Source organism: Nostoc sp. DedQUE09 (assembly GCF_034530915.1).
GTDB lineage: Bacteria > Cyanobacteriota > Cyanobacteriia > Cyanobacteriales > Nostocaceae > Nostoc.
Map to the genome: position 1 here is coordinate 1 of NZ_JAVRCE010000013.1, position 115,343 is coordinate 115,343.

At 42.0% G+C, this 115,343-nt stretch carries 96 protein-coding genes (1 of these 96 running past the window's edge); 44 read left to right on the forward strand and 52 right to left on the reverse strand.

Going from position 1 to position 115,343, the window contains the following annotated elements; all coding sequences use genetic code 11:
- The 3 genes from RMY27_RS10635 to modB form a co-directional block, all read right to left on the reverse strand.
- The coding region (locus tag RMY27_RS10635) for a hypothetical protein (protein WP_322662953.1) at window positions 1–190 on the reverse strand (190 nt) is incomplete at its 3' end.
- Between the two features lie 191 nt (window positions 191–381).
- On the reverse strand, window positions 382–3,294 hold the full coding sequence (locus RMY27_RS10640) for a calcium-binding protein (RefSeq protein WP_322662955.1): 2,913 nt from the start codon (window positions 3,292–3,294) through the stop codon (window positions 382–384).
- A 218-nt stretch (window positions 3,295–3,512) separates the two neighbouring features.
- A complete protein-coding gene (modB, locus tag RMY27_RS10645; protein ID WP_322662957.1) occupies window positions 3,513–5,339 on the reverse strand; it encodes a molybdate ABC transporter permease subunit in 1,827 nt (608 codons plus the stop codon).
- 414 nt (window positions 5,340–5,753) lie between these two features.
- On the opposite strand from modB, the gene RMY27_RS10650 reads away from it, so the two are divergent.
- Window positions 5,754–7,802 (forward strand): potassium channel family protein, encoded by a 2,049-nt coding sequence (locus tag RMY27_RS10650; RefSeq protein ID WP_322662959.1) that lies wholly within the window; start codon window positions 5,754–5,756, stop codon window positions 7,800–7,802.
- Window positions 7,803–7,944: 142 nt separating this feature from the next.
- Here the strand turns inward: RMY27_RS10650 and RMY27_RS10655 are convergent, their stop codons facing one another.
- Window positions 7,945–8,928: an aldo/keto reductase family protein gene (locus tag RMY27_RS10655; RefSeq protein ID WP_322662960.1), complete on the reverse strand. Its 984-nt coding sequence runs from the start codon at window positions 8,926–8,928 to the stop codon at window positions 7,945–7,947.
- Window positions 8,929–9,260: 332 nt separating this feature from the next.
- The gene (locus RMY27_RS10660; RefSeq protein ID WP_322662962.1) at window positions 9,261–9,383 is read right to left on the reverse strand and encodes a hypothetical protein; all 123 of its coding nucleotides are present in this window, start codon (window positions 9,381–9,383) and stop codon (window positions 9,261–9,263) included.
- Window positions 9,384–10,018: 635 nt separating this feature from the next.
- Between RMY27_RS10660 and RMY27_RS10665 the strand changes: the two genes are divergently transcribed.
- On the forward strand, window positions 10,019–11,803 hold the full coding sequence (locus RMY27_RS10665; protein ID WP_322662964.1) for a diguanylate cyclase domain-containing protein: 1,785 nt from the start codon (window positions 10,019–10,021) through the stop codon (window positions 11,801–11,803).
- Window positions 11,804–11,972: 169 nt separating this feature from the next.
- Here RMY27_RS10665 and RMY27_RS10670 read toward each other — a convergent pair whose 3' ends face one another.
- A complete protein-coding gene (locus tag RMY27_RS10670) occupies window positions 11,973–12,191 on the reverse strand; it encodes an Hfq-related RNA-binding protein (protein ID WP_322662966.1) in 219 nt (72 codons plus the stop codon).
- 69 nt (window positions 12,192–12,260) lie between these two features.
- Between RMY27_RS10670 and dapF the strand changes: the two genes are divergently transcribed.
- Window positions 12,261–13,100 (forward strand): diaminopimelate epimerase, encoded by an 840-nt coding sequence (gene dapF, locus RMY27_RS10675; protein ID WP_322662968.1) that lies wholly within the window; start codon window positions 12,261–12,263, stop codon window positions 13,098–13,100.
- Between the two features lie 92 nt (window positions 13,101–13,192).
- Here dapF and RMY27_RS10680 read toward each other — a convergent pair whose 3' ends face one another.
- The 3 genes from RMY27_RS10680 to ada form a co-directional block, all read right to left on the reverse strand.
- Complete coding sequence (locus RMY27_RS10680; protein ID WP_322662971.1) at window positions 13,193–14,188, reverse strand: DMT family transporter; 996 nt, start codon at window positions 14,186–14,188, stop codon at window positions 13,193–13,195.
- 111 nt (window positions 14,189–14,299) lie between these two features.
- Window positions 14,300–14,938: a DNA-3-methyladenine glycosylase 2 family protein gene (locus RMY27_RS10685; protein ID WP_322662972.1), complete on the reverse strand. Its 639-nt coding sequence runs from the start codon at window positions 14,936–14,938 to the stop codon at window positions 14,300–14,302.
- Window positions 14,922–16,010, reverse strand: a complete 1,089-nt coding sequence (gene ada, locus RMY27_RS10690) for a bifunctional DNA-binding transcriptional regulator/O6-methylguanine-DNA methyltransferase Ada (RefSeq protein WP_322662974.1) — start codon at window positions 16,008–16,010, stop codon at window positions 14,922–14,924. The genes RMY27_RS10685 and ada overlap by 17 nt, the downstream gene beginning before the upstream one ends.
- A 263-nt stretch (window positions 16,011–16,273) precedes the next feature.
- Between ada and RMY27_RS10695 the strand changes: the two genes are divergently transcribed.
- The 3 genes from RMY27_RS10695 to RMY27_RS10705 all read left to right on the forward strand — a co-directional run bounded on the left by RMY27_RS10695 (window position 16,274) and on the right by RMY27_RS10705 (window position 21,392).
- On the forward strand, window positions 16,274–16,456 hold the full coding sequence (locus tag RMY27_RS10695) for a hypothetical protein (protein WP_322662976.1): 183 nt from the start codon (window positions 16,274–16,276) through the stop codon (window positions 16,454–16,456).
- 400 nt (window positions 16,457–16,856) lie between these two features.
- On the forward strand, window positions 16,857–19,565 hold the full coding sequence (locus tag RMY27_RS10700; protein WP_322662978.1) for a PAS domain S-box protein: 2,709 nt from the start codon (window positions 16,857–16,859) through the stop codon (window positions 19,563–19,565).
- Between the two features lie 87 nt (window positions 19,566–19,652).
- Complete coding sequence (locus tag RMY27_RS10705) at window positions 19,653–21,392, forward strand: ATP-binding protein (RefSeq protein WP_416212331.1); 1,740 nt, start codon at window positions 19,653–19,655, stop codon at window positions 21,390–21,392.
- Between the two features lie 66 nt (window positions 21,393–21,458).
- Here the strand turns inward: RMY27_RS10705 and tyrA are convergent, their stop codons facing one another.
- The 9 genes from tyrA to aroF all read right to left on the reverse strand — a co-directional run bounded on the left by tyrA (window position 21,459) and on the right by aroF (window position 33,271).
- On the reverse strand, window positions 21,459–22,595 hold the full coding sequence (tyrA, locus tag RMY27_RS10710) for a bifunctional chorismate mutase/prephenate dehydrogenase (protein WP_322662982.1): 1,137 nt from the start codon (window positions 22,593–22,595) through the stop codon (window positions 21,459–21,461).
- A 35-nt stretch (window positions 22,596–22,630) separates the two neighbouring features.
- A complete protein-coding gene (gene aroH / locus RMY27_RS10715; RefSeq protein WP_322662984.1) occupies window positions 22,631–23,065 on the reverse strand; it encodes a chorismate mutase in 435 nt (144 codons plus the stop codon).
- A 12-nt stretch (window positions 23,066–23,077) separates the two neighbouring features.
- On the reverse strand, window positions 23,078–24,094 hold the full coding sequence (locus RMY27_RS10720; RefSeq protein WP_322662986.1) for a hypothetical protein: 1,017 nt from the start codon (window positions 24,092–24,094) through the stop codon (window positions 23,078–23,080).
- Window positions 24,095–24,370: 276 nt separating this feature from the next.
- On the reverse strand, window positions 24,371–25,489 hold the full coding sequence (locus RMY27_RS10725; protein ID WP_322662988.1) for a Rieske 2Fe-2S domain-containing protein: 1,119 nt from the start codon (window positions 25,487–25,489) through the stop codon (window positions 24,371–24,373).
- 172 nt (window positions 25,490–25,661) lie between these two features.
- Window positions 25,662–26,780 (reverse strand): 3-oxoacyl-ACP synthase III family protein, encoded by a 1,119-nt coding sequence (locus RMY27_RS10730; protein ID WP_322662990.1) that lies wholly within the window; start codon window positions 26,778–26,780, stop codon window positions 25,662–25,664.
- 22 nt (window positions 26,781–26,802) lie between these two features.
- Window positions 26,803–28,590 carry a ScyA-related TPP-binding enzyme gene (locus RMY27_RS10735; RefSeq protein WP_322662991.1) on the reverse strand — a complete coding sequence of 596 codons (1,788 nt, stop codon included), beginning with the start codon at window positions 28,588–28,590 and terminating at the stop codon, window positions 26,803–26,805.
- An 89-nt stretch (window positions 28,591–28,679) separates the two neighbouring features.
- Window positions 28,680–30,191, reverse strand: coding sequence for a long-chain fatty acid--CoA ligase (locus RMY27_RS10740; protein ID WP_322662993.1), 1,512 nt, complete (start codon window positions 30,189–30,191; stop codon window positions 28,680–28,682).
- Window positions 30,192–30,288: 97 nt separating this feature from the next.
- Window positions 30,289–31,986, reverse strand: coding sequence for an aromatic amino acid ammonia-lyase (locus RMY27_RS10745; RefSeq protein ID WP_322662995.1), 1,698 nt, complete (start codon window positions 31,984–31,986; stop codon window positions 30,289–30,291).
- Window positions 31,987–32,176: 190 nt separating this feature from the next.
- Window positions 32,177–33,271: a 3-deoxy-7-phosphoheptulonate synthase gene (gene aroF, locus RMY27_RS10750; RefSeq protein WP_322662998.1), complete on the reverse strand. Its 1,095-nt coding sequence runs from the start codon at window positions 33,269–33,271 to the stop codon at window positions 32,177–32,179.
- Window positions 33,272–33,567: 296 nt separating this feature from the next.
- Between aroF and ureE the strand changes: the two genes are divergently transcribed.
- The 3 genes from ureE to ureG are packed head-to-tail and all read left to right on the forward strand — an operon-like array spanning window position 33,568 to window position 35,337.
- The gene (gene ureE, locus RMY27_RS10755; protein ID WP_322662999.1) at window positions 33,568–34,014 is read left to right on the forward strand and encodes an urease accessory protein UreE; all 447 of its coding nucleotides are present in this window, start codon (window positions 33,568–33,570) and stop codon (window positions 34,012–34,014) included.
- Entirely contained in the window at window positions 34,004–34,681 is a 678-nt protein-coding gene (locus RMY27_RS10760) for an urease accessory protein UreF (RefSeq protein ID WP_416212329.1), read from the forward strand. Before ureE ends, RMY27_RS10760 begins: the two co-directional genes overlap by 11 nt.
- 59 nt (window positions 34,682–34,740) lie before the next feature.
- Window positions 34,741–35,337, forward strand: coding sequence for an urease accessory protein UreG (gene ureG / locus RMY27_RS10765; protein WP_100901384.1), 597 nt, complete (start codon window positions 34,741–34,743; stop codon window positions 35,335–35,337).
- Window positions 35,338–35,971: 634 nt separating this feature from the next.
- Here ureG and RMY27_RS10770 read toward each other — a convergent pair.
- From RMY27_RS10770 to RMY27_RS10785, 4 genes are all read right to left on the reverse strand, one after another.
- Complete coding sequence (locus RMY27_RS10770) at window positions 35,972–37,906, reverse strand: ABC transporter ATP-binding protein (protein WP_322663001.1); 1,935 nt, start codon at window positions 37,904–37,906, stop codon at window positions 35,972–35,974.
- Window positions 37,907–38,139: 233 nt separating this feature from the next.
- Complete coding sequence (locus tag RMY27_RS10775; protein ID WP_322663002.1) at window positions 38,140–38,886, reverse strand: class I SAM-dependent methyltransferase; 747 nt, start codon at window positions 38,884–38,886, stop codon at window positions 38,140–38,142.
- A 244-nt stretch (window positions 38,887–39,130) separates the two neighbouring features.
- Complete coding sequence (locus RMY27_RS10780) at window positions 39,131–39,703, reverse strand: single-stranded DNA-binding protein (RefSeq protein ID WP_322663003.1); 573 nt, start codon at window positions 39,701–39,703, stop codon at window positions 39,131–39,133.
- A 417-nt stretch (window positions 39,704–40,120) separates the two neighbouring features.
- On the reverse strand, window positions 40,121–41,377 hold the full coding sequence (locus tag RMY27_RS10785; RefSeq protein WP_322663004.1) for an FAD-dependent oxidoreductase: 1,257 nt from the start codon (window positions 41,375–41,377) through the stop codon (window positions 40,121–40,123).
- Window positions 41,378–41,606: 229 nt separating this feature from the next.
- On the opposite strand from RMY27_RS10785, the gene RMY27_RS10790 reads away from it, so the two are divergent.
- A complete protein-coding gene (locus RMY27_RS10790) occupies window positions 41,607–42,953 on the forward strand; it encodes an ABC transporter ATP-binding protein (protein WP_322663005.1) in 1,347 nt (448 codons plus the stop codon).
- A 2-nt stretch (window positions 42,954–42,955) separates the two neighbouring features.
- Here RMY27_RS10790 and RMY27_RS10795 read toward each other — a convergent pair whose 3' ends face one another.
- On the reverse strand, window positions 42,956–43,204 hold the full coding sequence (locus tag RMY27_RS10795; protein ID WP_322663006.1) for a hypothetical protein: 249 nt from the start codon (window positions 43,202–43,204) through the stop codon (window positions 42,956–42,958).
- 306 nt (window positions 43,205–43,510) lie between these two features.
- Here RMY27_RS10795 and RMY27_RS10800 point away from each other — a divergent pair, with 306 nt between their 5' ends.
- Window positions 43,511–43,771, forward strand: a complete 261-nt coding sequence (locus RMY27_RS10800) for a DUF4160 domain-containing protein (protein ID WP_322663007.1) — start codon at window positions 43,511–43,513, stop codon at window positions 43,769–43,771.
- A 6-nt stretch (window positions 43,772–43,777) separates the two neighbouring features.
- The gene (locus RMY27_RS10805; protein WP_322663009.1) at window positions 43,778–44,056 is read left to right on the forward strand and encodes a DUF2442 domain-containing protein; all 279 of its coding nucleotides are present in this window, start codon (window positions 43,778–43,780) and stop codon (window positions 44,054–44,056) included.
- A gap of 101 nt (window positions 44,057–44,157) precedes the next feature.
- Here RMY27_RS10805 and RMY27_RS10810 read toward each other — a convergent pair whose 3' ends face one another.
- Window positions 44,158–44,910: an alpha/beta fold hydrolase gene (locus RMY27_RS10810; protein ID WP_322663011.1), complete on the reverse strand. Its 753-nt coding sequence runs from the start codon at window positions 44,908–44,910 to the stop codon at window positions 44,158–44,160.
- A gap of 431 nt (window positions 44,911–45,341) precedes the next feature.
- Between RMY27_RS10810 and RMY27_RS10815 the strand changes: the two genes are divergently transcribed.
- Both RMY27_RS10815 and RMY27_RS10820 read left to right on the forward strand, forming a co-directional pair.
- Window positions 45,342–46,025, forward strand: coding sequence for a class I SAM-dependent methyltransferase family protein (locus RMY27_RS10815; RefSeq protein ID WP_322663013.1), 684 nt, complete (start codon window positions 45,342–45,344; stop codon window positions 46,023–46,025).
- 257 nt (window positions 46,026–46,282) lie between these two features.
- Window positions 46,283–46,582: a hypothetical protein gene (locus RMY27_RS10820; protein WP_322663015.1), complete on the forward strand. Its 300-nt coding sequence runs from the start codon at window positions 46,283–46,285 to the stop codon at window positions 46,580–46,582.
- 104 nt (window positions 46,583–46,686) lie between these two features.
- On the opposite strand, the gene RMY27_RS10825 is transcribed toward RMY27_RS10820, so the two are convergent.
- From RMY27_RS10825 to RMY27_RS10835, 3 genes are all read right to left on the reverse strand, one after another.
- On the reverse strand, window positions 46,687–49,215 hold the full coding sequence (locus RMY27_RS10825) for a mannose-1-phosphate guanyltransferase (RefSeq protein WP_322663017.1): 2,529 nt from the start codon (window positions 49,213–49,215) through the stop codon (window positions 46,687–46,689).
- A 377-nt stretch (window positions 49,216–49,592) separates the two neighbouring features.
- Window positions 49,593–51,587 carry a phospholipid carrier-dependent glycosyltransferase gene (locus tag RMY27_RS10830; RefSeq protein ID WP_322663019.1) on the reverse strand — a complete coding sequence of 665 codons (1,995 nt, stop codon included), beginning with the start codon at window positions 51,585–51,587 and terminating at the stop codon, window positions 49,593–49,595.
- A 102-nt stretch (window positions 51,588–51,689) separates the two neighbouring features.
- A complete protein-coding gene (locus RMY27_RS10835; protein ID WP_322663021.1) occupies window positions 51,690–52,928 on the reverse strand; it encodes a glycosyltransferase family 2 protein in 1,239 nt (412 codons plus the stop codon).
- A 927-nt stretch (window positions 52,929–53,855) separates the two neighbouring features.
- Between RMY27_RS10835 and RMY27_RS10840 the strand changes: the two genes are divergently transcribed.
- From RMY27_RS10840 to RMY27_RS10890, 11 genes are all read left to right on the forward strand, one after another.
- A complete protein-coding gene (locus tag RMY27_RS10840) occupies window positions 53,856–54,779 on the forward strand; it encodes an energy-coupling factor ABC transporter permease (protein ID WP_322663023.1) in 924 nt (307 codons plus the stop codon).
- Window positions 54,772–55,425, forward strand: coding sequence for an energy-coupling factor transporter transmembrane protein EcfT (locus RMY27_RS10845; RefSeq protein WP_322663025.1), 654 nt, complete (start codon window positions 54,772–54,774; stop codon window positions 55,423–55,425). The genes RMY27_RS10840 and RMY27_RS10845 overlap by 8 nt, the downstream gene beginning before the upstream one ends.
- A 92-nt stretch (window positions 55,426–55,517) precedes the next feature.
- Window positions 55,518–56,282: an ABC transporter ATP-binding protein gene (locus tag RMY27_RS10850; RefSeq protein WP_322663027.1), complete on the forward strand. Its 765-nt coding sequence runs from the start codon at window positions 55,518–55,520 to the stop codon at window positions 56,280–56,282.
- Between the two features lie 190 nt (window positions 56,283–56,472).
- A complete protein-coding gene (locus RMY27_RS10855) occupies window positions 56,473–56,949 on the forward strand; it encodes a hypothetical protein (protein WP_322663029.1) in 477 nt (158 codons plus the stop codon).
- Between the two features lie 340 nt (window positions 56,950–57,289).
- Window positions 57,290–59,152 (forward strand): iron uptake porin, encoded by a 1,863-nt coding sequence (locus RMY27_RS10860; protein ID WP_322663031.1) that lies wholly within the window; start codon window positions 57,290–57,292, stop codon window positions 59,150–59,152.
- Window positions 59,153–59,302: 150 nt separating this feature from the next.
- Complete coding sequence (locus RMY27_RS10865; protein ID WP_322663032.1) at window positions 59,303–60,511, forward strand: hypothetical protein; 1,209 nt, start codon at window positions 59,303–59,305, stop codon at window positions 60,509–60,511.
- Between the two features lie 271 nt (window positions 60,512–60,782).
- A complete protein-coding gene (locus RMY27_RS10870; RefSeq protein WP_322663035.1) occupies window positions 60,783–60,971 on the forward strand; it encodes a hypothetical protein in 189 nt (62 codons plus the stop codon).
- A 220-nt stretch (window positions 60,972–61,191) separates the two neighbouring features.
- Complete coding sequence (locus RMY27_RS10875; RefSeq protein ID WP_322663037.1) at window positions 61,192–61,848, forward strand: DUF1361 domain-containing protein; 657 nt, start codon at window positions 61,192–61,194, stop codon at window positions 61,846–61,848.
- 234 nt (window positions 61,849–62,082) lie between these two features.
- Window positions 62,083–63,255: a hypothetical protein gene (locus RMY27_RS10880; protein ID WP_322663040.1), complete on the forward strand. Its 1,173-nt coding sequence runs from the start codon at window positions 62,083–62,085 to the stop codon at window positions 63,253–63,255.
- 270 nt (window positions 63,256–63,525) lie between these two features.
- Window positions 63,526–65,106 carry an IS1182 family transposase gene (locus RMY27_RS10885; RefSeq protein ID WP_322663041.1) on the forward strand — a complete coding sequence of 527 codons (1,581 nt, stop codon included), beginning with the start codon at window positions 63,526–63,528 and terminating at the stop codon, window positions 65,104–65,106.
- A 60-nt stretch (window positions 65,107–65,166) separates the two neighbouring features.
- Window positions 65,167–65,934, forward strand: coding sequence for a hypothetical protein (locus RMY27_RS10890; RefSeq protein WP_322663043.1), 768 nt, complete (start codon window positions 65,167–65,169; stop codon window positions 65,932–65,934).
- Between the two features lie 33 nt (window positions 65,935–65,967).
- On the opposite strand, the gene RMY27_RS10895 is transcribed toward RMY27_RS10890, so the two are convergent.
- Window positions 65,968–68,316: a putative PEP-binding protein gene (locus RMY27_RS10895; protein WP_322663046.1), complete on the reverse strand. Its 2,349-nt coding sequence runs from the start codon at window positions 68,314–68,316 to the stop codon at window positions 65,968–65,970.
- Window positions 68,317–68,991: 675 nt separating this feature from the next.
- On the opposite strand from RMY27_RS10895, the gene RMY27_RS10900 reads away from it, so the two are divergent.
- On the forward strand, window positions 68,992–69,462 hold the full coding sequence (locus RMY27_RS10900; RefSeq protein ID WP_322663048.1) for an MgtC/SapB family protein: 471 nt from the start codon (window positions 68,992–68,994) through the stop codon (window positions 69,460–69,462).
- 48 nt (window positions 69,463–69,510) lie between these two features.
- On the opposite strand, the gene recF is transcribed toward RMY27_RS10900, so the two are convergent.
- Window positions 69,511–70,632 (reverse strand): DNA replication/repair protein RecF, encoded by a 1,122-nt coding sequence (gene recF / locus RMY27_RS10905; protein WP_322663049.1) that lies wholly within the window; start codon window positions 70,630–70,632, stop codon window positions 69,511–69,513.
- Window positions 70,633–70,768: 136 nt separating this feature from the next.
- Window positions 70,769–73,627, reverse strand: coding sequence for a cation-translocating P-type ATPase (locus tag RMY27_RS10910; RefSeq protein WP_322663190.1), 2,859 nt, complete (start codon window positions 73,625–73,627; stop codon window positions 70,769–70,771).
- 577 nt (window positions 73,628–74,204) lie between these two features.
- On the opposite strand from RMY27_RS10910, the gene RMY27_RS10915 reads away from it, so the two are divergent.
- Window positions 74,205–75,875 carry a transglutaminase family protein gene (locus RMY27_RS10915; RefSeq protein ID WP_322663051.1) on the forward strand — a complete coding sequence of 557 codons (1,671 nt, stop codon included), beginning with the start codon at window positions 74,205–74,207 and terminating at the stop codon, window positions 75,873–75,875.
- 87 nt (window positions 75,876–75,962) lie between these two features.
- Here RMY27_RS10915 and RMY27_RS10920 read toward each other — a convergent pair whose 3' ends face one another.
- From RMY27_RS10920 to RMY27_RS10935, 4 genes are all read right to left on the reverse strand, one after another.
- Window positions 75,963–76,652: a hypothetical protein gene (locus RMY27_RS10920; protein ID WP_322663053.1), complete on the reverse strand. Its 690-nt coding sequence runs from the start codon at window positions 76,650–76,652 to the stop codon at window positions 75,963–75,965.
- 73 nt (window positions 76,653–76,725) lie between these two features.
- On the reverse strand, window positions 76,726–77,424 hold the full coding sequence (locus RMY27_RS10925; protein WP_322663055.1) for a hypothetical protein: 699 nt from the start codon (window positions 77,422–77,424) through the stop codon (window positions 76,726–76,728).
- Between the two features lie 64 nt (window positions 77,425–77,488).
- A complete protein-coding gene (locus RMY27_RS10930) occupies window positions 77,489–78,163 on the reverse strand; it encodes a hypothetical protein (RefSeq protein WP_322663057.1) in 675 nt (224 codons plus the stop codon).
- Between the two features lie 145 nt (window positions 78,164–78,308).
- Entirely contained in the window at window positions 78,309–79,172 is an 864-nt protein-coding gene (locus RMY27_RS10935; protein WP_322663059.1) for a PD-(D/E)XK nuclease family protein, read from the reverse strand.
- Window positions 79,173–79,318: 146 nt separating this feature from the next.
- On the opposite strand from RMY27_RS10935, the gene RMY27_RS10940 reads away from it, so the two are divergent.
- From RMY27_RS10940 to RMY27_RS10955, 4 genes are all read left to right on the forward strand, one after another.
- A complete protein-coding gene (locus RMY27_RS10940; RefSeq protein ID WP_322663061.1) occupies window positions 79,319–80,743 on the forward strand; it encodes a phosphoglucomutase/phosphomannomutase family protein in 1,425 nt (474 codons plus the stop codon).
- A 131-nt stretch (window positions 80,744–80,874) separates the two neighbouring features.
- Window positions 80,875–81,150, forward strand: a complete 276-nt coding sequence (locus RMY27_RS10945) for a LapA family protein (RefSeq protein WP_322663063.1) — start codon at window positions 80,875–80,877, stop codon at window positions 81,148–81,150.
- 13 nt (window positions 81,151–81,163) lie between these two features.
- Complete coding sequence (locus RMY27_RS10950; RefSeq protein WP_322663065.1) at window positions 81,164–81,361, forward strand: DUF433 domain-containing protein; 198 nt, start codon at window positions 81,164–81,166, stop codon at window positions 81,359–81,361.
- A gap of 5 nt (window positions 81,362–81,366) precedes the next feature.
- Window positions 81,367–81,813: a DUF29 domain-containing protein gene (locus RMY27_RS10955; protein ID WP_322663067.1), complete on the forward strand. Its 447-nt coding sequence runs from the start codon at window positions 81,367–81,369 to the stop codon at window positions 81,811–81,813.
- Between the two features lie 137 nt (window positions 81,814–81,950).
- On the opposite strand, the gene RMY27_RS10960 is transcribed toward RMY27_RS10955, so the two are convergent.
- Both RMY27_RS10960 and RMY27_RS10965 read right to left on the reverse strand, forming a co-directional pair.
- On the reverse strand, window positions 81,951–82,355 hold the full coding sequence (locus tag RMY27_RS10960) for a hypothetical protein (RefSeq protein ID WP_322663069.1): 405 nt from the start codon (window positions 82,353–82,355) through the stop codon (window positions 81,951–81,953).
- A gap of 11 nt (window positions 82,356–82,366) precedes the next feature.
- Window positions 82,367–83,329: a hypothetical protein gene (locus tag RMY27_RS10965; protein WP_322663071.1), complete on the reverse strand. Its 963-nt coding sequence runs from the start codon at window positions 83,327–83,329 to the stop codon at window positions 82,367–82,369.
- Between the two features lie 142 nt (window positions 83,330–83,471).
- On the opposite strand from RMY27_RS10965, the gene RMY27_RS10970 reads away from it, so the two are divergent.
- Complete coding sequence (locus RMY27_RS10970; RefSeq protein WP_322663073.1) at window positions 83,472–83,603, forward strand: hypothetical protein; 132 nt, start codon at window positions 83,472–83,474, stop codon at window positions 83,601–83,603.
- Between the two features lie 3 nt (window positions 83,604–83,606).
- Here RMY27_RS10970 and RMY27_RS10975 read toward each other — a convergent pair whose 3' ends face one another.
- The 4 genes from RMY27_RS10975 to RMY27_RS10990 form a co-directional block, all read right to left on the reverse strand.
- Window positions 83,607–83,804, reverse strand: a complete 198-nt coding sequence (locus tag RMY27_RS10975; RefSeq protein ID WP_322663191.1) for a DUF433 domain-containing protein — start codon at window positions 83,802–83,804, stop codon at window positions 83,607–83,609.
- A gap of 122 nt (window positions 83,805–83,926) precedes the next feature.
- The gene (locus tag RMY27_RS10980; protein WP_322663074.1) at window positions 83,927–84,637 is read right to left on the reverse strand and encodes a hypothetical protein; all 711 of its coding nucleotides are present in this window, start codon (window positions 84,635–84,637) and stop codon (window positions 83,927–83,929) included.
- 151 nt (window positions 84,638–84,788) lie between these two features.
- The gene (locus tag RMY27_RS10985) at window positions 84,789–85,511 is read right to left on the reverse strand and encodes a Uma2 family endonuclease (RefSeq protein ID WP_322663193.1); all 723 of its coding nucleotides are present in this window, start codon (window positions 85,509–85,511) and stop codon (window positions 84,789–84,791) included.
- A gap of 292 nt (window positions 85,512–85,803) precedes the next feature.
- On the reverse strand, window positions 85,804–87,381 hold the full coding sequence (locus RMY27_RS10990; RefSeq protein WP_322663076.1) for an NAD(P)H-quinone oxidoreductase subunit 4: 1,578 nt from the start codon (window positions 87,379–87,381) through the stop codon (window positions 85,804–85,806).
- Between the two features lie 369 nt (window positions 87,382–87,750).
- Between RMY27_RS10990 and RMY27_RS10995 the strand changes: the two genes are divergently transcribed.
- The 3 genes from RMY27_RS10995 (at window position 87,751) to RMY27_RS11010 (ending at window position 89,344) form a co-directional block, all read left to right on the forward strand.
- Window positions 87,751–88,008, forward strand: a complete 258-nt coding sequence (locus RMY27_RS10995) for a hypothetical protein (RefSeq protein ID WP_322663078.1) — start codon at window positions 87,751–87,753, stop codon at window positions 88,006–88,008.
- A 48-nt stretch (window positions 88,009–88,056) separates the two neighbouring features.
- Complete coding sequence (locus RMY27_RS11000) at window positions 88,057–88,287, forward strand: hypothetical protein (protein ID WP_322663080.1); 231 nt, start codon at window positions 88,057–88,059, stop codon at window positions 88,285–88,287.
- A 493-nt stretch (window positions 88,288–88,780) separates the two neighbouring features.
- Window positions 88,781–89,344, forward strand: a complete 564-nt coding sequence (locus RMY27_RS11010; protein WP_322663083.1) for a hypothetical protein — start codon at window positions 88,781–88,783, stop codon at window positions 89,342–89,344.
- Window positions 89,345–89,560: 216 nt separating this feature from the next.
- Here RMY27_RS11010 and RMY27_RS11015 read toward each other — a convergent pair whose 3' ends face one another.
- From RMY27_RS11015 to RMY27_RS11030, 4 genes are all read right to left on the reverse strand, one after another.
- On the reverse strand, window positions 89,561–91,663 hold the full coding sequence (locus RMY27_RS11015) for an NAD(P)H-quinone oxidoreductase subunit 5 (RefSeq protein WP_322663084.1): 2,103 nt from the start codon (window positions 91,661–91,663) through the stop codon (window positions 89,561–89,563).
- A complete protein-coding gene (locus RMY27_RS11020; RefSeq protein WP_322663086.1) occupies window positions 91,663–91,797 on the reverse strand; it encodes a hypothetical protein in 135 nt (44 codons plus the stop codon). The genes RMY27_RS11015 and RMY27_RS11020 overlap by 1 nt, the downstream gene beginning before the upstream one ends.
- A gap of 155 nt (window positions 91,798–91,952) precedes the next feature.
- A complete protein-coding gene (locus tag RMY27_RS11025; protein WP_194043509.1) occupies window positions 91,953–92,339 on the reverse strand; it encodes a thioredoxin family protein in 387 nt (128 codons plus the stop codon).
- A gap of 606 nt (window positions 92,340–92,945) precedes the next feature.
- Window positions 92,946–93,662 carry an NnrU family protein gene (locus RMY27_RS11030; protein ID WP_322663088.1) on the reverse strand — a complete coding sequence of 239 codons (717 nt, stop codon included), beginning with the start codon at window positions 93,660–93,662 and terminating at the stop codon, window positions 92,946–92,948.
- A 212-nt stretch (window positions 93,663–93,874) separates the two neighbouring features.
- Here RMY27_RS11030 and RMY27_RS11035 point away from each other — a divergent pair, with 212 nt between their 5' ends.
- The 4 genes from RMY27_RS11035 to RMY27_RS11050 all read left to right on the forward strand — a co-directional run bounded on the left by RMY27_RS11035 (window position 93,875) and on the right by RMY27_RS11050 (window position 99,336).
- Window positions 93,875–94,888: a LysR family transcriptional regulator gene (locus RMY27_RS11035; RefSeq protein WP_322663090.1), complete on the forward strand. Its 1,014-nt coding sequence runs from the start codon at window positions 93,875–93,877 to the stop codon at window positions 94,886–94,888.
- A gap of 304 nt (window positions 94,889–95,192) precedes the next feature.
- Window positions 95,193–96,596, forward strand: coding sequence for a bifunctional serine/threonine protein kinase/MFS transporter (locus tag RMY27_RS11040; protein WP_322663092.1), 1,404 nt, complete (start codon window positions 95,193–95,195; stop codon window positions 96,594–96,596).
- Window positions 96,597–96,604: 8 nt separating this feature from the next.
- On the forward strand, window positions 96,605–98,002 hold the full coding sequence (locus tag RMY27_RS11045; protein WP_322663094.1) for an ABC transporter substrate-binding protein: 1,398 nt from the start codon (window positions 96,605–96,607) through the stop codon (window positions 98,000–98,002).
- A 287-nt stretch (window positions 98,003–98,289) separates the two neighbouring features.
- Window positions 98,290–99,336 (forward strand): PstS family phosphate ABC transporter substrate-binding protein, encoded by a 1,047-nt coding sequence (locus RMY27_RS11050; RefSeq protein ID WP_322663096.1) that lies wholly within the window; start codon window positions 98,290–98,292, stop codon window positions 99,334–99,336.
- 56 nt (window positions 99,337–99,392) lie between these two features.
- On the opposite strand, the gene RMY27_RS11055 is transcribed toward RMY27_RS11050, so the two are convergent.
- On the reverse strand, window positions 99,393–100,112 hold the full coding sequence (locus tag RMY27_RS11055) for a Crp/Fnr family transcriptional regulator (RefSeq protein ID WP_012412419.1): 720 nt from the start codon (window positions 100,110–100,112) through the stop codon (window positions 99,393–99,395).
- A gap of 525 nt (window positions 100,113–100,637) precedes the next feature.
- Here RMY27_RS11055 and RMY27_RS11060 point away from each other — a divergent pair.
- A complete protein-coding gene (locus tag RMY27_RS11060) occupies window positions 100,638–101,354 on the forward strand; it encodes a DALR anticodon-binding domain-containing protein (RefSeq protein ID WP_416212330.1) in 717 nt (238 codons plus the stop codon).
- 180 nt (window positions 101,355–101,534) lie between these two features.
- Here RMY27_RS11060 and RMY27_RS11065 read toward each other — a convergent pair whose 3' ends face one another.
- The gene (locus RMY27_RS11065) at window positions 101,535–102,386 is read right to left on the reverse strand and encodes a Cof-type HAD-IIB family hydrolase (protein ID WP_322663100.1); all 852 of its coding nucleotides are present in this window, start codon (window positions 102,384–102,386) and stop codon (window positions 101,535–101,537) included.
- 341 nt (window positions 102,387–102,727) lie between these two features.
- On the reverse strand, window positions 102,728–103,435 hold the full coding sequence (locus RMY27_RS11070) for a choice-of-anchor E domain-containing protein (RefSeq protein WP_322663102.1): 708 nt from the start codon (window positions 103,433–103,435) through the stop codon (window positions 102,728–102,730).
- Between the two features lie 553 nt (window positions 103,436–103,988).
- Here RMY27_RS11070 and polA point away from each other — a divergent pair.
- Together polA and RMY27_RS11080 are read left to right on the forward strand one after the other, a co-directional pair.
- A complete protein-coding gene (polA, locus tag RMY27_RS11075; protein ID WP_322663104.1) occupies window positions 103,989–106,931 on the forward strand; it encodes a DNA polymerase I in 2,943 nt (980 codons plus the stop codon).
- A gap of 121 nt (window positions 106,932–107,052) precedes the next feature.
- Window positions 107,053–107,988 carry an ABC transporter substrate-binding protein gene (locus RMY27_RS11080; protein WP_322663105.1) on the forward strand — a complete coding sequence of 312 codons (936 nt, stop codon included), beginning with the start codon at window positions 107,053–107,055 and terminating at the stop codon, window positions 107,986–107,988.
- Between the two features lie 249 nt (window positions 107,989–108,237).
- Here RMY27_RS11080 and RMY27_RS11085 read toward each other — a convergent pair whose 3' ends face one another.
- The 5 genes from RMY27_RS11085 to RMY27_RS11105 all read right to left on the reverse strand — a co-directional run bounded on the left by RMY27_RS11085 (window position 108,238) and on the right by RMY27_RS11105 (window position 113,102).
- Window positions 108,238–108,747: a GNAT family N-acetyltransferase gene (locus tag RMY27_RS11085; protein WP_322663106.1), complete on the reverse strand. Its 510-nt coding sequence runs from the start codon at window positions 108,745–108,747 to the stop codon at window positions 108,238–108,240.
- 177 nt (window positions 108,748–108,924) lie between these two features.
- Window positions 108,925–109,893, reverse strand: coding sequence for an FTR1 family protein (locus RMY27_RS11090; protein ID WP_322663108.1), 969 nt, complete (start codon window positions 109,891–109,893; stop codon window positions 108,925–108,927).
- Window positions 109,894–110,126: 233 nt separating this feature from the next.
- Window positions 110,127–110,561 carry a ferritin-like domain-containing protein gene (locus tag RMY27_RS11095; protein WP_322663110.1) on the reverse strand — a complete coding sequence of 145 codons (435 nt, stop codon included), beginning with the start codon at window positions 110,559–110,561 and terminating at the stop codon, window positions 110,127–110,129.
- A gap of 300 nt (window positions 110,562–110,861) precedes the next feature.
- Window positions 110,862–111,899, reverse strand: a complete 1,038-nt coding sequence (locus tag RMY27_RS11100) for a ComEA family DNA-binding protein (protein WP_322663112.1) — start codon at window positions 111,897–111,899, stop codon at window positions 110,862–110,864.
- Between the two features lie 177 nt (window positions 111,900–112,076).
- Window positions 112,077–113,102, reverse strand: a complete 1,026-nt coding sequence (locus RMY27_RS11105; protein WP_322663114.1) for a multicopper oxidase domain-containing protein — start codon at window positions 113,100–113,102, stop codon at window positions 112,077–112,079.
- A gap of 689 nt (window positions 113,103–113,791) precedes the next feature.
- Between RMY27_RS11105 and RMY27_RS11110 the strand changes: the two genes are divergently transcribed.
- Both RMY27_RS11110 and RMY27_RS11115 read left to right on the forward strand, forming a co-directional pair.
- Entirely contained in the window at window positions 113,792–113,983 is a 192-nt protein-coding gene (locus RMY27_RS11110) for a CbtB domain-containing protein (protein ID WP_322663116.1), read from the forward strand.
- A gap of 276 nt (window positions 113,984–114,259) precedes the next feature.
- Window positions 114,260–115,343 carry the 5' portion of a hypothetical protein gene (locus RMY27_RS11115; protein ID WP_322663118.1) on the forward strand. 86 nt of this gene lie beyond the right edge of the window, so the window shows 1,084 of its 1,170 coding nt (coding positions 1–1,084); it begins with the start codon at window positions 114,260–114,262; its stop codon lies off the right edge, out of view.

Consider the following 115,343-nt stretch of genomic DNA (forward strand, 5'->3'; position numbering starts at 1 on the left):
GGAGTACCCAAATATCGTGTTGAAGTACCCAAATATCGTGTTGAAGTACCCAAATTCGGAAAGTAAGGTGATTTACAAGAATAAATATACCGATGCCGTTGGTTTCGACTTCGCTCAACCAACTGAATAGATCGAGAGTTGAGCGAAGTCGAAACTCGCCAACACAGGTATTTTCCTTGGCGGAAATCACCTAAAAAGCTGTGTAGAGCTATTTGATTTTTTCGCCAAACTGGGATGCTCCCATGAAGTAAAGCGAAATGTTTGCCCTTGGCGCTCCTGTACCCCTAAATTGTATGGAACAATCGCATGGAAGATGCCTAGAATAGCAGCTACCATTCCGTGCTGCCTAGTAATGTCAGAGAACTAATGCGCTAATAAAGATTAAACAACCACAAAATTGTTTTCGGTTAGTAACAATCCATCTGATAGTTGTGCAAACTTTACCTGATTAAACCCAGACGCACTGCCATCAAGGTCAAAATACAATGCACCTGTGCTGTTGTCATAGATAAATCGTTGATTGCTTGTTGTTGCAGATGTTCCGATTGTAAACTGACTTGTCTTAAGTGAAGAAGTTGATAATCCGCCACCAAAACCAGCAACCGAGACCTGAATCACTTCATTCGTAGCGTTGAAGTCATAAAGAATATCAAGTCCCTCATTGTAACTGTTGAAAATAAAGACATCATTACCATCTCCTCCATAAAGGGTATCATTACCCTTCCCACTTGTGAGGATGTCATTACCATTGCCACCATAAAAAGCGTTATTGCCTAATGCGCTATTAGCTGAGAGAATATCATTGCCATTGCCCCCACAGAGTAAGTTATCGCCTGTTGACTTGTCAGCAAGTAAGGTATCGTCACCAGCGCCACCATTGAGGGTGTTATTGCCTGAGGCACCAGAATCAAAATAGTAGCCGTAATCATCGACGGTGGCTGAGAGAATATCATTGCCATTGCCCCCACAGAGTAAGTTATCGCCTGTTGACTCCTCAGCAAGTAAGGTATCGTCACCAGCGCCACCATTGAGAGTGTTATTGCCTGAGGCAGCAAAATAGTAGCCTAAATCATTGACGGAGCCAGAGATGGAAATAGAATCATCGCCATCATCCCCATTGAATAGATTATTACCTGTTGAAAAGTAAGCACTCAAGTTATCGTTACCAGCGCCACCGTTAAGGGTGTTATTGCCAGAAGAGGTAATATATGTGCCGAAGTAGTCTAATGATGTGCTAGAGGCAGAGAGCATATCATTGCCATCACCTCCACACAGTAGGTTATCGCCTTCTGAATAATCAACAATCAAAGAATCGTTACCAGCGCCACCCTTGAGGGTATTATTGCCATAAACTTTAAGGAATCCCTCTTGATAGGCGTAGTAGCCAGAGGCAGAGAGATAATCGTTGCCATCCTCCCCAGAGAGTAAATTATTGCCTTTTGAAATGTTAGCAAGCAACGTATCGCTACCAGCACCACCGTTAAGGGTGTTATTGCCAGACACATAGCCATATAATATGTAGCTAGTTGGGCTAGCGGTAGAGAGAATATCATTGCCATCGTCCCCAGAGAGCCAATTATTGCCTGTTAAATCGGAATTAAAATTATCCAATAGAACATCGTCACCAGTACCACCAATGAGAGTATCATTGCCTGCATAACCTCGCAGCAAGTCGTTGCCACTCTTACCGTCAATGATATCATCACCCGCCTGACCATTAATTACATCATCTGAATTGTCAAAGCCGTTGACATTGTTATCGAGGTCGTTAAGGAAAGTAACTGTGTTTTTATTGAAGATGCTGCTTTGGGTGGAGTTGGCATTGAAAACATCAAAGCTGTCCGTAATGCTAGTTTGCCCATCAAATAGAATATTGCCGATCTGGGCTAAATTCTCTAGGTTTTCTAGGGCAAAGTTTCGCAAGACCATTTTGTTACCAAACAACCCTTCAAAGCTGATTTCTGTATTGTTACCATTTTGAGTTAACAGCATATTTCTCGCAGCTAACCCATCTCCTATAAATTGCAAGGTATCCAATTCGGCAATCACCGCTGCTGATGGGTTTGAGCCTTTACCAATGCCAACAAAATCGGTAATAGTAACACTACTATTGCTACCTTGATACAACCATCCAGTCAACTGGAAAACAAATTTATCCTTGCCGCTGCCACCAGTCGTCAAGATATCACTACCAGAACCATTAGTATCACCAAAATTAATATAGAAGGTGTCATCCCCATTGCCACCGTTGAGAGTATTATTCTGTGGGGTATTATCGACGATGTAGTCGTTAGAGGCAAATAGAGAATCATTCCCATCACCCCCAGACAACAGGTGATCGCCTTTTGAATAGACGTTAACATTCAAAACATCATCACCTGCACCACCGTTGACGGTGTCATTGCCTGTATCACAAAAAAGGGTATCATTTCCTGCACCACCAATAAGCAAGTCATTCCCCGTACCACCTCTCAAAAGATCGTTACCACTCAAGCCATTAATGATATCATCGCCCTCCTGACCATTTATGACATCATCTGAGTTGTCAAAGCCATCAACGTTATTGGAGAGGTCGTTAAGAAAAGTGACTGTATTTTTATTGAAGATAGTGTTTTGGGTGGAGCTGGCATTGAAGACATCAAAGCTGTCCGTAATGCTAGTTTGTCCATCAAATATGATATTACCGTCCTGAGCTAAATTGTCTAGGTTTTCCACGGCAAAGTTTTGCAGAACCACAGATTTGTCACCAGACACACCTTGAAAGCTGATTTCTAAGTCGTTACCATTTTGAGTTAATTGTAAATTTCTCGCAGTTAATAGCTCAGATCCTGTAAATTGCAAGGTATCTAATTCGGCAATTACCGTCGCTGATGGGTTTAAACCTTTACCAATGCCACTGAAATCAGTGATGGCAATGGTATCATAACTGTACTCGGCGATAGTGCAAACAAATTTATCCTTGCCGCCGCCACCAATCGTCAAGTTATTAATAGTATTAGTTACCTTACCCAACTCATCATTATAGAAGGTGTCATTTCCCTTGCCACCGTCGAAGGTACTATTAACATTAAAGCCAAAGGCAAAGAGAGTATCATTACCATCACCCCCAAAAACCAGGTTAGCGCCTGATGAATCATTAGTAGTACTCAAGTAATCGTCACCAGTGTCACCGTTGAGGGTGTCGTTTCCTCCGTTAGCATATAGTTTATCATTACCTGCTAAACCATTAATCAGGTCATCACCGGTTGTCCCATTGAGGGTATCATTACCGTTAGTGCCATTAATATTTGCCATAACTTTCTACCTACCTAAATTTATTTTTCAGTAACTTTAACTTGTAAATTTGCTATTTTTACTGTTTTATCAGACAAATAACTCATCAAAATTTTAAGTTTTCAGCATACTTTATACGTTATTCTTAAGGGTCAGAAATTTTCTAGGAAAATTTATCTATTTCAAAGCTTAAGATAGCACTTATCTTGGAATTGGGATTCCGATGTGTATTTCTGCGTTCACTCCATCAAAATCAACCGCAGAGGATCTAAACGTACATACCAAGGAAAAGGTTTGTCTTTCATCGTCGCCCATTTTTCTTTGAAGACTTCAGCTTGCAGATGGTAATCTTGAGAGTTCTTGCCAGCCGAATGTAATTTGAGAAATAATGTCATTCTATGAGGTGTTTCACTGGTTCGTACTAACCAGCAGGGAAAGGTATTTTCCTGTGATGAGTCATTGGTAAAAATGAACTGATGGGCACGAATGCCGATGTGAGATAATTCGCTCTTGACTGGCTCAATTACTTGCAGAGTACAACCCCAATCAGTCGCTTTTACCTGTTGCGATGACTGGAGAACAACGCGGGAGAAGTTTTTGCATCCAGTGAGTTGGGCGACACTAACGGTAGCAGGATGCTGAAAAATCTCATGTTTGCTACCATAATGAACGGCTCTGCCATGCTCCAATACCAACAGATTCGGGCAAATCCGATAAGCTTCTTCCATATTATGAGTGACAAATAGAGTCACACCTTGGTAGTCAGCAAGAGTTTCTGTCATTTGCTGCTCTAATTGACTCCGTAGATGGGTGTCAAGTGCCGAAAACGGTTCATCCAAAAGTAATGCTTCCGGTTGACTTGCCAATGCTCTTGCTAAAGCTACCCGTTGTTGTTGTCCCCCTGAGAGTTGATGCGGATAGCGATCGCCTAATCCCTGCAACTGCATCGCGATTAGTTGCTCCTCAACCTGTACCCGAATACTCCCAGCAGATAGTTTTTTGGGCAAACCGAAAGCAATATTTTGCGCCACATTCATGTGTGGAAACAGGGCATAATTCTGCACTAAAAAACCGATGCGGCGATCGCGACTGGGTAGATTAATTCCTTGTTCGGAGTCAAACAGAACTCTGCCATTTAAAACTATGCGCCCGGTTGTGGGCGTTTCTATCCCCGCAAGGCAGCGCAAAATCATGCTCTTACCTGCTCCAGAACCCCCTAACAATCCCAAGGGTTGCTCATCAGCAGTGAAAGCAACTTTTAAATCAAAGCTAGGAAGTATTTTTTCAATATTGACAAACAATCCCCCAGATTCAAAACTAGAGTCGAACGTATAAAGATTTTCTCCTGCTGCTTCACTTCGGCTACGCTCAGTGACCACCTGCTCCCCGCTCCCTGCTCCTCTCCCCTTTTCCCTCAATTCTTGCCAGAAGTTGGCTGCAATAATTCCAGATAGAGAAATCACCATAATTGCAATCGCCCAAAACCAAGCCTCATTCATTGCTCCCGCTTCCACTGCAAAATAAATCGCCATTGGGATTGTCTGCGTTTGTCCGGGAATGTTACCAGCCAACATCAACGTTGCGCCAAATTCTCCCAAAGCACGGGCAAAAGCTAACATTGTGGCGGCGACAATGCCGGGTAGTGCTAAGGGTAAACTGATGCGCCAAAAGATTGTAGTTTCAGTTGCACCAAGAGTTCTAGCTACTCGCAGCAGATTACCATCTATTTGTTCAAAGGCTCCCAGTGCAGTTTTATACATTAAAGGGAAAGAAACTACCGTGGCTGCGATCGCTGCACCATACCAAGTAAAGACGATGCTGAAGTCAAAAGCCGCCATGAATTTCCCTACAGGGCCATTTTTGCCAAAAAATAGCAGCAATAAGAATCCGACAACTGTGGGCGGTAAAATCAGCGGCGCAATAAAGATACTCTCAACCAAGGATTTACCTTTGCCATGATATCCCAGCATCCAATAGGCAGCAGCGATACCCAAAAAGAAGGTGATAAATGTGGCAAGTAATGAAGTTTTGAGTGATATCCAAAGAGGCGATAAATCCAATGGCATAGTTGCGTAGAGAAGAATTAGCTCAACTAATCCCTAATTTACCAACTTTAGCTTTAATGTGTTGGAAAAAGTTGGTAAACTACAGTACAATTAAGGTAATCGCAAAAACTAGCTAAACTTTCAACAAAAATCGCGTTCAGTTAATATCAAGTATCAGAATTCGATACGGTTTGTTATCATTTGATACTTATCTTGAAACCAACTGTTAAAATTATTAGGAATTAGGCACTTCCAAATAAAAAATATCCAATTAACTCTTGTGGGGTGGGCGTCTCGCCTGCCCAGTTTATATAGCGGACAATATGCCCACCCCACAAAATTGGATAATTTATTTCTTGAAGTTCTCTTACCGAAGTGTAAAAATCCTCGCAAACACATCCTGTTAGCAGTACCGAATGCTACCGTCAACAGAAAGTGCATCCCCCTCTTAGCAGCAATCAAAAAAAACCCCAAGACCTTTTCTTAGTATGCGGACTCAAAAGTTTAGGGCAACATTGCATTGCAATCCTCAAAGAATACGATGTTAAAGTCAGTGCCATAGAGGATGTACAGCCAGAACATTGGGAAGTTCCAGAAGTACCTAACTTACTAGAAAAGTTAATCTTAGGAGACTGTCGCCAGCCAAGTGTTTTAGAGCGCGCAGGTATATGTCAGTGTCGTTCAATACTTTTAGTAACCAGAGATGAGCGGATAAATATAGAAGCTGCCTTTGCAGCACGGCGTCTTAATCCGCACGTTCGCTTGATTGTACGTTCTGACAAACAAAATTTCAACAAACTCTTATGGGAAAATCTCGGCAATTTTGTTGCCTTTGAACCTACTCATCTTTCCGCTCATGCCTTTGCTCTGACAGCCCTTGGTTCTGAAGCTATTGGATATTTCACCTTAGAAGGGCAACTGTTGCAAGTGATAAAGCACCAGGTACAAGCAAAGGATAGCTGGTGTAATGGCAAGCCAGTACATAGACTCAATCTCACAACTCGCCGCATCTTGAGTCATAAACCTATTTCATTTAACCCAAGCAAAGAATTGTTTGGCTGGAACCCAGAGGCAGAAGTGCAGGTAGGAGACACGCTAGTTTATATTGATGTGGCATACGATTTAGCTTTCTCTGAACAACGTCGGCAATCTCATAACCAAAAGTGGCGGTGGCAAAAGTTTATTCAAGGCATCACAGCGAAAAATCTCAAGGATAAAATAGTGCTATTTTGGCAATCTTACTACCAAAGCCAAAATCAAATCCGGCGAATTGCGACAATCTATGCGATTACTGTACTCATCCTGTGGCTGGTTGGAATAATTCTTTATCGCTTATATTATCCTGACATCAGCATCCAAGAAGCTTTCTATGCGACAGCAATTTTGCTCTTGGGAGGATACGGAGATTTATTTGGCGGTGTTGAGTTTGCAGCGCAATCAAAACCCTCAAATGCTATCCCTTGGTGGCTGCGGTTGTTTAGCCTGGGACTAACATTGACAGGTCAAGCTTTCGTGGGAGTATTATATGCACTGTTGACTGATGCTCTCGTCACTTCAAGATTTCATTTTTTCAATTCCCGCCCTCCCATACCACAACGCAACCATCTAATAATTATTGGCTTAAATCGCTTGGGACAGAAAGTAGCTGCTCTTTTGCAAGAACTCAACCAGCCGTTAGTAGGAATTCATCCTACCACTCTCGACCAAGAAACTTTACCCGATATGCCCCTTATCGTTGGTAATGCTAGCGAAGCACTCACGAAGGTGAATCTCTCCCATGCCAAAAGCATCATTTTAGTTGGGGACGATAATATGGAAAATCTGGAAATTGGTTTGATGGCTCATGCAATGAACCCCGCCACTACCTTGATTATCCGCTCTCAAGACCGCCAATTTAGTGATAATGTCGCCCCTCTGTTCCCTTATGCTCAAGTTATATGTGGCGCGGCTTTGGCGGCAGAAGTCTTTGCTTGTGCTGCTTTTGGAGAAAATGTTCTCAGCTTGTTTCACTTGAATGAGCAAATAGTTATGGTGACGGAATACAAGATTGAAACTGGCGATACCCTGAATGGGTTGCTTTTATCTGAAATAGCTTCTGGCTATAGTGTTGTACCGATTCTCTACCAGAAATATCAGCAAGACAAGTACTCTTTAATGCCCTGGTATGATGTTAAGCTTGATGCTGGCGATCGCTTGATTGTTTTAGCCACAAGCAGTAGTTTGCAGCAAATTGAATGGGGTGAAATGCTGCCTCGTCTTTGGCAAGTGCAGATTGAAAAAGCTCTGACTATAAATGCCATTATGTATGGTGCTGAAGAGATAGTTTTAATTACAGGATGTAGTTCCACTGATGCTAGGCAATGGATGAATAATTTGCCTAGAGTGTTGCCAATACCACTTTATAAACATCAAGCTCAACGTCTCGTGCGCGAGTTAACAAAAGTACAAGTTTTGGCAAATGTTATCTACATTGGGCAACCTTGAATCTTCTGTAACTATAAATCATACAGCAGATTCGATGTTTATGAGGTACAGCAACTGAATCAAATTCAAAGTTTAAAAAGCATCCCAAAAGTTGCTGTACCTCACCTAACTCAAAAGCGCTGTATATTGAATTGAAAACAACTCAAGCACCGACAGTGAGGCGATCGCTGATTTCCATTTCCAGAACTTCTTCAATGCGTTGAATTGTTGCCCAAGACAGTTGTTTACCCGATGCATTAGCGTTTTCTTGTACCTGTGCTGGTTTGCTTGCACCGATGATGACACTACTAATTTCGGGATTGCGTAAGCACCAAGTAAGCGCCAATTGGCTCAAGCTCAAACCTTCTTCCTCGGCGATGGGCAACAGTCGCTGCACCTTGAGCAACTGCTGCTGATCTAGTTCCCCATTGTTTAAAAACATATTTTGTTTCGGGTCGCTTGCTCGTGAACCTTGGGGTAAGGATTGGCCGGGTTTATATTTACCAGTCAGCAGTCCTTGCGCTAAAGGTGAATAATTGATTATGCCAATCCCTTCTCGACGGCATAGGGGTAACACTTCTTTTTCGATCGTGCGATCGAGCATGTTGTAGCGAGGCTGATCGGATGCAATTGGTGCGAGATTTGCCAACCGGGTCAGGTCGGTCGCATGGGCAAGTTGTCCGGCACTCCATTCAGAAACCCCGTAATAAAGGATTTTCCCCTGTTTAACCAAACTATCAAATGCCATCAAAGTTTCAGCCAGGGGTACAGTCTGGTCATAACGATGTGCCTGGTACAGATCAATGTAGTCCAGCCCCAATCGCTTCAGACTGGCATCACATTGCTCAAAAATATGTTTGCGTGATAGTCCGCGATCGTTAGCTCCATTGCCCATTGGGAAATAAACTTTGGTTGCTAGAACACAGGATTCACGCGGGTATTGCCGCAGCACGTTACCCACAATTTTTTCCGCTTCTCCCCCAGCATAGACATTTGCCGTGTCAAAAAAATTGATTCCCAAATCATAGGCTTGCTCAATACATTGACGGGCGGTGTCTTCTGCTGTTGCGCCACCATAGGTCAGCCATGACCCTAAACAAATTTCCGAGACCCGAATGCCGTGTTTACCTAACTGCCGATATTCCATAAATCATCTCCTTTTGGTTTTGGCGAAACCTTCATTGACTCGCCCCTGCTGTCAAAACTAATGCTAAAATTCGTATTTCAAACAGGATGCGAGCAAGCGATCGCGATCGCACCAACATTAATTCTTTAAGCCCACTTTAGAAAACGTTAATGCTTAATTTCTCTTTCATCAGGAAGAAATACCAGTTCATCAATAGGTGAACTTATAATAAAAAATATTGTGATTTCTGTTAACAGTTAGGTAATGACCTAACAACATACCACCATGTTCTGGGTCATTGGCTTGGGACAACTTGACAATTTCAGTAACATCCTTGAGGCTAGCACGAGCAATCACGACATCATAGTTGATGTAGCTGCGGCGACTCTATATTGGGCAGAAACTTCAAAACCAAGCAGAGTTGCTTCATTCAATGCAATACCCAATTCCTCAATATCCTCTTGGGTTAATTTCATGGTTATATAGAATTTTTAGCGTTGCTGAATAGAGGTATGAATCAAGCGATTGTCCGGTTAAAGACTAATCATTAAGACCGCAGAGAGGACGGGTTTTTGGTCTTTCTACATAGATTTGGGAATTCTAACTAATTAGCCGATCAGAGGATGTTTGAAAAGCGGTTGCAGGATAAGGCGATAAATCAAGCTTGGGACTGGCGATCTTTTGGCTTTGACTACTCTAAATCTTGAATTTCTTTTAAAGAAAAATACTTAGGTCATCTGCTTGATATTTATCAATTGCAGAAGTTTTCGGTCTACTGAATTTGATTAACTTGTTTGATAATTGAATTTGCCTAAGAACTGAGCTTTACTTTTGAAAAATTTTTTCTGTCTTTACAATACTTTTTAATTTCATATTTTCAGTTATCAGATACTTTGGCGATAATGATAATTACTGTATATACTGTGCTTTATCCAAAATCCTTTGTGATCAGATCAAGTCTTTTTAAAACTTAACGGCAAAAGTCTGATGGAAAGAAGCGATCAAAAAACTTCTTTGCGCGATAATGGCTATAAAATACGAAAAATTATGTTTTTATAGGCGTTGTAACTGTCTATTTTCATTCCGAAATATTACTGAAGTTATAATCATAATGTTATACATAAATTTGCGTATTATTACGAGATTATCTGCTAATCTACTCTGTAAGCTTTTAGGACAGCCTAGTGTTAGTAATTTAGAAACTCAACTCTATGATAAACAAGTTCAAATTCAGCAGCTAGAAGAGCAAGAAAGGGCGCTTTACCGAGTTATTAGCAAAATTCGAGCTTCTCTTGAGTTAGAAACAATTTTTCGTACAACTACTAAGGAAACTTGCAAGTTACTCCGCGTCGAAAGGATTGCCGTTTATCGTTTCTATGAAAACTGGGGTGGAGAATTTGTCAGCGACTTTGAGTTTGCAGAGACTGGGTGGGATGATGTAGAGACATTAGGAAAAAATACAGTTTGGAATGACTCTTATCTACAACAACATCAAGGTGGACGGTATCGTAATAATGAAACTTTAGTTGTTTCAGATGTCTACGCAGCAGGCTTATCTCAATGCCATTTAGAAATTTTAGAACAATTTCATATTCGAGCTTATGCAACTGCATCAATTTTTGTGGGAAAAAAACTGTGGGGAGTGCTTGCTGCTTATCAGCACTCACAGCCACATGAATGGAAACAATTAGAAATTCAGTTTCTATCTCAGATTGCAACGCAGTTAGGATTTGCAGTTAAACAAGCAGAATTTTTAGCTCAAGCAGAACAAAAAGCAGCAGAACTGTATAAAGCAAATCAGCAGCAGGAAATTCTGTTTAATTTAGTTGCTGAAATTCGTGAATCTCTGAATATAGACACCTTGTTTAAGACTACTGTACGAGAAATTCGTAAGGCTCTCCGTAGCGATCGCGTCAGTATCTTTCGATTTGATTCAGAATCAAACTATACCTCTGGTGAATTTGTTTCCGAGAATGTATTACCTGACTACGATTCTACGATCGCCATCAAGGTAAAGGATCATTGTTTTGGTGAAAAATATGCAGTTGCTTATCACCAAGGGCGTACACAGGTAGTATCAGATATTTATCAAGCTGGACTAAAGGATTGCCACATTCACCTGTTAGAGCAATTTCAAATCAAGGCACAAATTGTTGCACCTTTAATGAAAGGAAAAACTTTATGGGGATTACTATGCGTTCATCAGTGCCATTGTTCGCGTGAGTGGAAAAAGTCAGAAATTCAATTTATCCATCAGTTAGCTACTCAGTTTAATGTAGCTTTAGAACATTCTGAATTATTAGAGCAATTCCGTTCTCAAGCTAATCAACTTGCTCAAGCAAACCATGCTTTAGAAATAGCAAATTATCAGTTAGAAAAACTTAGTAAACTAGATGCTCTAACCCAAATCGCCAACCGTCATTGTTTCGATCAGTTTTTAGAGCGGGAATGGGATCGACTAATACTAAATGAAAATTATTTATCTTTAATTATATTTGATATTGACTATTTCAAGGATTATAACGATTCCTATGGACATCTAGCTGGCGATGAATGCTTAATACAAGTTGCTCGTGCAGCACAATCTGTATTAAAGCGTCCTACCGATCTACTAGCTCGTTACGGTGGTGAAGAATTTGTCGTAATTTTGCCAGATACAAACGAATCAGGTGCGATTAAAGTAACTAAGTTGATTCAAAAATCTATTCAAGAATTAAAGATTCCCCATAAAAAGAAGAATAATTTTCAATATTATGTAACCGTCAGTTTAGGTGTTGCAATTCAAAGACCAACAGAGAAAAGTTCATCTCAAGATTTAATTAACGCCGCCGACAAAGCTTTATATAAAGCTAAAGAACAAGGACGCAATCGGTGGGTTTGTGCTGCAAAACTCTAAGTCTAATGATAAAAAAATTAAAAATACACAACTTTAATTGTGGGCTTGTATCCCACAATAAATAAAGAATTGCTTTATTCCAAGCCCACGGCTTAAGCCGTGGGCTTGAATTTTTAATTCGAGTGAAGCCAGTGATAAAGCGATAGGTTGTGATGTTTCTGCTTCACTCCTAACTCACTTTCGGCTTAATGTATGCGATCGCTTGTTTCCAAACGGTGGTTTGCTGACTGTTTTCATCCGCAATAGAGATACACTGTGGATCTTGCCATAAAACCCTTCCTGTGAGTACATCACCAGTCAGCAACTTTAACTCTACTGGCGTTGTTTGTTTAATCAGGTTCTGGACTTGGATAATACTAGGCAAAGTGGTGTCAAATTCAGTAAGCATTTTTAGTAAAGATGAACCTACAAGGCAAAATAAAGAGTAACTAATCCTTGATAATTCATCCTTGAAGAAATGGCAATCGAATTTACTAAGTATCATGGTCTAGGCAATGACTTTATTCTGATTGACAATCGCTCGTCATCAGTGCCTGTAGTGACTCCAGAGCAAGCCGTCAAGTTGTGCGATCGCCATTTTGGCATCGGTGCTGATGGTGTAATTTTTGCCCTACCTGGAGAAAATGGCACGGACTACACCATGCGGATTTTTAATTCCGATGGTTCAGAACCAGAAATGTGTGGCAATGGCATTCGCTGTTTAGCTGGCTTTTTGGCAGATTTAGAAGGCGAATCCCGGAATCAAGACTCATATCGCATTCATACTTTGGGTGGTGTAATGACTCCCCAACTCTTATCTAATGGTCAAGTTAAAGTAGATATGGGTTTACCCAGGTTACTCGCTAGCGAAATTCCGACTAATCTTGCACCCGCCCAAGAAAAAGTCATTTCTGTGCCGTTGGAAGTGGCGGGGCAAACTTGGGATGTCACCTGTGTAAATATGGGAAATCCCCACTGCATTACCTTTGTGGAAGATGTCGCAGCAATTGAGCTAGAAATCATCGGCCCGAAATTTGAGCATCACCCAGCTTTCCCCCAACGCATAAATACTGAATTTATTCAAGTGGTACGCCGTGACTATTTGAAAATGCGGGTGTGGGAACGGGGTGCTGGGATTACATTAGCTTGTGGTACTGGTGCTTGTGCTTCCTTGGTAGCTGGAGTGTTAACTGGAAAATGCGATCGCACCGCAACTGTAGAATTACCAGGTGGCCCCTTGGAAATTGAATGGTCAGAAGTAGACCAACGAGTTTACATGACAGGCCCGGCCCAAAAGGTATTCACTGGTAAGCTGTAACCAGCTTCTCATTGGCATTACTCAAGTATTTCGAGGTTTGTAGTAAGCACTTTAGTGCTTAAATCAGGGCTAAAGTTCTTACTACAAACTTGTTAAGATTCACTTTCTGCTGGAGATTGGATATGGGTATTAACTTTAGATTGTATAGATTCTTTATTAGAAATTGCTAGATATATACCCCCTAAAATCAGAGCCAACCCTAACAAGTTAAAAATACTCAAGTTTTCCGAGAAAAGTATCCAAGCAAGAATTGCAACAATCACGGGATTGAGTAGTAAGAGTAAAGAGATAAATCCTGATGAAAAATTTTTGAGGCTGTATACAATTAGCCCATGACCCAAGGCTTCGCAAATAGCAGCTAGGGCAAATATCACTAACCACCCCGACAAAGTAACTGGGAAAACTTGTTTTTCCAAGATTAGCACTACTGGTATCATCAATGAAGTTGCGATCGCACAGCGCCACACAAGGATGGTGATAGTTGAAAACTTATTGCTAATCTGCTCGATAAGTAAAAAGTTTGCTGCATAAAATATCGATGATATGAGGGCAACAGCATCACCTGTAAAATTATTATTAGAACGCAATAAATCTTCAAATCCAACAGCGATCGCACCGATTATAGCTAAGAACAGACCGATGATAAATTTGCGCCCAAAAATTTGATTAAAAAATAGCCATCCTCCTAAAGTAGTAAATAACGGATTGAGACTACCTAAAGCATTAGCATTTGCAGCACCAGTCTGAGTTAGCGCCCAAGTCCAAGATAATCGACCTAATACATGAACTAGACCCACTGCAATTAAAAGCACTATCTCTTTTATTGGATAAGGCTGCTGTGGTAATACAGGTTTATCATCTGTAATTTGAGTCCGTACTTGGTTAATTCCACTCCATAAGCCAAAGATAATAGTCGCTATCCATAAACGATTAAAAAATGTAGCAACAGGGCTCATTTCTCTAACAGCGACTTTAATAAATATTGCAGTTGAAGATAAAGCTAATAATGCAATGATTACTGCGATTATCGGCAGGATTTTTGAAGTTTTATCATTTTCTGGTGTTAGGGTTAATTGATTGTCTGCCATTTAGTTTATATTTATAATACGAATCGCCTTTCGGGTGACGCTGCGCTAACACCAGTCGCCTACAGCGCTGGTTCACCAAGTGCGCCAAGTACGCCAAAGGAGAAAAAGCAATTATTTGGGATTACTCAGGTAATAATGCCATAGAAGTCTTGCCGCAACTGCTCGCCACGGTCGCCAGTGCTGTGTCATTGCTTCTAGTTGCACTGGTGTTGGACGCGTTGCCAAGTTTTTGAGTTTTTGTAGGGCAATTGCGATCGCTAAATCGCCTTTGGGAAAGACATCAGGACGTTGCAGCGCCATTAACAAATAAATATCAACTGTCCAGTCTCCTATACCTTTAAGACGCTTTAACTCAGTTCTGATAGTAGTTTCGTCCATTCTTTCCAGCTTGGTTAGCTCAAGCTGACCAGTTGCAATAGCATTCGCTAACCCACGACAGTATAGAATCTTTTGCCGACTGAATCCAATCGCTCTTAATTGAGCATCATCTAATATCAGAAAATTTTCTGGTGTTAGAGTTATAACAACGCCACATAGTCGCGTAAATACAGCCCTTGCAGCCGCTACGGAAACTTGCTGTTCCAGAATTATGCACAACAACGTTGCAAAACCTGGTTCTCTTTGCCACATCGGTGGTGGTCCCAATGTTTCTAAAATCCAAGCCAAATCGCTATCAAGATTGGCAAGCACCATTAAACCACGGGTAAGACTTTCTTCAGTCAACGATTCTAGTTCAGGTGTTTGAGTCATCTTTGAGAAATTTCGATTCTTGTGTAAGCAGTTTTTGTTTGCGCTCAATTCCCCAGTGATAACCACCAAGACTGCCATCACTCCGCAGCACCCGATGACACGGTACAATCAGCGCGATTGGATTAGCTCCACAAGCATTACCTACAGCGCGGACTGCCTGGGGTTTGGCAATATTATGGGCAATATCAGTGTAAGTGCGGGTTTCGCCATAAGGAATTTTTTGTAATGCTTCCCACACCTGTTTTTGAAATGCTGTCCCACGAACATCAAGTGGTAAATCAAGGTGTATTTCACCTCCTGCAATGAAGTCGAGGATTGCTTGTATCCATTCCTTGTGTGTGCGGTCATCACGCATAATGTGCGCTTGGTGAAATTCCTGGTTCAAGATATGTTCAAGCTTGTCTGCTTCATCACCTAGCTTAACGCTGCAAATACCCTTCTCTGTTGTTGCCACAAGCAAATATCCTAGTGGACATGGAGCGATCGCATAAACAATACTGATTGTCTTTCCAGCTTGTTGGTAAGTTTTTGGTGTCATTCCCAGTTGTTTAGGTGCTTTCTCATACACTTGGCTACTTGAACCATATCCCGTGTCGTAAACTGCATGAGCAATTTCTTCGCCTGACTGAAGACGCTGCTTCAATCGTTGGGTACGCAGCGCATCTGCATATTGAAAAGGGGATACGCCAATTATTTGCTTGAATACCTTTTGCAGATAACTGGGACTCATTCCCACTTGAGAGGATAATTCTGAGAGGGTTGGGATGCGATCGCCTTGTGCTTCAATGTATCGACATGCTGCTAAAACTTTGGACTTAGCCGGATTTGGAACTGTTTCAAATTGTGGCTGACAGCGCTTACAAGGTCGAAAACCACCTGCAATTTCAGCCTCTTGTACCGACAGGAAGAAACAAACTTGATTGCGATTTGGCCTGCGACTAGGGCAAATAGGTCGGCAATAAATACCCGTAGAGCGAACACCATAGAAAAACTTACCTTCAAAAGCGGAGTCTCGATTGAGAACTGCTTCCCAGAATGTTTCTTCTAAAAGTTGTGTTTGTTGTAATTGCATTCATATCTCCTTGAATTTATTGCAAAGTATCCCCACCTTAGAGCGTTCATTATTAATTCTTGGATTTAGGTAAAACTAGATTAAATATATCGATAAACTATTTTCTATCTGATTGTTGCGATCAAAGTTGATTATCTCAGTTTTTTAATGTACCAACTCGCGAAATGGGTGTTCACTACTTGATGAAACCGGGAACCTTAAATTAGGTCAACACAACGGAGTTTTTATGACTGGTGGTATTTACCTGATTCAAGATAATTGAAATGAGGGAAGAAACCTATGAATCAGAATCTATTAGACATTTCCAAAAATTGGCGTTACATATTTGCGGGATGATTTTGCTAGTTTTGTGGGATGGGCATCTTGCCCGTCCTTTGTATTTCAGGGCGCTCGTGTCGCCCACCCTACAAGAATCATCCCTTGATTCAGGAACGCCCAAAAATTAATTATTAGACTTCTTGCAAAAGTCGGGGTAAAGGGGCAGGGGAAAAGGGTAAAGAAACTCAAAATCCTTTCCCTTTAACCTTTTTCCTTTTCCCTAAGAGTGCAAAAATATATTTTTGCAAGAGGTCTATTATCCATAGAGGTAGCAGTGCTACATCTTTAAATTATCTTTGCATTCCTTTGCGTTTAAAAAAGCTACGAATTTATGCAAAACTGTACTTAGTATTCAGAAAATGATTGAAACCTTTGCCTCAAGGTGACTCAGCACTCCTAAACTGATTCGCTCTTTGACAAATGGTTCACCCGATTGGGTGAATGCGATCGCAGCATCCAGAACTACTCTGAAAGTAGAGCCACTTTTTTGCTGTTAGTGATCTCGTTGACAGCTAAAAAACTTTCACAATGGCTATGATTACCTTGAATATTATGCCAATTGCTTATATATCAAAGGGTCTAAGAGTGGATGAAATTGTAAAATCACGGCAGAAACCAGATTTTCTACCAGAGAAGATCCCTCTGGTGGAAACAATTGCTGCCAATTTACCGGGGATGGTTTTCCAAATTCTGCAACGGCAGGATGGTTCTATATTTATCCCTTATATTAGTTCTAGTTGTAAATATTTGTATGAATTAGAACCAGAAGCTGTACAGGCAGACTTTCAGGTGTTATATAAACTGATTCATCCACAGGATATAAAAGCTTTTACAGAATCTATTGCTGTTTGTCGTACTACTCTTACACCTTGGCATTGGGAAGGTCGGATCGTTACGCCTAGTGGCAAACTGAAATGGATTCAAGGTACTTCGCAACCCGAATTACAAGAAGATGGCGATTTTCTTTGGCATGGCTTAGTTATAGATATTACAGACCGAAAACAAGCCCAAGAAAAATTGCAAGAGAGTGAGGCACGGTATAAAGCAATTTTGGATGCTATCCCCGATTTGATGTTTCGCATCAGCCGTGATGGCAAGTATCTAGATTTGAAAAGTGAAGGAGCAAATATCACTCTTTCGAGAGCAGAAATAGTTGGAAAAAATCTGCAAGAGTTATTGCCGAGTGATGTTGCAGCCATTAGCCAAATAGCGATCGCTAAAACTTTAGATTCTGGGATTTTGCAAACTTGTGAATATCAACTAACAACGCATTTGGGAATCAGAAATTATGAGGCGAGGTTGGTAGTTAGTGGCACAGATGAGGTACTAGCAATTGTCCGAGATATCACAGATCGCAAACAAGGGGAAGTCGCCTTACAAAATCTTGCCCAAAAATTTGCTAAAGCTTTTAGTTGCAGCCCCGATTCAATTACCATTAGCACGCTGCAAGAAGGACGCTTTATCGAAGTTAATGACAGTTTTGTGAATCTTTCCGGTTATGGGCGAGATGAGGCAATTGGTAAAACTTCTTTTGAGTTAAATCTTTGGGTAAACGATCGCGATCGCTTAAACTTAGTGCAAGAGTTGCAAAGCACGGGAGTTGCTCGTAACTTAGAAATTGATTTTCGGCAAAAATCTGGCGAGATAATTACAACGCTGCTTTCAGCCGAAGTCATCGATTTGAATGGTATTCCTGCCATTTTAGCAGTCCATCACGACATTACAGAACGCAAACAAGTAGAAGCACAATTACGCTTTTGTGCCCAACGCGATCGCTTGTTGGCAGAAACTCTAGTGCGAATTCGGTCTTCGCTTAACTTAGAGGAAATTCTGCAAACCACCGTGAGGGAAGTCAGGCAATTTCTACAAGCAGATCGAGTTTTCATTGGTTTAAATAATGCCAATTTAGGAGTTAGAACTCTTGCCGAATCAGTAGATCCCAAATATCCATCAGTCTCAGGTTGGTCTACTAATGATGAAGCTTATCTACAAGAATTAAGAAACTTATTAAAAGATAATCTTGTGCGTGTCGTTGAAGACGTAACGCAAATATCAGCATCTCCCAAAGTAAAAGCACACTGTCAAAAATTCCAAACGAAAGCTAGCTTGGCTGTACCAATTATGCTAGGTGACGAATTATTTGGGGCGCTAATTGCCAATCAATGCTCAGGGTCGCGTCATTGGCAGCCAATAGAAATTGATTTATTACAGCAGATGTCAGAACAGCTAGCGATCGCGATTCAACAAAGCCAGATATGCCAAAAGCTAGCAGAACTCAACACTAATTTAGAACACCAAGTCCAAGAACGGACAGCACAGTTGCAGCAGAAAATGCAAGAAGTTGAAAAATTGCATCGTGTCAAAGATGTTGTTTTACATACAGTTGCCCACGATTTACGAACTTCCGTGATGGGTAACTTGATGGTGTTAAAGAATTTGTTAAATCAGGGAGTGGAGAGCAGCACTTCTTTACGAGAGGCTGCGCTCAGTGACCGGGGGGCAGGGGAGCAGGGGAGCAGGGGAGCAATTACAGCAAGTCTTTCCCCTCTGCCCCCCATCCCCTCTGCCCCTCTGCCTCTTTCCCATGCCCCATACCCCATTCCCAATACTTCCACTACGCTCAGTACAAGTGCCCAATCTTCAATTCCAATATCTCGGTCAATCATCGAGCGAATGATTCAGGGCAACGATCGCCAGCTGACGATGATTAACTCATTGCTAGAAATTAATTCTTGTGAAAAACAGGGTCTTGAGATCAAACTCGAACCTGTGCAATTTAGCACCCTACTGGGAGGCACATTCGCTCAGTTGGAACCCATACTGACACAAAATCAAGCAACTCTAAAAAACTTGGTTCCCGCAGACTTACCGTTAGTAATGGCAGATGGGACTCGATTGCAGAAAGTTGTGGCAAATTTAATCGCACATAGCTTGCAAAATAATCCACCAGGATTAAATTTTACCCTGAGTGCCACCGTTGAAGGGGGAATGATTCGCACTCAGATTCAAGATGACGGTGTGGGAATGAGTAAAGTAGAGTGCGATCGCCTCTTCGATCTCCATGTCCGCGATCCTCAAGACTGTTGCTCTACAAGCATTGGCTTAAAAATGTATCTTTGTCGAAAAGTTATTAAGGCGCATGGCGGCGAAATCGGGGTTATAAGTAACCGCAAGCGTGGATTAACTTTCTGGTTTACACTACCTTTGGCAACTTCATCCGCAACAAATCGCCCATAAATCACCAAAAAATGAGAGGGTGTTATTTATGGCAATGTTGAGTAAAGGAAACACCCTCAAGGTATGGGCAAAGTTGCTCGGATGCTAATGGCCACTCCATTGACAACAGTGCAAAGCTGGTGGAGAAAAACCTTTTCTGCACCAACAACAGATGAAATCATTACTCTTTACAGAGTTTGGCGTAACCGCTTTTTGTGGCAAAGATTACGTTTATGGTTATGGCTGGCGCTGATCTGTCTGTTGTCTTTTACTTTGCGAGACATTTACGGACTGTTTTTTCCTTTTGCAGAGTTGCAGCCGCTGCCAGAAGTGCTTATAACTCAACGCCTGGTAATTAATGTTGCAATGCTTGCAAGTATAATTATTTGCTTTGCTTTACATAAAACTAAATTAGGTCGTCATCGCCCAGATTTATTATTTTTAGGGTCTTCTTGGTCACTTAGTTTAGCGTCGCAGTTGTTTGCAAGCATCAGAGGTTTTGCACTACCCGATACCATCGGCTGGTCGCTGTTGTTCTTGAGCCAAGCTGTGTTGATGCCTGTCTGCTGGATTCTTCACTTGCTGACTCAAGTGAGTGTGCTGATTTACTATTTTGGTGTGAATACAGTACTTGGGCTAAAAACACCAATCCCCGACCACCCAGGAATATATAATGTAACGTTCATTTTATACATCTTCTGGTTTTGTACTATATGTGACATCGGTGTTTATCTGTATGATCGCCTGCAACGTTCTGAATTTTACGCTCGTCAAGAACTAGAATCTGCCTACCAAAAACTCAAGGTTGCCGAAGCTAAATATCGCAGCATTTTTGAAAACGCCGTTGAAGGAATTTTTCAAAGCAGTCCCGATGGACATTACATTACGGCAAATCCTGCTTTAGCGAGGATTTATGGCTACTCCTTAGTAGACGAAGTGACTGCAAATTTCACTGATATCGAACAATTGTATGTTGATCCGAACCGCCGAGCAGAATTTGTGCGCCTGATGGAAAAGTATGGCAGCGTTTCCGAGTTCGAGTCCCAAATTTATCGCCGGGATGGGAGTATTGTCTGGATTTCAGAAAAAGCCTACGAAGTCCGTAACGAACAGGGAAAACTGCTTTACTACGAAGGTTTGATTGAAGACATTACTCAGCGCAAGCAAACCGAACAAGAACTACGAGTATTTTTTCATGCAGTTTCCCACGACTTACGCAATCCAGTACTGGGTACTTTAATGGTGCTGAAGAATTTGCTGGCAGGTTCAGAGGAAAATATTATGATTTCCCGCACAATTTTAGAGCGGATGATTCAAAGTAGCGATCGCCAACTGAACTTAATTAATTCGTTGATGGAAACTCATATTAGTGAGGTGCAAGGTATTGTTTTACAACGTCAAGCCGTACAATTACTGGCAGTTGTCGAAGCTGCGATCGCAGATTTAGAGCCATTGCTAGAGCAAAATCAAGCCAAGCTGACAAATCTGGTATCCGCAGATTTGCCATTAGTTAATGCAGATCCCACGCAACTATGGCGAGTTTTTTCTAACTTAATCGTCAATGCTCTGAAACATAATGCACCTGGTTTGCTCTTGACAATTAACGCGACCCATGAAGGTGAGATGATTTATTGTACTGTTAGTGATAATGGCGTGGGAATTAGTCAACAACAAAGCGATCGGCTTTTTGACCTTTACTTTCGGGGTGCAAATATCCGCAATTCTGTAAGTTTGGGATTGGGCTTATATCTGTGTAAGCAAATCATCCATGCTCACGGTGGCGAAATCGGTGTGAATAGTGCATTGGATGCAGGTGCAACATTTTGGTTTACATTGCCAGTTATGTAATGGTTGGGTAATTATTTGTGTTCCCTCAATCATTGCACCCCACACTGTACCGTTAGCGTAGCAAGTTTACAATACCCTCTCAGGTTTCCTTGCTGATTTTACTCCAGTAGCAACATAAGAACCATGTTTTTGTTCAACTTCCCTAGCGGTGAGAAATATGCTGAGAGCATTAATCACATGACTACTTTCTTCTACAGCACCATTCATCTCTTCTCCTAAAAAACTATAGGCCGCTTTGAACTCCCGAATCAGTGTATCTCGATCGTTCTGGAGAATTAATTGTGCTAAACGATTGTAAGTATTTGCCAGTCTATAAATAGCTTCATGGCGTTCTGGTGTAGCAAGCATGATATCTACTATCAGAGGTGCAGACTGAGAAAACAAGCGACTAACTATGTCAATTTCCAAACGGAAAATCGGGCTAGAAAAATCTAAGCTCCGACGAATATTAATCTCTTCTTCTGCCAGAAAAACACAAAAACCAAAGGTTTTAAAGCTGCGGATTGCCTGAACAGCCATCATCATCTGGTCGTGTTCTTCTGGCGTACATACAATCAGTTTGCCGCCTTCATTTTCAATTAAATCGAGCAGCCATTGAAAAGCATTTTCTTCACGACCCGGACAGACCACAACTTTTTGAGACAAGAACGATTGAATTCCTTGACCAAACATTGGATGTAAACCCATGACAGGCCCGTTGTGATACTCAAGCATTGCTTGTAATATGGGAGCTTTAATACTAGCAATGTCAGCCAAAGCAGTAGTTGGAGCAAGATAGTTAGCTAATTTCCGAATCACCTCGATTGTGTATTCAATTGGAACGCAGACTAAAACCAAATCTGCCCCATCCAGAAGGAACTCTGCTCGATCCCAGTCATCTTGGTCGAGAATGTTAACGTAATGATTTGCAGCAGTTAACTTTTGCTCAAAGAAGCGCCCCATCATACCGCCTCCACCAATCAAAGTTACCCGTCGAGGTTTGATCTGCACTGAAGGTAAAGATGCAGTAGTAACGGCTGCAACACAACCCATCACAATGTTTTTCCAAATTGACTCTGTAACACCAGCTTGGGCAAGAGAAAAAGCAAAATTGGCAATTTGCGCTTCTAAAGAAATGGGTTCTGATTTCTTCAAAACAGCAATTCTTTTGCCTAGTAAATTAATTAGTTGCTGGTCGATTTCTTGAAGATTCTCTTGGAACATAAAAGTTCTTTAATATACTTATCAAAATCGAGTTTCTAACTCAACAAAGCTAGATCCGGGCGTAGTTGAGCAGCACGACGCAAATAAACATGGCGTAATTTATTTTGGGGTAAAGGTGTATTGAGGTGAATTAACACGCGAATGCAAAGTTCCAGACTACCGACTACTTGCATTTGTTGCACATCTAACAAGGGTACTTCATTCCACCCTGGACGACGACGCGCCACCGCTGCCGGAAATATCGCATCCAAGTCAGAAGTTGCAGAAAAGGTGACACTGACAATTTCGGTAAAATCTAATGAATTGTTTGCTTCTAAAGCGTCTAATAACTCATCTACAGCCTCAGTAATTGCTTCAACTGAATTATGACTTACTGTCGTTGCCCCTCGCAGCCCCCGCATCCGCCATTGTGAAGGTGCTGCTATGTCAAATTGTTGCTCTGTATGTTTTGGAAATGTAAGCTTCTTCATATTTTTACCGATTTAAATTTTTGCCTTGGCTTTTTTGGAGGTTTTTGCGATCGCTGGTAATACATTGAAACTTCCCCTGATACCTTTATGATATGAGCGTTTGCGTCGTAATCTAGAAGCTGCACCCAAAGCACCCAAACCTAACAGACCAACTGTATAAGAACTCTCAGGGATAGAACGATATGTCAAACCAGTCAGTGACAACCTGTATTCTTGAAGAGTTGGATCGTATTTCACGTTATATGCAGTCGGATAGTATCCACTTTTTAAATATTTGGTGGGTAGTTTAAATTGGGTAGTACTATCATTTGGTTCCTTCTCAAGAAAAGCCTCAGCGAGGATGATATTTGTGAAATTTGGTTTACCATCATAAAATCCATAGCCATAAAAAGAGGTTAATGACTGCGGATTGTTGAATACAGAAATCGCAAGGTCGCCATCATAATAACGCGTTCCATAGCGTGGAACTGCTCTGAGCGGGCTTCCAGGTCTTTCCGGTGTATCTTCTATAAGTGGTATCACCCCCACAGGAAGAGTACCTGCTACTGGTGTTTTCCTCGCCACTGCCCTTTCTTCACCAACACAATTGGGTATTGGGCTACTTGTGTCTGGATTTGGACATATTAAGTCACGTTCTTCAGGGCTAATCTGGAAAAAGTAAAGATCAAAGAGAGGCTGAGTAACTGGGCCACCTGGAGGAAAACCATTTGGTCTATAGTTAACCTCAAAATTATTAAAGGGTGTACTTGCAGCTTGAGATGGCAATGAAAGCTCAGTTGTAATATATTCATTGGTATTGTACGGATTACCAGATCCTGGAGGTAAATCCAGAGCCGCCTTCAAGAAACTTATACCGATATCTAAAGGTTTTCCACTAGTATCATCAAGTGTCACAAAGGAACGAATCGCTCCATTTCCCAATGATTGCGATTGTCCATAAAACACTGCTGCTGAAGCTATATTTGCTGTTCCCAAAGCAATAAATACTGCCCCTAAAGGAGCTAACGATAAGTTTTGTAAATTCATCATATACAGATTCCGCAAATGAATAATTAATTTCAAGTTAATCACAAAATTAAGTTTGGTGAAACAAGGAGCTTAAGCCCCTTGTTCTATGCAATCTGATAGGTAATCGGTATGAAGACTTGCAAACAGATCAGACAGATAAAAGATACAGAATTTGAAAGGGCAGCACAGAACTATCTCGTTTGAATTCAGAGTATCCAAGCTTCTTTGTATCACGGTGTTTTCTACTGTTGAGACTTTTAACTAATTATCAGTGCAAGTCTTGGATTTTATGGCGCATTACTCAACCTTATTGACCCAACGTTGATAAAATTCTCTAAACTTTAATATTCCGCGATCGTGCTTCACGTAAGCCTTGCCTGCATCTGTGTCCAAGTTATTAAATATTGGGATGTCCTCCTTACCAAATGCAGTTTTACTTTGCCAGCTAAAAAGTAGTAAATAAAGCATATCCAGCCAGAAATTACCAGTTTTCCTAACCATTACCAAAAAATGCGCGGTTGTATTGTTATCAGCAATTGGAGTAGCGCTAAACAGTACCGTCAGCCTCTCCTCAGCATCCGTATAATTGGTTACTCTAGTTCCACCAGACCAAGAATCTACGCGGGCTGTAAAAGCTTTAGCACCTAACCCTAAAGCTTCAGCAACTGGGCCTAGTCGTCCCACATAGCTGGCGAGTGGATATTGAATTAAGGCTCCAAACCAGGCTTCTTCTGGAACAGGCGCTTTCCCCTGTTGTAAGGCATCCCAGGCTTCTTGATTAATAGGTGCTTCTTTCTGTTGTGCTGTATGCTCATCATCAAACAAGGAGAGTTGAATAGAGCCAGAAACTTTTTGACCGTGAAGTGTGATTACATGATAGTAGTCACAAGCGTTTTCAACCAACATTCGTACCGTGGTTTTGGTGTTGTAGACAAAGCGCAAAGGCATATAGTTATGCTTGCCGCTTTCGGCAGATGGACACTCGGGCAAAGGAAACAAAGGAATTTCCGAGCCATACCACACCCAGATATAACCATATCTTTCTGTTGTTGGATAAGTACCCTGACGAGCTGTTGGCGGAATGCGGTCTACTGCGGGTGCGGAAACACATTGTCCTGAGCCATCAAAGCGCCAATGATGAAAAGGACATTGAATACAACCGTCTACTACCGTACCCATTGCCAAACTTGCACCCAAATGTGAACAATAAAGTTCCATAATTACTGGGTGATCGTTTTCATCTCGCCAAGCAACCAGGGATTTACCAAATATCTCAATCGTGATTGGCTTTTTACCTAACTCTTTGGAGAGCATGGCAACATACCAACTAGCAGCAAGATTCGTTACTTTTTGATTTTCTTCTGTTTTTTGTTGAGTTGACTTTGGCTGTTTAACTTTCTCAATTGTGCTAGTCATTTGTATTTCCTTCGCTAGTTATTCATTCTGACTACAGTGCTTTCTTTGATTTGTTTAGACCACACCATGAAGGCATTGTTATTTCTCTCTTTGCCTGAGATCAAAAAATGATGTCTATTTATTTGGAAGTCCCTTACAGGGACTTCCAAGGGCTTAACGCAGAGTTAAGACTTTATTTTCTGGCCATCGCTAGCTGGCTGGCTGGGAGAGCAGGAGCAGGGCCTATTGCCACATCACCCCAACGCATCACACTAGCCCCAGCGTTAGATACTGAACCAATGGCGTAAACCAGAACTAAATCGTTTTCTCGAATCTTGCCCATTTCTACACCATGATACAGATTAGTGAGGGGGAGCATAGGCCCAATGTTTGCATAACGATCATGCAAGTTGATTGTCCGATCTTTTTCGATTCCCAATGCGCGGGTGCAGAGGTCTGCATACCAAGCAGTAGGTGTATTGAAAGCAAAAAAGCTAATCTCATCAAGGGTGACACCAGCAGCTTCTAAAGCTCCTGAACAGCACTGCTTTAAAAACTGGGCAGCAGTCTCACTAAGTATCTGTCCTGTACCTTTGGCTGCCCTGATAAACATCCGTGGGTTTCCATGTTCATCTGTAGTCAGTTCACTAAAGAAAGTTCCACAAGTCGAAGCAGTGTTAATAATTTTTGTGCCTAGAACTCCCTGGTTCGGTTTTAGTGCGCTCACCACAAAAGCTCCTGCCCCATCACCTGATAAAAATGCTAGGGTATCGTTTTGGTCAGTAAAAGGAGAGTAGTTAGTGCAGATAACTACTAAAACATTTCGATATTCTCCTGCACGCACTAGCCCAGAGGCAGTTTGGAGTGCAGCTATGGCATTTGAACAGGTAGAATCAATGTTCCATGCAGCACCGTGCAGTCCAAGTTCAGCAGCCAAGAAGGCAGCATTACCAGGTACGACTTGATCGGGAAAGATTGTGGCAACGAGCATCAAATCAATGTCTTTTGAGGAAAGCTTTGCTGCTTTGAGGGCATCTTTAGCTGCACTATAAGATATTGTCAGCGCATTCTCACCGGGCGCAAACACACGTCGCTCTACACTACCGCGAAAGGGGTCAGATAGATAGGGCATCATTTCTTGTTCAAAATCGTTTTGGGGAGTGGACTCAGTTGGTGAAAACACTCTAGATAAGGTTTTTTGCTCAACCCGAGCAACCAATTCAGGGTAATTCTCCCGATAATAATCGTTGGTACGGATGATGCTGGGAAAGCTAACTGCAATTGAACGAATACCTACTGATGGTAAGGTCATGACAAATATCCTTTTGATTTTGTTAATTCTTTACTTCTTTGCTTCTTTGTGAAATTAAACCCTGAATCCGACCACCGATTGGTGCTGGTCTGGTTGGGTCAATAATTACGTCAACAACAAATGGGGCAGGTGAAGCTAGAGCCTTCTCTAATGCCGCTTCTAGGTCGGACTCTCTTTCAACACGAATGCCATCGGCTCCCATACTTCTAGCAAGGTTGACGAAATCAGTCCGGGGAATTTCTGTATCCGCGCCTTTGAGTCCCTGTGCCGAATTTCCTTGATCGCACATATTGTAGCGAGCGTCATTGAGTACAATCCAGACGGCTCGAATTTGATACTTTGCAGCGGTGCTGACTTCACTATTCATCAGCATGGCACCATCCCCAACGATCGCCACGGCTTTACCATTTCGCCCAAAGGCACACCCAACAACGCCTGTCACTAGATGACCCATCGCACCGAAACCATTACTGATGCGGAAACGTCCTTGTTGGATAAATCGTAAGGTGTGAATTGCCCAAGCAAAGGAGTTACCCGATTCTGCCATCACCACGGCATCGCTCTGTTCAACGATCGTCTTCTGAATTGCTTCCATCAATACTTCAGGTCGCACTGCACCTTCTGTAGAAGGTTCGATGGTAATGCATTCTCGATGAGGTAATAAGATACTTGTTGATAAATCAAGTGGTTCTGGCATCTGCTTTAGCAATGCCTTGACAAAAGCGCCTACATCAGACTGGATAGCTAAAGTCTCAGCAGATGGATAGGCGGCTCCAGGTACTTCTGGGTCGATGTCAACATGAATAAATCCGCGTGCAGGAACCATCGCTGGACGCCAGAAGGAAGTGAACTCACTCAGACGTGTTCCCAGCACCAGCACGCGTAGGGGTTGTTGCTCCTGCATATATGTCAAGACAGATGGATGTCCGGCAAAGCCTGTAACACCCAAAAATTGGGAATGATCCTCTGGGAAAATGCCCTTACCACGAGGAGAACACATTACTGCTGCTCCTGTTATTTGGGCTAACTCACGGATTTCCTTAGCAGCATGTCTAGCACCAAAGCCAACCCAAATTGCAAACGGGCCTTCAGACAGTAACTGTACACATTCGGCGATCGCTTCTTCACTGGCAGTTGCAATACTTTGAGAAAACGCTACTCGTGACAGCGGTACTTGACTTAAACTGCTCTGAATACTTGTTGGAATACTAATATGGGCAACAAAACCTCCTGGTTTTCCTAAACCCTGAGCTAGCCTGCAAGCAATCTCTGGTAGTTCCGCGTCGTTTTCTAAGGTGGTAGCGTAGTGGAACAGTGAACCTGAGGTGAAAATACCCGATATGGGCATTGTATAGGCGCTGGTTTCTTGGATAGCCCAGCGTCCTCGTTGTGGTGCTGGCGTAGAAGCTGAGATGAAAATCACCTTTGCACCTTCCCAGCGTGCTGCAAACATCCCAGTTAGTGCATTAGTCAGACCTGGACCAGTTGTGGTGAACACAACAATTGGACAGTTGTTAGCAAAATAAGACTCGACGCCTGCAAAGGCTGCTCCCGCTTCATGACGAAAGTGAAGCACTTGGATAGAGCTGCGTGAGAGCGTCGTCCATAGCGGTGCAATTCCGCCTCCAGAAACACCAAATGCGTGACGTACTCCCAAATTTTCTAACATATTGACCACAGCTTCTGAAACTGTCTGCTGCGATAATTCTGACTGACTAGGCTGTTTATTTAAAGATGGTAGTAAAGGAACTGTATGAGAAGGCGATACAATCACCTTTTTGTTCTTTTGTGTTAGAGATTGTGTGTTCATAATCAATGAATGTGATGAGTATTGTTTTACAGTGAAAGCTATCTTTTACAAAAGTCTAACTTTCTCCAGCAATAGTGAAAAATTTAGCTTTAGCGAGACGTAACTGCTAATTCTTTCTCGCGTAAAACTCGCTTGAGGATTTTCCCAGTTGAGTTCTTGGGAAGTGAATCTACAAATTTAATTGTACGGGGAACTTTGTAGACTGCCATTCTTTCATGGCAGAATTCAACAATTTGTTCTTCTGTAATTGTGTGAGTAGCCTTGAGTACTACTTCAGCCTTAACTATTTCGCCTTTGATTGTGTCAGCAATGCCATATACAGCAACTTCAGCAACTGCTGGATGTTGATAAATGATATTTTCAACTTCAGTAGGATAAACTTTAAATCCTGATAAATTGATCATATCTTTCAAGCGGTCAACAATATAAAAGAATCCATCTTCATCAATGCGACCAATATCGCCAGTATGAAACCAACTATTTTTAATTACTTCCAGGGTTTCAAATGGGCGATTCCAATAACCAAGCATAACGTTTGGCCCTTGAATCACTATTTCTCCTAACTCGCCTAGTTGTACTGGATGACCGTCACTATCAACAATTTTAATTTCCACATTGTCAATTGGTGTACCAATTGAACCGAGTTTATATTTCAAATCGTTGTTATAAGTGGCAAATGGAGATGTTTCTGTCAAACCATAACCTTCATGGATAAAAAATCCATACTTTTCGTGCCACTTTTGAGCAATTTCAACTGGCATGGGTGCTGCTGCTGAAAAGTAATAACGTACACTTTCAAGGTTGTAGTTAGAGGTATCGATATTTAGCAGTTTGATAAATACTGTTGGTACCCCAAAAAACATTGTAATTCGATGATCGCTAATGCCTTGCAAAACTTTCTCAATCTCAAATCGGCGGTACAAAATAATAGTTGCACAAGCGCTTAATCCACTATTGAGAATTGCGTTTTGACCAAAGCAATGAAATAAGGGTAGATAAAGCAGTAAGTGATCGCTATTGGTAATTCGATAACAACGGTTGGCAGCATAAACGTTAGAAATTATATTGCCGTGGGAAAGAGTAGCACCTTTAGGAAAACCTGTTGTTCCTGAAGTATAGAGGATACAAGCAGGAGCATGGCGTTCCATATCTAGTGCAGGTGACTCTGGAGAAGCGTTAGCTATCAGTTGTGCTAAAGTTGTTCCCTTATTGGCTTTCCCTTCCGCAATAAAAATATGTTCCAATTCGGGTAAGTCTGCCTCTGATATCTGCTCGCTTTGGGATTCTGTAGTAATGATGACTTTGGCTGCACAATCGTTGAGAATATAACTGACTTCGGCAGTTTTCAACATAACGTTGATGGAAACAGCAACAGCACCAATTTTGAGAATTCCAAGATAAGAAATTACAAACTCTGGAATATTGGGCAAAAACAAAGCCACGCGATCGCCTTTTTTAATCCCCAATCCTTTTAAACCATTTGCTACTCGCCCTGCTAACTCATCAAGCTGTTTGTAAGTAAAAGATTTCTCTTCAAAAATCAGGGCAATTTTGTTAGGCAATAAGCGATGTCCTCGCTCTACATAATGTGCGATGTTCATAATTGTAAGTAAGTAGGAAGAATATTGTTGAATGCAGTGATGATTGGCCTCTATATGATGCTCTAGGCAATAAAATCATCACTCAAACTACTCAATTTCAGTTGACAACAAGATTGTTAATGGCAGCGACAATTTGGCCGCCAGAGGCAATATCAGATGCAATCCGGGCAATATGTAAGTCTAACCCTTGTTCGTGGTCATTCCAGATGTAAGGACGATCAGCAGAAGGTGGTTGTTCTACTACATTCCGAATTGCTATATATAAATCTCTCGTAGCAGGTGATAGACAAGCACGGGCGTCATAATGTTTGGCGACTGCATAGGTGCGTAAATCAACTGCTTGTACCCCAAACATAAGCGAAATCGCCATATACTGTTGGAAAATTTCTACAGAGCGTCGGGCTAAATTTGCAGAAGCAAAACCTTGACTGTTGATATTTTGATTAAATTGTTCGGCATGGGTAGGGAATCTGTCGGCTATGGAATTGCCGTAAAAGGTCAATAAGGGCATGATAGAGTTTCCGGCTATTTGCAGACCCTTTAACCCCATGTTCACGCTACGTTCACTGTTCCCTACTAGAGATGCTGGCAATCCGTTATTAAATTCTGGTGCTACCAGACAGGCTATTTGTACATCCAAATGTTTAGCTAACAACCCAATGTAGTAACGTAGCTGATCCATACCGATGCTGACATACTGTCCTAAGAAGTTACCTCCGTGATAACTAGCTTGGTTTTCTACATCAATCAGTGGATTATCTGTCGCTGAGTTAATCTCTACTTCAATTTGTTTGCTAATCTGCTCAATACCATCAACAATTGGGCCCATATATTGGGGCAGACAGCGCAGCGAATAACGGTCTTGAATTAAATGCGTACCTCGATAATCGTGAGAACCATCTAACTCTTCACGGACTAAGGAAGAACCTGCAAGCAAGTTGAGCATTTGGGAAGCAGCCCATTTTTGCCCTGGATGCGGTTTTAACTGATGAATGAATGGATGAAAGGATTGATTAGTTCCATTCAAACCTTGAATAGCTAAGGCATGGGCCCCCATTGCTAGGGTTAATAAGATTTTGGTATCGTAAACGCAGTTAGCCGCGATCGCAGTCATCACAGAAGTACCATTCATCATTGCCAACCCTTCTTTCGGAAGTAGTTGCAATGGCTCTAAACCGAGCTTTTTCAATGCTGTGGGAGCATCCATTTCTGTACCGTTAAAATCAACGGTGTAGCTAGGATCTAGACCAATCATTGCCCCAGTAATGTAAGATAGTGGCACCAAATCGCCACTTGCACCGATGGAACCAAATTCGTAGACATGGGGTGTAACACCAGCATTCAAAAACTTTTCTAAACGCTGAATCAGTTCTAGACGGATACCAGATGCACCATACAAATGTGAGTTGATTCGCAACAACATCGCAGCGCGGACATCAGCCACTGGTAATCTCTGCCCTGCACCTGATTTGAGAAACCAAACAAGGTTATTCTGCAATAAAGGCGCACACTCAGGCGAAATTACAACATTTGCCATACCGCCAAAGCCGCTAGTCACACCATAAATAGCCTGACCAGTTTCAACGGCATGAGAGATATAATCACGAGAAGCTTGGATTCCTTGTAATACCTTCTGATTATCGGTCACGCGTACCAAAGCATCATGACGGGCGACGCTAACGACTTCATCAATTGTCAGGTTTTTTTCACCGACGATAATTGTTTTGTCTATCTTTCCTAAGAAAGACGGTGAATATTTAGAAGTCTTGCCTGTGCTTAACGATACTGTATTCATCGGAGTTGTTTGGCTCTAAAATTGCAGCTAGTCATAGAAATATCTTGTTTGATCGGTTTGATTTGGCGTTGTTGTCAAAGACTGGATTTACTTGCTTTAGCCTAACTGAAACATTTGTATACTTATCAGAGGTAAGGTAAGGTTTTATGCAAAGATGTTGTGTAAAGTCAGCAACGCCACTGATTTAAACTTAGATGAAGCTAGAAACTCGGGTAGAGAGGTTTTGCATTGCAGCTGTGCTACTGCTTTTAGACCAACGACCAAAGAATTTGCTGATGCTAGCTAGTTCTTGCATTAATTCTTCAAATGCTTCCAATGTCAAAGACTGTGGTCCATCAGAAAGTGCTTTGGCTGGGTTGGGGTGTACCTCAATCATCAAAGAATCTGCACCGGCGGCAATAGAGGCCATAGACATAGTTGAAACGAACTCTGATTTACCAGTAGCATGGCTAGGATCAATCATGATCGGTAAGTGAGTCAGGGTTCGCAGTACTGGAATTGCAGATATATCTAAAGTATTGCGGGTATATTGTCGGTCAAAAGTGCGAATTCCTCGTTCGCATAAAATCACATTGGGATTACCTGCTGCCAAAACATACTCGGCTGACATCAACCAATCTTCAATAGTGGCAGCTAGACCCCGCTTCAAGAGTACTGGCTTACCAGTAGCACCAACTTTCTTCAGCAGTGAGAAATTCTGCATATTACGAGCACCAATTTGGATCACATCTGCAACTTCTGCAACCTTGTCTAACTCAGCTGCATCCATCAGTTCTGTAATAATTCCTAAACCGGTAGCTTCTTTAGCTCTTGCGAGTAAACCTAAAGCACTCTCACCGTGGCCTTGAAAAGCGTAAGGAGAAGTACGAGGTTTATATGCACCACCTCGCAGAAACTGCGCTCCTGATGCTTTTACTACGTGCGCTGTTTCAATAATCATTTCTTCATTTTCAACAGAGCAAGGTCCAGCAACTACGACTAAAGGATGGTTTTGACCAAAGGTTATAGGGCCGTTGGGTGTGGATACTACTACTTCGCTATGTTCTCCATAGCGGAATTCTAAAGAAGCGCGTTTAAAGGGCTTTTTCACTCGGATAACTTGTTCGATAAAAGGACTAATGTTTTGAACCTGTCTAGTATCGAGTTCTGCGGTTTCTCCTACTAAACCAATAACTGTTTTGTGCTGACCTTTGCATATTTCTGCTGCAAATTCACGATGACTTATTTCAGTAGCCACGCGCTCAATTTCAGTGGATGGAGTACCCAGTTTCATGACTATAATCATAGTGATTAATTTCCTTTAAAGATTTCAGTTCATGGACTTGTGAAAGTTCTTTGTGTGTGTAAACTTACTGATTGAACCCTCAACTATCAATCGGGCAGCTTGCAAGGTTTTACGCAAGTTCATCAATAGTTTACATTCGGTTACATTCAAACTATTGGCAAAATAGCAAACAATAAAGTGGCATAAAACCTGTAATTACAAGCATCAGGGATATGATTATATTAGCTCTGGGAATGACTTTTTCGTTACGGCTTAGACTATAACCATCATAAAAAACCGAAGATTAGACGAAATGTATGCTGATGTTTACCCAACTCAAACCACCTAATAGCGATGCCGCAGTTAGTTTTACTCTGGCGCTGACAGCAGAAGAACGCACCCGCAGTCGTCATCGCTTTGAAACAGGAGATGGTAAAGTTGTGTTTTTACATTTACCCAGAGGAACTGTCTTACACGATGGCGATATTCTGCAAGAAGAAACCCATACCAGTTTAATCAGAATTACTGCCAAACCAGAACTAGTGCTGACTGCCTTTGCCCAAACACCACTTTTATTATTACGAGCCGCATACCATCTAGGAAATCGCCATGTACCTGTAGAAATTACTCTGACTTATTTACGTTTGTCTTCAGATTCTGTTTTACGCACGATGTTGGAACAACTGGGGTTAGAAGTTAAAGAGGAAATGTTACCGTTTCAGCCAGAATTGGGAGCTTATGGACAACAGCATCATGCTCACTGATAGCCATCTTTTGAGTATTTTGCAGCTCGCTAGTCCCGCTTTACCTGTGGGAGCATATAGCTATTCTGAAGGTTTGGAAATGCTGGTAGAAAATGGTACGATCGCTAACCACACACATCTCAAAGATTGGTTAAAAGCAGAGTTGCTCTATGGGGCAATTAGGTTAGAAGCAGCGGTAATGGTACGATCGCAGCAAGCTGTAAAAATAGGTGATGTTGAGTCCCTATGCCGTTGGAATCTGTGGTTATCCGCTGCTAGGGAAACAGAAGAATTACGCGCCTCTAGTTGGCAGATGGGGCGATCGCTCATTCAATTACTTGGTAAGCTAGAACCGCAGATTGTACCTATTGCTAATGCTGTAGGAAATCCTTGCAATTATGCGATCGCTTTTGGCATTGCCATTGCCCATTGGCAAATCAGTATCAACGCTGCATTACTGGGATATCTGCACAGTTGGGCAAGTAATTTGATTACTGCTGGCGTAAAACTTATCCCCCTTGGGCAAACAGCAGGACAGCAATTATTGCTAGATTTGCAACCATTATTTAGCGTTGCGGCGTTAGAAATTCTCGCGTTGGAAGATGATGAACTTGCCTGTTGTAGTTGGGGTTTGTCACTAGCGAGTATGCAGCATGAAACGCAGTATACAAGGTTGTTTAGGAGTTAGTCAAAATAATTCGTAATTCGTAATTCGTAATTCGTAATTATCACAAAGGACAAATAACAATGAATGCATTTCGAGTAGGGGTTGCTGGCCCGGTGGGTTCGGGAAAGACAGCTTTGGTGGATGCTTTGTGTAAGGGGTTGCGTGAGCAGTATCAAATTGCGGTGGTGACGAATGATATTTATACTCAAGAGGATGCTCAGTTTTTGGTGCGTTCTCAGGCGTTGGCTAGCGATCGCATTTTGGGTGTAGAGACTGGTGGTTGTCCTCACACTGCCATCCGCGAAGATGCTTCGATGAATTTGGCGGCAATTGAACAGTTAGAGGAACGTTTTATCGATTTGGATTTAGTATTTTTAGAAAGTGGGGGCGATAATTTAGCTGCTACCTTTAGTCCAGAATTGGTGGATTTAACGATTTACGTCATAGATGTTGCAGCAGGCGATAAAATTCCCCGCAAAGGTGGCCCTGGTATTACTAAATCTGATTTGTTGGTGATTAACAAAACTGACCTAGCGCCCTATGTTGGTGCAGATTTAAGTGTGATGGAACGAGATGCAAAAAAAATGCGCGGTGATAAACCTTTTATTTTTACTAATTTAAAAACTCAATCAGGACTTGCAGATGTGATTAACTTTGTTTGCACAAATATCTGTTGAAAAAGAATTTTATAACCCACCTCCGTGGGTTTTGCCTGTATAGACGCGGTTTATGTTTATGAGCCTTTGAACTCGGCAGTTAATGTTTAATTAATATCATGTCCGCCAAATTATCCATAATAAAAGAACTCCACCCGCAACCCCTCCTCGCTTGCGGGGAGGGGAGACAAAGCATAGCTTTGGCGGGGTGGGGTTCTTCGGGCTTAATAAGTAATCAAGCGAACCTGATATAACTCTTTATCTCTTTATCAAAGTCAATTTTTTTAACGTAGACGCTTCTCTACGAGACGCTACGCGAACGGCTTGCCGCAGGCTACCGCATAGACGCAAAGCGGCTACTCTTCGAGAACGCCAAGGGTGAACCCGCAGGGTAGGACGCATTCGCGCAGCGTCTCGTCAGAGAAGAACGCAAAGAAAGAGAAGGAAGAGAAGAAAGAAATGTTTAACTGAACTGTATTGGTTTATCTGACAATTTAGGTCATTTGGAAAACCTCTCTCTAAATCTCTCTCCTAAAAGGAGAGAGACTTTGAATTTTCCCCCTTCCCGCGACGTGTTGAGAGTTAGGGGGTTAGGTTTTTCGTGCGCTTTTCCACATAACTGAAAAGTCAGATTGGTTTACAACCGCCCTTTGAACTATAAAGCCTTCAGATGACGACTTCGCACCCGTTCAGCACTACCAGTAGGAATCGCAGCAATTAATTTTTGCGTGTATTCTTCTTTGGGTTCTTGGTAAATGCTTTCAGCTGTGCCTTCTTCAACAATTTGACCGCGATTCATAACTAAAATGCGATCGCTCATAAATTTCACCACGCTTAAATCATGAGAAATAAAGATATAGGTAAGCTGAAAGTCTGACTGTAACTCTTTGAGAAGATTTAATACCTGCGCCTGTACTGAAACATCCAGCGCTGAAACTGATTCATCGCAGATGATAAACTTAGGATTTAACGCCAAAGAACGAGCTATACAAATCCGTTGGCGTTGACCGCCAGAAAACTGATGAGGATAACGGTTAATCGCATCTGCACTCAACCCCACCCGTTCTAAGAGTTCGACTACTCGCTGGCGTCGTTGTTGCTTAGTCTTCCCAACGGCATGAATTAATAATGGTTCCATCACCGCATCCCCAATCCTCATCCGTGGGTCGAGGGAACTAAAAGGATTTTGGAAGACTATCTGCATTTCCCGCCGCAGTTTTTGCAACCGTTCTCCTTTGAGACTAGTAATATCTTGTTTCTCAAAGATAATCTGACCACTCATCGGTTCAATTAATCGCAGCAAGGTTCTGCCAAGGGTCGTTTTACCGCAACCAGATTCTCCCACCAAACCTAGTGTTTCTCCTGGTTTAACATCAAAAGAAACGCCATTAACTGCCATATTGTAGCGTTTTGTCCCACCAAACACCCCGCGCACAGGAAAACCAACTTTCAGGTTGCGGATTTGCAGCAGGGGTTCCAATTCATTGAAGTTTGCCAATCTTGCAGCAATCTCTTCTTTGGTGACTTCTGTGGGTTGTGCAGGTTCTTTCGGCTGAATGACAACTTGTCCCGTTGGCGTCTCTTCTGCACTCATGTAGTCAGAAACAGTGAGTAATTTTTGGGGACGGCGGTCAAGTGTGGGGCGACAAGCTATCAAACCTTTAGTATATGGATGCTTGGGACTGCTGAAAATTTGCCCAGAAGTACCAGATTCGACAACTTTACCTCTATACATCACCGCTACTTGGTCAGCAATTTCTGAAATTAGCCCCAAGTCGTGGGTGATAAAAATCATTGCCATGTCACGGCTTTGCTGCAATTCTCGCATTAACTCCAAAATAGTCGCTTGCACCGTCACATCTAAAGCTGTGGTTGGTTCATCGGCGATTAAAATCAATGGATTACAAGAAATTGCCATTGCAATCATCACCCGTTGCAACTGACCTCCAGAAAGTTCATGAGGATAGCGTTCCAGCATGGCTTCTTTGTGTTCTTTAACCAACTGTGCCAACTTTGGTCCATCTGGTTTAGATAAATTGGCGTTGGTTTGATGGTCACTGAGCTTCTTGCCTTGAGCGAAGCCGAAAGGTGCCGAAGTGTGCCAAGTTTCGATATACTGCTGCTGGATATCCTCATCGCTAGGTAGAAGTTTTACCTCTTGCAGACCTGCGATCGCAATTTGTCGTGCTTGGGCTGCTGACACCTTTTGATGCCGCATAATCGCTTCTGTTAGCTGAAACCCGATGTTATAAACCGGATTGAGCGAACTCATCGGTTCTTGAAAAATCATGGCGATGTCGCCACCCCGGTGTAACTGCATTTGCTCAGGAGGCAATGTTACCAAATCGATGGCGTTGGCATTCTCCTGCGGACGAAACCAGATTTCACCGCCAGTCACTATACCGGGAGTTTGCAACAAACCCATCACAGCTAAGGCTGTCACCGATTTTCCACTCCCCGATTCTCCTACTATTCCTAGAGTTTCACCTCGATGCAGCGCAAAGGAAATACCATCCAAAGCTTTGACAGTGTTGCCATCACCGGGAAATTCAACTTGGAGATTGCGAACCTCTAGGACAGTTTCTCTCATAGGAGTTGGGTAGGAAATTCTAACTTAAAATTATTTGGATTTTAACAATAGTTTTAATCTATTATGTGGGTAAATTTGGTTTTTATACTCCCTGGCAGTTTTCACTGCTTAAACTTTAACCACAATTGACATCATATACTTCCACAATATACATACATTTGTAATGTAGAACTGCTTGCGATCGCCCACAGATGCAACTTACAGTTAGCCATTATCTGCCGAAGTACGAGACTTTATCTATCTTTATAAGCAATAACCAACAGTTGAGGAGCATCAAAACCACCCTGAAGCACAACGTCGTGTATAATCTGCCATCCCTTTCGAGTAAACAACAATTCCCAAAACGATGGGCTGGATTCTGAGTATAGTTGTCTCCAGTAAAGCAACTCACGACGAGTCAAAAAACACTGGTCGCAACGGTAATAATCTACACAAAAACCTGTTGTTTCCAGAAGCGTAAATATTTGCTCGTGAGTGAAGGCATGAAGGTGGTATGGATCAAAATGACGCGTTTCACCTAGTGGTACAGACATCATCAATATACCATTGCTGGTTAAATAATTACTGAGTTGTTTTAAAAAATAGGTCGGATTTTTTAAATGTTCTATCGTCTCAAAGGAGATAACAACGTCAAAAGGCTCTGAACACTCAAATTGCTCTGCATCAGCGCAAATGAACTCTATTCCGGGTATTTGGTAGTGTTTGTTCGCATATTCCACAATCTGTGAGCATATATCGACTCCAACTACACTGCTTGCGCCTGCCACACGAAGCATTTGGCTACCATATCCACTGCCACATGCTATATCTAAAACTCTTTTTCCCAAGACATACTTAGTTGCAGTTTCGTAGCGTCCAAGATGTAGCTCCACGATCTTGCGACTCGCTGAATCTTTAGCCATGCGCTTGGGAATCAAGCGTTCCCAAGTTACAGTCAGGTTATCCAAAGCTTCAACTGAACTGCTAACAAAGTTACTCATATAATTTGCGGTTGACAAAGCGCTAGTGTTTTGTTTTGATAGTTTTCAATTATACATAGCTGTAAGTAACCCTAACCTTTACTAGAACCAGATAAATGCAGAATTAGTATCAGCGATGCCTCACGAAAAAACGCAAAGCGTCAACGCAGACAAAAAAATAGCACATCCCAAAGGATGGCTATTTATAGAAATTGTCTAATCGTAATGTTAGTTAGCAAATTGAATACACGCTCAACTACCAAGTTTAAAACGGAATATCATCTGGATCTGGTTCTTGCTCTTTCACTGCTGGATAAGTGGTTCGCTCATAATTTGTGGGTTGGGGTACGGGTTCGTAACTTGTCGCTTGGGTCGTAACACCAACAGGATTTGTCGCTGGGGTAGGCGCTGAACGTGGTGAATCGTAACTGGGAACCTCTTTCTGTGCAGGACGAGATGCTGATGGTTGTCGTGGAGCGGTTTCAGTAAATGATGGAGTTGCGGTTGCTGAGGGAGATGGATCGGTATCAAAACTACCTCCAACAGATTGAATTTGTTGTACTGTCAATTCAGCGCGTTTTTCTTTAAAACCTTCTTGACGATCAACAGTATTCATCGTTAAACGTCCTACCAAGATGACGCGATCGCCTTGGTGATAGTTTTGCTGAATTTCTGTCGCTAAATTCCCCCAGCCGACAACTTTCAGGGTGGCTGGCGGATCTTCTGGTTTCTGGGAATTGGGAAACTGCACCAGCATTTCCGTGACTCCCAAATTATCGGCTGTATAGCGGAGTTGTGGTTCGTTAATAATTTCCGCCATCAAAACGCAGCTGTTCATTAAAATTACTCCTGACTGCAAAAAGTACTGATTGAAAAAGAGGGGTTTTTCTATGTAGTGCCAATTAATATCTAGATAGGTTTAATTTTTTGCATTTTTTAATAATGTTTGAACAACTTTTCTACATCCATTTTGAGAATAGAATTCAAGAGTCAGAAGAACACTTGATGAATGAATATATCAATCATACTAAAATCCTTATCAATTCTGACTTCTGACTCATTTCGGCTACGCTCGACGACTACCTGGGTGCTGAATTCTTTTTAGTCATTTCTAGCATAAAAGCCAAGCGCTCGCTTTGAACAGCATTGTGTATGCCGCCCGCCACCTTCGCTTGACTAAATGAGCATTGAATTCTGCATGGAGTAGTATAATTGTACCACCCATTGATCAAATAGAAAAAATTCTTGGCAAACATTAAGCCTTGATGTGAACTGGAAAAACACCCAAGGCAATCAACCTGGCTGGAAGGTCGCGCAAGATGGGTAAGCGCAAAAACCCAGGTGGTACAAAGGTGCGATTTGAGGTGAGAACCGGGGCCAATACACGTTTTTGGATAAAAGTTTGAAACGCCTGAATGATGCGTGTGGGCAACTCACGTTGACGCTGTACTTTTGCTAGGTCGCTAAGTTGTACTTGTCCGTTTTTGAGCGGTTTGCTGAGTACATTCGCTGCGACTACAGCATCTTGAATCGCGTAGTTAATGCCTACTCCACCAACAGGGGACATTATATGAGCGGCATCACCGATGAGTAAGAGTCCTGGACGATACCAGTGTTTGACACGGCTGGACTCGACTGAGAGAAAAGCTATTTGTGACCAATCATGTAAATTTTGGATGCGTTGCTGGAATTCTGGCACGACTTCGACAACAGATTTTTTTAATTCCTCCAAACCCGCAGCCCGTAGTTGTTGATAGCCTCCCTTGGGGATAACATCGGCAACTTGCCACTCATCACCACGGTCAAGCATGGCGATTAGCTTACCTTGACCAAAGCGCCCCATTCCCCCTTCAGGGTCTTCTGGCTGACGCGGTAGGCGAAACCAGAGGACATCCATTGGCGGCGAGGTTTCGATGGATTCAAACTCACCCAGGTGGCGTAAACGTGAGTGGCGACCGTCTGCACCAACTGTCACTATTGCCCGGATTTCATGCCAACCACCGCCTCCCCGATAGCGGACACCTTGAATTACGCCATTTTCCATAATTAATTCCTGTACATTCGCACCCATTACCAGATGGAAACTAGGATATTTTTGTGCTTCTTGGGTGATGAACTCCAGAAATTTCACCTGGGGAAGCATTGTAATGTAGGGATAATGAGTTTTCAGATGACTAAAATCTGCGAATGTGACAGTATCTTCAGGAGTTTGAATACTAATTTGGCGCATTTTGGTATGGGGGAGTTTTAGCAAGCGATCGCTAAGTCCCAATTCCTCCATAATTTCCATCACTGATGGATGAATCGTATCGCCGCGAAAGTCGCGATCAAAGTCTTTGTGTGCTTCCAGCAGCATCACCGAAATGCCTTGACGCGCTAACAACAGCGCCAATACTGCTCCTGCCGGGCCTCCACCCACAATGCAACAATCTGTGGTTTGTCGGTCTACAATGTCATGGACAGGATTAACGCTTGGGTCTTGGGAAAGATTTTTAGGTACATCGGTAGTCATAACAACACCTCCTGATAGCCCTAAAATTCACGATAGTTTGTTTTTGATGGCGCAAGCTGTTTTTTTAACTTTTCGTATTTACCCTGAAGGTGTATTATGATGGGCGCTAAACTGTCATTGGTTATTAGCCATTTGTCATTAGTCCTTTGTCCAATGCCCCATACTTTGACTTCGCGGTAGTTGAGCGCAGTCGAAACTCAGTACAAGTTGCCCAATCCCCAAATTAGTTGTGTCCCAAGTTGTTTTAGAAAACGTTTATAAAAGTTTTTCCCCGCGTAAAGGGGAAAGTATTACCTCACAAACCCAATCTCCCCTCACCTCTGGGGAGAAAATTGATGAAGGGCAAGAGCGCGCGGGAAGTATCAACGTCTTGCGGCGGATTAACCTGACGATCGCAGATGGCGAATTTATGGTGCTGGTAGGCCCTTCTGGTTGTGGTAAAAGCACTCTGCTGCGATTAATCGCCGGGTTAGAAGTGATGACTGGCGGTAATATCTGGATAGGCGATCGCTTAATCAATGACTTACCACCCAAAGAACGCGACATCGCAATGGTGTTTCAAAATTACGCCCTCTATCCCCACATGACGGTGTATGACAACATCGCCTTTGGGCTGCGCCGCAGGGGAAGCAGAGGAGCAGCACTTCGGCTACGCTCAGTGACCGAGGAGCAGGGGAGCAGAGGAGAAAATACTTCCTCGTCTCAATATCTTCAGGCGTGGGCAGAAAATCTCTTTGTAGGGACGACAAGAAAGTTACCTAAAGGACTGCGCTACACTTCTGACAAAGAACGGGCGGTGGATGAACAGGTGCGTAGCGTTGCCCAGCTGTTGCAAATCGAAACATTGCTGAATCGCTTACCCAAACAGCTTTCTGGGGGACAAAGACAACGGGTTGCATTGGGAAGAGCGATCGCGCGTGACCCCCAAGTATTCTTAATGGATGAACCGCTTTCTAACTTAGATGCCAAACTGCGGGCGGAAACCCGCGCCCAAATTGTCAAATTGCAGCGTCAATTGGGGACAACGACAATTTACGTTACCCACGACCAAACAGAAGCGATGACAATGGGCGATCGTATTGCGATTATGTCTGAGGGGAAAATTCAGCAAGTCGCTTCTCCCTTAGAACTTTACAACCGTCCTGCTAACCTTTTTGTAGCAGAATTCATTGGTTCACCACCGATGAATTTTATTCCTGTGGAATTTCATGCCCCTCTATTGATTACTTGTTCCCAGTTTCGTTTCACCCTCCCAGAAGTTTGGGGAAAAGCTTTACAAAAATATGATGGAAAAACTTTAATTTTAGGCATTCGTCCAGAACACTTTAACTTGAGTATGCCTGCTACCAAAAATCTCCCAGTGCAAGTAGATTTGGTAGAGAATTTAGGTAACGATTCTTTCTTGTCTGTTAGGATTGCCGAACCGGGATCTCAACCTAAATCTATAAGTAACTATCTACAAGTACGAATACCGCCAGACCGATTTGTACAACCTGGTGAGCAACTTTGGTTATCTCTAACTCCAGAGAAAATTCACTTTTTTGACCCAGAAACCGAGTTAGCGATATTTGCCTAAAATTAATCTTGGGAATTACCAAAGGATTGATGCGATCTTAGTAATTTTGCTAGCGATGACGACTCAAATAAGTCTTCATGCTCCGTTGAAACTCTTATTGTCACTGAACATTTTCTCTTAAGTCTCACCCACGGACTTTGTAAGTACAGTTTCTTATCTAAGCAGTCAACAATGGATATAGCTAACTCGTGCATCACCTCTAAAGCTGCATTTTCATATTTTTGATACTCTTTTAGGTCTTTAATTATCATCGCTTTTATTTGTGACTGTTCAATAACAACCGTCAATCATTGGTTTTCTCAGGGAGTTGACCGCAGAATGCCAAATGAGAAGCACAAACAGAGGCTAGCGTTGGTACACCATATCTGGATCAAAATTGAGACTGAACCGGAGTATCTTCAAAAGCTGCGAGAAATGTACAATCAGAAGCCTCGTAGAAATGCCAAATAAAAAATTGCCATTTGGCAATTTTTTATTACCCGATCTTCCAATGTTAGACGTTAGTTAAGGCGTAGACGCACATTGGGTTCTAATACATCCTGAAGAGAGAATAAAGTATGCCAGAAATTAGTCGTTTTTTCGGGATGATCATCACTATGTATTATAATGACCATCCGCCCCCACATTTTCACGTAAGATACAATCAACAAAAAGCCATTATTAGCATTGAAACCTTAGAAATTTTAGAAGGTAAACTTAGCTCTAGAGCTTTTAAGCTGATATCAGAATGGGCGACTTTACATCAGAGTGAATTGATGGAAAACTGGGAACTAGCTAGAGATAATCAAACCCTCAATAGGGTCTTACCATTGGAGTAGTAAAATATGTTAAAAGATATTATTGCAGTAGAACCAAGAGAAAATTATCAACTATATATCTGTTTTGAAGACAAAATGGAAGGAATAGTTGATCTCAGTAAGCTGATTAAATTTACAGGTGTTTTTGCACCTTTGCAAGATCAAAAATACTTTGCTCAGGTTGAATTAAACCACGAATTAGGCACAATCCAATGGCAATCAGGAGCCGATCTCGACCCAGATGTTCTGTATGCAGTGATTAGCAATCAGCCTATTCCTAACTATAAGTTAAGTAGTAGTGCATGAGAGCAAAAAACTGTTAATTAGCGATGCCTACGGCGGCAAGCTACGCACCCCAAAACACCTCAATATCACAAGTGCGTAGCCGTAAGGCTTTTCGCCAGAGATCAATTTGTAAAACTGCTAAAAGATAGTGCAGATACTTCTAGCAGATGCGGATGATGGTGTTGCCAAAAACTCAAAATTTGCTCGCCGACTTTTTGAGGATAGAAGTAGTGAAAAAAATGATATCCTTCTGGGCATTCCCAAAGCTTATCTTCTGGCTTCAACCAATTTAACCAATCATGCAATACAGTTGAGTTGACTACCGGATCGCTCTTGCTACCACACACCATCATTGGCATAGAAACTCCACCTTTGGATAAATAAACCAACTTAAATAAAGAGTGCGATGATGGAGATTGTTCTAAATCTTTATCTAAGGCAGCTACTAACTTTTTAGTAGTATGAGGTGGTTGATTTCCAAAAAGACTGCGAACGGTGCTTGCTAAAACTAGCTCGCGGCTGATGCTAAAAAGTTGTCGTTGAAAGTAATAGTGAGCTTGCCAATTGTTTGCAGGTTGAGCTGCTACTGCTAGCAGGGTAAGCGATCGCACTTTTTGCGGAAATCGCCGCGCAAAGGTTAAGGCGATCGCACCACCCATACCATGCCCTGCTAAATGCACGGGGCGATCGCACCATTCTAAAAACTCATACAGCAACTCTACAGCTTGATCTATGGAACTGGCTTCATCTTTAGTTTGCTGGTATTCCCACTGGGCGACGTTTATATGCCCAGATAAATATTCAAGTAATGGTTTATCAAAACGCTGCAAAACAGGACTAGCACTTAACCATAAAATATCAAATGAATCAGACATAAATACCTATAACTTCTAAATTATCAATTTCAATAAAGGCGCACAAAAATACATGAGCTGCTTAATGAGTATTACTCTCAATAACTCTGAAGATATAGTATCAGACTTATTGAGAGTCTTTTTCATTTATTCAAGTAAACTTTTGTTAAGTATTTCAGGAAACAAACTGAAAACGAGACGAGGTAGTAAGAATTCTCGTACCTTAATTGGTCAGAAATCTCGCACTTACTCGAATACAGGTAGTAAGATGAACGCCTGAACAAAAGGGTTGAGCCTAAAAGCGATATAAGACTTGATTTGGGAAGAGTTATGTGGTAATGTTTCTTAACCAATCTAAGTACTGTAAATTTATCAATTTACCGTATTTTATAGTAAGAGCGAATAACGCACTCTGCAAGAGGATAGTTTAAATCAAACGGAAATTGCCCCTTATGCCAAAAGACTGGTTTGAATGGCACGATCTCTACAATAGTGAACCAACATTACAGCAGCGACTGCAAATTGTTCGGGAATATATTTCTCATAGCTTGGATGCATCTTTACCGGGAATCATTCGTGTAGTCAGTGTTTGCGCGGGTGATGGAAGGGATTTATTGGGAACGCTATCAAAGCACTCCCGTGCAAAAGATGTTCACGCACGACTCGTTGAACTAGACCCGAAGTTAGTTGAACGTGGAAGACTAGCTATAGAATCAGCTGGTTTGGCAAAGCAAATTGAGTTTGTTAATGGCGATGCGACAAATTCCTCCAACTATGCAGGAGCAGTGCCAGCAGACATTGTTATTGTGTGTGGTATATTCGGTAATCTAGCTGACGAAGCTGAATTGAAGCGTTTACTTCAGAACCTAAGTTTATTAAGTAAAAAAGGTTCCTTGATAATTTGGACTCGTGGAGACACTAAGGGTATTCGCCATTCTGATACTGTCCGCAAACTTTTGCGTGAAGCTGAATTTGAAGAAGTTAGTTTCAGACTCACTCCTACAGGAGATATGGCAGTAGGACTTCATCGTTATCTCGGTGAAGGTTCGGCTTTACCAGAGAATCAACAGTTATTCGTGTTTTCCGGCACCCCAAATAGAGGAACACAGGCAGTTTTTCAAACCTCTGGAGAATAAATCAGACTCTTTTCTAGAACAATTTGCTGAAGGCAGTTTTCCGGTATTTAATCAATAAAATTGATTGATAAATAGTGCGATCGCTGCTAAAAATATCGATAAAGTTTGTAGAGACGCGATAGTTCGCGTCTTGAAAGACTAATTATCTAGTCAAACCAAGTACCTTACGATATCCTCACAAAACATCCCTAATAATTACTGGTTTCAAAAACAACTTCCGTAGAGGAATCTAGAGGGAGTAAGTTTTTTGTGCATTTATGAAATTAATCCAAATACTAAAACTAGCTGTAATTCCTGTTTTGACTGTGTTGAGCTTTGTATCTACATCAAATACAGCACTAGCTGACTATTTAAATAGTCAGGGTTCAGGAGGTAATTACCGTTACGAATTATGGTCTACAGATGATAATTATTACTATTTGAAAATTTGGCGATATGAAGCAAATCCAGAAAGTGATCCATATACAACAACTCAAGGATTTGCTTCTACTAGAGAAGCTTTAATTTATTTTGATTGCAATTACGCTGAGAAAAATTTACCAGAATGTTCTCAATGATAATTTGGAACCCCCTCAAGATAATTCGTAATTGTTAATTCGTAGTTCGTAATTAAAGAATTCAATTACGAATTACGAATTATGTTAGCGTAGCCCATTACGAATTAAACTTCGGCTGGTTGATATTCTTGTTGTCTTTCCACAAACGACTGAACACGGGTGCGGTAGTTTCTCACAGTCTCATCTACCCATTCGCGATCGTTGCTATTGGCATACAAATGCACCAATGGTTCGCTAGCATCTGGTAAAACTAACAGCCAACTATCATCGTAGGGTTGACAAATTTTCACTCCATCGATGAGTTCTAGGTTTTGGGCTGGGTGAGTTTCCACCAAGTAACGCATTAAAGCACCCTTAGCTGTCCACGGGCAGCGAATTGTATAACTTTTGTGAATTACACGGGGCAATTCTGACCGCGCAGCAGCAAGCGATCGCTCCTGGATAGTCAACATCTCAATTATCTTCGCAATGCAGAACATGGAATCAAATCCCGGATGCAGTTGCGGGAAAATAAAACCAGTATCTCCACTACCTCCTAACACCACATTCGGATTCTTTTGACAAGCTTCCATTAAAGCTGTGGGGTTGGCTTTGGTGCGAATCACTCTACCATCGTGGCGACGGGCGACTTGTTCAATAGCGCTGGAAGCATGAACTGGCACTACTACCGTTCCTCTGGGGTTAGCCGTTAATATCATGTCTACCATCAGTGCTGTTAACATTTCCCCGCGAATTGGGTAGCCTGATTCATCAACTAAAATTAGTTGTTCTCCATTAGCGGATACTTGCACTCCAAAGTTAGCTTTTAATGCTTCCACTACATGACCTAACTGAGTCAGCAGTCCTTCTCTGTCAGTGATTGACATCGCCGTTTTATTGACACTGGCATTCAGTACGACTGCATCAGCACCAAATTTATCCAACATTTGGGGTAAAACTGCCCCCGATACCGCATAAACATAATCAATCACTACCTTGGCGCGACTGTTGCGGAGTGTATGAACATGCAACAGTTTCTCAAAAGCAGTGCAGTAGCGATCCATGACTTGGCTAGGATAAGATACATCGCCAATTTCATGAATTAGCGCCCGCCGCATATCTTCCTTAAAGTAAGCCCCTTCAATTTTCTTTTCTAGGGCTTTGGTGATATTAATGCCCTTGGTATCCATGAATTCAATCAAAATGTAGTCAGGGCGATCGGGATGTACCCGCACATGGATACCACCAGCTACCGACATTGTGGGTATAACTGTGCGGGCAATGGGGATAGCTGTGGCATCAAGATTTTGAATATCAATACCTACAGACATTAAACCAGCAATCAGCGATCGCGTCACCATCCGAGAAACATTACGCTGGTCACGGGAAACCGTTACCTTAGAACCAGGTTTCAAAGTAGAACCGTAAGCAGCTCCCAATTTCACCGCGAATTCTGGGGTGATGTCGATATTAGCTAATCCTTGAACACCACGTTGACCGAATAAATTTCGTTGGGCGGTGTTCCCCCAAATCAAGTTAATGTTTAAAACTGCCCCTGACTCAATCTTTTTGCTGGGCCAAACGCGCACGCCGGGGCTAATTTGGGCTTCTTCTCCCACCGTGGAAAGCGAACCCACAACAGCAGCTTCTAACACATGGGCGCGGCGGTCTACACGAGTGCCACGGGAAATTACACAGGCAGAAAGATGTGCTTCATCGCCAACAAATGCCCCATTCCACACTATGGGACGTTTGAGATTGGCATCAGCGCCAATAGTGACATTATCTCCAATTACAGTTCCGGCCTCAATTTGTACTCTTGCACCGATGCGGCAATTATCACCAATCACTGCTGGGGTTTCAATCACAGCCGTCTGGTCGATGTAAGTATTTTGGCCTACCCATAACTCATGAGAAACCTCTTTGTAGGCAAAATCTAATTGCACTTTCCGATCTAAGGCATCATATTGAGCCTCACGATAGGCATCTAAGTGACCGACATCACACCAGTAACCCTGAGCGATGTAACCATACATTGGCTCATCTTTTGCTAATAGTAAGGGGAATAAGTCTTTGGAAAAGTCACATTCAATGTTTGCTGGCAGATATTCTAAAACTTCTGGTTCGAGAATGTAAGTGCCAGTGTTGACGGTATCGGAAAAAATTTCACTACTAGAGGGTTTTTCTAAAAATCGCCGAATTCGTCTTTCCTCATCGGTAATCACCACCCCAAACTCAATCGGGTTGGGAACTCTGGTTAAAATCAAAGTAGCTTTTGACTTATTTTGTTTGTGAAATGCGATCGCCCCCGTCAGGTCAAAATCTGTTATGCTATCACCGCTAATGACTAAAAAGGTTTCATCAAGAAGTTCGGCAATATTTTTTACACAGCCTGCTGTACCCAAAGGCTGATCTTCTTCGACAGCATAAGTCATCTGGACACCAAAATCGCTGCCATCTTGAAAGTAGTCTCGCAAGACATCAGGTAAATAATGCAATGTTGCAATAACTTCTGTAATTTGATGTCGTTTGAGGAGATTGATAATATGTTCGGCAATTGGTCGATTTAGAATCGGCACCATCGGTTTGGGCAGATCGCAAGTTAACGGGCGAAGACGCGTTCCCGAACCCCCTGCCATCAGTACTGCACGCATAAATCCTCCTTAATTAGTTACAGCTTTCGCTGCTTGAAAACGTGTCAGATATATTTTGTTCTTCTTTCTCTAGTCTCCTATGGATATTGATATTTGAGGAACTTCCACAAGATGCATTACCGCAAGGCGGAAGTCAAAAGTTAAAAGTTAAAAGTCAAAAGTCAAAAGTTTTGTACAAGGCTTTTGCAAGTTTTAAAATGGTAGCTTGATTTTTGCCGCGCTGTACTAGATTGGGTATGGGGCATGGGAAAGAGGCAGAGGGGCAGAGGGGATAGGGGCAGAAAGGAAATACTTGCTCCCCTGCTCCCCTGCTCCCCTGCTCCCCTACTTCCCCTACTTCCCCTACTTCCCCTGCCCTCTTTCCCCCAGTTCCCAGCTTATTGGCAATGATAAAGTTCATATTCGTAGCCGTCTACGCTAGGCATTGATTTAGTATCAGATATAGCGCATGTTTTCACGGTTTCTGCTACGGGTGCGTGAAAGTTTACCAGCCACAAGTCAAAAGGTCGTGGTAATTTTTTTAAAGTATTTTCTAGAGCAATGGTGGAAGCATTCGGATCTTGGTTTTGATGAGCAAGGAGAAACAGGGGATTTTGGAGTGAATTGGCAAGTTTAATCTCCCTAGCAACTCCCATCATTTCGCCAGTGTGTACATAAGTTTTGTGGGTGGTGGCAATCAGTACTGGTGTTGGGGATGTTTGTTGAATTAGTTGCACAAACAGGTCAGGGCGATAATATTTTTGATAGCCGAGATTGCAGATTACTGTAACTGCACTGAAAAATCCCATTAACCAAATTAACATTACGGCTTTTTTCCCGTTTATTCCCCATTTACCTATGCTTGTTATCCCATTTTTCCCTTGCTCTGTTTCCATCCATTCTTGGGGAGGATGCCAACAAACTGCGAGACTTGTGCCTAGTAAAACAACGATCGCGGGAAAGTAAACAAAGTTATATCTAGCACCCCTAGTTAGGTCAATACCCAAAAAGTACGTAAAGATAAAGAATAAAGCGATCGCACTGATAACTACTCCCGCAAGCACCTGAATCATCATTCGACTTTTTGGGTGCTGTAGTTGAATTTTAATCCCACGCAGCAAAATTGGTACTGCCCAAATAAAGAAAGTCAGCATCACCACTCCAGAAGGAATCACAACCAAAGCTTGAGAAGATTCGACTGGTAATAGGGAAATCATTGCAATCAATGTTCCTAAAGCTTGAAAAATGGGGCTTAACCAATCTAGTCCAACGCGCGAACCTCGAATCCACTCGGTCAAAGCACCACGATTTTCATTCTCTAGCCAGGTTGGTATCCAAATTAAACCTGCCACACAAGTACCTATAGCAACGGCATAGATGCGTCGCCAGGGAGGAGAAAAGAGGAGAAAAAATTTGCTGCTAGTAGTCTGCCAACCCAAAAATGCTGGGTGAGGGCTGGGGAAAGGGGAAAGGGGAAAGGGGAAAGGATTTAAAACCTTTCCCCTTTCGCCCTTATCCTTTACCCTGCCAAGTTCACTTGGCGAACTACTAGTTTGCAATTGAAACAAAGCCAGACAAATCAAAACTACAGCTTCTGTGCAAAGGGTAAGGGTGAAAAAATAATGAGTAGCAATACCTAAAGCATTAATTCCTATCCAGAAAAGCGCTATCCATATAGGTAAAGGTGTGCGGTTTTGAATATGACGTGTGGCAGTTACTAAGCAGGTGAGCGAACCAATTACCCATAAGATTGCTAAAGTGTAATGACGCGCTTCTTGTGCTAAAAATACGCCATAAGGTGATACTGCCATCATGGCAGCAGTCAAGTGTCCTACTAATGACGAACGAAACGCGACTCTACCTAACACGTAAACACACGGGATGGAGGCAGCGCCGATTATCGCTGGTAGTAATCGCGCCCCAAACAGCGATATTAATCCTCCATCGCTAGGAAATAATTTCATCCACAGGTAAGCCAGCACAAAATACAGTGGTGGATGACTATCTTGTGTAGCTAAGTTATGAATAACATCACCAATACTAGCCGCTGGGTTTGGTTGCAGTGGTTGTAATAGGATATCAGGTGCGATCGCTTGATCGAGGGGAACTGATAAAAAAGTATTCCCCAAGCTAAACACCAAGGTGGCAAACTCATCAGTCCAAGGAGGCTTTGCAGTCAAGTTGGTGAGGCGCAAGCTGATGCCGACGATGAACCAGATTAAGATCAGCAAGAGATGAACCCAGGAAGGAGGAAGGCGATGCCAATTATGCCAATGCTTGCGTTGTGAGCCAGAGTTTTTATCTGCCAGATGCAGGAAATGGTTAGCAGATGCAGGTAGCAACGAGATAATTTGTTTGTAAAAATAAAATGCACCTTGGAAAATAACTCTCATTGCTGGGCCTCACACTCATGGATTTGTAGATTTGACGTTTGAGATTTAAGTTCGTTCTAAAATCTAAAAACAAAAATCTAAAGCTCAAATCCCTCGTTGTGATTATTTCACGTCTGTGACGCGCCAGCTAAGTTTCAAATTAATCCAGAAATTCCAGATGGTAGCAACTGCGATCGCGATCAACTTAGCTAAATACTGATTTATTTCCAAGACATTATAGAGAAAGTTAATTATTAAAGCTTGTAATATAACTCCTGCTAAACAGACCGCGCTGAACTTTAAGAATCGCTTGAAACGTTGATGCAAAGCACGTTGACCCTGAGAAATATCACTAAAAGTCCATACATCATTCCATAAGAAATTATTTACAATTGCCACTCCGGCCGAAAGAATCGTACTGCGAGTTAAACCTAAATGAATTACAGTACGCAGCAAGTGAAACACCGTTAAATCCACAAACACACCACTAAAGCCAACAAACCCAAAACGGACAAATCGACCGACAGGAAAATTGACTTTTCTACTCAATCGTCCTACTTGCCCAGTGGAAAGCCGCAATCGCACTAAATGGTGGATGTAATCTATATATTGCTTCCATGTCACTTTACTCTCGCCCTCTTTGCGTTCGCAAAACACATACCCAACCTCGGCAACTTGGTCTACTTTTCCGCGACCAATGACTTCTAGGAGAATTTTATATCCAACTGGATTGAGTGTTGCACCTGCGATCGCACTCCGGCGCACCATAAAATAACCACTCATCGGGTCAGAAACTCTGCCCAATACCCCCGGTAAGATCACCAAGCCTAACAACTGAGCGCCACGAGACAAGAAACGCCTAACAAAACTCCAGCTACTAACACCGCCTCCTTCTACATGACGGCTAGCAACTGCCAAGTCTGCTCCTTGCTCAATATTACGCAACAGTTGTATTAGTATCTCTGGTGGATGCTGTAAATCTCCATCAATCACCCCCAACACACTCCCCCTAGCTGCTTGCCACCCACGAATTACTGCTGAGGACAGTCCCCGTTCGTGTTGGCGTCGCATCACCCGCAACTGGGGGTATTCTGTCATCAAAGATTGCGCTATCTCCCAGGTTCGGTCTGGGCTATCATCATCTACTACTATTAGTTCATAGTTTCCTGTAATAGATTCATCCAGTAATTGACTCAATATGCTGACTACATTCTTGATGTTGTCGCGCTCTTTATAAGTAGGAATTACTAGAGAAAGATGAATAGAATTATCATCTGTACCCGCGGGGTTGGGGGGCAACTCTGAAATCTTTAGTGGCCCAGTTGATACTGTTAACAGCGAGTTCGATGAGTTTGTTTTCATATTCCAAATTGCAAAACGAGGGTGTGTAAAGTCTGTGGAAAATAGAATCAAACATCTGGTAACTTTATTGACCGAACCTAGTTACTCAAAAGTTGAGGAATCCTTTCGTTACAGTTAGTTGCCCTGAAAGTTTAGTAATTTCCGCACTTTGATTCCCACTATTTTCCTAAATTTCATCTAAATTTCACATCTTACCCCTTGTTTTTATGATATTATACGGAAAATTACGTATTTTTTAGCAAAATGTCCTGTACTTTTAAGTAAACTAAGTCAGCAAATATACAGTTTATTCAGCATATCTTTATAATTTTTTAATGATACTACAGGGAATATTAATCTAATATAGAGTATCGGAAATTTTGTTAATGTGCTTATAGATTATTGTTTTTACAGCAAGGTTAAGAATAAAGTGCAAATGCTGATTACATAAGCTTGTTACACGCGTAAAAACTTATTTTTTTAATGCAACAAGGATTGAATTAGTTAAACACTACAAAACAAAAAAATAAAACTATTATTTTGAGAAATACTTCTAGCTACTTCTTAACTGTAAAAGAGCTAGAAATTTCTATTTTATTTTTGAAAAAACGAATTACTCCATAAGGGTAAGAGGCAGTGAATGTTTCTTTATTACTTGTTTTTAGGAGTAATTTGATGAACCAAATGAGACTAGATATGTACAGTCCCGTTTTGGAAGATTTGTCAAGATTTAGCAGTATAAAAAATTAAGATTAACAAAAATTAATATGTTACTAAATAAGTATACTATTTAGTAGACACTGGATTGAAAATATGTCAAAAGTAACATTATAAAATCCCCCAATAGGGCATTGCAAAAAAGAGAAAAATTTTGTTTGTTATTAAAATGATGGCGTAGTTTTATTGCTTGTTTTGAGTAAATGAACCTCTAAAAATACAGGGTAGATCATGCATATTCCTGATGGATTTGTTTCTATTCCGGTGGCTGGAGCTACTGGTTTAGCGAGTGCGGCAGCACTGTTTATTGCCTTCGGGCGATCGCAAGAAGCTTTTGGTATTCGTCGTGCCCCGATATTGGGACTAACCACTGCCTTCATTTTTGCTGCCCAGATGATCAATTTTCCAGTAGCAGGAGGTACTAGTGGTCACTTGTTAGGGGGAACCTTAGCTGCGATCGTTTTGGGCAGTCCTTGGGCAGGAACCTTGTGTATCGCCACAGTTTTAATTATTCAAGCTGTGTTATTTGCTGATGGTGGTATTACTGCCTTGGGAGCAAATATTTTGAATATGGGAGTGATTGGTGTTTGGGTAGGCTGGGTTTTAACCGAAACCTTGCAACGGTTGTTTGGCGGATCTAAAGGGCGCTTACCTTTGGCTGCTGGTATAGCAGCGGGTGTAAGTGTAGTGGTAGCTGCGATCGCTTGTGCCATTGAATTAGCCCTCTCAGGAACTGCACCGGTAGCCATAGTTTTACCAGCCATGACTGGTGTGCATATTTTGATTGGTATTGGCGAAGGAATGATTACTGGGGGTGTGCTGACTTATCTGGCCACCGCTCGACCAGATTTGTTACCAGGCGAACAGCACGAGTTTCGCGGTTGGTCAGTGCCCATCGTCAGTATTTTCTTGATTGCGGGAGTGTTGTCACTCTTTGCTTCAGCATGGCCCGATGGTTTGGAGAAAGTTGCCGAAAATACTGGCTTCATTGACTTAGCAGAGAAAGTACGGATAATTGTGCCGACTCCCTTAGCTGACTATGGAATTGAGGGTTTGGGGCCAATTGGCACTAGTATCGCTGGACTGGTGGGAGCTGCGGTTTGCTTTGCTGTTGCCTTTGGAATTGCCAAGGTAGTGAAGCCGAAGAATGCTTAAACTTTCCTTACCGCTACGCTTGCAACTGTCTCTAGTGATTGTGGTGGGAGCAGCTTTATTAAAGCATCATGCCTGGTATGGACTAAGTGTATATGGCGCGATCGCAATTTTATGGGCTTGCTTCTTGCGCGTACCAATTCGCCAATTGGGAGGATTACTCGGCACAGAATTGATTTTTTTATCATTGCTAGCATTGCCCTTGGGATGGGAACGAGCCAGTTTTTTGCTAGTTCGTTCGCTAGTTTGTCTGGTGACGATGAATAGTTTTTTGTTAACCTTACCGCCCCACAGTTTCGGCATTGCCCTGAAAACCTTACCAGTACCAGCACCTTTAAAGGAAAACTTGTTATTAGCTGGGCAATATATGGAAATTTTGCTCTCAGAAGTAACGCGAATGCGGCGCAGCGCCCAACTACGCGGTCTGAATGGAACTACGGGATGGTTGCGCTATGCCAGTGCAGCCATGATTGGAGCTTTGTATCTCCGTAGTCTAGATCGGGCAGAGCGAGTCTATGCGGCAATGGTAGCTCGTGGTTACAACGGACAATTACCCATAGATTCTACCCTTAGACCAAAAGAACGTTTTGCCCTGTTACTAGCTTGGGCGATCGCTGCTAGTGTAACCCTAACTTCTTACAAAATTTAACCCACTCCCTACTAGAGACGCGACTAATTGTGTCTCTACCTAAGACGCAATTAATCGCCTCTCTACTCCCTTACATATTGAGTTTGTAAATTTTGAAATCATTAACTTCTAATCCCCAATTATCAACCCATAACCCCCATGCAGCTGTAGTCGAGGTTGAGAACCTGGTGTATTCATATTCTCGCCAGGAGCCAGTATTACAGGAAATATCTTTTACCTTGAACAAAGGCGATCGCGTTGCATTGATGGGAGCAACAGGTTCTGGAAAAAGCACCTTGTTGGAGAACTTAATCGGCTTAAAACAACCACAAACAGGAAAAATTACCATTAATGGCATCCCTGTAGAACCGCAAACTTTACCCCAAGTGCGTCGTCAAATTGGCTTTAGCTTCCAAGATGCCAACGACCAACTATTTATGCCGACTATCTTAGAAGATATTACCTTTGGGCCACGTAACTATGGGATGTCAGCAGCAGAGGCTAGCGATCGCGCCCGCCAGTTATTAGCTGATTTTGGTCTAGAAGCCTACGCCAATCGTTCCGCCCACGAACTTTCTGGTGGACAAAGACGCCTAGCCGCCCTAGCCTCGATTTTAGCCCTAGAACCAACAATTCTAATTTTGGATGAGCCGACTAACGGTCTCGATCCAGCATGGCGTCGTCATTTGGGGCAAGTATTATTAAAGTTACCCGTGCAAGCGATTTTAATTGCTTCCCACGATCTAAATTGGTTAGGCAGAGTTACTCAACGCGCTTTGGTACTGTCTGGTGGTCGTATTCAAATAGACAGCGATATTCAAGCACTGTTACAAGATGGTACTACTTTAGACCAGTTGGGTTTGCCGATAGATTGGTGATTTGGGCATTGGGCATGGGGAAAGGGAAAGGGGTAAGGGGAAAAGGGGAAAGATTAAATTTATTCCTTTTCCCTTTAACCTTTAACCTTTTCCCCTGCTCCCCCTGCCCCCCTGCCTCTTCTGCCCAATCCTCCCATTTCCCCGTAATATTGGATACTATATTGTGGGTTGAATTGCTGTTGGGGTGTTAATGTCTGTTTTACGTAAATATACTGTTCTTGCTCCTGTGAGCCTAAGTATTGCTTTGTTAGTTGCTAGTTGCAGTGACAATAAAGTTTCCCAGTGCCAGCGACTGATTCGAGTTGTGAATGCTGGAACTTCTCTAATTGATAAAAGTAAAGGAACGCAAGTGATAACTAGCATACAGCTATCTAAAGATTTAGACTTTGTGACTAAATCCATTGGAGAACTGAAGCTAAAAGATCCGAAGCTGAAAGAATTTCAAAGCGGTTTTGTGAAGATTTTTCAAAATCTTAGTCAAGCGATCGCCAAAGCAGGTAAAGCGCTTGGTGCAACCAAGACAGCACAAGCCTCAGAATCTGGAAGAGCAAAAATCCAAAAGGCTAGAGCCGAAATTGATTCAGCACTGACGACAGCTACAACTCTTGGCAAACAGTCAGATACATTAGTGAATCAGATGAATAAGTATTGTAGCGAGCCAGAATAATCTATCCTGTCTGGGGCATTGGGCGTTAGGAGTGCTGAGTGCTGAGTGCTGAGTGCTGAGTGCTGAGTGCTGAGTGCTGAGTGCTGAATGCTGAGTGCTGAGTGCTGAGTGCTGAGTTAGGAGTTAGGAGTTAAGAGTTAAGAGTTAATAGTTAGGAGTTTTGTTTATCTTCTTGTCTCCTTGTCCCCTCATTTCCTGCCCCTCTGCTCCCCTGCTTTCCCTTAACACTCTGATTCAGGGTAACTTTTATCACTTTTTTTTCAAAAATTTTCCTGATATACACCAACTTTATCTGTCAAAAGAAGTATTGGTGCAAGTCAAATGAAATACCAGGAGTGATATGAGTCTACTGATGGCGAGTGTGCTGACAACAGTGCCAATATCTGCGGTCAATTTACCAGAAAAGTCCGTAATTCTGCCAGAAAATCCGGTGCAGCAGTCAACACAGGATAATTTATCTCAAGTTGTCTCACCTGCTGAAATTACACCACCTGAATTCGTGCAACCAGATATAACCACCTCGTCAGCTATAAAAAATAAGTACGAGAATATACTTAGAAAAAGTAGAGAAAAAATTCAATTCATCAGTTCCCCTAACTTACCCGAATTAAAAGATACTCAACCTGTAACAGAAGTTGTACAGAACCAGGAAAACACAGAAGAATTTTCTCAATCTCTTCATCCCCCAGACTCAGACAACCAAATGTCTCAAGTCACCTCAGTATCGCAACTCCAGGATGTGCAACCCTCCGACTGGGCTTTTGGTGCTTTGCAGTCTTTAGTAGAACGCTATGGCTGCATTGCGGGATACGCTGATGGGACTTATCTGGGGAATCGTAGCATCAACCGTTATGAATTTGCGGCTGGTTTAAATGCTTGTTTGGAGAAGATTAACGATGCGATAGCTAACAATAAAATTAATACTGTTAATAATGAAGATTTAATCTTGCTGCAAAGGTTGCAAGGCGAGTTCAAATCAGAGTTGCAGCAATTACAGCAGCGCGTCGAAGTTGTGGAAAAGCAGACTAGTGAATTACAAGGAAATCGGTTTTCCACAACAACCAGATTATTTGGTCAAGCCATTTTTAGCGTTCAAGGAACCAATAGCCCCGATGTCGATTTGTTTCCTAGAGATGGAGTACCTGAACGCCAGGGAAAAACTAATCTGACTTTTACAAGTAGCGCCCAACTAACCTTAGCAACTTCATTTACAGGGCGAGATTTGCTACTAACAGGTCTGGCTGCGGGTAATTTGGGTTCTAATGCATCGTTGTTATCTACCAATATGGGGCGCTTGGGTTTCGAGTCAAATACAGACAACAATCTAGTTGTTAGTGACTTATCTTATCGATTTCTGGCCTCGGAGAACTTGGGAATTGTTGTAGGTACGGCGGGAGTCAACCCGATTAACACCTTTCGCGGTATTAGCCCTTTAGAAGGTTCTAGCGATGGTGCAATTTCTCTATTTGGTCAGCGCAACCCGATTTTAAGTATTGGTAACGGCAGTGGTGGTATAGGCTTTGACTGGCAGATTAGCGATCGCATTAGTTTGCAAGGCGTTTATAGTGCAGAAATACCCAATTTTCCTAGCGACACCAAGCAGGGCGGACTATTTGGCGGTAGATATACTGCTGGCGCTCAGTTAAGTTTAGCACCCACAAATAATATCGATGTCGGCGTACATTATCTTTATTCCCACTCCCCAGATGGCTTACTGGGAGGTGGTAGTGGCGATTCTCAACTGATTTCACCTTTTGCAGATCCTACAGCTTTCGATACCCAAGCCATTGGCGCTACCGTTGCTTGGCGAATTAACCCTAACTTGCATTTGGGCGGTTGGGGTGGCTTTACTTCCTCCAAACCATCTAACCTTTCTGGAAGTGTAGAAACTACTAACTGGATGGTGTTCGCGGCTTTTCCTAATTTGTTGCGTCCTGGGAATTTAGGAGGCGTTCTCGTTGGACAACCGCCCAAAATTACTTCCAGTACTTTACCCGACGGCTTCAATTTTCCCAACTTTTCTGATGGGGGGACAGCAGGTGGACGTAGTGACACATCAATTCACGTAGAAGTTTTTTACCGCGCCCAACTGAGCGACAATATCGCCTTGACTCCAGGCTTATTCGTTATTTTCAATCCCGATCACAATGCCGCTAACGATGCATTAATCGTTGGGACATTAAGAGCAAGTTTCCGGTTTTAATTTTGTACTGATGTAAACGTAATAAAATACGCTATTATAATACCGAATTTATCAGTATTAGATGCTTTCACGATCCATTAGGAGCAAGGAAAAGTCATGCGTAAACATACGCGTATTTTTTTTATATGTGATTAAAGGAGCAAATTTTTCATGAAATTAAATTCATCAGTTCAGTTGGGTTGTGTTCTTGTTAGCAGCAGCAGTTTAGCCGCAGTCTTCATCGGTTTAGGTGGAACAAGTGCTTCTGCTCAAATCACAATTCAAAGCACTGGCACATTATCAGGTACTATCCAACTCCCCAGAAATAATCCCAATTTCAATCAAAGCACTACTCGCATTGATACAGACGATACAGGGACTTACTCGCGGAACTTAGGAACTAAGAACAATCCTAATTACGTTCCTATATACAAGTCAGACTATGTGCAGGTACAAACACGTTCTGATGGTAGTCTGCATTATTTTGTTGACTTTAAAGGCATTCCGATTGTCTCCTTTAATGGCGTTCTGACTTCTCCAATTCTTTCTGGCGGTGAGTTGACACCCTATAAATACCAAGGACAATTGGCAGGAACCACATTTCAAGGAGTAGTTCAGGATGAATTTAATCTCACAAAAGCCTTATACACTGGTACTGTCACCGATCCAAACACTGGAAACCAGTATCAGGGCACTTTTGAAGTGAGTGGATATGGAGTCCGATATAGCGATCGCAATGGTAGCGCCACCCCCACAGTCTTTGATTTCAAATCTGATCTCCCAGGTTCGCCAAAGGTAACATCTTTGGAAATGACTAACGCACCCCTGGCAAGAATACAAATCAAAGTACCTGCAACTGCAACTCTCATAACTCCTACACCAACTACCGGTAGTGTTAGTACACCCACTCCCCCACCAGTAATTAGCAGTGGTAGTACACCCACTCCCCCACCAGTAATTAGCGGTGGTAGTACACCCATTCCTCCATCAGTAATTGATAGTAGTGCGATCGCCCCTATACCTGTAGTTAGTAGTGGTGCGATCGCTCCTGCATCTGTAGTTAGTGGTGGTAGTGCGATCGCTCCTGCACCTGTAGTTAGTGGTGGTAGTGCGATCGCTCCTGCACCTGTAGTTAGTGGTGGTAGTGCGATCGCTTCCTCAACACCTACAACCTATACATCTGGATCTAATTCTCCATCACTTTCTACTACACCTAATATGGAATTCAGTAGCGGTAATTCCCTAGAGGTCAATCAAATAGTTGTCAACCCTGCAACCCTTGCTCAAGTTGCTTGTTCACTGGATTCTGCCAAGAGTTGTACAATGCCCACTTCACCCAAACAAGCGATCGGCCCCCGTAGTCGAGTGCTACTGCGTTAGTTACAGACTTTCCAATAAAAAATATCCAACGAGTTCTTGTAGGGTGAACGTCTTGCCATTGGTGTAAACTTAAGCCGAAAACTATATCGGACAAGCGTTTTGCACATCCCTCATCCCCTCATCCCCTAACCCCTTCTCCCTTGGGAGAAGGGGAATGAATGTCTAGCTCCCCTCTCCCCAAGGGAGAGGGGCTGGGGGTGAGGGCAAAACGTTCTCACCAAGCGGGTTCCACGTTAAATTGACACCTATGGCGTCTCGCCTGCCCCTAAGCATGACAAAAACTTTAGGTACTTCTGGAACTCTACCAGGGCAAAATGAAATCAATATAATAGTTAACGCAGGAGCATACATTGCAATTAAAAAAGCCCACCATCAGTTATTTGCGGCGTTTTTGTTAGTCAGACTACCTTTCGGTAGTGTGTTTTACCCTGATGATTTTCTGGCTATACTAGTGACTTAAGCCAATTGATTGATAAATTTCATCCTCCAGCATAAAATACACAAAAACTCTAAATTTTGGACATATATCAGTATGTATTTACTTTTCACTGAGATAAAAATCTTGTCTGATGTTGGAGGAAATTAATTTTCTTGTAGGCTACAAAAACTTAATCGCTAAAGTTAACACTAACACTACAGAGTAAATCTAGATCAATCAAACATCTTCCGAGTAAGCACCTATGAAAGAAGAATTGATAGCCAGAGTCGTGCAGGTCTTGCAAATTAATATGAGTTGGATGACTTGGAATTTGTTTCTGGCTTTTATACCTTTGGCTTTGAGTGTCTGGCTATTTCGCATGAGGCGCGGTGGCACTTGGCTTTGGTGGCTAGGATTCTTAGTTTTCTATGCTTTCTTACCAAATGCACCATATTTGTTGACCGATGTAATTCACTTGATAGATGATATCCGCACGATTCAATCGGTGTGGATGATTACTTTAGTACTTATTCCTCTGTATTTGCTAGTAATTTTAAGTGGATTTGAAGCTTATGTAATATCGTTAATTAATTGGGGTCACTACTTACATCGCATCGGCAAGAGCCAATGGATTTGGCGCGTTGAGACGATTACACATTTGCTCTGTGCTGTTGGTGTTTATTGGGGGAGATTTTTACGTTTCAACAGTTGGGATTTTATTACTCAACCCGATGCCTTACTTACCAAGGGAGTAGAAGAAATTCTGGGAAAACAGCCCTTGGTGATTATTGCTATCACCTTTGTGGTACTTGCAAGTTTGTACTGGATTATGAAACGAGTAACTTTAGGTCTTAGCCAATCAAATAGCAGAATAGGGATGAACTCAGGACGCACCAACTCTAATACGCCAAACATTTGATCGACGTGCCGATTTCAGCTTTGAAATTTGGGGTTTTAATTAGTAATTCCCTTAATGAATATTGCCTATCAAAAGAAAGATGCAACTAAACCTTCCTTGAGGTGAAATAAACTCAGAAGCAAACGGTTGAACTTCAACCGCCATCACCTGAGAATAACGTCCTATCAGATCGTTGAATATCGATGGTCTGCTCTGATGTGGTGTATCTAGTCATGTTGATAGGAAGGATATAATATGCAATTAATCTCTAAAGAGGAAATCAAGACATTAATAGAACAGCCAAAAGGAAATTGTGTTTCCATTTATATGCCAACGCACCCAGCCGGGCCAGAAGTGCGACAAGATCCAATTCGCTTTAAAAATTTGGTCAAAGAAGCAGAGGCTCGTTTAATTGATGCGGGTTTGGAGGAGAAAGATGCGATCGCATTGTTAGAAAAATCCCAGGAAATTGATACCCAAGAGTTTTGGGAGCAAATAGGAGAGCAAGGGCTGGCGATTTTTATTTCTGACAATATTTTTCGCTATTATCCCCTGCCAATTGATTTTCAAGAGTTGGTTGTGGTTACAGACCGCTTTCACATCAAACCACTGCTACCAATTTTAAATGGCAATGGTCGCTTCTATATCCTGGCTTTGAGCCAACAAGATGTTAGGTTCTTTGAAGGAACACGCTACAACGTCAAAGAGGTAGAAGTAGAAAATCTGCCTAAAAGTCTAGATGAAGCTCTGCAAAGAGATGATACCGCTAAAGAAGGTCAGTTTCGCATCGCAACATCGAAAGGGGGAACCTCCAATTCTTTTCAGCAACCAGGTACGTTTCACGGACAGGGAAGCCCTGACAGGGATAGACGCCAAGAAGACATCCTCCAATTCTTTCAAATTGTTGATCGCGCATTATACGAGAAACTGAAATTGCAAAAAGCGCCTTTGGTGCTGGCTGGGGTAGAGTATCTCTTGCCTGTGTATAGACAGGCAAATACTTACCAGCATTTAATGGATGAAGCTATCACTGGTAATCCAGAAATTCTCAGTGCCCAAGAGTTACATGACCAAGCTTGGCCGATTGTTGAGGCTGATTTCCAAAAGTCACAGCAAGCAGTTTTGGAGCAATTTCACGAATTGTTTGGTGGTGATACTGGTAAAGCATCTAACAACCTCCAAGAAGTTATCTCAGCAGCTTATTACCAACGCGTGGATTCATTACTAGTTGCAGTTGGTCAGCAACAATGGGGTTTATTCGATCCAACCTCAGAAACGGTTTATTTGCACCCAGAAAAAGAAGCTGGTGATGAGGATTTGTTGGATTTTGTGGCTGCTCATACTTTATTAAACGGTGGCACGGTTTACGCTGTTCCTTTTGAAGAGATTCCATATAGCACAGCCGTTGCGGCAATTTACCGATATTGACATTTTGATGGTGTTGTATAAAGTTGAATCTGCTATATACAACACCATTGATGATTACTAGAACACCGATTCAGTAATCGCAGAAGAAAAGAAAAATCAACCCAGAATGAAGTAAATAATGGAAGATAAAATAGAGAAAACGCTTACTAGACAACACTTATAGCAATAAACAAGCTTGGAGGGAGATTTAATAAAGTCTCAAGGAGAGGCATAACTAAAATTGTTGTAAATTCAGGTAATAAATGTGCATTACCAACAGTGAATTTACGTATGCGACCCCAGATATGGCAACCGCCGATAGAGCTATCGGCATTAGAGCAAAGTATTGTCAAGCGAATTAAACGAGCAAAGCTGTTTACGTTCTTACGGCAATATCGCCATCAATTATTTGATGAGGAATTTCAACAAGAACTGAGCAAGCTGTATGCAGATTCTGCCAAAGGGCAACCACCAGTACCACCAGCACAGTTGGCGTTAGCAACCATCTTGCAAGCATATACAGGGGCAACAGAAGCAGAAGCAATTGAAGCGTTGGTTATGGACAGACGTTGGCAACTGGTACTCGATTGCATAGATTGCGAAAAGGCACCTTTTTCGCAGGCCACTTTGGTGAGATTTCGCAGTGCGCTGATTATCCAAGGACTTGACCGTAGGCTGATTGAAAGAACCGTAGAATTAGCCGAGCAAACGAAAGGTTTTGGTTCAAGACAGTTACGTGCAGCATTGGATTCCAGCCCGTTGTGGGGAGCATCAAAGGTAGAAGACACATATAATTTATTGGGTCACGCGCTCAAAAAAGCGATTGGCGTGATAGCTAGCCAGCAGGGGCGGGAGCTGGTAGAGGTAGCTAACGATATTGGCGTGGATATAGTAGCCAGTTCCAGTTTGAAAGCGGCTTTAGATTTAAATTGGGATGACCCAGACGAGAAAAATTTGGCCTTGGGGATTGTACTGGATGCAATAGATCGAGTTGAAACTTTTGCACAAGCACAACCTGAAAATGTTGAACATCCTCAAGTTCGCAGAGCGTTGTCAACCGCCAGGCTGATTGAAGCACAGGATGTGGAAGTAGATGCTGATGGTGAAATCAAACTACTCAAAGGGGTTGCCAAGGAACGACGTATTTCAATCGAAGACGAAGAGATGAGGCACGGGCGTAAAAGTAAAAGCCAACGATTTGATGGTTATAAGCGTCATGTCTTGCGTGATTTAGACAACGGTTTGGTTCGCGCTGTTGGAATCACAAGAGCGAATGTCCCTGAAGCATCTGTGACAGATGCAATTGCTACTGACTTGAAACACCAGCAAGTAAATCTGGTTGAGTTACACATTGACCGTGCTTATCTCAGTAGTTCCTTGGTTCAAAACAGAAGCGATGAACTGACTATTTACTGTAAGGCTTGGCAAGTAAGAAACGGTAAGAAGTTTACCAAAACTGCTTTTAGCCTGGATTGGGACAATCAGACTATTTCCTGCCCAAATGGGGTTACTTTACCTTTTAGCGTTGGTGGCAAAGTTCAGTTCCCCAAAAATATTTGTACAACTTGTCCACTAAGAGAACGCTGCACTACTTCTAAGTCTGGACGCAGTGTTTCGATTCATCCTGATGAACCATTATTCCAAGAATTAAAACAACGCCAATTAACTCCTGCTGGCCGTGCCAAGCTCAGAGAACGTGTTGCTGTTGAGCATTCTTTATCTCACATTGGTCGATGGCAGGGGGAGCAAGCTCGTTATGTTGGTTCTCGCAAAAATCTCTTTGACCTTCGCCGTATCGCCGTTGTTCACAATCTTCATGTCCTTGCCAAAATTTTTACTCACACTACTGAGCAGTCTATTACTTTATCGTAATTACTGAATCGGTGTTCTAGTCGCTCCTTTATCAGTCAATCTCTAATCGGTTTAGCTCTTTTGAGTGCAACGGCTGTATTTACCCAGGCTGCAACAGCAGAAACAATAACTGGGCAATCGGGGAATGTGCGAGCAGAAATATCCTACGAAAAGCCAGAGGAATATCAATATAAAAATGTCCGGTTGAAAATTATCCGAGCGGGTAAAACTGTTTTGGATCAAAAACAGCTGCAAGAAAATGAATATGACAGACCTCTGGGGAATATATCTGGAAAAGAAAATAACTTACCAGTGCGAGACTTGGACGGTAACAAAGAACCAGAAATAATTGCCGATTTCTATACAGGTGGAGCGCACTGTTGTACTTATTCATTGATTTATCGCTATGACAATAAATCCCAAAAGTATATTAAGATTCGTCATGAATGGGGCAATGGTGGCTATCAACTTAAAGATGTAGACAAAGATGGACTGCCAGAGTTTGATAGTCGAGACGATCGCTTTGCCTATGCTTTTACAGCTTATGCTGCTTCTGGCTATCCCCTTCAAATTTGGCGTTATCGCCAAGGTAAAATGGTCGATGTGACCCGCCGCTATCCAAAATTAATCTCCAATCATGCCTCAGAGCTATGGCAAACTTATACCCAGGCAAGGCAACAAGGCGATGATGGCAAGGGCTTTTTAGCAGCTTATTTGGCAGATAAATATCTGCTAGGTCAAGGACAGGATGGTTGGAAGCGAGTGCAACAAGCTTATAAAAAAAGCGATTGCACCAAATTCTTCGCCGATTTACGAAAGTTTTTGCGCGAAACCGGCTACATTAAATAAATTAGCAGTGAGCAATTAATTCATAACTTTTAACTAATGAAGTTTTCGACGTGCGGCTGCTAAAATTATGCGTTGTTCAGCACGAGCGATCGCTTCATATGTTCGCTCGACTGCTTCCGGTTCAACAGAAATAGAAGTAATACCCCATTCCACTAACTTATCGATGATTTCTGGATAGAGGGCTGGTGCTTGACCGCAGATTGAGCAAGGTATATCGGCACTTTTAGCCATTTGGATCAGTTGAGCGATCGCACTCATAACTGCCGGATGACGCTCATTAAATACTTTTGCTAGCTGTCCTTGTTCTCTATCCACTCCTAGCAATAATTGGGTCAGGTCATTTGTACCAATAGAAATTCCGGCTGCGCCTGCTTTGACATATTCTGGTAGTAAAAACAAGACGCTTGGCACTTCTGCCATCATCCACAATTGAAACTGTGACACCTCAGTTAAAAGAGCTTGCTCAACTTTGCGACGGCAAAAGACAAATTCTTCCACAGTTCGCACAAAAGGCAACAGTAGATTGACATTGTTGTAGCCAGCTTGCTGAACACTTGCCAAAGCTTGCAGTTCCAAGTCAAATACGGCAGAATTTCGTAAATAGCTAAAGGTGCCGCGTTCACCTAACATTGATTGTGGCGAAGATTCTAAACTATCACGCAATGATGGTAAATCTTGCGATCGCCAATCTAAAGAACGATAAAAAACTGGTCTTGGTGCAAAAGCACGAGCAAATTGCATAATCTGCTCAGACCATAGCTCTAACAATTCTGCCTGACGCCCACTTAAAATCCAACTATTAGGATGTTGCCCGTTCAATATATTTAGTACCATCAATTCGGAACGCAACAATCCCACTCCATCCACAGGCATGTTTTGCACTTGTTCAATTAAAGTGGATTGACTCAAGTTAACCAGCAGTTGGGTAGCAATCATAGGTAGATGAGACGTAACAGCAGGATGAGGCGCTTTCGGGTTGGAGTGATGGGAAAAAAGAAGATTTTCTTCTTTTCCTTTCTCCATCTCCTCCTTTGAGTCTCCTTTGATGCGATAAACTTCTCCTCTGTCGCCATCAAGCAGCAATCGTTCGCCAGTTTGGATTAAAGTTGTAGCAGAGGTCGCATTTACTACTGCTGTAATACCTAATTCTCTAGCTAGAATTGCCGCGTGACTGGTTAATCCCCCTTGTTCTGTGATAATACCACCAACTTGTTGCAATAATGGCAACCAATCAGGTGTGATCGTTGGTACTACTAAAATTACTCCTTTAGGTAGTTGTTCGGGTTTCTGTTGCGGATTAATAATTACCAACGCGGTAGCTACAACACGTCCCCCTGCTGCTCCTAGTCCCTTCATGAAGTGTGTGTGGGAAATTAATTTTGAAGGACTCACTTGTGTTATGTAGAGCTTGCCAGATGTCGTTTGTTGAGTGATAGTCCATTTAATGGTAAAGGTTTTACCTAGTTCGCTTATCAGTTGAGTTCCCAGAGCAATTATTTGTTGTAAGTATTCTTCTTGTAAAGAGTACTGTTTTTGTTGTGCTTCTGGAAGCATATAGGTAATCAGACAGGTATGATCTGGTGTTAACGCTGAGTTCGGCATGGGTTGCAAAAAAACTCCAGAGGCTGCATCATCAACGCCATAAGCCAGCATTTTATTGCCCAGTTGTTGCTCAAGCACAACCCCACTTCCCGGTTGAATGTAGTAAACATCTGGCTGTACTTCGCCAAGAGCGATCGCAATTCCTAATCCCAAAGTAGCTTCAATTTCCCAGCCAGAGGCATTGGTTGTGAGCGAACCACTGGCGATCGCATTTTCAACAGGTTGCACCAAAACTGCGAGATTAATTTGTTGCAGATTAATTCCTAAGTGCTGCCAATATAATAGACTCCGGGCCCGAAATATTTGACTCCAGGTACGCTTTAGAGCCAGTGCGATCGCTTCCGGTTCACATCGGCAAAATACCGACTCTAGTAAACCCGATATATTGTTGTTTATACCTGGCGTAGCAGTTGATACTGCCAAGGAAGGTCGAAGAATCAAACAGCTAGTTTGCCATTCTCTAGCGGCTTGGAAAATTGGACTCACCCACTCCTGGGTTACAGTCGCAGTCAGAATTTCTTGGCGCAAGCGACTAGCCACCTGCTGAAGTTGACGCCAATTAGTGACATCCAGGTGTAGCGAAGAATGGGGTAAGTCAGCTACTAATGATTCTGAACTATTGAGATTTTCGAGAAATTGCCGCAAAATTTCTGTCGAAACTACAAAACCAGGCATTACCGGATAGCCACGCTGGATAATTTTGCTCAAGTAAAAGGCTTTGTCACCTACTTTGGCACGGTCTTGTAGTTTAATTTGATCTAGCCAGTAGAGTTTATTCACTCAATTTGTTAGTTGTCTATTTGTAGGCACAGCCATTTCTTTTTGGTATGTTATCAGGTTAATCCACTGACTTCTGAATAAAAAGTACTCAGGCCTGACAGCAGTTTTCTTTTGCATGAATTACAAAGTTACGGGTTTTGAAGCAGGATACAGGAGAATTCATAATTCAGGAGTTAGAAGTAAAACAGGCTTTACATCTGGCTTTGAGACGAATCGTTGTGTACTTAAGTAACTGGAAATACGCTATATAGCTAATTTGCTCGAGTTGTACATGGTGGTATCATATTTAATTATTGAGTGTATGGGTTAAACAACTTAAGGTATAATTTTGTTGCTCAGTCATTTTAAATAGCTAAAAAACTATTTAGTAAACTGAAAATTTATGCAATCGGCCACGGGGCGATCGTTGCCACAATTTCATAATGCAAATCAATGCAAATCTCCATTCATTGACCAGAATAATATCTTATTGAAAAACAATCCTAATAATGGAAAATATTAATTCTCAGTTTCAAAACCATTCCTAAATTGATAGAATCAAAATACGAAATAGGCTATTGCACTACACCCATTGGATTAAACTCCATTAATAAAACATTAGAATAGTTTTGTACTATTTTTATAAAATATTACGATTTAACCCAGTATATAGAATTCTCCATATCAGACTAAACATTGTCAAACACTTACTACCTTGCAACTAATGATTGGCTGAATATCAGCTTCCGGCTATGTATTGCATTGCTGGTTGGAGCAATCATCGGCTTAGAACGTCAAATTAGGCGCAAACCAGCGGGTTTAAGAACTCACATGCTAGTGAGTTTAGGTTCAGCCTTATTTACCTTGATAATCATGCAAACAGAGGGACTACAAAATAGCCCTGATGCACTTAGCCGTGTGATTCAAGGGATTGCAGCAGGTGTAGGATTTCTCGGTGCTGGAGAAATTGTGCGTCAATCTTCCCAAGAATCACAGCAACTTGAAATTCACGGACTCACCTCAGCAGCGGCTATTTGGGTTTCGTCTGCATTGGGAATTGCTGCTGGCTGTGGTTTATGGCAGTTAGGATTAATCAGTGCTATCGTGACTTTTTTGGTTCTCAATGTTTTTAAAAGGTTAGAAAAACATCACAAAAAATCAGAGTAGAGGTATACAGATGGACGCTATAAATCCCCGGATGAAAATGTCTTTAAATTAATTTTTAATTGTTAATTCCCCTGCTTTCACCAAAAGAATTTGGGAGGACTTCAACCATTGGGAATCAAAAGAACCTAAGTGAGTGGTAGTAATCAGGGTTTGAAAGCGGTCTTGAATGGCATCAAGCAATTGATTTTGGCGGGATAAATCTAGTTCGGCAAGAACATCATCCAGTAATAGTAATGGTGGCTCTTTGACGACTTCTTCAATTAATTGTAATTCGGCTAATTTTAAGGCTAAAACCAGCGTTCGTTGTTGACCTTGAGAACCATATTGGCGTGCGGGTGTCTGGTTAATAGTTAATTCTATTTCGTCTCGATGCGGGCCGACAAGAGTCGTGCCTTGGTGCATTTCAGCAACGGCTCGCTGCTGAATTTTTGCTAAAAAAGCTTGCTGTACTTCTTCTGGATGGTTATCCTCTAATGGAATATTCGGCACGTACTTAATTTGTAGAACTTCTGTACTACCGCTAATACTGCCGTGCCAGGTGGTCGCAATGGGAGCTAATCTTTGGATGGCGCGATCGCGTCGTCTAATTACTCTAGTTCCTGTGGTCGCTAACTGTGCATCCCACACCGCTAGTTCTGAGTACTCTGTATCCAGTGCTGAGTCTTGAGTTTTTTTTAAAAAGGCATTGCGCTGGCGTAACACATGATTATACTGCTGCAAAATGTGAGCATAAACTGGTTCCAGTTGAATTAATAGTGTATCTAACCAGTTGCGGCGACCTTCCGGGCCGCCACGTACTAGTTCTAAATCCAAGCTGGAAAATTGGACTGCATTCAGAACGCCGAGAAAATCCATTTGACGGCGGATAGATTCGCCATTGAGAGCAACACTACGGCGACCATTGCGGCGCAAAGTTAAGGTCAAGTCACTAACACCTGTTTGTCGCTCAAGGGTGGCATCAATTTGGGCTATGGCTTCCCCTTCTTGAACTAAATCGCGATCGCGGGTCATTCGGTGCGATCGCAATGTTGCCAGCAACTCCACCGCCTCCAACAAATTTGACTTTCCCTGAGCATTATTACCTACCAAAATTGTTTTGGCAGCAGTAAACTCAACATTTTGGTCTTGATAATTGCGAAATTGTCGGAGGTTTAGAGTTTTTAGGTACATAACGAAAAGTTAGGAGTGAGGAGTTAGAAATTATAAGTGAGGAGTGAGGAATTTTAAGTTTTGAGTTGTGAATGCAAAATGTTCTTCAACTCATAACTCCTAACTCCTAACTCCTAACTCCCAACTCCTCACTTTTTCAAACGGCCTTCTTGCCCATAATCCGCAAAAATATCTTCTCTGCTTCAATCCACACAAACATTAAGGCGCTAAAGCCTATACAAACCCCCAATTCTTGCATATTCAGGTAGTGAGTACCAAAGAAATCTCGCAGGGGTGGAACGTAAACTAGCATTAGTTGCAAAATCGTGGTGACGACAACAGCCGCTAGTACAAATATATTAGAGAAGGGATTCATCTCGATGGCCAGTCGGTTGTTAGAGCGAATGGCGATCGCATGACCCATTTGGGCAAGACACAAGGTAGTGAATACCATTGTCTTCCAAGCATCCCGATTTCCTTGATACCCAGCAGCATGGGTATGTTGATAAGCCCACCACATTAAGGCAATGCTGATAATGGCAAAGATGATCCCAATGCGAATCATGTAAGAACCCAATCCCCTAGCGAAAATACTTTCGCGGGGGCTAAAAGGCGGACGTTTCATTACATCTGGTTCTGGAGGTTCCACAGCTAATGCCAAAGCTGGTAAACCGTCTGTCACCAAATTCATCCAGAGAATTTGCAAGGGGGTAAGGGGAACGCCTCCTAAACCAATTAGGGGTGCAGCTGCAATGGTGATAACTTCACCGATGTTACTGCCCAGAATGTATTTAATAAAGCGGCGAATATTGGTGTAAACAACTCTACCTTCCTTAGTGGCGCTGACAATGGTAGCAAAATTGTCATCAAGTAACACCATGTCACTGGCTTCTTTACTGACATCAGTGCCAGTAATGCCCATTGCAATACCGATATCGGCTTGTTTGAGGGCTGGGGCATCGTTCACACCATCGCCTGTCATCGCCACAAATCGGCCCCGGCGTTGCAGTGCTTGGACAATTCGCAGTTTGTGTTCTGGGGAAACTCTGGCATAGATGCTCACCAGGTCAACGTTTTGCTCTAATTCCTGGTCAGTCATCCGTTGCAATTCTTGACCTGTGAGGACACGATCGCCTTCTTGGGCAATTCCCAAATCGGTAGCGATCGCTCGTGCCGTTAATTGGTGGTCGCCAGTAATCATCACTGGGCGAATTCCGGCTTCTCGGCATTCTTGCACAGCTGCCCTTACTTCTGGTCGTGGCGCATCTAACATTCCCACCAATCCCAGCCATACTAAGCCTTGCTCAGATGCTTCATCCGAACCTTCCGGTGGGATTTCTGCCAGAGGTTTGTAGGCAAAACCTAACACCCGCAAACCTTTACTCGCCATTTGGTCATTTTCTGTCAAAATGTTTTGGCGTTGTGCTTCGGTCAAGGGGGCTGAGTGATTGCCCAAATGAATCTGAGTGGAACGTGCCAAGATTAACTCTGGAGAACCTTTGGTAAACATTAAGTAAGGTTCAGATTGGATCAAGCCAGCGATCGCCGGGTCAACATCTCTCGAAGACGCTTCACCTGTGGCGACTCCCTCCACCTGAGAAATCACGCTCATCCGCTTGCGTTCCGAAGAGAAGGGAAACTCGGCAACGCGAGGTAACTTACTGTTCCACTGGTCTTTTTCGATTCCAGCTTTTCCCGCCAGAGTGACTAATGCGCCCTCTGTCGGATCTCCCAAAATTGCCCATTCACCTTGTTCTTTTTGCAACACTGAATCATTACAAACAGCACAGGCAACAGACAACGCTAAGATTTCTGGAGATTCCTCTAGGGAAATTTTTCGATCATTTAACTGAAAGTCCCCTGTGGGAGTATAACCTTGGCCGGTAACGCGAAAAGTTTTGTTATTGGTGAAAACCGATTGCACGACCATTTTATTTTGCGTCAGCGTGCCGGTTTTATCAGAACAAATTGTGGTTACAGAACCCAAAGTTTCCACTGCGGGCAGTTTACGAATCAAAGCATTTTGGCGCACCATTCGCTGGGTTCCCAGCGCCAAGGTGACGGTAATTACAGCAGGTAAACCTTCTGGCACTACAGCAACCGCCATACTCAAGGAAACTTCCAAGAGTTCTTGGATGTTGCTAAAGCCTCTTGCCTGGATCACACCGCCGACGACAACGATCGCCACGAGAATCAATGAACCCGTAACTAGGACGTTACCCAGTTGAGTCATTCGTTGCTGTAACGGCGTAGGTTCACTTTCCACCGCCTGCAACATGGTGGCAATTTTTCCGAGTTCTGTAGTCATGCCGGTGTTAGTCACCAGAACTTTGCCGCGTCCTTGAACTACTTCAGTTCCTTGATACACGACATTTAGGCGATCGCCTAATGATGTGTCCTCCGGCAATTTTAGTGATGCCTGTTTATTCACCGCTTCGGCTTCACCAGTCAATGCCGACTCACGCACTTGTAAATTCGACTGCTCGATCAAGCGTCCATCTGCGGCTATCTGCATCCCAGCTTCCAGCAGCATTACATCCCCTGGCACTAAATCCTTGGCTGCTATCTCCACCAGTCTACCCTCGCGAATGACTCGCACTAAGGGAGAGGTCATTTTTTTCAGTGCTGCCAAGGCTTTTTCAGCACGGCTTTCTTGGACGTAACCGAGTATGCCATTGAGAATGACAATTGCTAAGATAGCGATCGTATCTTTAAATGGCACTTCACCGGGCTTCAAGCTGCCCGATCGCAAAGCCATCAGGTCTAAAAACCCAGAAATTAGAGCTACGCCAATCAGCATCAACAACATAATGTTCTTGAACTGATCCAGCAGAATTTCCCAAGCACTACGGCCAGCAGTTTCTTCAAGTTCATTGGGGCCGTATTTTTGCAATCTCTGTTGAGTTTCTTGGGGTGTTAAGCCACTGTCTGCATTACTATCAAGCAGGTCTAGCGCTTTATCAACTTCTAAACTATGCCAAACGGCGGCACCTTCAGGCAGAGAATTAGCAGACATCGTGTAGGTCACAGCAAATGGTTACAAAATTTGATCATAATTTAGTGATGGCAGGAATTGCATCTTTTAAAGTTACATTAAGGCGATCGCCCAGTTGTATGAGTGTATATGTAATTCTTAACATTTGTAAATTCCTCCTGTTTTGACATAGTATTATTTCTCACGAAAGAGTTTATCGGAACACATTGTACCGATAATTATTTAGTACCTCGCCGTAAACGTGGCGGTCGAGAACCACTAGATGTACTTGGTAAGAGCAACGCCCATTGTGGGCGGTCTTTTAACTCACCACACTTCATCTACCCCAATCAAGGGAGCCATTGCTAGTCAATGCCCTTCGGGCAGGGAAAAGGTTAAAGGGGAAAGGGGAAAGAGAACCCCATAACTAAAGTTAGGGGCTTGAAGTAAAATGCCTCAATTCTCGCGCAATAGTCTGGAATTGAATCTTTTTCCCCTCCATAAGTAAAGTTTAGGGGCTTGCACCCTTTCCCCTTTCCCCCTTCCCCCTTTCCCCTCTTCGGTCATGTTTCCTCCCCTACCTAAAGGTGAGGGTTTTTTACACTTACCACAAGGTTTTATGAGTTTTGCACTCCCCACTTTGACCGTTAGCCAGATGTTTGGGCAAAAAACAATTCGACCGCTTACTGCCGCTGCCCTGTGTGGCATTACTTTCATTAAAGATAGACTGATTGCTATTGACAGTATAAAAGGGCATCTATTGGAGATCGATCCCACTTCTGACAACAGCAAAATTCTCAATTCCCATCAAGTTGAAGAATTTACCGATGTCATCGGTTTAGCGGCGTGGGATGATACCCTGTGGGTGAGCCGAGAAAATAGTGTTTACTCGTGCAAGCTGAATGCTTTAGGTCTGGAACATTTTGTAACATTGCCTTATGCTGCTGATGGCGTTGCTGTTTGGGAAACAACAGTTTATGTCAGTTGCCAAAGGCTGGGCTACATTCTGGTTTTTGACCGCGAAACACGAAAAGAAATTACCAAATTTTATGCCCCTGGAGTTGGGATAGAGAATTTGGCAGTCAACCAAGAAATGCTATGGATTTGCGATCGCACCGAACAATCAGTTTACGCGATGGACAGAGCCACAGGAGAGTTGCAATTTAGCGTCCTAACACCCTTTGAATGTCCTACGGGCATAGCAATCCATAAAAATGCCGAAACAGGCAAAGAAAGTATTTACGTTGCCTACGCCTCAGAGGAGCCTTATATCCGGGATAACCCCAATGCCGATCCGAGTCATGAGCTAACATTCCGCGATCGCACTTTTATTCATCCTCTGTATTATCATTACGATCCAGATAAGCGTTACGCCCTCTCTAACGGTTATCTGATTGAAATGTCTTATGCTGAGGAAATTGCACCTTTAGACGAAGTTTATTTACCTGATGTCGAATGGCGCATCGCCCTACCATCGGAAACTGAGCGTCAAAAGGTGAAACACGTTGAACCCATTGGTATACCCTTCACCGAAGAAGTGATAGAGGGGCAACGTGTAGCAGTCTTTAAATTTGATTCTCTTGCCCCAGGCGAACGGCATATATTTGGCTGGAAAGCACTTTTGGAAGTTCGCGGTATTAAGTATCGCATTACACCCAGAGATGTGGAAAATACACCCGAACTGTCCCCAGAATTACAAACACGCTACCTAGTGGATGACGACGATTTAGCAATGGATACTACCATTGTTCGCCGTGCAGCCAGAGAAGCGATTGGTTCTGAAACCAATGTGCTACGCAAAATGCACAGCATCCGCAATTACGTTTATGATGAGTTATCCTACGGTATTAAACCTTACATTGATACACCAGATACAGTTTTAGAACGGGGCGTTGGTTCCTGTGGCGAATATGTCGGCGTTTTACTTGCCCTATCTCGTTTAAATGGCATCCCCTGCCGTACCGTAGGCAGGTACAAATGTCCTCCCCATAGTGACTTCGTAGGAGTACCGTTACAACCCGACTTTAATCATGTTTGGCTAGAATTCTACGTCCCCAATTTTGGTTGGTTGCCAATGGAATCAAATCCTGATGATATCGGTGAAGGTGGCCCTTATCCAACGCGATTTTTTATGGGCTTATGCTGGTATCACATTGAAATTGGCAAAGGCATCACCTTTGAAACGGTGACAAGCAAAGGTGCGCGCCTAACTAAAGAAGATATCCCCATCGGTGATTTGGCGATAAATCATATTCGGTTCACAATTCTTAAAGAATTACCGGACTTTTGAAGTAGCGCATTAGGAATTGGGGAAAGACCATGAGAAAGTGAGTAGGGTGTGTTATGCCGTAGGCTAACGCACCTTAATACTGTCTGCTTAACTATTATTTTCGTCTACTTCTAAGCTCTTATTCTCATTCAAGTATTCTTCAAACAATTCAAAAAATTTCTGTAGTGCCTCATGCTCGTCTACAGAATAGAAAAGAATTATTTTAGACCATGACTGACCTGAGTTAATTCCATATTTATCTTCAACCCATGATTGAAAACCTTCAAATTCTCTTTCCTGCTCAGTTGGGAGTATACCAACCTCTCTTTGAGCTAGACTATATCCTCGTAGAAGCATATCTAGCTTAGTAATGGAATTATTACCTAAGTACATTCCAGGTCTTTTCTTAATACTACCCAGAAGCTCATAGAGAGGGCGTACATAAATTTTCAAATCATTCTTAGAATAGTTAAGACTTCTTCCATTCTCATCTTTTTTTGAACTTTCGTCATTTAAAAACCTTTCAAACAGTTCAAAAAAACTATAGAAAGCATTTCTATCACTACCACAGGAAAATATAAGTATCTGATCCCATGATTGTGAAACATTAGTTTTTTCTCTCTTTTGTATCCACTCTTGAAAACGTTCAATTCCAGAACCTTCTCTATCTAATCCCATCTCAGTTCGAGTACTTAAATATCCAATTAGGAATGAATGCAGATAAGTAATTGATGGCTTCTCTAAATACATAACGGGATTTTCTTTAATCTTTTGGAGAAGCGTAGAAAGATTCATCATATTAATGACTCCAATTTAATTTAGGGACTAGAGTGTGCTATGCCGTAGGCTAACGCACCTTAATACTCTCTACTTAACCACTATTTTCATCTACATCTACGCTTTTATTCCTATTCAAGTATTCTTCAAACAATTCAAAAAATTTCTGTAGTGCCTCATGCTCGTCTACAGAATAGAAAAGAATTATTTTAGACCATGACTGACCTGAGTTAATTCCATATTTTTCTTCAATCCATGATTGAAAACCTTCAAATTCTCTTTCTGGCTCAGTTGGAGGTACGCCAACTTCTCTTCGAGCCAGACTATATCCTCGCAAACGCATATCTAGTATAGTAATTGGTGAATTAGCTCCTAAATACATTCCTGGTCTTTTCTTTATATTAGTTAGAATCTCGTTGTAAATATCAAACCGAGGAAACCTCATATCCTCACTAAGCCTTGAAATGCCTTCACTATTTTGACTTTTTGAATCATCTTTCTGCTTTAAGAACTGTTCAAATTCTTCAAAAAACCTATTAAAAGCAGCTCGTTCACTTCCAGAGTAAGAGAGAATTATCTCAGCCCAAGATTGAGTCAGATTAGTTTTTGCTCTTTCTTGTATCCACTCTTGAAACCCTTCTATTCCACAAGAGCCTATTGTAGTAAATCCGAGTGTGATTAGACTACTTAAATACCCAGTTAAGAATGAATGAAGACAAGTAATTGATGGCTTGTCTATGTAGATAACTGGATTTTCTTTAATCTTTTGGAGAAGCGTATAAAGCTTATTCATGCCAGCAACCTCTAATTTGATGAAGATTTATTAATTGAACAGCCACATCGCGCTTTTATTGAAGTCAATCTTTCCTATCATGAGGAGATGAATTATCTGGCAGTGTATCAGCACGAACCACATCGCTAATCCATTCTCCCTCAATATTATTGTTAGAATAATTTGCATAATCATCCCATGTCATGGTGTCGCCAGTTGAGTATTCATAAACGACTCCACGAGTTTGATTATTACCATCTCCATCATTTAAACGAATCCAGGTTACATAATCACCAGATGGAGGATAACCACCACCAAATTCAATACCTGGAGGTTGAGCTAAACTTCTAATTGCCCCTGGTACAGGTCGCCAACTTCGAAAATGATGAGTTACAAATTTGTCGGGAGAACCAGACCTTCTGTAATGTACTGTCTGGTGAAATTTGTAATTATAAAGAACTGAAGGTTGACCTTGTGGCCCACAAACCAAATTGAGTGGATAAAAAGAACAATATCTTTCCTTAGCTTTATTTGGAACCTGCTCATTTTGAGCTTTGCTAATTGCTGTCATTCCGGCAGCCTCGGCAGTAGGAGATAATTCTAAGCCTATAGCAGCACATCCAGCTTGAACAGCACAAGCCTCTGGAGACAACAGCAATGCATAAACAGGTTGAGGTAAAATCCCTTTAAAAATGAGAAGTAAAAGAAACGTCCAAATTCCTACTAATCTAAATACAGATTTCTTTGCAGTTAATCGCACTAGTCTTAACTCCTTACAACCAAAAATAAAAATCAGTGTATCTGACATCTAGGTTGTCTGATAGGAGAAGAAAATCAGGTCAGTAAAAATACGAATATTTAGTAGATTTTTTTGAAAATCGAACCAAGGTAAATAAATAAACTAATTAGCTATTAACTCTTAAACTTCTTAAACTGGGTAATGGATACGATTGATGCTGCTTAAAATCGGCAAACTCACAGATGGAGTTAAATGGGCAAAAGCGGCAGTGAGAACCAGGATTAGGAGGGAATATTTTACTGAAATTACTAGTTTCTTCCTGATATTTTTGCAAATCGTGCTGGTGTTTATGAGCAATATTCGCCAACTCAAATTTTAAGGATTCTAATTCACTACTATTAATACTAATTAACTCTGACTTTTTAGATATTTCTAAATTATAAAATGATGCAACAGCTTCTCGTCCAGGGTAAAGATAACGAGCAGCTAATAAATAAACTAATGCTTGTCGTTTGTCAAAAGCTGATTTACCAGTTTTGAAATCCAAAATATGTAAAGTGCTATCAGACTCAATAAAAACGCAGTCCATAGCCGCGTATAAGCGAAAGCAATAATCTTCTTGCTCAACTACTATCGGTTTAGGAAAGCCTTCATCACCCGGTGTTAATTGGAGAATATCTTTATCCAAAAGCAACGGCGAATCGTGATATTTGTGCAAAATTTGCAGTACGCGTTGCTGGACTTGAACGCTTGAGTTGCCTAATTTTAGTAGCTGGGCAACTCTTTCTACACCATCTGCTTGCTTCAACAGATGCCTGTGATGATGAAACTCGTAAACGCCTTTTTGAGCTAGTATGCCAATCCGCTGAGGCGCGGTGGCTTGGGTTAAAAGCGCTTTGACTTGTGGTTCGTGTTGCCGTGCTTTGATAAACCCCCGTCTCATCTGGCAATGCCAGCGTTCTTGCCCAGTCGCTGGGGCAACTAGAGACCAAAGGTGATAACTGGCAAAAGGTCGATCGGGGGTTGACATTGCTCAGAAACAGTGAGAGAAAATACGGTGGGGAGAAGTTTAAGCTAAGGCTTGCTTAGAAAAGAACTTCGGAGGATACTTGCTGCTACACACGCTTTGCGGGAAGCTTTTATAGTACTGATAATGTACCGGAGCAAGTGGCAAAAATGTCTAGCAAGATAAAATTTGGTACCGATGGATGGCGAGGGATTATTGCCGATGACTTTACTTTCCCCAATGTAAGAAAAGTAACAAGGGCAATCGCCACTTACTTAGAAACAGCCTACACAAAAGATAGACCAGTACTTATTGCCTACGATACTCGCTTTTTAGCTGACCAGTTTGCCCAAACAGCGGCCCAAGTATTAGCAGATTTGGGTTGGACTGTAAAAATTACCGATCGGGATTGCCCTACACCAGTAATTGCCTACAATGCCCGTCACCTAAATTCCGCTGGGGCGTTAATGTTTACTGCTAGCCATAATCCAGCACCCTACTGTGGAATTAAATATATACCCGATTATGCTGGGCCTGCCACTCCAGAGATTACTGATACTATTGTGGCAAATATAGAAGGTGCATCGGATGAGTTGCCTGGGAGCAACCCATCAGGTTCAATTTCAATTTTCGATCCGAAACCAGAGTACCTGAAATTTATCTACACTCTACTTGATGTAGAAAAGATCAGAAGCGCTAATTTAAAGGTAAAGTACGATGCTTTGTATTCTACCTCTCGCGGCTATTTAGATGAAGTTTTGCAACATAGTGGCGTTCAATTAGAAAGTTTCCACGATTGGAGAGATGTTTTATTTGGGGGTGGAATGCCAGAACCCAAAGGAGAACAGTTAGTTGAGTTAGTGGAAGCAGTAGTTCGCGATCAAGCTGATTTAGGTTTGGCAACGGATGGAGATAGCGATCGCTTTGGTATCGTTGATGAACAAGGAAACGTCCTCACTCCGAATACTGTGCTGCTACTCCTAGCACGTCATTTAATCAAAAACAAAGGTAAAACCGGCGCTATAGTCCGTACTGTGGCTACAACCCACCTGCTGGATAATTTCGCTGCTAAAAATGGGCTGCAAATTTACGAAACAGCAGTTGGTTTTAAATACATCGGCGAAAAAATGCGGGAAACTGCCGTATTAATCGGTGGAGAGGAATCAGGTGGTTTGAGTATTATTGGGCATATTCCCGAAAAAGACGGGGTATTAGCCGATATGCTGGTGGCAGAAGCGATCGCCTATGAAGGCAAACCGCTAAGTCAACTTGTTAAAGAAGCGATCGCTGAAGCTGATGGCCCACTTTACAACAACCGCTTAGACTTGCACCTCACAGAAGCGCATAAAACCGCCGTCATCGACTCCTTTACCAAAAATCCACCTACAGAGGTAGCAGGAATTAAAGTCAAGGAAGTGGGGCGTAAAGACGGTATTAAGCTGTATTTAGAAGAAGGTAGCTGGGTTTTATTGCGTCCTTCCGGTACAGAACCCCTGGTGCGCGTCTACCTAGAAACCAACACTCCCGAAAAACTCACCCAAATCGCCCAAGAGTTAGAGAGTGCCATTGCTAAACTAGAGGCAGTAGCAGTTTAATTTGTCTGAGTTAGGAATTAAAAGTTAAAAGTTATGAATTAGGAGTTAAGAGTTGTAAATTAACAATTCTTAACTCCTCATTTCTAATTTTGAGCAAAATATAACTCCTAACTCCTCATTTCGATCAAAGTATGAAAATCGCTCCTTTTTTGACATCTCTAGTTGTAGCAGTTTGGATAATCGCGATCGCAATTATTTCAGTCCAAAATGCCACACCCGTATCGTTAAAATTCTTAACATTCCAATCGATTCAGATACCAATGGGTTTAGTACTAGCTTTTAGTGCCGTTGTCGGGTTAATTGGCATGGCACTGCTACAACCTCTCTGGGGACTTGCTGGTATTAGGCAGAGTAATTCTCGATTAGAAGACGATGCGGAATTTTTTGTTGACGATGAAGATTTTTGAGGTTTGAAGCTTAGTGCAGTATCAAAACATTATTGCAATCGAACCAGGAAAACGAGGTGGTAAGCCTTGTATTCGAGGAATGCGAATTACTGTATACGATGTTTTATCTTATCTTGCCTCTGGGATGACCTACGAGGAAGTGCTTGATGACTTTCCTTATTTGACACAAGAGGATATTTTGGCTTGCCTAAGCTGTACATCTGATCGATAAAGGCTATGAGCGCAACTTATAAAGCAGATTTTAATTTGTGGATTGAGCAGACAGCCCAACTATTGCGATCGCATCACTGGCATGAGGTTGATGTAGAACATCTGATTGAAGAGGTTGAAGGCTTGGGCAAAAGTGAACGGCGGAGTATTGCCAGTCAACTAACTCGCTTACTTTTGCATCTGCTGAAGTGGCAATATCAACCCCAGCGCCGCTCAGATAGTTGGCTCGATTCTATCACCGATTCTCGTACCCAAATTGAGTTAGCGATAGAAGATAGTCCTAGTCTTAAAAGCTATCCTACAGAGCAACTTGAGGAAAGCTATCAAAGGGCACGTCGTCAAGCAGCCAAGCAAACGGGGATAGTTGTATCCGTGTTTCCAGAAGAGTGCCCATATTCTTTAGAGTTAGTGTTAGATGAAAACTGGCTACCGGAAGCAAGCGATAATATTTGATAACTTTATTTGTAACTGTGTAGGTAGTGGCGATCGCGATGAAATAATAAGCCTTTAAGCCTCACACTATATGAAAAAAGCCTGCGTTGTCAGGCTTTTTTAGAAATTTGTGGCAGAGCGATCGCACTGTTATAAAATTAAAATTTCCATTCGTGATTTGGATCATCTAGGGCGGCGCGAACAGAAGTTAAGTTAGCAAGGTCTTTGAAAGGGCTTGATTTAGCTATTTCTGTGATTGAGTTTAAGGTAAGGGCTAGCTGTTCATTATTGCCGGATGCGATCGCATTATCAACGATAACAAATAAGGCGCGAAAGTTTTCTGCACGTTCATCAAAAGAATGATCTAGATATGCCATCAGCAAATCTCGCTGGGCATTAATCTTGGTAATTGTTTCTTTTTCCCAAGCGTCGATTTCTCGTCTTTTTGTCTGTTCTTGTTCAGCAATTATTTTATACTGAGTATAGGCTGAAACCATTTGCTGTAAGCATTCAGCAGGATTGCTAAATTCCTTGACTACTGTGGTAACTTTTTTAGCCGACATTCCTAATTACCTCACAAAGTACGATACTTGGCTTGTATAGTCGCAGTAACAGGATTCAACTGCCCTTCACTATCTAAAACAGGAGTTTTCATGATTTCTGCAAGTGCCTTAACAAAAAGTGCGACTTTTTGAAACTTACTAGCGTCCCTGTTTTTGTCGAATGATGGTAAAGATTCAAGTTCTTGAAGACCTAAAATAGCAGATTTATTTAGATATTCAAATACACTGTGTAACTCATTAATCCGCCGTCTTACTTGTTGCATAAAATCTTTTGCTGCTTCAATTTTAGTGATCGCAGTGTTGACTTCAGCGTTGTACTCCCATGCTTTTGTCAATGCTTTTTCGCCTTCACCAGCAAGCACAAAGCCTCCAATAAGGACAGCAGGGCCAACGGTGATACCACCTAACACAAGAGAACCAAGAGCCATGCCTCCGCCACCGGCAGCTAATGAGCCACCGCCCAGCCATGCTAGAGTTGCATTCCAAGCTGCTGCACCACTAAGTCCTCCTATAAGTGTTCCGGTACTTGCTACTCCTACAGAGGTAGCAAGACTCATTGCACCACCGTATCCTGCTGCTGCTGCCCCAATTGCCTTAGTGCCACCTTTGAAAAACTGTTCAGCTTCTACTGCGGCAGCTTTGTACTCCTTGATCTGCTGAACTGAAATTCCTTCCAACCCTTCTAAAAACTCCTTCTCACTTTGTTTTGCTTTACCGATATTTCGTTCGATAAACTCAACAAAGCGCCCAATTGTACTCATCATCACATCAAGCTGAAGTTGACCATACTCTTCTGCAAGCTCGTTAGTCGTCTCCCAGTCTGCTTTCAACTGACTGACTGCATCTGAATGACGCTTTTGAGCACGTTTACCAATTTCTTTTGCCTCATTCATATTGCCAACACCTTCAGCACCTTTTACTGCTCCGAAAGCAGCGGTTCCTAAAGCAATAGCACCCAAAATCAGTGGAATCATGAAATACTCCTGATTGTGATTAGTATTTGGTGAGTACTCGTCTACGGGTTAAATATAAAAGCGAAGCATCACCTTATACTTATATTTCCCGGAGATACCAACTAATAAACATTCAGAAGGTATAAATTTGATACTGTAATGAATGCAGTTGTCAATCCTTTTCGTGTTGAGTGTGATCGCAGGGAGGCTAACACCTCAATACAATGGACAAGCGATCGCACTCAGCCAGACACTAGAATATTATTCGCAATCTTGTAGAGATGATTGGCGATGAAAATTAAAGCAATAGACAGGCTTGGATATGTTCGAGATCAAGATCGGGAAAATCCTCTAAAATCTCAGAAACACTGACATTCTCAGCCAGCATTTCTAAAATATCACTCACACGAATCCTCATGCCTCGAATACAAGGACGACCACCACACTGACCAGGAGTTTGAGTAATGCGAGTCAACAAATCAACCCTTGAGTTTATGCAAGTATTTTAATATCGGGTACTTTTATTTAACTCTAATTCTGCGATCGCAATTATCCCAGCCTAGCATCTCAGTGTAGCAACAGGGCGATCGCAGTTATCGCATACTAACCCAACAGCACTTAAGTTGGACAGTTTTGGGTTAGTTGTAGCTTCAGATAATCAATGAAATCCAGAATTTCTGTGTCAGTGAGTTGCAGGCGCGATCGCTTGCCATATCTCTGCTGCAAATAATCCCTTCCCTGCTCTGGAGTCCAATTTAACTGGGCTAAATATGTGTCACTTTGAGCTATCAAAACTGCATTAATTTCTGATGCCGTTGTATTAGCAGATATTTGTATTGGCTCTTGATTTAAATTTTGAATTCTATTAATTTTTAAACTGACTCTTTGCCCTAGAGCTTGCCAATCAATTTCATTATGTCCATCCCAACTAACACCTACAGAGCGATAAGTAACTGGATCATAAATATTGCAAAAAACTACATTACTGTTTCCTGGACTAACGGTGATAGTAAATGGATTACGTAGTTCTTCAGAAGTAAGGGCGTCTAAAGATAACAATAAACTTTTAGAAAAGTAAGTATCATTTCCTGATTGGACAATATAAGGTTTGTCTGCTAAAATATGCAAATTTATTTTTTCATCTGGGCCAAATGTATTTTCAACTTTTTTATCAACTTCTATTCCTGTTATTACCCCAGTCAATGCTCTGTCATAAATTGGGATTTGTTTTTTATCGTCAGATAGCATATACCAGCAGTGATCATTGTCTTTTTTGACAAAAACATATTGAGGTCTTGGGACTGCTCCAAATCCTAATTTAACTTCCATATTTTTGATACAGGTTTTAGTAAATATATTTATTGAGGCAACCAGCTTTTACGATTTGTACTGTCAAGCAATGAGTTACTTTATAGATATAATTCCCTAGCCAGGAAGCTAATTAACATAAAGGCAGCGAAAATCACAAAATCTGGTGAATCTATAACAAAGTTTCTGGATCGACACCAAGCGCATTCAACCTTTCAATTAACATTTTCACCTTTTGTTCTGCTTCCACCCGCCGTTGTTCTTCAAAAGCTGTGCGTTCTTCGGCTTCTCTAATGCGTTCTTCTGGTGTCAGCAATTTTTGCCCTTCTTCATCATACCAGTACAGCCACTCCCGCACTATACCTTGATAAATTCCCCGTTCTCGCCCAATTCCTAAACCAATTTCTGGCAGCCAAACAGGATTTCCTGACATTAAGATATATTCCCCATCAACTAAGTGATACACCTCCAAAGGTGTCTTTCTACGCCGAAGCGGACTATATACAACGTAGTACAAAATTCCTAATTCTTTGGCATAGAATTCTTTCTTGGTGCTATATTCTTCTCGATATATTTGGGAAACAACTTCTAGTGCTAAAATTGGCTGCTTCTTTTCTTCCCACAACACATAACTTAGGCGTAAATCCTCATCAATGAAGCGTTTAACTCCTAAGCTGAGAAACCCATCAGGGACGATGGCTGGTTTGTCTGGGTGATAATAAATACCCATATCAACACCAAAGAACCAATCCCAACGATCGCACCATACCAAAGCCAGCGTCGTTTTCAGCAAGCCGGGAATTAAATTTTGGAGTTCATTATCCACAGCAGTATCATCTGAGTCGGGTAGTTCTTCGGAAGATGGCAAACAATGCAGTGGATTGTAGTTTAACATGAGCGGTTTTGCCAAATTTGATTCTAGATAGATTGTAGGTAATCTATTGATGTGTGATGTGCGATCGCAGGGCAAGAATAAAGAACCATTTTTAGTATAAACGTAGCCCGTCCTAAACATCGCCTGTGAATCTTTCTCAGTATTCACAGACTTGTGATTGCAAAATTTTACATTAAATTCATGGTTTTTTGATATTGATTACTAGAATCTCTAACTGACAATAGCAAAAAAGGGCAGGTACAAAACCCGCCCTGAAAGTCATCAATATTTAAACTAAACTAGCGATCGCAACTTAATTACCAATTTTCGGTGCACTCAAAGAAACCTTTAGTACGTCGTCTTTTTGCTGTGCTAATGTCGGCACGGAATCACGCAATCTTGCTGTCAATTGTACAGTTGTCGCGTCATACATTTGAGTCAGCAATTTCGGATACAAACCAATACCAATAATTGGAATTAACAAACCGGCAATGATAAAAACTTCACGGGGTTCGGCATCTATCAAAGCTTGGTGAGAAACTAATTCCTCGTTCTCTTTACCGTAGAAAATTTCTCGCAACATCGACAGCAGATAAATCGGAGTTAAAATTACTCCCACTGCCATCAAGAACACCACAATGACTTTAAAGGTAGAGCTATAAGCATCGCTAGTAGCAAAGCCGACAAAAACCATTATTTCTGCCACGAAGCCGCTCATCCCTGGCAATGCCAAAGAAGCCATTGAACAGGTGGTGAACATGGCGAAAATCTTCGGCATTCTCTGACCGACACCACCCATTTCATCCAACATCAGGGTGTGGGTGCGATCGTAAGTTGCGCCAACCAGGAAGAACAAACTCGCCCCAATTAAGCCGTGGGAAACCATTTGCAACACTGCCCCACTTAATCCCAAATCAGTGAAGGAGGCAATACCAATCATCACAAAGCCCATGTGAGAAATTGAGGAATAGGCAATTTTTCGCTTCAGGTTTCGCTGGGCAAAGGATGTTAAGGCAGCGTAGATGATGTTAACTACCCCCAAAACCACCAACACTGGTGCAAAAAGAGCGTGGGCATCGGGGAGCATTTGGGCATTCATCCGAATTAAGGCATAACCGCCCATTTTCAAAAGAATACCTGCCAATAACATGTGTACGGGCGCTGTTGCTTCACCGTGGGCATCAGGTAGCCAGGTGTGCAAGGGAATAATCGGCAACTTGACAGCGTAGGCAATCAGGAAGCCAGCATAGACGGCAAGTTGGAAATTGAGGGCGAAGTCTTTTAAGGCGAGCGATCGCATGTCAAACGTCACCGTATCGCCGTAAAATCCCATTGTCAGGGCAGACAGCAAAATAAACAGCGAACCGCCAGCGGTGTATAAAATAAATTTAGTCGCTGCATACTGCCGTCTTTTGCCCCCCCAAATCGACAGCAGAAAGTATATCGGTACTAGTTCCAGTTCCCACACCAGGAAAAATAACAGCATATCCTGGACGGCGAACACGGCAATCTGACCGCCATACATCGCCAACATCAAGAAGTAAAATAGCTTCGGCTTGAAGGTGACAGGCCAAGCTGCTAAAATCGCCAGCGTGGTAATGAATCCAGTCAAAATAATTAGGGGCATGGATAAGCCATCTGCCCCTACTGACCAATTCAAATCTAGTTGGGGTACCCAGGGGTAACTCTCGACCAACTGCAAATCTGGATTGGAGAAATCATACCCAGTATAAAAAGCATAAACAATTAGTGCAAAATCTATCAGCCCCACGATGAGGGAGTACCAGCGCACTGTTTTGCCTTCTTTATCCGGGATGATGGGAATCAGTAGTGAAGCGGCTATCGGCAACAGAATAATCGTCGTCAGCCACGGAAAATTAGCTGTATTCATCACAATTCGTCTGCTATCAAAATCATGTTTGGCAAAAAGTCACTAGTTATTAAGTAACAGCTTTTTGAGGATTTCGTCTTCCTCGTTAGGTTGATTTAATTAAATTAGCAATCCCCTATTTGTTCTCTTGGGAGTCTTTTTTGACAGTTGCGGGTGCGGGATGTCTGTTGTGATACTCCCAGTCAAGTCAAAAATTTACCCTAAAAAAGTTGGTAAAATTATAGTTTAGGGGTGCGATGTCTACGACAAGCCGCTTTGCGTCTACGCGTAGCCCAACCCATCGCTAAAAATACACGATGCTGTTTGGTGGTTGTTGAAAAAAGCGATTTGGTACAAAAAAGCATCAAAGGAGAAATAACCATAATGATAATGGCACAAATTAAAAGTCAAATTCGTTATCTCACTAACGTAAATGGAGAAACAACAGATGTACTCGTCCCTATAGAACTTTGGCAACAGCTTATAAGTTCCATAAATTCTGATAACGCCAGTGGTTTAGCTTGGATTGATGAACAAGAGCCAAAAGCACAAATATTAGCCGATTTGCAAGAGTCCCTGCGACAAGCAGCAGCAAGACAAACTTTCCCAGTTTCAGAGCTTTGGGACTACAGTAAACGATTTGATTGAGTTTTTTTAGTAAAATAGACAGGGAAAGTTGATAAAGGAAATTCGATTATGTCATCTCCAGCGATCGCTACTGTAATTAAGATGATGGAATCTTTATCTGAAGATGTGCAAGAAAGAGTTGCAGAACATCTTCGAGAGTACCTAGAAGATTTGCAAGATGAATTGAAATGGAATAAATCATTTAATAAAACTCAACAACAACTGATTACATCTGCCCAATCCGCTAAAAGAGAGATTGCAGAAGGACTTGCAAAACCAATGAACTATGAAAATTTGTGAAGTCTGCAACTCTTCCTTCGTTTTGGGATAAATATCAGTCTCTTGAAAAGCAAGTTAGACAGAGTGCGAGAAAAGCTTATCAGTTATGGAGAGAAAATCCTTTTCATCCGTCTTTGCATTTTAAATGTATAAATAACGAGGAGAATATTTGGTCTGTCAGAATAACTCGCAATTATCGAGCAATTGGGGTTTTGGAGGGTGACACAGTTACATGGTTCTGGATAGGTAGCCATGACGATTATGAAAGCTTTTTTTCATAACATGATCGCTATTTGATTTACAACTTATAATAAAATTCCATATTTGAATAACCCATCGCTAAAGCAGAAACACAAATAAGAACACTAAACTGTATATCTAATAATCTCCAATTCTGCTCCATTATTAACAGCTAATTCTGCTTTTTATAAAACTTTTACACTTTGTCAATGAATCTTTAGCTCTTCTTCGATACTTTCAGATATCATGGATTTTGAGAGCTAAAGCAATTGCTATGACGAAGAAGTGGATTCTGTATAGTAAAGAAGATAGGCAAGTTAAATGGCCTACTTGCATTAATAAGTTGTCGCCTGTTAAAAATAAAAATCCACTAGAGGGAGAATCGCTCGCCGAACTAAGAGAGGCATTCACTTGCACAGATACATTCGATGAAATGCTTCTTTCAATTCGATCAGTTTCAATTCTAGGAAAATGTAGTACGGCAAAATACTTAGAATGTCCAAACATACCCGCTCATCATAGAGAAAATGCTAGAAATTCTACTAGGCGTTATAGAGAGCATCCATCAAAGTATTTCGATAATATTGGACAGTATTACTGGGTAGATTTTGATATTATTACTTCAGATAAATTGACAATGAAATTACGAATGGTTGTCAATGAAGGTGACGCTGATTGTAATGATGGTCAGTGGGGAGAAGTTTGGCAGCGCAATACGGGAAAGCCTGTTGCACAGATATTGAGTACTGGTGACATGGAAACGACAGTGCAAACCAGTTCAAGTGAATTGGGCAAGCTTGTGAGTTTTTTAATCGAAATCGTAATGTTTTACTCTTAGCGTTGATATCGATATAATCAAACTCTCCGGTCTAACATAACCTCTGAGACAGACGAGAAAATCATTTGCCTATTCGCTACCTTTTTCTGAACTAAGAGCTTTTTGAGTCCTCTAGGAGACTGTATATTAAATTACTAAACTATCAGCCAAAAAAAAGGAGTCTAATTTAGACTCTTAGAAAATTTAGGGGCGGACCATCGCCCACCCCTATGAAAATTAGGTAACACCAAAGACAATCACTAAACCCAAAACCGCCCCAAACACAATCAAGGCATAGAATTGAGCGCGACCGTTTTCTAGGTACTTCAGACCTTCACCACTCACAAGGGTGAAAAAGCCTGTAAGGTTAACAGCACCATCGACAACGCGGAAGTCAACTTCCATAACTTGTCTAGCTACGCGACGCAAGCCGAGGACAAAAACCCGATGGTAAATGTCATCAAAGTACCACTTGTTGAGGGATAACTCGTAAAGTGGTTGGATTTTAGCAGCGATCGCAGCTGGGTCAATTTTACGGCTCAAATACATCAGCGAAGCCAGGGTAATCGCAATCAAAGAAATTCCGACTGAGGCACCCGCCATGATGTAGAATTCCGTCGGATTGAACTCGGCAGACTTTTCTATAACTTCGGAGAGAGTTTCGCTAGGAGGAAAGATAAACTCTTCAAAATAATTGGCGTAGGGAGTTCCCACCAAACCAATCAAAATCGAAGGCACAGCCAACAGTGCCAACGGTAGCGTCATTGTCCACGGCGATTCGTGGGGAGAGTCGCTGTGATGCCCGTGGGAGTCATGGGAATCATGATGCTGACTAGTTGCCGCCAATTCTCCTTTTTTCATTGCCCCAGGCCCAAAATTCGGGACTGGTTCTTCTGACTCTAATTCCAGGACAATTGTCGCCGCAGCTTTTTTAAGTTTTTCCTTGATTTTCTCGTCAGTACCCCGGAATTTGCCTTCAAATGTCGAGAAATACATTCTAAACATATAGAAAGCCGTAATCCCGGCAGTTAGCCAGCCGATAAACCATAAGAGTGGGTTAGCTTCAAAAGCCTTCCCCAAAATTTCATCTTTTGACCAGAAACCAGCAAAGGGTGGAATACCAGAAATTGCCAAGCAACCAATTAAAAAGGTAGTTGCCGTGACGGGCATATACTTTCGCAGTCCACCCATCAAGCGCATATCTTGCGCTAAGGCGGGGTCGTGTCCAACGACACCTTCCATACCGTGAATTACTGAACCTGAACCCAAGAACAGCATCGCCTTGAAATAGGCGTGGGTCATCAGGTGGAATAGTCCAGCACTGTAGGAACCTATTCCCATTGCCATCACCATATAACCAAGTTGGGAAATGGTGGAGTAAGCCAAACCCTTTTTGATGTCGTTTTGGGTAATAGCAATGGTTGCCCCCAAAAACGCCGTAAACGCCCCAGTAAAGGCAATGACATTCATTGCGGCTGGAACGTCTTCAAATACTGGATACATCCGGGCAATCAGGAAAACACCAGCCGCTACCATTGTTGCCGCGTGAATCAAGGCAGAAATGGGGGTGGGGCCTTCCATCGCATCTGGTAGCCAGACGTGGAGGGGGAATTGGGCTGATTTTGCAACTGGGCCTAAGAAAACTAAAATCGCAAACAGGACAGCGAGAAAATTGCTGATAGAACCTGATTCGACAAGTTGGGCGAGGCGATCGCCCATGATATTAAAATCAAAGCTTCCTGTTGCCCAGAACAGCCCCAAAATGCCGAGTAATAGACCAAAGTCGCCCACCCGGTTGGTTACAAACGCTTTTTGAGCGGCATCTGCTGCTGACTTGCGATCGTACCAAAAACCGACCAGCAAGTAGGAACACATCCCGACGAGTTCCCAGAATATATAAATCTGTACTAGGTTGGGGCTGACCACCAGACCTAACATTGAAGAGCCAAACAAACTCAGATAGGCGTAAAACCGCACATAACTGGGATCGTGAGCCATGTAGCCATCGGTGTAAACCATGACTAAGCAGGCTACCGTTGTGACAATCACCAGCATTAGGGCTGTCAGGTGGTCAATAGTGTAGCCCATGCTCAGGTGAAAATTACCTGCCGCCGCCCACTCAAAGGTGCGAATATAAGACGGATGTCCTTGAATTTGACTCCAGAGCAAGGCAAACGACAGCGCCATAGCTGCTGCCATCATGGAGATAATCACCACAGCATTAAGCTGGCGGAGGCGGTTTGTCACCTGATTCAACGAGATTAACCCTAGACCGACCAGCATTGCCCCAAGAAGAGGGAACACCGGAATCAGCCAGGCATACTGATAGATTACTTCCATCACTGACGCCTACTTTTAGAATTCATGATTAGCGTGTCGAAACTGTTAATAATTGTGACTACACCCTTTAGGATAAAATAACCCACCCAAGACTGATTGGGTGGGGTATTAAGCATGGTTTTAGATTTGGTCATTAGTCATTGGTCATTAGTCATTGGTCATTAGTCCAATGCCCAATGCCCGATGACGGCAGTTGCTCCACTTGGGAAGACCCCTTGGCGCTAGCCTCTCCCTTTGGGAGAAGATCGCACTGCCTCCCCAATGCCCCATGTCCCATACCCAATATCCATCAGGCCGATCGGCATTCTAAGTCGACTGTTTTTGAACTTTTGTAGATTTTGGGGTAATTGCTGTAGCTGGCTTTAATCTCTTCTAAAGCTAGACGTAAATCTTCTCTGCCGCGAAAGCATTCCAAGCGATGGCGAATAGTGCCATTTTCAATCAATAGTAAAGTGGGTAGTGATTTTAGCCTATAGGTAGTAGACAATTTAAAATTTTGATCTGCGTTAACCCCGACTAATTTAATTTCATCCCCGCACTGGGACTGAAATTGCAATAACAGTGGGTGGATAACTCTACACAAGCCACACCAAGGTGCTTCAAAGTTAACTAAAACAGGAATAGGAGATTCTAAAACTTCTTGAGTAAATGTCCGCTCACTAACCGACAACACCATGACGCCTCTTGGATTATAAGGTTTTTATATCAAACTAGCTATCAGTACCGAATTTAGTAGTGCTGAGTTCTGAGTTCTGTTTGCTGAGTAGAAGTCCATAACTAAAGTTAGCGGATTGAATGAGGAACTCGTTTATTTTTCTTTTAGAGTAAAGCGGGGATTGGGACTAATTGCCAAGCAATGAATACTAAGTTGCTTGCTTTTACTCAGGACTCAGAACTCAGCTACTGCTTCAGTGGAGGATTGGCAAGTCAGTAACTGCCGATAGATGCATTCAAGACACAAATATTTAGAACACAGAATTATTGGCAAAAATTGAGCGCGTTAATGTCTCTCTGACAGAAAAGCTACCTTAGAAGTCGCGTTGGCTTTTTTTGGATGTTAAACTCCTGATTGCCGTGGCTGCCTGGGGATTTGACTGAATCTGCCACTTTCTTTCAAGGAAAGGCAGCTGACCAACGACTACCAATATAAAATCTCAAGCTGACTGAACGCACCCTCCACTGAATAGATGTTTGAATTTATCCTACATTGATTTGGGGCAATTGATAAGCTTAAATTTCCATCTATTTCGGATTTTCTTCTGACACTGGGGATCGTCTAAAGTTACCATCCTATACTACTAGTTGCTTCCAGTAACAGAGGGTGCGACCACCAAAGCAAAGCTATAAAAATGGCAACTCCCAAATAGGCAGGTCGGAGAAATTCCTGCCATTTGAGAGATTGACGCCCGTCAATAATTGCTTTAAAGGGAATAATTGAAGTCCGCTGTTTGGCAATTTCAAAAGCTTCTCCATAACGATCGCTCAAACGGCGATCCCCATGCCAAACCCCAAACAAGTGATGCAATATCAAGCCAATGGAAGTCACAAGGGTAAAGGTAGTACCCAGCCAGAGAGTATGGGCAACACACCAAATTATTTGTCCTACCATCTGGGGATGACGGGTAATCCGAATAATTCCTGTTTCGTAGAGATGAACTTGGGGCTTTTGAATAGCAGCAATTTCTAGTAGATTGAAGGTAGCAGGATATAAAAACAAAAACGAGATTGCTGACAGCAGCCAAACAAATTCTCGCACTCCTGGCACTCCTTGTACCTGCCAAATTTGCAAACCATCATAGCGGTGCCCAAAAAAGTAAATAATTAATATCACAGCCAACGGTAGGCTGACTAACGCAAAAAGAATGCGATAAAACCTTGGGCCAATGTATTTTTCTGCCCAAGGGCGTAAAGCAGCGCCTCCACTGTGAGCGATCGCAAAAACTATTTGTAACCCCAGTATGACAAAATGACTGGGTGTCAACCAAGAAATCAGCAGCATATACACAGGTGAAGTAATTTAAAGAAAACTGAATTCAGTACAACCAATACCACAAAGTATTCAAAAGGGGACTTTAGTCAAGATGTTGTGCTACTGTCTTTTTCGAGTCAAGTCTTCAAGTTTAATATGCAACAAATCATGTCCGGCTAATTGTTGCCAAACCGGATTTATTACGTGCATCTGCTCCTTTAAAAGTTTGTGGGTTGAGCCTTATGTCTGACCTTCCTTTCACTTTAGATCAGTTACGTATCCTGAAAGCGATCGCTCAAGAAGGAAGCTTCAAGCGTGCCGCTGATAGTCTTTACGTTTCCCAGCCTGCCGTTAGTTTACAAGTCCAAAATCTCGAACGGCAACTTGATGTCCCCTTATTCGATCGTGGAGGACGACGCGCCCAATTAACCGAAGCCGGGCATCTACTCTTAAACTACGGTGAAAAAATCCTCAGCCTCTGTCAGGAAACCTGCCGCGCCATCGAGGATTTACAAAATCTCCAAGGTGGTACTTTGATTGTCGGTGCTTCTCAAACCACCGGCACTTATCTTTTGCCCAGGATGATCGGTATGTTCCGACAAAAATATCCAGATGTGGCAGTGCAATTACACGTCCATTCTACCCGGCGGACTGCTTGGAGTGTCGCTAACGGACAAGTTGATCTGGCAATTATCGGCGGTGAAATTCCTGGTGAACTGTCAGAATCTTTAGAAGTGATTCCTTACGCTGAGGACGAGCTAGCGCTGATTTTACCTGTCTTTCATCCTTTCACCAAACTTGAAAAAATCCAGAAAGACGACCTGTATAAATTACAATTCATTGCCCTAGATTCCCAATCGACTATCCGCAAAGTCATTGACCAGGTGCTAGCACGCTGTGAAATCGATACCAGACGTTTTAAAGTTGAAATGGAATTGAATTCCATTGAAGCGATTAAAAATGCTGTGCAATCCGGTTTAGGGGCTGCCTTTGTTTCAACTAGTGCGATCGCTAAAGAGTTACAAATGGGCGTTTTGCACCGTACTCCCATTGAAGGTGTTGTCGTCAAACGGACGCTGTGGCTGATTTGTAATCCCAATCGCTACAGATCCAAGGCCGCAGAAGCCTTTAGCCAAGAAATTCTGCCCCAGTTTGCCAACCCAGGATGGAATCAAGATGTGTTAAAATTAACACAAAAAAGTTTAGTGTTAACTACATTGGAGGTAGCAACACCCACCTTATCTGGCGAAGACTAAAATCAGGTTATTAGTCCCTTGTCATTTGTCCTTTGTTTTTGTAAATGACCAAATAATTCGTAATGACGCTCCTCTGTCGCTAACTTAATTCGTAATTATTAACCCATTGCGTTTGTGCAGAGTGCTGTAGGCAAGCCAAAGGTTTGATATCAGGAAAAAAATTTCGTGTTCCTGATTAACAAATTTAGTTTCTCTGTAACCTGAACTAATTACGAATTACGTAGCTTGCTTCTTGCCATTCGCGTAGCGTCTCCTAGAGAAGGCGAGTATTATCAATTGCGAATTATTTTGACTAATCACGAAAATGGAAGTTTACTGCACTCGTCCACGTTGTCCACGCCCACAAAACTATTTTGCCGATTTAGATGATATTACGACACTGAAAACAACCCAGCAAAAGTATTGCACTACCTGTGGTATGCCACTGATGCTAGATGGTCGATACGTGCCAACGAAACTGCTGGGAAGGGGCGGGTTTGGAGCAGCATTTTTGGCACGCGATCGCCGAATACCGGGAATGCGTCAATGCGTAGTGAAGCAGTTTCAACCATCGGGAAATTTAACTTTAAATCAACTGCAACAAGCACAGTTGATGTTTGAGAGAGAGGCAGAAGTTTTAGCACAACTTGGTAACGATCACGAGCAAATACCTGACTTATTTGCCTTCTTTCCAGTGATAGTTAATAGTTTGCAACCAGGACAGCAAGACCAATTTTTTTACTTAGTACAAGAATATATTGATGGGCAAAACTTAGAAGAAGAATTAGTTCAACAAGGCAAATTTTCTGAACAGCAAGTGTTGGAGGTGCTGCAAGAAATTCTGAAAGTACTAAAGTTTGTCCATCATAGAGGCATTATCCACAGAGATATTAAACCCTCTAACATCATGCGCCGTCGCGATGGTAGACTTTTTTTACTAGATTTTGGCGCAGTTAAACAAGTAACAAATGTTGCACTGGGTTCTGCTGCTTCTTCCACAGGAATTTATTCGATGGGATTTGCACCGCCTGAGCAGATGGCTGGGGGTCAAGTATTTCCATCTACAGATTTATACGCCTTAGCTGTAACTCTTATTACCTTGTTGACAAATCAGGAAGCAGTTAAACTATTTGATGCTTATAGCAACCAGTGGAAATGGCGAACCCAAGTGACTGTCAGCCCTCGCCTTGCTGACATATTAGACAAAATGCTGCTACCTGCTGCTAATCAGCGCTTCCAGTCAGCCCAAGAGGTTATAGATGCACTTAACTCACAGGCGGTTCAAGCCCCTACACAAATTAATTCGCCCTCTGTAACACTTCCGCCACAACCGGCAAAAGGTTCTAATCCCGTCGTTCCCCGTCGTCCACCAACTCAGCCAGCATTTTCGACATTGGAATTATTGGGTGGGGCGGCATTTAGTGGATTTGAGGGTGCATTGATCGCGATCGCTCTCTTCAGTCTTGTAAAAGAACCAATACTTACTTTAAGTGTTGCGTGTGTGATTTTAGGAATACTGATATTTGCCCAAACGAGGCGGTGGATTGAGAAGTTTGATTTATTAATTATTCCGGCAATTACTTTTGCGATTATTTTTTTTCTCCCCTTTCTACAGGGTAGTCTTGGTATCGTGAACGTAGTAATTTTATCAATTGCATCAGCCTTAGTAGCTATTTCACTGACAGCTATATTTAGACTTATTTATAAATTATTATCTCTGATACTTTAAATTTTTTCATGTCACAAAAAAATGAAACCACAATTTTAGCTTTGGCTCTGCTGCTAACAGCTGCCATAGTTGGCGGTGGGTTTTGGTGGTTTAGTAACAATGGGACCAAAATTGGTAATAACATTATTCCAAATCAACAACTAGGCAACAATCCATCCTTACAAGACCGTATTAGTTTTGGAGAAAAATCTTTTACTCCAGGTGATATTTCTTCAGTAAAAAAAGAAGGAGTACAGGCGATCGCAGCTAAAAGTTATGATAAAGCGATCGCCAATTTCACATCTGCTCTAAAACTCAACCGAAACGATCCAGAAGCATTAATTTTTCTTAACAATGCCCGCATCGGTTCTTCCAAGAGCTATACCATCGTGGCTTCTGTACCATTCGGCACTGACCCCAATGCTGCTTTAGAAATTTTACGTGGAATAGCCCAAGCTCAAAATCAAGTCAATACCTCAGGAGGAATCAAGGGAGTACCGTTAAGGGTAGGGATAGCTAATGACGATGACAATCCAGAAATAGCCAAGCAAATCGCTTCTAACCTAGTCAGTAATTCAGAAGTATTAGGTGTAGTTGGGCCGAATACTAGCGATTCTACCTTAGCCGCAGGTACTATTTATACTTCAGGACAACTTGTAGCTATATCTCCTACTAGTACATCTGTCAAAATCTCTAACTTTAGCCGCTACATTTTTCGGACAGTTCCCAGTGATTTTATGGCTGCGAGAACTTTAGCTAACTATATGGTGAAAACCTTGCAGAAAAAAAATGCAGTGGTTTTCTTTAATTCTCAGAGTAACTATAGCCAGTCTTTAAAGTCGGAGTTTGTTTCATCTGTTTCCCTAGAGGGTGGACAGGTAGCCAGCGAATTTGACTTATCCAAGGCGGATTTTAGTGCGGCTAAAAGTCTAGAACAAGCAACTAAACAAGGTGCAGAAGTATTGATGTTAGCTGCTAACACTGAAACTCTCGATAAAGCACTGCAAGTAGTTCAGATTAACCAGAAACGGTTAACTCTGTTGGGGGGAGATGATGTTTACACGGCTAAAACTTTGGAAATTGGCAGAGAACAAGCTGTGGGGATGGTAGTGGCAGTTCCCTGGCATATTGATGGCGCTCCTAAGTCAGATTTTCCCCAGAAATCGCGGCAGTTATGGGGCGGTGATGTGAGTTGGCGAAGTGCCCTCAGCTATGATGCCACTGTAGCTCTAATTGCGGCATTAGAACGTAATCCTACGCGAGCTGGAGTTCAGGAAGCACTCTTGTCATCTGACTTTTCTGCCACTGGGGCTTCTGGTACAATTCGGTTTTTAGCATCAGGCGATCGCAATGCGCCAGTTCAACTTGTAAAAATTGTTCCTGGTTCTCGCTCTCGCACTGGTTATGACTTTGAACCAGTGCGTTAATCAGCAATAAAAAATTAAAAATTAACCAATACTTAACCTGCAAAACCTCTCAAGATGGGAAATTGAGTTTTATGGGGAAAAATCTTACTGTCAATTTATTCTTACCACCACTCAAACCTTGAGATCAGAGACGAATAATCCAAATGAAATTTATTATACCTTGACTTTTAAATTACCCAGAAGTTAGGATTTGCTAACAAAATCCCCGTCCTCCAAATACAATCTCAAGTAGCAAGCACTTGTCAAGTCAAGCACTTATATTGAATGGACGCACGGGTAATTATACTATGTCCCAAAAAAATGAAACAACTATTCTTGTATTATCCATCCTAATCACCGTCGGGCTAATAGCTGGCGGTTTTTGGTGGTTTACTAGAAAATCTGGTGTTGATCTAAATACAATTAATTCTGGTAGTACCAAAACGCCCCAAACAGTCTCAGAACAGCCTAGTGGCAATACTTTCACTTTAGTAAAGGATGTTCCTACAGGATTATTCAATTACGGAGGTAGTACATCTTGGGCACCGATTCGACTAGGAGTTGATCCAGCAATTCAAGCCGCGCGGCCAGAGTTACGGCTGCGCTATGTAGAACCCAGCAATGCATCGCCTGGTTCTGGTACTGGAATTCAGTCCTTGATAGACGGTCAACTAGCTTTTGCCCAGTCCTCCCGACCAGTTCTAGATCAAGAATTAAGCCGTGCCCAGCAGCGTGGGTTCAGTTTGAAACAAATTCCTGTGGCAATTGATGGTTTAGCGGTTGCAGTTAACCCCAACCTGAATATTCCAGGGCTAACAGTAGAACAGTTAAAGTCAATTTACACAGGCAAAATTAATAATTGGAGCCAAGTGGGCGGCCCCAATATCCCGATCAAGCCCTATTCCCGCCGCGTTACTGATGGCGGTACTGTGGAACTTTTTGTCCAAGACATCTTGGGTGGTCAAGCTTTCAGCTCCAATGTAGAATTTATCTCCACAACCACCCAAGCCTTGCAAAAATTGGCTGATAGTCCTGGTAGCATCTACTACGCTTCTGCCCCAGAGGTGATTCCTCAATGCTCAATTAAGTCCTTGCCGTTGGGGCGCACGCAAGGGCAATACATTGCTCCATACCAAGAACCTTCTGTCCTCCCGTCTGAATGTCCTGGTAAACGGAACAAGTTGAACATTGAGGCATTCCAATCAGGAAAATACCCGATTACCCGCAATCTGTTTGTGGTGGTCAAACAGAATGGTCAGACTGAGCAGCAAGCAGGTGTCGCTTACGCCAACTTACTGCTGACTGAGCAGGGACAGCAACTGATTACCCAAGCCGGATTTGTCAAAATTCGCTGACAAGAGCGAATCGCACTCAAGACAGAGTGGCGGAAATCGCCGCTCTGAACTGTACCTTAACCAGCTCTATTAATCGATTCTGCTGGCAAGCAAATGAGATTATCCCCTTGAGTCAAGATTAAACCACGTTGACGCAGCTTACCCATCAAGCGGGTGACGGTGACACGAGTGGAACCAATCGCGCTACCTATTTGGGCATGAGTGAGGGGAAAAGGCAGACAATAACCGCGAATCACATCAGGATCAGTGTCGCTCATTGCTGGCTCTCCATATTCCTCAATTAACAATGTGAGAAATCCTAAGAGTCGGTCAATTGTGCGGCGTTGTCCCAAGGCACTCAGCCACAGCAGCTTACGCTGGTGCTGATACCTAAAGGCATCCATAACTTCGCGACGGAAGTGAGGCCAATTGTCTAAATCATGCCAGTACATCCACAGCACCGCAGTTTGATCGACATGGGCGTAAGCCTGGAGTGTGAATGGTGACTGAGCAACAATTTCAAATGGCTGTCCCGCTCCCACAAAACCCAAGAACGCTTCTTCTGGAGTTCTGTTGATTCGTCGAGACGTTAGCTGACTGGCAGTCGCACTAACTTGGGCGGTTCCTACCATACGGATCGCACCCCTTTGCACCAAATACAGCAATCCAGGCCGGGCTGGAATGCGCTCATCTTTGCTAAAGGTGCGGCAGCGATAGTGTTCTTGAGCCCAGTCAAGAATGCGTTGCCAAGTCAAAAAAGGCCGTGATGCCTCAGAAAAGGAGGATGGAGATTGCATAGGTAACAAAGAGCGTTCGGCTGAAGACAAAGACGTAAATAAAAGGGTGCAAGGAGTGTCTTTGTGTTGACGAGGCAGGCTTAACGCCTAACAGCGCCAGCCAATCCAAAGAATAGAAAGCAAATTACTCTCTACTCTTTTGTTATACTTCCTACTGTACAATGGTGGTAGTAAAGTTTACTTACTATTCATCGATTATTCATCAAATTTTATCCTCTTCTCATTTTTCTTCATCTAAATTAAATTTATACCGCAAGGCAGATGACAGAAATGTAACAAATATATCTTACATGACTATTTAAATAATATTACGTGCATTCTAAAATACCAGTTAGCAAATATACGTCAATCAAACAGCTATTATATAGTTATTTAATAAAATCACTAAGCATTGATACTTATAATGGAAAAAATATATGCATAAAAGGGGAAAAAATTCCTCTATATAAAGGTAGAGATGACAAGAGAGTTCTCTATACCTCAAGTGTGTCTCTGCGACTATCAAAATCTCAGAATCGAAAAGCGATGGAGCTTGCTAGTGCGATCGCTTCAGATTTATCAGGGATTTGTGAGGACGTTTTTAGCATTCAAATAGTTCCCCCAGGTTGGATAAATTTTGAATTAACTCACTCAACCTTAGCGGCTTGGTTACAAAGTCTCGTAGTCGGGAGTTCAGGGAAAGCAGGGGAGCATACTTCTCTACCAGAGGCTGCGCCACCGACTACGCTCAGTAACCGGGGGAGCAGCGAAGCAGAGGAGACAATTGGTGCCCAATCCCCAGTGCCCAATTCATTGTTTGCTGTTGAATATGCTCATGCACGCTGCTGTTCGCTAGTGCTTCTGGCTCATCGAGAGGGATTGATTAAACTTAAAGAACCAGTTCCAAATACTAGTCCAGGTTTTTGGGATGTTATCTCTCCTAACCCACTACCTTGGCTTAATTGCGACGGAATACTACAACTCAATCACCCAGATGAGCGTCGTTTAATTGGTGAATTAATACAAGTGGTAGACAACATAGAGTGCCCTGATGTTAGCGGTTCTGTGAAATGGGAAAAAGTAGCGCTGAATTTGAGCCAAGCTTTTGAAAAGTTTTGGTCTAATTGCCGGATTTGGGGTGAGGTGAAAATTACGTCACCAGAGCTAGCCCAAGCTAGACTCGGATTGCTCATGGCTACTCAGTCAGTATTAAAATTTGTCCTAGAGGAAAATCTGGGGGTTTTTGCGCCTTTGGAGTTATAAATCGGTAATGTCGCTTAGGCAAAAATAAAAACTTTTTATATAGCTATTGACTCGATGCACGACCTCGGATACATTAGCAGGTGTGTGAGGAGCGAACCAGCAGGGGCACCGAGACGAAACACGGCCAGTCGTCGGTGTCCTTTCTGATTTATATGGGTTAGATTTTAAAAAGTGCCCTGACTACAGCAAAAACTTTTCAATAGCTACTGCTGCCCCATCTTCTTCTACGCTAGGAGCTACCCACTTAGCGATCGCCTGCACTCCTGCTGGTGCGTTGCCCATAGCTACACCAAGTCCGGCATACTCCAGCATTTCCACATCATTAAAGTTATCGCCAATCGCCATAACGTTGGCTAACTGTAATCCCAGGAATTCTTCGGCTAGGTAACGTATAGCAGTCCCCTTGTTTACAGAGGCGTTAGTTGCTTCAAAAAAGGTAGCAACAGAGGTTGTCATATAAAGTTCAGCGGGTGTGTATTGGCGGCGCAAATTTCCTAATAACTTATCGATTACGTCAGTGTCATCAGATAAAGCAAGAATTTTTGTCGGTTCATTCGTTAAGGCTTGACGCAAATCACCCACAGGAATTGCAATAATACCAGAACGTTCTGCATAAATTTTGGTTTCTCTGGTTAACTCACGAACGTATAGTTGATCGTTGATGTAAAAGTGAACAGATAGAAGCGATCGCAACTCAGGCTTTTCAAAATAGTCGAGTAACTGGTGGGCGATTTCTCTGGAAACAACCCAATGGCGATGAATTTTTTGGGTGATTGGGTCTTGAATCCAGGCTCCTTGATAGGCCATTAATGGTAGCGTAGAGCCGATATCTTGGTGGAAGCGCAAGGCTGAACGATACATTCTACCTGTGGCGATCGCCACTTGAATTCCTCGTGCTTGCGCCGCAAAGATTGCTTGCTTTACAGGTTCGCTGATAGTGTTAGAGTGCCCAGCGATCGTGCCATCTATATCCAAAACTAGTAGCTTAATGTCTTTTGCAGCAGCCTGATTGTCAGTAGATGCTTTCTGCATAATTTCCTAGATTTTAAGTTCCAGTAAGAGGTTAACAGGCTCCAGCGACCAGTGGGGAGTAGTAGAAAAAATTGGCGTGGGGAGTAGTAGAAAAAATTGGCATCTCTAGTTAATCCAATTTCCTTACCATGAGGATGTTAACTTACACAATTTTAGATTTTAGATTTACCCCAGGGAGCAATAACTTGCTTTGAGGATTTTGGATTTATTTAAAAAGTCTTAAAAATTATGGTTAATAGGCGCAATAAAAAACCCGATTCTCAGAAAAATCGGGTTTTTTTATTTAAATTAGATAGCCTGATCGATAGATAGGATGGGAAAACCTACCTATTCAAGAAAGTCTATGAATTGGAGACCTTGATCCAGCTTTTTTTGCGTTGTGACAATAGACAAAGCCCAGCAATTAAACCAATTCCAAGTGTGGCAGAGGATTCAGGTACTGATTTCACCTCATCGTAGTCATAAGTTACTTTGATACCTGCCTTAGCATAAGTATCAATATAGGATCTCATGTTGCCCGAACCCGTAACTACTGAATTGGCTAAAGCTGAGAACAAAAAGTCTATGTTGCCATTACCAGTGAAAGACTGCAAGAATTGAGTATTGGTGAAAGACTGAGTAGCAGATTGTGTGGCAGTTAAGTTAGAAATAGTCTTTCCAGAAGTGCCACTATAATCAGTGATACCGTCATACTTAGCAGCTTGATAACTCGATATATCTTGTGGATTGAGCGCAAACAGAGACTGATTATTTAGTTTTAAACTGAGTTGACTAGAAAGATTTACTGTTACCTGAGTCGCGGTTGGACTCCTATTCTCAAAACCTGCATTTCCAAGGATGTCGCCAGTAAAACTTACCGTTACACCCTTGAGTGTACCCAGAGATGAGTCAAATTTTTGGACGCTTAAAGGTGCATCAATGATATTTGTGAAATCGTAATTAGTGGAACTAGTGTAAGAGAGAGAAGCTGCATTAGCTGCTCCAGAAGTTGCAACAATTCCTGCCAAAGTTGTAGCAGCAGCTAGAGTGTTGAATAGTTTTGTTGTCATGGATAAAAGATGCTTTTCTGAAACGAATCATTACGGGATTACTAACCTATTTGTAACTCTGAAACTTTGCTTGTAGTCTTGATAAATACACGTAACTTTATGTAAAGTTATTATGTTCAAATTTCTTCGATAAATAGACTTTTTTATTGGTATATATAAAGTTTTATTAAGGCAAGAGGTTTTGATCATGGTAATATTATGTCGAAATATTAAGCTAGTTTTTGTTGGTTCCTGAGAAGTAAGCTGGGTCAACCTAATTAAACATAAAAGGCTTAGGAGTATAGATCCCCAACTTCTGGTGATAATTTGGGGATCTAGTTACTATCTGGTTACTATGCTTATACTCACGTACTTAATTGGGCTGATATCTCTGCCAAAAGTTGGTTTTACTTGCCTTCCGTACTAAAACTGCAAATGCGTAGGTAAAAATTCGTCTAAGATTATACAGAAAGTTATTTCGTACGCAAAAACTGGACTATTTTTAGCAAAGCCAAGCAGAACAAGCATCTGAAATTGCTAACTATGTGACAAAGCTTCTGGCTAAAATAGGGCTATGTCTGAAATCACTTCTGCAACTGCAACACGCCCCACGTTCATCCTCGTAGATGGACACTCGTTAGCTTATCGTTCATACTTTGCCTTCGCCAAAGGGCGAGATGGAGGACTGCGTACCAAAACAGGGATTCCCACCAGTATATGTTTTGGTTTTGTGAAGTGCCTGCTAGAGGTAATGGCAACACAACAGCCCCAAGCAATGGCGATCGCTTTTGATTTGGCTGAGGCAACTTTTCGTCACGAAGCTGACGAGACTTATAAAGCCGATCGCCCGGAAACGCCGGAAGACTTCATTCCCGACTTAGAAAACCTGCATGAGTTGCTGAACGGCTTCAATCTACCCATTTTTACTGCCCCTGGTTTCGAGGCAGATGATGTTTTGGGAACCTTAGCACAACGAGTAACTGCTGCTGGGTATAGAGTGAAGATTCTGACTGGCGATCGCGATTTATTTCAACTGATAGATTCTGACAAAGAAATCACTGTTCTGAATTTTAGTCCCGATGCCCTAAAGCGCTCTACAAATAGCATCACGGAATTTGAAGCAGAACAAGTCAAAGAGAAAATGGGCGTTTTGCCTTCACAAATTATTGATTTCAAAGCTCTTTGTGGTGATAAATCAGATAATATTCCTGGTGTCAAGGGAATTGGCGAAAAAACAGCAGTGCAGCTGCTGAATACATACAGTTCACTTGAGAATGTTTATGCTGCGTTAGATGAAATTAAAGGCGCAACTCAGAAAAAACTGGCAGCAGGTAAAGAAGATGCCGAAAAGTCTCGCTATTTGGCAACCATAGTTTTAGATGTTCCTATAGAATTTAATTTAGAAGATTGCAAATTAAAAGGTTTTGATACAAGCGTCTTATCACCAATTTTAGAGAAATTAGAATTCAAGTCTTTTTTAGGCAGGATAAACGACCTCCAGCAACGTTTTGGGGGCAAAACCGAAGAAAAGCAAGAAGCCAAAACAGACGCAAGTAATACCAACTTTACTAACTCAGAATTCAGCGCTGATGAAGATAATGATTTGTGGTTTTTTAGTGCTAGTGATACAGCAGCAGTTCCACAACAATCTACTTCTCCAATTACACCACGCATCATTAATACCGAAGCCAAACTCACTGAGTTAGTGAAACTTTTACAAAAATTTACTAACCCACAAATACCAGTTGCTTGGGACACTGAAACTACCGATTTAGAACCAAGAGATGCTGAATTAGTAGGAATTGGTTGCTGTTGGGGAACGGAACCAGATGAAGTAGCCTATATTCCTGTGGGGCACAAAACTGGAGAAAATTTAAATAAAGATTTGGTATTAGAAGCATTACGCCCAATTCTTGAAAGTACCGATTATCCCAAAGCTTTACAAAATGCCAAATTTGACCGCCTAGTTCTCAGATGTCAAGGAATTAATTTGGCAGGAGTGGTGTTTGATCCCATGTTGGCAAGTTACATTCTAAATCCCGATTCAAGTAATAACTTGATGGATTTGTCGCAGCGATATTTGGGATTGATAGCTAAAAGTTACTTAGATTTAGTCCCTAAAGGCAAAAACATCGCTGATATAGATATTCCTGCCGTCGCAGATTACTGCGGGATGGATGCTTATTCTACCTTTGGTTTAGTGGCAAAATTGGGCGAGGAACTGAAGCAATTTCCAGCTTTGTCTAAGCTATTTGTGGAAGTCGAACAGCCACTAGAAGCTGTTTTAGCTGAAATGGAATATACAGGTGTTCGGATTAATTCAGCTTATTTACAAGAACTTTCGCAGCATTTAGAAACTGAGTTAGCGAGGTTAAAAGAAGAAGCAACCGAAATAGCTGGGGAAAATTTTAACTTGGGTTCTCCTAAACAGTTGAGCCAAATTTTGTTTGAAAAGTTAGGGTTAAGCACCAAACATTCTCGTAAAATTCAAACGGGCTTCTCTACAGATGCAGCAACACTAGAAAGACTTCAAGAAGATGATAAAACTGGATTTGTTGAAGCGATCGTTGAGTATCGCACGCTATCTAAATTAAAGTCTACTTATGTTGATGCATTACCTGCATTGGTGCGTCCAGATACCCAGCGAGTGCATACTGATTTTAACCAAGCAGCAACATCAACTGGTAGGTTATCTTCTTCTAATCCGAATTTACAAAATATCCCCATTCGTACAGCTTTCAGTCGCCAAATTCGGAAGGCGTTTTTGCCAGAAGCTGGTTGGTTAATGGTGGCTGCTGATTACTCACAAATTGAATTACGGATTTTGGCTCATTTAAGTCAAGAGCCGATATTAGTGCAAGCATATCAGCAAAATGAAGATGTTCATACTGTGACGGCGCGGTTAGTCTTTGAAAAAGAAAATATCACATCAGAAGAACGAGGGATTGCAAAAACTATCAATTTTGGCGTGATTTATGGAATGGGTTCTCTCAGGTTTTCGCGCTCAACTGGGATAGATAAGACCATTGCCAACGAGTTCATTAAACGGTTTAATGAACGATATCCGAAAGTTTTTGCATATTTGGAGCGAGTGAAAAAAGAAGCGATCGCTCTTGGTTATGTAGAAACTATTTTCGGTCGCCGTCGTTATTTTGACTTTACTAATAACAGTTTACGCAAATTAAAAGGCAGTAACCCAGAAGATATTGATCTGAGTAAGTTGAAGAATTTGGGTGCTTTTGATGCGGGTTTATTACGCTCTGCGGCTAATGCACCAATTCAAGGTTCTAACGCTGATATTATCAAAATTGCAATGGTGAGATTGCATGAGGTCTTGAAGCAATATCAGGCACGTTTGTTATTGCAAGTTCACGATGAATTAGTGTTTGAAATCCCCCCTAATGAGTGGGAAGAATTACAAGTGCAAATTAAGTCGGTGATGGAAAATGCAGTGCAGTTGAGTGTGCCGTTGCTGGTGGATGCGCGTGTCGGTGAAAATTGGATGGAGACGAAGTAAGTTTAACTGGGAATTAGAAAAATTACATTAGTAATTCGTAATTCAACTGATAGCGTCATTAGTAATTACGAATTACGAATGCTAATGTTATACCATTCTTAGTCATATAAGGAATTTTAATATGCATCGTCGTTGGCTCTTATCTGGTTTAGCAATTTTGTTGAGTATAGTTTTAGTTGCTTGTACCACTGCAAATACTCAGCAACCACAAACCCAAGTGGAAAATACCACTGAGGCGACTAACGCGAACTCTCAGCAATTACCAAAAGGATCGGCAAAAAGAGTGGTTGCTCTTTCTTCTCTTTCTGCTGATATTATCTCTCGACTCCATCAAACAAAAATTGTTGGAATCACTGGTAGTAAATTATTTAAGAATGACTCAAAATTCAAGGATATTCCCCGCGTTAGCGAAGGGCAGAGTCCGCCCAACTTAGAAAAAGTGGTAGCACTCAAACCAGATTTAGTTATTGGTGCAGAAGGTTTTTCTAACATTCCTATTCAAAAACTTCAGCAGCTAGGAATTCAAACTTTGCTTACTAAGGTGAATAGCTGGGAATCTCTAGAAGAACTTACTAAAACACTTGCTAAATCAATTAATGCTGATCCTCAGCCTTTGTTAAGCCGTTACCAAAGTTTTTTACCAGATAAGACAATTCAGAGTCCTTCTACTCTGGCACTGGTTAGTCGTCAACCAATTTTAGCGCCGAATAAAAACAGTTGGGCAGGGGATTTGCTGGCAAAATTCCAGGCGAAAAATATAGCAGCAGATTTACAAGGAAAAAGTCCAGTTGGTGGTTATGTGACGCTTTCGGCTGAGAAGATTTTAGAAGCAAATCCAGAGGTGATAATTTTAGTTAATGCTCCACAAGGAAATTCGGAAGCGGGGCTTTTAGATTCCTTGAAAAAGGAAGCTTTTTGGCAACAACTGCAAGCAACTAAAAATAATCGAGTCTATGTGTTTGATTATTATGGTCTGGTGAATCCAGGTAGTATAGATGCAATTGAAAAAGCTTGTCAGCAGCTTAAACAAGCATTGTTTGTAGCGCAGGCTACTTAAACCAATGATGTTTTTTGGTTTAAATTTAAGGCCACTTATCACAAGAGTATTGATTGCTTTATTGAGTTTTCCACTAACTCTAATAAACCAGACTAGGTGTTGCTCCCCCTGTATCAAAAGAAGGTTAACTCGACCTAACGCTTCGCTGCTTCAGTCGCTCCCGCCAAAGCCCTGAAACGCTACGCCAATTGAGTACATGACTTCAAACTCCTGTGAGAGTTTACCATCCCGATTCTCGAATCTCTCATATTATTGATTGCCATACGCGAGATTCCTGACCATGAGATGGGAAAGACCATAATCTGGCGGATCGTACTGCCGCAAGATGCTGAACCCTGCCTTCTGGAACGCTCGTTGCGCTGCGTGGTTGTGAATTGAGGTGGTAAGACCAAGGAGCGGAATCGCTGGATTGGCCTGTAGGTGTGCGACGAGCATCTGCAAGGCCAGCGGCCCGATCCCCTGACCTACGCTCTTTTCCTCGCCGATGAGGATGTCGATATCTACCGAGTTTTCGGGAATTTCGTGCAGCCCAACCGAGTCCAGTACTTCGCGGGAGACAACTTGCCAGCGCAGGTAGCCAACTTGAGCGCCATCCGCGGCAATCATCGCTCGCTCACCGACAGTGGGTGGATTGACAGCCCAGTCAAGGTGTTCCTGCGGATTGGGATACCAGCGTGCAACATGCGGCGCAACTAGCCAGCGTGAGAGCAGCGCGGCGGCACCGTCACTAAAGGGAAGAAGTGTTACCACAGATGCCATGAGTTAGACCTGCTGATAAGCAAGCGCGAGACCTAACTATTTATTATACGGAAACTTCCCGTATAATCTTTTCTCAATCCGAATATATCAAGCATTTTATTTTTCTAGATTTAATCAACTGTAGGAACGAGGGAAGAGACTGAGAACGAGACAAAAAATATAAAATTAACTGTGCTTTTAATCCTTTGTAGAACTAATCGGTTTTTGATCAAAAGCGATATTTTTTTTACCTTGAGGAGAAGCACCTCCAAGACTGCGGAAATACAGTCCTCCAATGGTGAGTAAAAATCCCACATATCCTACTGCTTGCACAAGATAGAGATTGTCTCTATAGCCAAATAAAGATTTGAGAATAATCCCAGGAAACTGTTCGTCAGGCAAGATTGTGGAAGTATTGGAAACCATTGGCCCCAAAATACAGGAGTGGACTTTTGTAAAACGTTCGTAATAGAAACAAAGGCTTTCTGTAGCACGACTGCTAAGGGCAAGATTAGCCACAGCTTCGTCAAAATGTTTTAAAGCTGAAACTACCAATCCAGCGACAATCAACACTAATAAAACGCCCATTACCTGGAAAAACTGGCGGATGTTAATTTTTACACCCCATTTAAATAGCAGCACTCCAATGGCAGATGCCGTTACCAAGCCAGCAATAGCACCTAATGCTGGCATTAATCCCTGTTGAAAATTTGCTGCAACGAACAGAACAGTTTCAAAGCCTTCGCGGACAACGGCAATTAAAATTAAAGTAAAAACACCCCAGCCAGCATTTGAATTTTGTGTCAGCGCTTCTGTTACTGCCCCTTCAACTGTAGCTTTCATGAATCTGGCTTGTTTAGTCATCCAGATTAGCATCCAACTGAGCATTGCGATCGCTAATACACTAAACACACCTTCTAGCGCTGGCTCAACTACAGTAGTGTATTGAGGATTCGCGGCTCCCAGTACTTGAATTATCCAACTGAATAGCACACCGATTAAGGCACTGACGACAATGCCAACGCCGACACCAGCATATACCCAAGAGTTGAGTCGAGATTGTTTAGCTTTTTTTAGCAAAGCTAGCACAATACCAACAACAAGGGCAGCTTCCACTCCTTCTCGAAGTGTGATTACAAAAGTAGGTAGAGCAGTACTAAAATTCATCTTTTGTCCTTTATCTTTTGTCCTTTGTCATTAGTCCTTTGTCCTTTGTCATCTGTCCTTTGAATTTCTTTTTGACTAATGAGCAATACTCTGTTACCACGCCAACGGCTACACGGTAGTTGAATCTCGACTTACTTCGACTACGCTCAGTACAAGTCGCTCGATTACCGCGCAGTCGAAACTCAGTACAAGTGACTAATGACTAATGACTAAGGACTAATGACTAATGACTATTAACCAAAATCGCGTAGCATCTTTTTCAGTTCGAGATTATGCATCTCTTCTTGTCCAATCATACCGCGAGCGAATTCTTCAAGGTAAATGCTGGCATTGGTGACAGTTTCGAGCAGTTTTTTATACAGATCCAATGCCTTTTTTTCATGAGATAAACTTTCTTCCAAAATATCCTTGACTTTATGCTGATAGGTTTCTTCCATTGGGGCGATTTTCAGGGAGGGATGCCCATCTAAACCGGTGAGAATTTCTCCCACTTGTTCGGCATGAAGTAAAGATTCACTTGCCTGTGCTTTGAAAAAAGCCACAATTGGAATACGGTTAGGGCCAGTCACCATTAAAGAATAATGTGTGTAGCGCACTACTCCTGCTAGTTCAAATTCCATGATGGCGTTCAGCAGGTCAATAGTCTTTTTATGGTCAAGTTCTTGCATCAGTTGTTAGTTAAAGTAACGAAGGGAGTGTAATTAGTTAGGAGTGAGGAGTGGGAAGTTAAGAGTTAGTATTTTGGGATTCATAACTCATAATTCATAACTCCTAACTCCTAACTATTTTAAACTCCTTAACCTATACTTCCCATTAAATTAAAGGTAAGAATTCAGGAGTCAGAATTCAGAATTCAGAATAGTTAAACAATCAGGAGAACATTTGATGAATAAATATACCAATCATTCTAGATTCCTGATAAATTCTGGCTGCTGACTCCTGGGTGCTGAATTCTTACAATTAAAGTGTTATCGCTGTGCTTGGGTATTGGATTTGTTAACCACTTTTTGAGAGTTTTCCTCAATGGTTTTGACCAGCTTGGTAACATCATTAGGTGTTTTGACTGCTTTTGCCGGTGGGATGGCAGCGGGCCAAACTTTTATGAGTTCAGCGAAACTAGTATCAATCGCTTTGTGTGCTTCGGGATCTGCTTGAGCTACTTGACTAGAAATTCCTTTGTATAATTCATTGGCGTAAACTACAAAACCACGGGAGTCTTGATACTCAATTGGTGCGGTTACTTTACCATCTGCGATCGCCGCACCATATTCGGAGTTAGCTGCATCTAATAGTTCGTTAATTACCTGTAGCGTAAATCCTGGTTTTGAGCGTTGATCTGCTGGCAAAGCTGCGATCGCTCCATCCACTGCTTGCACTGAAGAAGTAAAATTAGTTTTAACTTTGCTATCCTTGGGACTAGATTTCACTAAATCTTGCAAACTTACCAATGTTGTCTTAAATTCTTTGACTTTGCGCTCATTTAATTGTTCTTCTACATCAACATATATTTCTTCAACTGGATGTCCAATATGAGGTTCTGCCTGTTTTGGCTGATTCTGATCCAGCAGTTCTTGTGCTACCAAAAGATGCCCTTTCATTAAGCCTAATTTAGACATATAGTCAACATCTTTTGCCTCACCTGTGAGTACCACTTCTTGAACACCAACCTGGTCTTTAATTTGGTCGAACTGTTCTTGAGTAATTACTTTTTTAGTAACTAAATCTTCTGGGCTACCGTAGGGACGATTTGCCTGGATTTTGTTTGATAAAGCCGGAATACCTAGCTTGGCTTCAAACTTATCCAATTCTGACAATATAGCGCTGTTAATGTTAATTTTTTCTTTGCTACCGTGACCACTATGACTGTTACTACTTACTGCCTCTGTAGCGGGAGTGTTAGGAACTGGTGCTGATGGATTTTCTGCGGTTGGTGTACCGCTACAGGAACTCAAGGTAACGATTACGGCTGCTGCTGCTGTTAAACAGATATAACGAATTTTTATCATTTTTGCTTCTCGCACAACTAAAAAAGGTATTAATTGAAACATTTCAAACTATTACTATTACTAGAAAATAGTTTGTTTGACAGATTGTCATAGATTTTACTTTTGCATATAATGAGATTTTTTATCAACTACTTCCCGAAACTTTAATAAATCAATTACAAATTACTAATAATATCGTCAGGAACTCTTAACAGGATTTTGAGAGTTGTTTTCAGCAAGTACTTCAAATTGACCCATGCAACCGTTTTCTGCGATCGCATCCTGATGGGGATGGAACATATACTTACCTGGATAGCGAAAAGCAAATTCTAAGATGTGCCTTTCTGCTACACCCATCGTAATCACATCTGTTTTCTCGCTAGGAGTCATAGTCATGCCAGAGCGATAGACATCAAAAAAGTTGGCGTGGAGATGAAACGTTACTGCTGGATCGTATTCAATGATGTTGAGGACATACAGCCGAATCAACTGATCTTTGTAAATGCCAATGGGATGATTCATATAATAGTGGGGCAGACCATTGAAGGCGTAATAATCGTTATGGCTATCATCATTCACGTCATACCCACTCATCACTAGTACAATTTCATCAGCTGGGGGACGGGGAGTAGGTGGATCGATGATAAACATTCCGTACAGCCCCTTGGCAATGTGCCGGGTAACTGGTTCAATATGACAATGGTATAAATGAACGCCATAGGGTTCAGCATCAAATTCGTAAATTGTGGCGCTACCGTTGCTGATTGGACGAACACCATCCATTTCTGCTGGATGAACGCCATGAAAATGTAAAGAATGAGAATGTCCAGCGTTGTTGAGAAATAGTACCCGGATGCGATCGCCCTGTTTTGCCCGTAGCGTTGGCCCTGGTATGCGACCGTTTAAATCCCAGATGTTGTAAGAGACAGCACTATTGAGTTTTATTATGGAAGTACCAGCAGTTAACTGAAATTCCCGGATAGTCCGCCCGTTTTCTTGCTTCACCGTCCCATAATCAAAATCCCTTAACATCTTCATTGGGTTAGTAACGTCGTCTGGTGCTGACCTATCGAATGGTGGCACTTTAACGATTGGCTTACTTTGTAGATTTAGCATCTGCCAAAGTCCAGCTGCACCAGTTACTCCAGCACCTGCTAGTCCCAGCTTCAATAATTGACGGCGGCTCCAAGGTTTTCCGTTACCTAGAGCGAAGTTGTTGGGCATGACATTTAGTTACAGTTAGCACCAAAAAAGAATTGCAAATATTTTGCAATTACTTTTAAATATTAGAAGAATTAATAATTATTGTCAATAATTTTTCACTGCTTATAAATTGCCAGTTAAGTTGTTAAATTTAAATCAAACTCTAAAAAATATCGTAATATTTTCTTGCTTTTAACTGTATTTATACGCTTAGTTATGTATAAATAATATTTAGATAAAACTAACTGGTTCATACCTATTCCTAATAGGCTGATTTATTCAGCAGTACTTAGAGTATAAACAATGAGTATAATAGCACCTTGAATATAGATGCAAGCAAGAACCTGCTGCTAATCTGTAGCGTATTTAATTAGTTTAGAGTTAACATAAATCGCGTTTATTCAAGTAATTTTGGATGCTTGCTAACATCAGCATTTTTTATCTGTTACCTTCGTGTTATCCGCGCTGAAAATGCCATCATTCAAAACCATGTGTCATTCTTTTGTTATTTGTATGGACTTTATGTGTAGATTTCTGCATCGCGATGAGCGAATGTCAAAGGATAGTATAGTATTCACTAAAGTCGCATTACACAAGACATTTGATACACACTTGTCAAATACAAAGTTGATGGTATATCTTTTTGCAATCAAGCGGCGTTATGCCCTTTGATTGATGAATTACCCAAATTTATTATTAGGAGGTCAAAAATGACTACTTTTTCTCATATTTCGCTATTGCACAAGACCGCAGGTATTACCTTATCCAAGCCTGTGCAGGTAACGCTTTATATGCTGCTATCTTCTTTAGTTATCTGGACTGTTTTGTTCTCCACCTATCCTGCGGTTCATAACACAGCACACTCAGCGCGTCACCATACATTAGGCGTTCCATGTCACTAAATGATCATAACCCCAAGATTTTTAGGTGTATGAAGCTTTGACGCTAAAATCACGCGGATATCGCGCCAGCGTTTTTGCTGGTAAGTAACTTTTAAGTTTTGTAGAGATGCTTAATTTATCATCTCTACATCACCTTAACTGAATTTAAGATGATGTTTGACTAATTCTTTGGCTATAATTCTTCTACTTAATAATAATCGGGAGTAACTTTCATCCACTACTATGAAAGTTTCAGTTTTAGAAATTACATAAGTTTCACATTTACCGTAAGCTTTTATGAAAAAACATCGGCTTTTTGGAGTTATCAGTGCTGTTTGTATTACTTTGTCTGTTCTTTATTCATTTGTGGGAAGTTCTCAAATCCCTACATCTAGAGTGCTACTTTCTACCAACCCACCTTTAGAACGTATTTTTCCCTTTGAAGCAGAGGCAGAAAAACCACAATCTCCCGTTAAACTAACATTGCAAGCTGTTGATGCTGCGGGGAAATCTTTAGCAAATGCCAAAATTAATTTACAAATACTGACACCGCCGCGTAATCCTTGGTTAACAACAGATTTTCCCATTGTTGAGGGGACAAAATTGTTGCAAATCAATGCCAATGCACCTGATGGTAAGCTAGAAGTTCAGCAGATGTTACCCATCCGTGGTAATTACCAACTGTTAGTTAAAGTGTCACCTTTGGTAGCAAATACTTTTGCTGCTTATGAACAAACTTTAAATTTGAATATCCGCGAAAATCCAATCAAATATAAATATTTTGCTGTAATTGCAGCTATTTTACTGTCACTTGGATTGTTGGGTGGTTGGGTTATTGGTGGACAAGAAGAACTACAACAAGGAGAAATTGCACCACAGTCAGTCCGCCTTTTATTAAGTGCATTAACTGTAGTGGCTATAATAACTCTAATAGTTATCAACATTAGTGCAGAAGTTGCGGAAGCGCATGGCAGTGGACATAACTCAAATAGTACTGAAACCATCGCACCATCATCTCAAAAATCTCAGGGATTAGAAATTAACCTTGAGGGAGATAAAAACGCAACTGTCGGAAAACTTGCGAATTTAGCGTTACAGGTGAAAGATACCGCAACCGGACAACCCATAACAGATGTAGCATTACAAGTGAAAGCGATCGCAACAGAACACAATTTAACAGTCTTTGACTACAAAGGTATTCCCGACGAACAAGGGAAGTTAATATGGCTTGAACAATTTTTTGATGGTTCACCCCACAAAATCGAGGTGGAAGCCACTCCCTTACCAGGATCTAGCCGTCAATTTACACCAGTGAAGGTAGCGCAGGAAGTTGAAGTTGAAGCGATCGCACCACCAATATACATCCGATTAATTGGTTTAT

Coding starts and splice junctions, on each gene's coding strand:
- RMY27_RS11085 (WP_322663106.1), bottom strand. CDS start 108,747: ATGGCATCTGTGGTAACACTTCTTCCCTTTAGTGACGGTGCCGCCGCG.
- RMY27_RS10665 (WP_322662964.1), top strand. CDS start 10,019: ATGTTATACATAAATTTGCGTATTATTACGAGATTATCTGCTAATCTA.
- RMY27_RS11070 (WP_322663102.1), bottom strand. CDS start 103,435: ATGACAACAAAACTATTCAACACTCTAGCTGCTGCTACAACTTTGGCA.
- RMY27_RS10805 (WP_322663009.1), top strand. CDS start 43,778: ATGTTAAAAGATATTATTGCAGTAGAACCAAGAGAAAATTATCAACTA.
- RMY27_RS10885 (WP_322663041.1), top strand. CDS start 63,526: ATGCGACCCCAGATATGGCAACCGCCGATAGAGCTATCGGCATTAGAG.
- RMY27_RS10705 (WP_416212331.1), top strand. CDS start 19,653: ATGGCCACTCCATTGACAACAGTGCAAAGCTGGTGGAGAAAAACCTTT.
- RMY27_RS10990 (WP_322663076.1), bottom strand. CDS start 87,381: ATGAATACAGCTAATTTTCCGTGGCTGACGACGATTATTCTGTTGCCG.
- RMY27_RS10960 (WP_322663069.1), bottom strand. CDS start 82,355: ATGTCGGCTAAAAAAGTTACCACAGTAGTCAAGGAATTTAGCAATCCT.
- RMY27_RS10655 (WP_322662960.1), bottom strand. CDS start 8,928: ATGGAATATCGGCAGTTAGGTAAACACGGCATTCGGGTCTCGGAAATT.
- RMY27_RS10845 (WP_322663025.1), top strand. CDS start 54,772: ATGCTTAAACTTTCCTTACCGCTACGCTTGCAACTGTCTCTAGTGATT.
- RMY27_RS10740 (WP_322662993.1), bottom strand. CDS start 30,191: ATGAACATCGCACATTATGTAGAGCGAGGACATCGCTTATTGCCTAAC.
- RMY27_RS10910 (WP_322663190.1), bottom strand. CDS start 73,627: ATGTCTGCTAATTCTCTGCCTGAAGGTGCCGCCGTTTGGCATAGTTTA.
- polA (WP_322663104.1), top strand. CDS start 103,989: ATGTCTGAAATCACTTCTGCAACTGCAACACGCCCCACGTTCATCCTC.
- dapF (WP_322662968.1), top strand. CDS start 12,261: ATGGCAATCGAATTTACTAAGTATCATGGTCTAGGCAATGACTTTATT.
- ureE (WP_322662999.1), top strand. CDS start 33,568: ATGCTGATGTTTACCCAACTCAAACCACCTAATAGCGATGCCGCAGTT.
- RMY27_RS10980 (WP_322663074.1), bottom strand. CDS start 84,637: ATGGAAGTTAAATTAGGATTTGGAGCAGTCCCAAGACCTCAATATGTT.
- RMY27_RS10825 (WP_322663017.1), bottom strand. CDS start 49,215: ATGCGTGCAGTACTGATGGCAGGGGGTTCGGGAACGCGTCTTCGCCCG.
- RMY27_RS11030 (WP_322663088.1), bottom strand. CDS start 93,662: ATGCTGCTGATTTCTTGGTTGACACCCAGTCATTTTGTCATACTGGGG.
- RMY27_RS10725 (WP_322662988.1), bottom strand. CDS start 25,489: ATGACTAGCACAATTGAGAAAGTTAAACAGCCAAAGTCAACTCAACAA.
- RMY27_RS11025 (WP_194043509.1), bottom strand. CDS start 92,339: ATGGTGTTGTCGGTTAGTGAGCGGACATTTACTCAAGAAGTTTTAGAA.
- aroH (WP_322662984.1), bottom strand. CDS start 23,065: ATGAAGAAGCTTACATTTCCAAAACATACAGAGCAACAATTTGACATA.
- tyrA (WP_322662982.1), bottom strand. CDS start 22,595: ATGTTCCAAGAGAATCTTCAAGAAATCGACCAGCAACTAATTAATTTA.
- RMY27_RS11095 (WP_322663110.1), bottom strand. CDS start 110,561: ATGCAAGAACTTGACCATAAAAAGACTATTGACCTGCTGAACGCCATC.
- RMY27_RS10945 (WP_322663063.1), top strand. CDS start 80,875: ATGAAAATCGCTCCTTTTTTGACATCTCTAGTTGTAGCAGTTTGGATA.
- RMY27_RS11010 (WP_322663083.1), top strand. CDS start 88,781: ATGACGAAGAAGTGGATTCTGTATAGTAAAGAAGATAGGCAAGTTAAA.
- recF (WP_322663049.1), bottom strand. CDS start 70,632: ATGTACCTAAAAACTCTAAACCTCCGACAATTTCGCAATTATCAAGAC.
- RMY27_RS11050 (WP_322663096.1), top strand. CDS start 98,290: ATGTCCCAAAAAAATGAAACAACTATTCTTGTATTATCCATCCTAATC.
- ada (WP_322662974.1), bottom strand. CDS start 16,010: ATGCAATTACAACAAACACAACTTTTAGAAGAAACATTCTGGGAAGCA.
- RMY27_RS10735 (WP_322662991.1), bottom strand. CDS start 28,590: ATGAACACACAATCTCTAACACAAAAGAACAAAAAGGTGATTGTATCG.
- RMY27_RS10830 (WP_322663019.1), bottom strand. CDS start 51,587: ATGAGAGTTATTTTCCAAGGTGCATTTTATTTTTACAAACAAATTATC.
- RMY27_RS10880 (WP_322663040.1), top strand. CDS start 62,083: ATGCAATTAATCTCTAAAGAGGAAATCAAGACATTAATAGAACAGCCA.
- RMY27_RS10970 (WP_322663073.1), top strand. CDS start 83,472: ATGCAGTTGTCAATCCTTTTCGTGTTGAGTGTGATCGCAGGGAGGCTA.
- RMY27_RS11080 (WP_322663105.1), top strand. CDS start 107,053: ATGCATCGTCGTTGGCTCTTATCTGGTTTAGCAATTTTGTTGAGTATA.
- RMY27_RS10920 (WP_322663053.1), bottom strand. CDS start 76,652: ATGATGAATCTTTCTACGCTTCTCCAAAAGATTAAAGAAAATCCCGTT.
- RMY27_RS10965 (WP_322663071.1), bottom strand. CDS start 83,329: ATGATTCCACTGATTTTGGGTGCTATTGCTTTAGGAACCGCTGCTTTC.
- RMY27_RS10955 (WP_322663067.1), top strand. CDS start 81,367: ATGAGCGCAACTTATAAAGCAGATTTTAATTTGTGGATTGAGCAGACA.
- RMY27_RS11060 (WP_416212330.1), top strand. CDS start 100,638: ATGGAGCTTGCTAGTGCGATCGCTTCAGATTTATCAGGGATTTGTGAG.
- RMY27_RS10860 (WP_322663031.1), top strand. CDS start 57,290: ATGAGTCTACTGATGGCGAGTGTGCTGACAACAGTGCCAATATCTGCG.
- RMY27_RS10785 (WP_322663004.1), bottom strand. CDS start 41,377: ATGACTACCGATGTACCTAAAAATCTTTCCCAAGACCCAAGCGTTAAT.
- RMY27_RS10865 (WP_322663032.1), top strand. CDS start 59,303: ATGAAATTAAATTCATCAGTTCAGTTGGGTTGTGTTCTTGTTAGCAGC.
- RMY27_RS10855 (WP_322663029.1), top strand. CDS start 56,473: ATGTCTGTTTTACGTAAATATACTGTTCTTGCTCCTGTGAGCCTAAGT.
- RMY27_RS10795 (WP_322663006.1), bottom strand. CDS start 43,204: ATGATAATTAAAGACCTAAAAGAGTATCAAAAATATGAAAATGCAGCT.
- RMY27_RS10640 (WP_322662955.1), bottom strand. CDS start 3,294: ATGGCAAATATTAATGGCACTAACGGTAATGATACCCTCAATGGGACA.
- RMY27_RS11055 (WP_012412419.1), bottom strand. CDS start 100,112: ATGCAATCTCCATCCTCCTTTTCTGAGGCATCACGGCCTTTTTTGACT.
- RMY27_RS10815 (WP_322663013.1), top strand. CDS start 45,342: ATGCCAAAAGACTGGTTTGAATGGCACGATCTCTACAATAGTGAACCA.
- aroF (WP_322662998.1), bottom strand. CDS start 33,271: ATGATTATAGTCATGAAACTGGGTACTCCATCCACTGAAATTGAGCGC.
- modB (WP_322662957.1), bottom strand. CDS start 5,339: ATGCCATTGGATTTATCGCCTCTTTGGATATCACTCAAAACTTCATTA.
- RMY27_RS11065 (WP_322663100.1), bottom strand. CDS start 102,386: ATGCAGAAAGCATCTACTGACAATCAGGCTGCTGCAAAAGACATTAAG.
- RMY27_RS10730 (WP_322662990.1), bottom strand. CDS start 26,780: ATGACCTTACCATCAGTAGGTATTCGTTCAATTGCAGTTAGCTTTCCC.
- RMY27_RS11100 (WP_322663112.1), bottom strand. CDS start 111,899: ATGATAAAAATTCGTTATATCTGTTTAACAGCAGCAGCAGCCGTAATC.
- RMY27_RS10685 (WP_322662972.1), bottom strand. CDS start 14,938: ATGACTCAAACACCTGAACTAGAATCGTTGACTGAAGAAAGTCTTACC.
- RMY27_RS10915 (WP_322663051.1), top strand. CDS start 74,205: ATGAGTTTTGCACTCCCCACTTTGACCGTTAGCCAGATGTTTGGGCAA.
- RMY27_RS10780 (WP_322663003.1), bottom strand. CDS start 39,703: ATGAACAGCTGCGTTTTGATGGCGGAAATTATTAACGAACCACAACTC.
- RMY27_RS10760 (WP_416212329.1), top strand. CDS start 34,004: ATGCTCACTGATAGCCATCTTTTGAGTATTTTGCAGCTCGCTAGTCCC.
- ureG (WP_100901384.1), top strand. CDS start 34,741: ATGAATGCATTTCGAGTAGGGGTTGCTGGCCCGGTGGGTTCGGGAAAG.
- RMY27_RS11035 (WP_322663090.1), top strand. CDS start 93,875: ATGTCTGACCTTCCTTTCACTTTAGATCAGTTACGTATCCTGAAAGCG.
- RMY27_RS11090 (WP_322663108.1), bottom strand. CDS start 109,893: ATGAATTTTAGTACTGCTCTACCTACTTTTGTAATCACACTTCGAGAA.
- RMY27_RS10810 (WP_322663011.1), bottom strand. CDS start 44,910: ATGTCTGATTCATTTGATATTTTATGGTTAAGTGCTAGTCCTGTTTTG.
- RMY27_RS10835 (WP_322663021.1), bottom strand. CDS start 52,928: ATGAAAACAAACTCATCGAACTCGCTGTTAACAGTATCAACTGGGCCA.
- RMY27_RS11040 (WP_322663092.1), top strand. CDS start 95,193: ATGGAAGTTTACTGCACTCGTCCACGTTGTCCACGCCCACAAAACTAT.
- RMY27_RS11105 (WP_322663114.1), bottom strand. CDS start 113,102: ATGCCCAACAACTTCGCTCTAGGTAACGGAAAACCTTGGAGCCGCCGT.
- RMY27_RS10670 (WP_322662966.1), bottom strand. CDS start 12,191: ATGCTTACTGAATTTGACACCACTTTGCCTAGTATTATCCAAGTCCAG.
- RMY27_RS11000 (WP_322663080.1), top strand. CDS start 88,057: ATGTCATCTCCAGCGATCGCTACTGTAATTAAGATGATGGAATCTTTA.
- RMY27_RS10840 (WP_322663023.1), top strand. CDS start 53,856: ATGCATATTCCTGATGGATTTGTTTCTATTCCGGTGGCTGGAGCTACT.
- RMY27_RS10935 (WP_322663059.1), bottom strand. CDS start 79,172: ATGTCAACCCCCGATCGACCTTTTGCCAGTTATCACCTTTGGTCTCTA.
- RMY27_RS10985 (WP_322663193.1), bottom strand. CDS start 85,511: ATGTTAAACTACAATCCACTGCATTGTTTGCCATCTTCCGAAGAACTA.
- RMY27_RS11110 (WP_322663116.1), top strand. CDS start 113,792: ATGACTACTTTTTCTCATATTTCGCTATTGCACAAGACCGCAGGTATT.
- RMY27_RS11045 (WP_322663094.1), top strand. CDS start 96,605: ATGTCACAAAAAAATGAAACCACAATTTTAGCTTTGGCTCTGCTGCTA.
- RMY27_RS10940 (WP_322663061.1), top strand. CDS start 79,319: ATGTCTAGCAAGATAAAATTTGGTACCGATGGATGGCGAGGGATTATT.
- RMY27_RS10700 (WP_322662978.1), top strand. CDS start 16,857: ATGGCTATGATTACCTTGAATATTATGCCAATTGCTTATATATCAAAG.
- RMY27_RS11020 (WP_322663086.1), bottom strand. CDS start 91,797: ATGACCAAATCTAAAACCATGCTTAATACCCCACCCAATCAGTCTTGG.
- RMY27_RS10695 (WP_322662976.1), top strand. CDS start 16,274: ATGAGGGAAGAAACCTATGAATCAGAATCTATTAGACATTTCCAAAAA.
- RMY27_RS10995 (WP_322663078.1), top strand. CDS start 87,751: ATGGCACAAATTAAAAGTCAAATTCGTTATCTCACTAACGTAAATGGA.
- RMY27_RS10870 (WP_322663035.1), top strand. CDS start 60,783: ATGACAAAAACTTTAGGTACTTCTGGAACTCTACCAGGGCAAAATGAA.
- RMY27_RS10745 (WP_322662995.1), bottom strand. CDS start 31,986: ATGAATACAGTATCGTTAAGCACAGGCAAGACTTCTAAATATTCACCG.
- RMY27_RS10680 (WP_322662971.1), bottom strand. CDS start 14,188: ATGGCAGACAATCAATTAACCCTAACACCAGAAAATGATAAAACTTCA.
- RMY27_RS11015 (WP_322663084.1), bottom strand. CDS start 91,663: ATGGAAGTAATCTATCAGTATGCCTGGCTGATTCCGGTGTTCCCTCTT.
- RMY27_RS10875 (WP_322663037.1), top strand. CDS start 61,192: ATGAAAGAAGAATTGATAGCCAGAGTCGTGCAGGTCTTGCAAATTAAT.
- RMY27_RS10800 (WP_322663007.1), top strand. CDS start 43,511: ATGCCAGAAATTAGTCGTTTTTTCGGGATGATCATCACTATGTATTAT.
- RMY27_RS10770 (WP_322663001.1), bottom strand. CDS start 37,906: ATGAGAGAAACTGTCCTAGAGGTTCGCAATCTCCAAGTTGAATTTCCC.
- RMY27_RS10925 (WP_322663055.1), bottom strand. CDS start 77,424: ATGAATAAGCTTTATACGCTTCTCCAAAAGATTAAAGAAAATCCAGTT.
- RMY27_RS10820 (WP_322663015.1), top strand. CDS start 46,283: ATGAAATTAATCCAAATACTAAAACTAGCTGTAATTCCTGTTTTGACT.
- RMY27_RS10660 (WP_322662962.1), bottom strand. CDS start 9,383: ATGAAATTAACCCAAGAGGATATTGAGGAATTGGGTATTGCATTGAAT.
- RMY27_RS10720 (WP_322662986.1), bottom strand. CDS start 24,094: ATGATGAATTTACAAAACTTATCGTTAGCTCCTTTAGGGGCAGTATTT.
- RMY27_RS10775 (WP_322663002.1), bottom strand. CDS start 38,886: ATGAGTAACTTTGTTAGCAGTTCAGTTGAAGCTTTGGATAACCTGACT.